The organism is Burkholderia sp. BCC1988, assembly GCF_905339895.1.
Classification (GTDB): Bacteria; Pseudomonadota; Gammaproteobacteria; order Burkholderiales; family Burkholderiaceae; genus Burkholderia.
Genome location: NZ_CAJPHA010000025.1, coordinates 1 through 112,414, shown reverse-complemented (window position 1 = coordinate 112,414; position 112,414 = coordinate 1). Strand labels below are relative to the sequence as shown.

The 112,414-nt window shown below is 67.6% G+C and carries 105 protein-coding genes, 1 tRNA gene, 1 other RNA gene, 4 pseudogenes and 1 riboswitch (1 of these 112 cut by a window edge); of the genes and pseudogenes, 53 read left to right on the top strand and 58 right to left on the bottom strand.

The genetic code is table 11. The features are described 5' to 3' along the window. Both U4012_RS29850 and U4012_RS29845 read right to left on the bottom strand, forming a co-directional pair. Positions 1–987: the 5' portion of an ATP-binding protein gene (locus tag U4012_RS29850; protein ID WP_124488435.1), read on the bottom strand. It extends 330 nt beyond the left edge of the window; only the first 987 of its 1,317 coding nucleotides appear in the window; the start codon lies at positions 985–987; its stop codon lies off the left edge, out of view. After that, positions 971–1,696, bottom strand: coding sequence for a response regulator (locus U4012_RS29845; protein WP_006755678.1), 726 nt, complete (start codon positions 1,694–1,696; stop codon positions 971–973). Before U4012_RS29845 ends, U4012_RS29850 begins: the two co-directional genes overlap by 17 nt. A 226-nt stretch (positions 1,697–1,922) precedes the next feature. Between U4012_RS29845 and U4012_RS29840 the strand changes: the two genes are divergently transcribed. After that, complete coding sequence (locus U4012_RS29840; RefSeq protein WP_321802908.1) at positions 1,923–2,474, top strand: Spy/CpxP family protein refolding chaperone; 552 nt, start codon at positions 1,923–1,925, stop codon at positions 2,472–2,474. Positions 2,475–2,545: 71 nt separating this feature from the next. Here U4012_RS29840 and U4012_RS29835 read toward each other — a convergent pair whose 3' ends face one another. Beyond that, positions 2,546–3,244 carry a pirin family protein gene (locus U4012_RS29835; RefSeq protein WP_321802915.1) on the bottom strand — a complete coding sequence of 233 codons (699 nt, stop codon included), beginning with the start codon at positions 3,242–3,244 and terminating at the stop codon, positions 2,546–2,548. A 368-nt stretch (positions 3,245–3,612) separates the two neighbouring features. Here U4012_RS29835 and U4012_RS29830 point away from each other — a divergent pair, with 368 nt between their 5' ends. The 4 genes from U4012_RS29830 to U4012_RS29815 all read left to right on the top strand — a co-directional run bounded on the left by U4012_RS29830 (position 3,613) and on the right by U4012_RS29815 (position 6,815). Further along, entirely contained in the window at positions 3,613–4,389 is a 777-nt protein-coding gene (locus tag U4012_RS29830) for an ABC transporter substrate-binding protein (RefSeq protein WP_044847744.1), read from the top strand. A 228-nt stretch (positions 4,390–4,617) separates the two neighbouring features. After that, entirely contained in the window at positions 4,618–5,307 is a 690-nt protein-coding gene (locus U4012_RS29825; RefSeq protein WP_044847743.1) for an ABC transporter permease, read from the top strand. After that, positions 5,304–6,017, top strand: coding sequence for an ABC transporter permease (locus U4012_RS29820; RefSeq protein WP_044847742.1), 714 nt, complete (start codon positions 5,304–5,306; stop codon positions 6,015–6,017). Before U4012_RS29825 ends, U4012_RS29820 begins: the two co-directional genes overlap by 4 nt. An 18-nt stretch (positions 6,018–6,035) precedes the next feature. Continuing rightward, positions 6,036–6,815: an ABC transporter ATP-binding protein gene (locus U4012_RS29815; protein ID WP_044847741.1), complete on the top strand. Its 780-nt coding sequence runs from the start codon at positions 6,036–6,038 to the stop codon at positions 6,813–6,815. 58 nt (positions 6,816–6,873) lie between these two features. Here U4012_RS29815 and U4012_RS29810 read toward each other — a convergent pair whose 3' ends face one another. Then, the gene (locus U4012_RS29810) at positions 6,874–7,371 is read right to left on the bottom strand and encodes a GNAT family N-acetyltransferase (protein ID WP_044847740.1); all 498 of its coding nucleotides are present in this window, start codon (positions 7,369–7,371) and stop codon (positions 6,874–6,876) included. Positions 7,372–7,514: 143 nt separating this feature from the next. Here U4012_RS29810 and U4012_RS29805 point away from each other — a divergent pair, with 143 nt between their 5' ends. Both U4012_RS29805 and U4012_RS29800 read left to right on the top strand, forming a co-directional pair. Next, a complete protein-coding gene (locus U4012_RS29805; protein ID WP_321802903.1) occupies positions 7,515–8,441 on the top strand; it encodes a LysR family transcriptional regulator in 927 nt (308 codons plus the stop codon). A 569-nt stretch (positions 8,442–9,010) separates the two neighbouring features. Next, entirely contained in the window at positions 9,011–10,090 is a 1,080-nt protein-coding gene (locus U4012_RS29800) for a porin (RefSeq protein WP_044847749.1), read from the top strand. Positions 10,091–10,254: 164 nt separating this feature from the next. Here the strand turns inward: U4012_RS29800 and U4012_RS29795 are convergent, their stop codons facing one another. Continuing rightward, complete coding sequence (locus tag U4012_RS29795; protein WP_006398637.1) at positions 10,255–10,593, bottom strand: P-II family nitrogen regulator; 339 nt, start codon at positions 10,591–10,593, stop codon at positions 10,255–10,257. Between the two features lie 98 nt (positions 10,594–10,691). Further along, positions 10,692–12,428 (bottom strand): NAD+ synthase, encoded by a 1,737-nt coding sequence (locus U4012_RS29790; RefSeq protein WP_321802901.1) that lies wholly within the window; start codon positions 12,426–12,428, stop codon positions 10,692–10,694. Positions 12,429–12,537: 109 nt separating this feature from the next. On the opposite strand from U4012_RS29790, the gene U4012_RS29785 reads away from it, so the two are divergent. Together U4012_RS29785 and U4012_RS29780 are read left to right on the top strand one after the other, a co-directional pair. Further along, the gene (locus U4012_RS29785) at positions 12,538–13,716 is read left to right on the top strand and encodes a GNAT family N-acetyltransferase (protein WP_321802898.1); all 1,179 of its coding nucleotides are present in this window, start codon (positions 12,538–12,540) and stop codon (positions 13,714–13,716) included. An 80-nt stretch (positions 13,717–13,796) separates the two neighbouring features. After that, positions 13,797–14,708 (top strand): GIY-YIG nuclease family protein, encoded by a 912-nt coding sequence (locus tag U4012_RS29780; RefSeq protein WP_321802896.1) that lies wholly within the window; start codon positions 13,797–13,799, stop codon positions 14,706–14,708. A gap of 56 nt (positions 14,709–14,764) precedes the next feature. On the opposite strand, the gene ppa is transcribed toward U4012_RS29780, so the two are convergent. After that, complete coding sequence (gene ppa / locus U4012_RS29775) at positions 14,765–15,292, bottom strand: inorganic diphosphatase (protein WP_011885693.1); 528 nt, start codon at positions 15,290–15,292, stop codon at positions 14,765–14,767. A gap of 616 nt (positions 15,293–15,908) precedes the next feature. Between ppa and U4012_RS29770 the strand changes: the two genes are divergently transcribed. The 3 genes from U4012_RS29770 to U4012_RS29760 all read left to right on the top strand — a co-directional run bounded on the left by U4012_RS29770 (position 15,909) and on the right by U4012_RS29760 (position 19,622). Beyond that, positions 15,909–17,348, top strand: a complete 1,440-nt coding sequence (locus U4012_RS29770) for an aldehyde dehydrogenase family protein (RefSeq protein WP_044847737.1) — start codon at positions 15,909–15,911, stop codon at positions 17,346–17,348. 76 nt (positions 17,349–17,424) lie between these two features. Then, entirely contained in the window at positions 17,425–18,183 is a 759-nt protein-coding gene (locus U4012_RS29765) for an SDR family oxidoreductase (RefSeq protein ID WP_321802893.1), read from the top strand. Between the two features lie 134 nt (positions 18,184–18,317). Further along, entirely contained in the window at positions 18,318–19,622 is a 1,305-nt protein-coding gene (locus tag U4012_RS29760) for an MFS transporter (protein ID WP_124488442.1), read from the top strand. 172 nt (positions 19,623–19,794) lie between these two features. Here the strand turns inward: U4012_RS29760 and U4012_RS29755 are convergent, their stop codons facing one another. The 3 genes from U4012_RS29755 to hemC are packed head-to-tail and all read right to left on the bottom strand — an operon-like array spanning position 19,795 to position 23,941. Next, positions 19,795–20,982, bottom strand: coding sequence for a heme biosynthesis protein HemY (locus tag U4012_RS29755; protein WP_044847734.1), 1,188 nt, complete (start codon positions 20,980–20,982; stop codon positions 19,795–19,797). Positions 20,983–20,984: 2 nt separating this feature from the next. After that, on the bottom strand, positions 20,985–22,955 hold the full coding sequence (hemDX, locus tag U4012_RS29750) for a fused uroporphyrinogen-III synthase HemD/membrane protein HemX (protein WP_321802890.1): 1,971 nt from the start codon (positions 22,953–22,955) through the stop codon (positions 20,985–20,987). Continuing rightward, positions 22,955–23,941, bottom strand: a complete 987-nt coding sequence (gene hemC / locus U4012_RS29745) for a hydroxymethylbilane synthase (RefSeq protein ID WP_321802888.1) — start codon at positions 23,939–23,941, stop codon at positions 22,955–22,957. Before hemC ends, hemDX begins: the two co-directional genes overlap by 1 nt. 217 nt (positions 23,942–24,158) lie before the next feature. Between hemC and ppc the strand changes: the two genes are divergently transcribed. Further along, on the top strand, positions 24,159–27,164 hold the full coding sequence (gene ppc, locus U4012_RS29740; RefSeq protein ID WP_124571278.1) for a phosphoenolpyruvate carboxylase: 3,006 nt from the start codon (positions 24,159–24,161) through the stop codon (positions 27,162–27,164). Between the two features lie 145 nt (positions 27,165–27,309). On the opposite strand, the gene U4012_RS29735 is transcribed toward ppc, so the two are convergent. After that, positions 27,310–28,062, bottom strand: a complete 753-nt coding sequence (locus U4012_RS29735) for a class I SAM-dependent methyltransferase (protein WP_321802886.1) — start codon at positions 28,060–28,062, stop codon at positions 27,310–27,312. Between the two features lie 162 nt (positions 28,063–28,224). Here U4012_RS29735 and U4012_RS29730 point away from each other — a divergent pair, with 162 nt between their 5' ends. Beyond that, positions 28,225–29,034 carry a helix-turn-helix transcriptional regulator gene (locus U4012_RS29730; protein WP_044847729.1) on the top strand — a complete coding sequence of 270 codons (810 nt, stop codon included), beginning with the start codon at positions 28,225–28,227 and terminating at the stop codon, positions 29,032–29,034. Between the two features lie 6 nt (positions 29,035–29,040). Here U4012_RS29730 and U4012_RS29725 read toward each other — a convergent pair whose 3' ends face one another. Beyond that, positions 29,041–30,039, bottom strand: a complete 999-nt coding sequence (locus tag U4012_RS29725) for a spore coat U domain-containing protein (protein WP_321802883.1) — start codon at positions 30,037–30,039, stop codon at positions 29,041–29,043. A 299-nt stretch (positions 30,040–30,338) separates the two neighbouring features. On the opposite strand from U4012_RS29725, the gene U4012_RS29720 reads away from it, so the two are divergent. From U4012_RS29720 to U4012_RS29700, 5 genes are all read left to right on the top strand, one after another. Next, positions 30,339–30,875, top strand: a complete 537-nt coding sequence (locus U4012_RS29720; RefSeq protein ID WP_321802881.1) for a spore coat U domain-containing protein — start codon at positions 30,339–30,341, stop codon at positions 30,873–30,875. Positions 30,876–30,881: 6 nt separating this feature from the next. Further along, positions 30,882–31,595, top strand: coding sequence for a molecular chaperone (locus U4012_RS29715; protein WP_124894215.1), 714 nt, complete (start codon positions 30,882–30,884; stop codon positions 31,593–31,595). A gap of 24 nt (positions 31,596–31,619) precedes the next feature. Next, complete coding sequence (locus U4012_RS29710) at positions 31,620–34,007, top strand: fimbria/pilus outer membrane usher protein (protein WP_321802878.1); 2,388 nt, start codon at positions 31,620–31,622, stop codon at positions 34,005–34,007. A gap of 111 nt (positions 34,008–34,118) precedes the next feature. Then, positions 34,119–35,528 carry an argininosuccinate lyase gene (argH, locus tag U4012_RS29705; RefSeq protein ID WP_044847728.1) on the top strand — a complete coding sequence of 470 codons (1,410 nt, stop codon included), beginning with the start codon at positions 34,119–34,121 and terminating at the stop codon, positions 35,526–35,528. 110 nt (positions 35,529–35,638) lie between these two features. Further along, positions 35,639–36,322, top strand: a complete 684-nt coding sequence (locus tag U4012_RS29700) for an HAD family phosphatase (RefSeq protein WP_321802875.1) — start codon at positions 35,639–35,641, stop codon at positions 36,320–36,322. 87 nt (positions 36,323–36,409) lie between these two features. Here the strand turns inward: U4012_RS29700 and U4012_RS29695 are convergent, their stop codons facing one another. The 5 genes from U4012_RS29695 to apbC all read right to left on the bottom strand — a co-directional run bounded on the left by U4012_RS29695 (position 36,410) and on the right by apbC (position 42,137). Then, positions 36,410–37,252 (bottom strand): lysozyme inhibitor LprI family protein, encoded by an 843-nt coding sequence (locus U4012_RS29695; protein WP_321802873.1) that lies wholly within the window; start codon positions 37,250–37,252, stop codon positions 36,410–36,412. Continuing rightward, positions 37,252–39,531, bottom strand: coding sequence for an arginine/lysine/ornithine decarboxylase (locus U4012_RS29690; protein ID WP_044847725.1), 2,280 nt, complete (start codon positions 39,529–39,531; stop codon positions 37,252–37,254). Before U4012_RS29690 ends, U4012_RS29695 begins: the two co-directional genes overlap by 1 nt. A gap of 81 nt (positions 39,532–39,612) precedes the next feature. After that, complete coding sequence (gene dcd / locus U4012_RS29685; protein WP_006398615.1) at positions 39,613–40,182, bottom strand: dCTP deaminase; 570 nt, start codon at positions 40,180–40,182, stop codon at positions 39,613–39,615. Between the two features lie 193 nt (positions 40,183–40,375). Next, positions 40,376–40,912, bottom strand: a complete 537-nt coding sequence (sodC, locus tag U4012_RS29680) for a superoxide dismutase [Cu-Zn] (RefSeq protein ID WP_321802870.1) — start codon at positions 40,910–40,912, stop codon at positions 40,376–40,378. Positions 40,913–41,045: 133 nt separating this feature from the next. Then, complete coding sequence (gene apbC, locus U4012_RS29675; RefSeq protein WP_044847723.1) at positions 41,046–42,137, bottom strand: iron-sulfur cluster carrier protein ApbC; 1,092 nt, start codon at positions 42,135–42,137, stop codon at positions 41,046–41,048. A gap of 352 nt (positions 42,138–42,489) precedes the next feature. Between apbC and U4012_RS29670 the strand changes: the two genes are divergently transcribed. Together U4012_RS29670 and metG are read left to right on the top strand one after the other, a co-directional pair. After that, positions 42,490–43,131, top strand: coding sequence for an OmpA family protein (locus U4012_RS29670; protein WP_044847722.1), 642 nt, complete (start codon positions 42,490–42,492; stop codon positions 43,129–43,131). A gap of 375 nt (positions 43,132–43,506) precedes the next feature. Continuing rightward, the gene (gene metG, locus U4012_RS29665; RefSeq protein WP_321802867.1) at positions 43,507–45,669 is read left to right on the top strand and encodes a methionine--tRNA ligase; all 2,163 of its coding nucleotides are present in this window, start codon (positions 43,507–43,509) and stop codon (positions 45,667–45,669) included. Between the two features lie 195 nt (positions 45,670–45,864). On the opposite strand, the gene U4012_RS29660 is transcribed toward metG, so the two are convergent. Further along, positions 45,865–49,950: a translocation/assembly module TamB domain-containing protein gene (locus tag U4012_RS29660; protein ID WP_321802865.1), complete on the bottom strand. Its 4,086-nt coding sequence runs from the start codon at positions 49,948–49,950 to the stop codon at positions 45,865–45,867. Positions 49,951–49,975: 25 nt separating this feature from the next. After that, positions 49,976–51,802, bottom strand: coding sequence for an autotransporter assembly complex protein TamA (locus U4012_RS29655; RefSeq protein WP_044849218.1), 1,827 nt, complete (start codon positions 51,800–51,802; stop codon positions 49,976–49,978). A 254-nt stretch (positions 51,803–52,056) separates the two neighbouring features. On the opposite strand from U4012_RS29655, the gene U4012_RS29650 reads away from it, so the two are divergent. The 4 genes from U4012_RS29650 (at position 52,057) to panD (ending at position 54,646) form a co-directional block, all read left to right on the top strand. Next, on the top strand, positions 52,057–52,245 hold the full coding sequence (locus tag U4012_RS29650; RefSeq protein ID WP_044849219.1) for a DUF3460 family protein: 189 nt from the start codon (positions 52,057–52,059) through the stop codon (positions 52,243–52,245). 4 nt (positions 52,246–52,249) lie between these two features. Beyond that, the gene (locus tag U4012_RS29645) at positions 52,250–53,122 is read left to right on the top strand and encodes a segregation and condensation protein A (protein WP_044849220.1); all 873 of its coding nucleotides are present in this window, start codon (positions 52,250–52,252) and stop codon (positions 53,120–53,122) included. Between the two features lie 256 nt (positions 53,123–53,378). Continuing rightward, entirely contained in the window at positions 53,379–54,218 is an 840-nt protein-coding gene (panC, locus tag U4012_RS29640; RefSeq protein WP_044849221.1) for a pantoate--beta-alanine ligase, read from the top strand. Between the two features lie 41 nt (positions 54,219–54,259). Continuing rightward, entirely contained in the window at positions 54,260–54,646 is a 387-nt protein-coding gene (panD, locus tag U4012_RS29635) for an aspartate 1-decarboxylase (protein WP_006484038.1), read from the top strand. Positions 54,647–54,854: 208 nt separating this feature from the next. On the opposite strand, the gene U4012_RS29630 is transcribed toward panD, so the two are convergent. From U4012_RS29630 to U4012_RS29615, 4 genes are all read right to left on the bottom strand, one after another. Further along, complete coding sequence (locus U4012_RS29630) at positions 54,855–55,514, bottom strand: ParA family protein (protein WP_044849222.1); 660 nt, start codon at positions 55,512–55,514, stop codon at positions 54,855–54,857. A gap of 127 nt (positions 55,515–55,641) precedes the next feature. Then, positions 55,642–56,055 carry a DoxX family protein gene (locus U4012_RS29625; protein WP_044849223.1) on the bottom strand — a complete coding sequence of 138 codons (414 nt, stop codon included), beginning with the start codon at positions 56,053–56,055 and terminating at the stop codon, positions 55,642–55,644. 164 nt (positions 56,056–56,219) lie between these two features. After that, positions 56,220–56,360, bottom strand: a complete 141-nt coding sequence (locus U4012_RS29620; RefSeq protein ID WP_185640879.1) for a hypothetical protein — start codon at positions 56,358–56,360, stop codon at positions 56,220–56,222. A gap of 81 nt (positions 56,361–56,441) precedes the next feature. After that, complete coding sequence (locus U4012_RS29615; protein WP_321802858.1) at positions 56,442–57,944, bottom strand: cobyric acid synthase; 1,503 nt, start codon at positions 57,942–57,944, stop codon at positions 56,442–56,444. 74 nt (positions 57,945–58,018) lie between these two features. Between U4012_RS29615 and cobU the strand changes: the two genes are divergently transcribed. From cobU to U4012_RS29595, 4 genes are read left to right on the top strand one after another with little or no spacing between them, the layout of a single operon-like run. Further along, positions 58,019–58,579: a bifunctional adenosylcobinamide kinase/adenosylcobinamide-phosphate guanylyltransferase gene (gene cobU / locus U4012_RS29610; RefSeq protein WP_321802856.1), complete on the top strand. Its 561-nt coding sequence runs from the start codon at positions 58,019–58,021 to the stop codon at positions 58,577–58,579. Next, positions 58,573–59,517 carry an adenosylcobinamide-phosphate synthase CbiB gene (gene cbiB, locus U4012_RS29605; protein WP_321802854.1) on the top strand — a complete coding sequence of 315 codons (945 nt, stop codon included), beginning with the start codon at positions 58,573–58,575 and terminating at the stop codon, positions 59,515–59,517. The genes cobU and cbiB overlap by 7 nt, the downstream gene beginning before the upstream one ends. Beyond that, positions 59,510–60,529 carry a threonine-phosphate decarboxylase CobD gene (gene cobD, locus U4012_RS29600; protein ID WP_321802852.1) on the top strand — a complete coding sequence of 340 codons (1,020 nt, stop codon included), beginning with the start codon at positions 59,510–59,512 and terminating at the stop codon, positions 60,527–60,529. Before cbiB ends, cobD begins: the two co-directional genes overlap by 8 nt. Continuing rightward, positions 60,526–61,437 (top strand): cobalamin-binding protein, encoded by a 912-nt coding sequence (locus tag U4012_RS29595; RefSeq protein WP_321802849.1) that lies wholly within the window; start codon positions 60,526–60,528, stop codon positions 61,435–61,437. The genes cobD and U4012_RS29595 overlap by 4 nt, the downstream gene beginning before the upstream one ends. A gap of 152 nt (positions 61,438–61,589) precedes the next feature. Here the strand turns inward: U4012_RS29595 and cobC are convergent, their stop codons facing one another. The 5 genes from cobC to U4012_RS29570 are packed head-to-tail and all read right to left on the bottom strand — an operon-like array spanning position 61,590 to position 65,840. Continuing rightward, the gene (gene cobC, locus U4012_RS29590) at positions 61,590–62,174 is read right to left on the bottom strand and encodes an alpha-ribazole phosphatase (protein ID WP_321802847.1); all 585 of its coding nucleotides are present in this window, start codon (positions 62,172–62,174) and stop codon (positions 61,590–61,592) included. Beyond that, a complete protein-coding gene (locus U4012_RS29585) occupies positions 62,159–62,935 on the bottom strand; it encodes an adenosylcobinamide-GDP ribazoletransferase (RefSeq protein WP_321802845.1) in 777 nt (258 codons plus the stop codon). Before U4012_RS29585 ends, cobC begins: the two co-directional genes overlap by 16 nt. Further along, a complete protein-coding gene (gene cobT, locus U4012_RS29580; protein WP_044845637.1) occupies positions 62,925–63,980 on the bottom strand; it encodes a nicotinate-nucleotide--dimethylbenzimidazole phosphoribosyltransferase in 1,056 nt (351 codons plus the stop codon). The genes U4012_RS29585 and cobT overlap by 11 nt, the downstream gene beginning before the upstream one ends. A 52-nt stretch (positions 63,981–64,032) precedes the next feature. Next, entirely contained in the window at positions 64,033–64,845 is an 813-nt protein-coding gene (locus U4012_RS29575) for an ABC transporter ATP-binding protein (protein ID WP_321802842.1), read from the bottom strand. Beyond that, the gene (locus U4012_RS29570; protein ID WP_321802840.1) at positions 64,842–65,840 is read right to left on the bottom strand and encodes an iron ABC transporter permease; all 999 of its coding nucleotides are present in this window, start codon (positions 65,838–65,840) and stop codon (positions 64,842–64,844) included. The genes U4012_RS29575 and U4012_RS29570 overlap by 4 nt, the downstream gene beginning before the upstream one ends. A 685-nt stretch (positions 65,841–66,525) precedes the next feature. Further along, positions 66,526–66,779, bottom strand: a riboswitch (cobalamin riboswitch). A 165-nt stretch (positions 66,780–66,944) separates the two neighbouring features. Here U4012_RS29570 and U4012_RS29565 point away from each other — a divergent pair. The 5 genes from U4012_RS29565 (at position 66,945) to U4012_RS29545 (ending at position 69,345) form a co-directional block, all read left to right on the top strand. After that, on the top strand, positions 66,945–67,295 hold the full coding sequence (locus U4012_RS29565) for an ATPase (RefSeq protein ID WP_044845635.1): 351 nt from the start codon (positions 66,945–66,947) through the stop codon (positions 67,293–67,295). After that, positions 67,292–67,606, top strand: coding sequence for a cell division protein ZapA (locus U4012_RS29560; protein WP_011885730.1), 315 nt, complete (start codon positions 67,292–67,294; stop codon positions 67,604–67,606). The genes U4012_RS29565 and U4012_RS29560 overlap by 4 nt, the downstream gene beginning before the upstream one ends. An 80-nt stretch (positions 67,607–67,686) precedes the next feature. Continuing rightward, positions 67,687–67,868: non-coding RNA, 6S RNA (gene ssrS, locus U4012_RS29555), on the top strand. A gap of 69 nt (positions 67,869–67,937) precedes the next feature. Continuing rightward, positions 67,938–68,399 carry an EVE domain-containing protein gene (locus U4012_RS29550; protein ID WP_321802837.1) on the top strand — a complete coding sequence of 154 codons (462 nt, stop codon included), beginning with the start codon at positions 67,938–67,940 and terminating at the stop codon, positions 68,397–68,399. Positions 68,400–68,604: 205 nt separating this feature from the next. Further along, on the top strand, positions 68,605–69,345 hold the full coding sequence (locus tag U4012_RS29545; protein WP_044845633.1) for an SIMPL domain-containing protein: 741 nt from the start codon (positions 68,605–68,607) through the stop codon (positions 69,343–69,345). 181 nt (positions 69,346–69,526) lie between these two features. Here the strand turns inward: U4012_RS29545 and lgt are convergent, their stop codons facing one another. Both lgt and U4012_RS29535 read right to left on the bottom strand, forming a co-directional pair. Next, positions 69,527–70,417 (bottom strand): prolipoprotein diacylglyceryl transferase, encoded by an 891-nt coding sequence (gene lgt / locus U4012_RS29540; RefSeq protein WP_044845632.1) that lies wholly within the window; start codon positions 70,415–70,417, stop codon positions 69,527–69,529. A gap of 89 nt (positions 70,418–70,506) precedes the next feature. Continuing rightward, the gene (locus U4012_RS29535; protein ID WP_044845631.1) at positions 70,507–71,424 is read right to left on the bottom strand and encodes a LysR substrate-binding domain-containing protein; all 918 of its coding nucleotides are present in this window, start codon (positions 71,422–71,424) and stop codon (positions 70,507–70,509) included. A gap of 135 nt (positions 71,425–71,559) precedes the next feature. On the opposite strand from U4012_RS29535, the gene ilvD reads away from it, so the two are divergent. Then, positions 71,560–73,233: a dihydroxy-acid dehydratase gene (gene ilvD / locus U4012_RS29530; RefSeq protein ID WP_321802834.1), complete on the top strand. Its 1,674-nt coding sequence runs from the start codon at positions 71,560–71,562 to the stop codon at positions 73,231–73,233. Positions 73,234–73,358: 125 nt separating this feature from the next. Then, entirely contained in the window at positions 73,359–73,688 is a 330-nt protein-coding gene (locus tag U4012_RS29525) for a c-type cytochrome (RefSeq protein ID WP_044845629.1), read from the top strand. Between the two features lie 143 nt (positions 73,689–73,831). Here the strand turns inward: U4012_RS29525 and U4012_RS29520 are convergent, their stop codons facing one another. From U4012_RS29520 to U4012_RS29510, 3 genes are read right to left on the bottom strand one after another with little or no spacing between them, the layout of a single operon-like run. Beyond that, positions 73,832–74,581, bottom strand: a complete 750-nt coding sequence (locus U4012_RS29520; RefSeq protein WP_321802833.1) for a DUF2486 family protein — start codon at positions 74,579–74,581, stop codon at positions 73,832–73,834. A gap of 25 nt (positions 74,582–74,606) precedes the next feature. Beyond that, a complete protein-coding gene (locus tag U4012_RS29515; protein ID WP_006757287.1) occupies positions 74,607–75,023 on the bottom strand; it encodes a DNA polymerase III subunit chi in 417 nt (138 codons plus the stop codon). Positions 75,024–75,057: 34 nt separating this feature from the next. After that, positions 75,058–76,569, bottom strand: a complete 1,512-nt coding sequence (locus U4012_RS29510) for a leucyl aminopeptidase (RefSeq protein ID WP_321802830.1) — start codon at positions 76,567–76,569, stop codon at positions 75,058–75,060. A gap of 122 nt (positions 76,570–76,691) precedes the next feature. Between U4012_RS29510 and lptF the strand changes: the two genes are divergently transcribed. From lptF to U4012_RS29495, 3 genes are read left to right on the top strand one after another with little or no spacing between them, the layout of a single operon-like run. Continuing rightward, positions 76,692–77,783, top strand: a complete 1,092-nt coding sequence (lptF, locus tag U4012_RS29505) for an LPS export ABC transporter permease LptF (protein WP_044845625.1) — start codon at positions 76,692–76,694, stop codon at positions 77,781–77,783. 3 nt (positions 77,784–77,786) lie between these two features. After that, on the top strand, positions 77,787–78,935 hold the full coding sequence (gene lptG, locus U4012_RS29500; protein ID WP_321802827.1) for an LPS export ABC transporter permease LptG: 1,149 nt from the start codon (positions 77,787–77,789) through the stop codon (positions 78,933–78,935). A gap of 25 nt (positions 78,936–78,960) precedes the next feature. Further along, the gene (locus U4012_RS29495) at positions 78,961–79,344 is read left to right on the top strand and encodes a sirohydrochlorin chelatase (protein WP_044845623.1); all 384 of its coding nucleotides are present in this window, start codon (positions 78,961–78,963) and stop codon (positions 79,342–79,344) included. Between the two features lie 90 nt (positions 79,345–79,434). On the opposite strand, the gene cobA is transcribed toward U4012_RS29495, so the two are convergent. From cobA to U4012_RS29465, 6 genes are all read right to left on the bottom strand, one after another. Continuing rightward, positions 79,435–80,184, bottom strand: coding sequence for a uroporphyrinogen-III C-methyltransferase (gene cobA, locus U4012_RS29490; RefSeq protein ID WP_321802825.1), 750 nt, complete (start codon positions 80,182–80,184; stop codon positions 79,435–79,437). Between the two features lie 88 nt (positions 80,185–80,272). Then, positions 80,273–81,589 carry a sulfate adenylyltransferase subunit 1 gene (locus U4012_RS29485; RefSeq protein ID WP_321802823.1) on the bottom strand — a complete coding sequence of 439 codons (1,317 nt, stop codon included), beginning with the start codon at positions 81,587–81,589 and terminating at the stop codon, positions 80,273–80,275. A gap of 22 nt (positions 81,590–81,611) precedes the next feature. Next, the gene (gene cysD / locus U4012_RS29480; protein WP_044845620.1) at positions 81,612–82,574 is read right to left on the bottom strand and encodes a sulfate adenylyltransferase subunit CysD; all 963 of its coding nucleotides are present in this window, start codon (positions 82,572–82,574) and stop codon (positions 81,612–81,614) included. 75 nt (positions 82,575–82,649) lie between these two features. Further along, positions 82,650–83,393 (bottom strand): phosphoadenylyl-sulfate reductase, encoded by a 744-nt coding sequence (locus U4012_RS29475; protein ID WP_044845619.1) that lies wholly within the window; start codon positions 83,391–83,393, stop codon positions 82,650–82,652. Beyond that, positions 83,390–83,932, bottom strand: a complete 543-nt coding sequence (locus U4012_RS29470; RefSeq protein ID WP_044845618.1) for a DUF934 domain-containing protein — start codon at positions 83,930–83,932, stop codon at positions 83,390–83,392. Before U4012_RS29470 ends, U4012_RS29475 begins: the two co-directional genes overlap by 4 nt. 25 nt (positions 83,933–83,957) lie before the next feature. Next, positions 83,958–85,637, bottom strand: coding sequence for a nitrite/sulfite reductase (locus U4012_RS29465; RefSeq protein ID WP_321802820.1), 1,680 nt, complete (start codon positions 85,635–85,637; stop codon positions 83,958–83,960). Positions 85,638–85,854: 217 nt separating this feature from the next. On the opposite strand from U4012_RS29465, the gene U4012_RS29460 reads away from it, so the two are divergent. The 7 genes and pseudogenes from U4012_RS29460 (at position 85,855) to U4012_RS29435 (ending at position 91,287) form a co-directional block, all read left to right on the top strand. Next, entirely contained in the window at positions 85,855–86,796 is a 942-nt protein-coding gene (locus U4012_RS29460) for a CysB family HTH-type transcriptional regulator (protein WP_009689198.1), read from the top strand. Positions 86,797–86,860: 64 nt separating this feature from the next. After that, positions 86,861–88,018, top strand: coding sequence for an ABC transporter substrate-binding protein (locus U4012_RS29455; RefSeq protein WP_124666010.1), 1,158 nt, complete (start codon positions 86,861–86,863; stop codon positions 88,016–88,018). A 105-nt stretch (positions 88,019–88,123) separates the two neighbouring features. Further along, positions 88,124–88,208: transfer RNA gene (locus U4012_RS29450), tRNA-Leu, on the top strand. Between the two features lie 84 nt (positions 88,209–88,292). Next, entirely contained in the window at positions 88,293–89,687 is a 1,395-nt protein-coding gene (locus U4012_RS29445) for a DUF6538 domain-containing protein (RefSeq protein ID WP_321802817.1), read from the top strand. Between the two features lie 48 nt (positions 89,688–89,735). Next, positions 89,736–89,924 (top strand): annotated as a pseudogene (locus U4012_RS36030) (IS256 family transposase); the annotation flags it as partial. Then, positions 89,919–90,062, top strand: a pseudogene (locus U4012_RS29440) (IS256 family transposase); the annotation flags it as partial. The pseudogenes U4012_RS36030 and U4012_RS29440, both read left to right, overlap by 6 nt. Before the next feature lie 193 nt (positions 90,063–90,255). Further along, a complete protein-coding gene (locus U4012_RS29435; RefSeq protein ID WP_321802815.1) occupies positions 90,256–91,287 on the top strand; it encodes a site-specific integrase in 1,032 nt (343 codons plus the stop codon). 80 nt (positions 91,288–91,367) lie between these two features. Here U4012_RS29435 and U4012_RS29430 read toward each other — a convergent pair whose 3' ends face one another. The 12 genes and pseudogenes from U4012_RS29430 to U4012_RS36020 form a co-directional block, all read right to left on the bottom strand. Beyond that, a complete protein-coding gene (locus U4012_RS29430) occupies positions 91,368–92,315 on the bottom strand; it encodes a hypothetical protein (protein WP_321802813.1) in 948 nt (315 codons plus the stop codon). Positions 92,316–92,401: 86 nt separating this feature from the next. Continuing rightward, positions 92,402–93,058: a hypothetical protein gene (locus U4012_RS29425; protein WP_321802811.1), complete on the bottom strand. Its 657-nt coding sequence runs from the start codon at positions 93,056–93,058 to the stop codon at positions 92,402–92,404. Then, positions 93,055–93,459 (bottom strand): hypothetical protein, encoded by a 405-nt coding sequence (locus U4012_RS29420; RefSeq protein ID WP_321802809.1) that lies wholly within the window; start codon positions 93,457–93,459, stop codon positions 93,055–93,057. The genes U4012_RS29425 and U4012_RS29420 overlap by 4 nt, the downstream gene beginning before the upstream one ends. A 79-nt stretch (positions 93,460–93,538) precedes the next feature. After that, a complete protein-coding gene (locus U4012_RS29415) occupies positions 93,539–96,409 on the bottom strand; it encodes a glycoside hydrolase family protein (protein ID WP_321802806.1) in 2,871 nt (956 codons plus the stop codon). A gap of 111 nt (positions 96,410–96,520) precedes the next feature. After that, a complete protein-coding gene (locus U4012_RS29410) occupies positions 96,521–97,048 on the bottom strand; it encodes a hypothetical protein (RefSeq protein ID WP_321802805.1) in 528 nt (175 codons plus the stop codon). A gap of 46 nt (positions 97,049–97,094) precedes the next feature. After that, positions 97,095–97,472 carry a hypothetical protein gene (locus tag U4012_RS29405; RefSeq protein ID WP_321802803.1) on the bottom strand — a complete coding sequence of 126 codons (378 nt, stop codon included), beginning with the start codon at positions 97,470–97,472 and terminating at the stop codon, positions 97,095–97,097. A 545-nt stretch (positions 97,473–98,017) separates the two neighbouring features. Beyond that, positions 98,018–98,233: a hypothetical protein gene (locus U4012_RS29400; RefSeq protein WP_321802801.1), complete on the bottom strand. Its 216-nt coding sequence runs from the start codon at positions 98,231–98,233 to the stop codon at positions 98,018–98,020. 89 nt (positions 98,234–98,322) lie between these two features. After that, positions 98,323–98,547, bottom strand: coding sequence for a transcriptional regulator (locus U4012_RS29395; RefSeq protein ID WP_154817390.1), 225 nt, complete (start codon positions 98,545–98,547; stop codon positions 98,323–98,325). Between the two features lie 95 nt (positions 98,548–98,642). Beyond that, positions 98,643–98,885, bottom strand: a pseudogene (locus U4012_RS36025) (Bro-N domain-containing protein); the annotation flags it as partial. Next, a complete protein-coding gene (locus tag U4012_RS29385; RefSeq protein WP_321802798.1) occupies positions 98,882–99,466 on the bottom strand; it encodes a recombinase family protein in 585 nt (194 codons plus the stop codon). The gene U4012_RS29385 and the pseudogene U4012_RS36025, both read right to left, overlap by 4 nt. 435 nt (positions 99,467–99,901) lie before the next feature. After that, entirely contained in the window at positions 99,902–100,192 is a 291-nt protein-coding gene (locus U4012_RS29380) for a hypothetical protein (protein WP_321802796.1), read from the bottom strand. Between the two features lie 258 nt (positions 100,193–100,450). Continuing rightward, the gene (locus U4012_RS36020) at positions 100,451–100,843 is read right to left on the bottom strand and encodes a surface-adhesin E family protein (protein WP_415750413.1); all 393 of its coding nucleotides are present in this window, start codon (positions 100,841–100,843) and stop codon (positions 100,451–100,453) included. 359 nt (positions 100,844–101,202) lie between these two features. On the opposite strand from U4012_RS36020, the gene U4012_RS29375 reads away from it, so the two are divergent. Next, positions 101,203–101,373, top strand: coding sequence for a hypothetical protein (locus U4012_RS29375; RefSeq protein ID WP_321802794.1), 171 nt, complete (start codon positions 101,203–101,205; stop codon positions 101,371–101,373). Positions 101,374–101,412: 39 nt separating this feature from the next. Here the strand turns inward: U4012_RS29375 and U4012_RS29370 are convergent, their stop codons facing one another. Continuing rightward, the gene (locus tag U4012_RS29370; RefSeq protein ID WP_321802792.1) at positions 101,413–102,303 is read right to left on the bottom strand and encodes an alpha/beta hydrolase; all 891 of its coding nucleotides are present in this window, start codon (positions 102,301–102,303) and stop codon (positions 101,413–101,415) included. A gap of 105 nt (positions 102,304–102,408) precedes the next feature. Between U4012_RS29370 and U4012_RS29365 the strand changes: the two genes are divergently transcribed. Further along, entirely contained in the window at positions 102,409–103,296 is an 888-nt protein-coding gene (locus tag U4012_RS29365; RefSeq protein WP_321802790.1) for a LysR family transcriptional regulator, read from the top strand. 125 nt (positions 103,297–103,421) lie between these two features. Here the strand turns inward: U4012_RS29365 and U4012_RS29360 are convergent, their stop codons facing one another. From U4012_RS29360 to U4012_RS29350, 3 genes are all read right to left on the bottom strand, one after another. Continuing rightward, positions 103,422–104,351, bottom strand: coding sequence for a LysR family transcriptional regulator (locus U4012_RS29360; RefSeq protein ID WP_044845645.1), 930 nt, complete (start codon positions 104,349–104,351; stop codon positions 103,422–103,424). Between the two features lie 187 nt (positions 104,352–104,538). After that, positions 104,539–105,312 (bottom strand): SDR family oxidoreductase, encoded by a 774-nt coding sequence (locus U4012_RS29355; RefSeq protein WP_044845613.1) that lies wholly within the window; start codon positions 105,310–105,312, stop codon positions 104,539–104,541. 192 nt (positions 105,313–105,504) lie between these two features. Beyond that, positions 105,505–106,005 carry a DinB family protein gene (locus U4012_RS29350; RefSeq protein WP_044845612.1) on the bottom strand — a complete coding sequence of 167 codons (501 nt, stop codon included), beginning with the start codon at positions 106,003–106,005 and terminating at the stop codon, positions 105,505–105,507. Positions 106,006–106,215: 210 nt separating this feature from the next. On the opposite strand from U4012_RS29350, the gene U4012_RS29345 reads away from it, so the two are divergent. Together U4012_RS29345 and U4012_RS29340 are read left to right on the top strand one after the other, a co-directional pair. Then, positions 106,216–106,932 carry a 16S rRNA pseudouridine(516) synthase gene (locus U4012_RS29345; RefSeq protein WP_321802785.1) on the top strand — a complete coding sequence of 239 codons (717 nt, stop codon included), beginning with the start codon at positions 106,216–106,218 and terminating at the stop codon, positions 106,930–106,932. Between the two features lie 105 nt (positions 106,933–107,037). Then, positions 107,038–107,226 (top strand): hypothetical protein, encoded by a 189-nt coding sequence (locus U4012_RS29340; protein ID WP_044845610.1) that lies wholly within the window; start codon positions 107,038–107,040, stop codon positions 107,224–107,226. On the opposite strand, the gene U4012_RS29335 is transcribed toward U4012_RS29340, so the two are convergent. Then, positions 107,209–108,246 (bottom strand): NAD-dependent epimerase/dehydratase family protein, encoded by a 1,038-nt coding sequence (locus U4012_RS29335; RefSeq protein WP_321802783.1) that lies wholly within the window; start codon positions 108,244–108,246, stop codon positions 107,209–107,211. The two genes, U4012_RS29340 and U4012_RS29335, sit on opposite strands and share 18 nt — an antisense overlap. A 106-nt stretch (positions 108,247–108,352) precedes the next feature. Between U4012_RS29335 and U4012_RS29330 the strand changes: the two genes are divergently transcribed. The 3 genes from U4012_RS29330 to U4012_RS29320 all read left to right on the top strand — a co-directional run bounded on the left by U4012_RS29330 (position 108,353) and on the right by U4012_RS29320 (position 111,335). Continuing rightward, entirely contained in the window at positions 108,353–109,384 is a 1,032-nt protein-coding gene (locus U4012_RS29330; RefSeq protein WP_044845608.1) for a CDP-6-deoxy-delta-3,4-glucoseen reductase, read from the top strand. A gap of 297 nt (positions 109,385–109,681) precedes the next feature. Then, positions 109,682–110,866: an acetylornithine transaminase gene (locus tag U4012_RS29325; protein ID WP_044845607.1), complete on the top strand. Its 1,185-nt coding sequence runs from the start codon at positions 109,682–109,684 to the stop codon at positions 110,864–110,866. Positions 110,867–110,879: 13 nt separating this feature from the next. Further along, positions 110,880–111,335, top strand: a complete 456-nt coding sequence (locus U4012_RS29320; protein WP_044845606.1) for a GNAT family acetyltransferase — start codon at positions 110,880–110,882, stop codon at positions 111,333–111,335. A 21-nt stretch (positions 111,336–111,356) separates the two neighbouring features. Here U4012_RS29320 and U4012_RS29315 read toward each other — a convergent pair whose 3' ends face one another. Next, entirely contained in the window at positions 111,357–112,028 is a 672-nt protein-coding gene (locus U4012_RS29315) for a DUF2278 family protein (protein ID WP_321802779.1), read from the bottom strand. Positions 112,029–112,293: 265 nt separating this feature from the next. Further along, a pseudogene (locus tag U4012_RS29310) lies at positions 112,294–112,414 on the bottom strand (ABC transporter ATP-binding protein); the annotation flags it as partial.

Genomic DNA, 112,414 nt, shown 5'->3' with positions numbered 1-112,414 from the left:
GTTCGACAGGATCCGGTCGAGCGTCGCGGTCGGCAGGCGGAAGCCTTCGTCGGCGGCCAGATGCGTCTGGACCGCCGGCGCGTTCGGTGCGACCGCGCGATAGCTGCGGGCGATCCGCTCGCAGGTCTGGTCGACCGGCACGGGCTCGCTGCGGTCCGCCCCGCCGTGCGCGAACACGAGGAACTGGTCGACGATGTGCGACATCGAGTCGACATCGCGCACCACGCCGTCGCGCAGCCGCGCGTCGTCCATCATTTCCGCGCGCAGGCGCATCCGGGCGAGCGGCGTGCGCAGGTCGTGCGCGACGCCGGCCAGCATCACCGCGCGGTCGCTCTCGGCCTGCGACACCTGTTCCACCATCTGGTTGAAGCCGTGCGTGAGCTGGCGCAGCTCGCGCGGGCCGCGCTCGCGCAACGGCGGCACCGGCTGGCCGCGGCCGAAGCGCGCGACCGCGCGCGCCAGCGAGCGCAGCGGCTGCTGCAGCTGCCAGGCCGCGAACAGCGCGGCGATCACGCCGGCCGAGAAAATCGTGCCGAGCCACAACAGCATCCGGTCGAGCGAGCGCGGCGGGCGCAGCGGCTGCACCGGCACCACGATCCAGTTGCGGTCGCTCGGCTCCTTGACCCACAGCACCGGCGGATGGCCCGGCGCGCCGATCTCGACCAGCGTGCCGGGCGGCATCCGCTCGCTCACGTCGTCACGGAAACGCTTGAGCGGCGCCGCCAGGTTCGAATCGGCGTCTTTCGGCACATCGGGACTGTCCGGCGACACCAGCCGCACCCGCGACGGCAGCGGCTGGTCGGGCGTGCGCTCGACGTGCTGGCGCACGGCGTCGACGAGGAACGCGGCCTCCTCGACAGCATAACGCGTCTGCATCTGGTTGCGCTCGAGGCGCATCGCGAAGAACCACGCGAAGTGCGACAGGAGCAACACGCCGACGACCAGCAGCGCCAGCCGCCCGAACAGCGAATCAATGGGCTTGCGCATGGGCCTCGCCGTCGGGCACGAACACGTAGCCGCGCCCGCGGACCGTCTGGATGAAGCGCGGCGTCGACGGATCCGTTTCCAGGATGCGGCGCAGGCGCCATACCTGGACGTCGATGCCGCGGTCGGTGCCGTCGTACTCGGGCCCGTGCAGCAGCTCGAGCAGCCGTTCGCGCGTGAGCGTGCGCAGCGCGTGATTCACGAAGATCTTCAGCAGCGCGAATTCGCTGCTCGACAGCGTCGCCGGCTTGCCGTCGACCGACAGCGTGCGCGCCTGGAAATCGAGCACGAAACGGCCGAACGCGAACGGCTCGCGCTGCTCGGGCGCCGCCGCCGACGGCGTCGCGCGGCGGCGGCGCAGCACGGCCTGCACGCGCGCGAGCAGCTCGCGCGGGTTGAACGGCTTGCCGAGGTAGTCGTCCGCGCCGAGCTCGAGCCCGACGATGCGATCGACGTCGTCCGCGCGCGCGGTCAGCATGATCACGGGGATGTCGTCGCCGGCCGCGCGCAGCTGGCGCAGCGCGGTCAGGCCGTCCACGCCCGGCATCATCAGGTCCAGCACGATCAGGTCGGGCCGCTCGCGCTCGAGGCGCTTCTCGAGCGTCGCCGCGTCGTGCAGCACGGACACTTCCATCCCCTGGCGCACGAGATAGTCGCGCAGCAGGTCTCGGAGTTCTTGGTCGTCGTCGACGATGAGGATCTGGGTAGTCATGGCTCGAAGTTTAGCGCGCGAGCGCGGAGTCGAAGAACGAAACAAAGGGGCGAAAGGGTTACTGCGGGTTACGACGCAAGGGAACTGTAATGCGCCGTAACCCGGCAGCCATCCCGCGTAACACCGGCCCGAGCACGCGCCGCTAACCTGCGTCTTACCGGATGCGGCACCCGGGTCACCCCGCGCGCCGCATCGCCGGACCCTTTGGATACAAGGAGTTTCTGAAATGTATAAGAACACTTCCCGCGTGGCCATTGCGGCCGCCACCGTGCTCGCTCTCGCATTCGGCACCGCGCATGCCGCGCAGCCCAACGACATGCCGCCGCCGGGCGGCCCCGGCATGCACGAGATGCACGGCGGCCATGACGGCGGCCCGTTCGGCGCGATCATGAAGCTGCACGACCAGCTCAAGCTCAACGCGTCGCAGGAACAGCAGTGGCAGACGGCCGTCAACACGATGAAGCAGAACCATGAAGCGATGCGCAAGAGCCACGAGCAGATGCGCGAGCAGCTCAAGGCGCAGCAGAACCAGCCGATCCTCGACCTGAACGCGATGCACACCGCGCGCCAGCAGGCCGAGCAGCAGAACGCGCAGCTGCGCGAGCAGAGCTCGGCCGCGTGGCTTGCGTTCTACAACGGGCTGAACGACCAGCAGAAGACGACGGTCAGCACCGCGCTGAAGCAGCAGTTCGCGCGGATGGAGCAGCGTCACGAGAAGATGAAGGAACGCTGGGAGCAGCACCGCGCGGCCAAGGGCGCGTCGGCTCCGGCGCAGTAAGCCGGCGGGCCGCCTCCCCGGGCGGCATCGCGGGGGGACGCGGGCACCCGGCCCGCGTCCCCCGTTTCATTTCAGGCGACGTCGAACAGCAGCACCTCGGCCGCCCGGCCGCGTGCGAACGCGACCGCTTCTACCCCGGCGATCCGCGCGCCGTCGCCCGCGGCCAGCGCGTGGCCGTTGACCTCCACGTCGCCGCGCACCACGTGCACATAGGTGCTGCGCCCGGCCGGCACGGCGAATGCCGCCGCCTCGTCGCCATCGATCAGCCCCGCGAAGATCCGCGCATCCGCACGGATCGACAGCGCACCGTCGTCGCCGTCCGGCGACGCGACGAGCCGCAGGCGCCCGCGCTTCTCGTCGTCGGCGAAATGCCGCTCCGCGTAGCCGGGCCGTCCGCCCCGCTCCGCCGGCTGCAGCCAGATCTGCAGCAGATGCAGCACCCGGTCGCGCGACGCATTGGTTTCGCTGTGCATCAGCCCCGTGCCGGCGCTCATCCGCTGGACGCCGCCGGCCCGCACGATGGCGCCGTGGCCGAGGCTGTCGCGATGCGCGAGCGCGCCGTCGAGCACGCAGGTGACGATTTCGAGGTCGCGGCGCGGCTGCATCCCGAAGCCGCGCGTCGGCGCGATCCGGTCCTCGCTCAGCGCGCGCAGCGCGCCGAACGGCGGATGCGCGGCCCCGGCGGCGCCGGCAAGCGCAAAGCTGTGGCTCGATTCGAGCCAGCCTTGGCGCGTGTGGCAGCGGTCGGCGGCGCGGCGGATCTGGAACATGGGGCGGGCACTCCGGCAGGCAGATATTCTTTCTTCGGGTTTACCTGCACTGTAGGGACGTGCCGGGCGCGCCACAATCCGCCGCCCGCGCACCGCATCGTTGCACCCGCGAACCCAATCGGCGTGATGCCCGTCGCGAATACCGCGATTGCCGCAACGCCCGAATCGAAGAATCGATCGGTCGCGCCGGATTGCCGTTTTCCGGGTATCGCGTTCGGGTAAAATACCGCCCTTTTGGCGTTCGCCCGTCCGGCGAGCGCCGTTGCCTGCGCGCCGAAACACGAATTTTGGCCGTCTAGAATACGCCGCGGCGCCCGGCCCGACCGGCCGCGAGCGCCTCCCCGGAAGTGAGCGACAAAAGGATGGAAATGAAGAAGGCCGCCCTGTGCGCCGCCCTCGCCCTCGTGGCGGGCAGCGCCTTCGCGAAAGAGTGGAAGACCGTGCGGATCGGTGTCGATGCCAGCTACCCGCCGTTCGAGTCGACCGCGCCGAGCGGCGAGATCGTCGGTTTCGACGTCGATCTCACCAAGGAAATCTGCAAGCGGATCAACGTGAAATGCGTGTGGGTCGCGCAGGATCTCGACGGAATCATTCCCGCACTGAAGGCGAAGAAGTACGACGTCATCGTGTCGTCGCTGACCGTCACGGACAAGCGTCGCGAGCAGATCGACTTCTCCGACAAGGTGTACGACGCGCCCGCGCGGATGATCGCGAAGGCCGGCTCGCCGCTGCTGCCGACGGTCGCGTCGCTCAAGGGCAAGCACGTCGGCGTCGAACAGGGCTCGACGCAGGAATCCTACGCCAAGGCGTACTGGGAACCGCAGGGCGTGACGATCGTTCCTTACCAGAACCAGGACCAGGTCTACGCCGATCTCGGCTCGGGCCGCCTCGACGCGACGCTGCAGGATGAATTGCAGGCCGACTACGGCTTCCTGCGCACGCCGCGCGGCAAGGGCTTCGCGTTCGCCGGCCCGGAGGTGAAGGATCCGAAGACGATCGGCGACGGCACCGCGATCGGCCTGCGCAAGGACGACACGGACCTGAAGCTCAAGATCAACAAGGCGCTGGCCGACATGCACAAGGACGGCACGTACGACCGGCTGTCGCACAAGTATTTCTCGTTCAGCGTCTACTCGGCGCGCTGAGCGCCGACAATACCGGGAAGCGGATGCGGGGGCGGCCCCGCGTCCGGCACGACAGGCAGTCAACCACGCGCCGCCCGCCCCCTCGCCCGCCGCTCGCGCGACGGGCTGGCCCGGCACCGTTGCCGGGGCGGACGGTCATGATACGTACGGGGCGTTCCGCGCAGCTTGGCGGGCGCGTCTTTCGCGGCGCACCGCGTGCGCCGTCCGGGACCACACCAGGGACCACATATGTTTCTACAAGGCTACGGCCCGCTGATCCTCGCCGGCACCTGGCAAACCGTCAAGCTGGCGGTGCTTTCGCTCGCGCTGTCGTTCCTGCTGGGCCTGCTCGGCGCGGGCGCGAAGCTGTCGCGCAACCGCTTCACGAACGGCGCCGGCACCGTCTACACGACGCTGATCCGCGGCGTGCCCGACCTCGTGCTGATGCTGCTGCTGTTCTACAGCCTGCAGATCTGGCTGAACATGGCGACCGACGCGCTCGGCTGGGACCAGATCGACATCGACCCGTTCCTCGCCGGCGTGCTCGTGCTCGGCTTCATCTACGGCGCGTACTTCACCGAGACCTTCCGCGGTGCGTTCCTGTCGGTGCCGCGCGGCCAGCTCGAGGCCGGCAGCGCGTACGGGATGACCAACTGGCAGGTGTTCACGCGGATCATGTTCCCGCAGATGATGCGCTTCGCGCTGCCCGGCATCGGCAACAACTGGCAGGTGCTCGTGAAGTCGACCGCGCTGGTGTCGATCATCGGCCTCGCGGACGTCGTGAAGGCGTCGCAGGACGCCGGCAAGGGCACGCTGCGGTTCTTCTTCTTCACGCTGATCGCCGGTGCGGTCTACCTCGCCATCACGACGATCTCGAACTTCGTGCTGATGTGGCTCGAAAAGCGCTACTCGACCGGTGTCCGCAAGGCTGACCTATGATCGAACTCATCCAAGAATACTGGCGCAACTACCTCTACACCGACGGCTTCCGGATCACCGGCGTCGCGATCACGCTGTGGCTGCTGGTCGTGTCGATCGGCCTCGGCTTCTGCCTGTCGGTGCCGCTCGCGGTGGCCCGCGTGTCGAAGAGGAAGTGGCTGTCGAGCGCCGTGTGGCTCTATACGTACGTGTTCCGCGGCACGCCGCTCTACGTGCAGCTGCTGCTCTGCTACACCGGCCTCTACAGCCTGCAGGTCGTGCGCGGCACGCCGCTGCTCGACGCGTTCTTCCGCGACGGCATGCACTGCACGCTGCTCGCGTTCACGCTGAACACCTGCGCGTACACCACCGAGATCTTCGCGGGCGCGATCAAGGCGACGTCGTACGGCGAGATCGAGGCCGCGCGCGCGTACGGGATGTCCACCTTCACGATGTATCGCCGCGTGATCCTGCCGTCCGCGCTGCGCCGCGCGCTGCCGCTCTACAGCAACGAAGTGATCCTGATGCTGCACGCGACCACCGTCGCGTTCACCGCGACCGTGCCGGACATCCTGAAGATCGCGCGCGACGTGAACTCGGCGACCTACATGTCGTTCCACGCGTTCGGCATCGCCGCCCTGCTCTATCTCGTGATCTCGTTCGCGCTCGTGTGGCTGTTCCGCCAGGCCGAGCGTCGCTGGCTCGCGTATCTGCGCCCGCAAGGCAAGTAAGTTTCCGCAGGACTATTCATGAATTCCCAGACTCAGAAGCTTTTCGTCGACGATCTGCACAAGCGGTACGGCGACAACGAGGTGCTCAAGGGCGTATCGCTGAAGGCGAACTCGGGCGACGTGATCAGCGTGATCGGCTCGTCCGGTTCCGGCAAGAGCACGATGCTCCGCTGCATCAACTTCCTCGAACAGCCCAACTCCGGCCGCATCTTCGTCGACGGCGAGGAAGTGCGCACCGCGCTCGACAAGACGGGCGCGCTGCGCGCCGCGGATTCGAAGCAGCTGCAGCGCGTGCGCACCAAGCTGTCGATGGTGTTCCAGCACTTCAATCTCTGGTCGCACATGAACGTGATCGAGAACGTGATGGAAGCGCCCGTCAACGTGCTCGGCATCCCGAAGAAGGAAGCCGAAGACCGCGCGCGCGAGTATCTCGAGAAGGTTGGTCTCGCGCCGCGCGTCGAGAAGCAGTATCCGTCGCACCTGTCGGGCGGCCAGCAGCAACGTGTCGCGATCGCGCGGGCGCTGGCGATGCATCCGGACGTGATGCTGTTCGACGAGCCGACGTCGGCGCTCGACCCGGAACTGGTCGGCGAAGTGCTGAAGGTGATGCAGAAGCTGGCCGAGGAAGGCCGCACGATGATCGTCGTCACGCACGAGATGGGCTTCGCGCGCAACGTGTCGAACCACGTGATGTTCCTGCACCAGGGGCGCGTCGAGGAAGAAGGCGTGCCGTCCGAGGTGTTCGCGAACCCGAAGAGCGAACGCTTGCGCGGGTTCCTGTCGGGCAGCCTCAAGTAACGCGCGCTCCTCCGCGCCGCACTGCACGAACGGGCGCCATGCGGCGCCCGTCTTGCGTTTACGCGGCGTCCACCGGCGCGCCGTCGGCGAACGCGCGCAACGCGTCGCCCGCGAGCCGGTAGCGCACCCATTCGCTCTGCGGCGCGGCGCCGACGCTTTCGTAGAAGCGGATCGCCGGCTCGTTCCAGTCGAGCACGCTCCATTCGAAACGCCCACAGCCGGTATCGACCGCGACGCGCGCGAGCGCCTTCAGCAGCCGCAGCCCGGCGCCCGCGCCGCGAAAGCGCGGCGACACGTACAGATCCTCGAGATACAGGCCCTGGCGGCCGAGCCACGTCGAATACGAGAAGAAATACACGGCGAAGCCGGCCGGCTCGCCGTCGACCTCGCAGATCAGCGCACGCGCGGGCGAACCTTCGCCGAACAGGCTGCGCTCGAGCGATGCAGGCGTCGCGACCACTTCATGCTCCGCCTTCTCGTAGATGGCCAGCTCGGTGATGAAACGCAGGATCTGCGGCACGTCGGCGACGGTGGCCGAACGGATGTCGATTTGCACGGTGGGGAGCCCTCCTTCGGCCCGGACTGAAAACGGAATGCGGCGGCGCTCGCTCGCGCAATCGCGCGTGACGCCGCCCGGATCGACATGCTACGTTCACGAGACAACTGCAGGAAGTGCAGTTTCTTCATCCTGACATGAACATGATGCATCCAGAGCTGCGCCGTCTCGACCTGAACCTGCTGCTCGCGTTCGACGCGCTGTACCGCCACCGCTCGGTCGCCGCGGCCGCGCACGAGCTGGCGATGAGCCCGTCCGCGCTCAGCCACGCGCTCGCCCGGCTGCGCGAAGCGATCGGCGATGCGTTGTTTGTGCGCCTCGGCAACGAGATGCAGCCGACCGTGCGTGCCGACGACATCGCCACCTGGGCCGGCGACGCGCTCGACACGATGTCGAAGGGGCTCGCCCGCGCACGCCGCTTCGATCCCGCGCAAAGCGACCGCACGTTCGTGTTCGCCGCGAGCGACTACACGGCGTTCGCCGTGCTGCCGGCGTTGCTCGCGCGTATCGAGCAGGTCGCGCCGCGGCTGCGGATCCGCGTCGTCCACTCCGACCGGAAGATCTCGATCGACGAACTCGCGGCCGGCCGCATCGACTTCGCGCTCGGCTATCACGAGGAGTCGGCCGCCGACGCGCCGGGCATCGAGGATTTCGACTGGTTCTCGGACGACTACGTGGTGATCGCGAGCGCCACGCATCCGGACATCCGCCGCCGGCTGACGCTCGACCAGTACCTCGCGGCACGCCACGTCGTCGTCACGCCGTGGAACGAGTCGCGCGGCGTCGTCGACTACGTGCTCGACCGGCTCGGTCTCGCGCGGCAGGTCGCCGTGCAGTTGCCGAGCGTGCTGGCCGCACCGTTCGTGATCGCGGAATCGGCACTCCTGATGACGGTGCCGAACCGTGCCGCACAGGCGCTGCGCCACGCGGCGCCGATCCGCATCTTCCCCGCGCCGTTCGAGATCCCGCGCTACACGGTGAAGGTCTACTCGCACGCGAAGCATGCGCGCACCGACGCGCACCGGTGGCTGCGCGCGCAACTGCTCGACGTCCGGCCGACAGGCGGTTGAGTTCGACGCTGCGGTGCGGCGCGCGGAGCGCCCGCCGCGCCAGCGTTTCCGGCGCCCGGGCGGCGGCGGACCACTGCCAATTCATTACGAAATACTTACCAATTCCGCGCGTCCCGCGCTTACGCTCGCGCTCCGGCAACGTCAATAGTGACAATCCTTGACCCATCGGCGCCGAATCCGTGTCTCCCTTGTCTCACAAGGGTTTTCCGGGAATCGACGGCCCCTTGGGCACCCGCTGCGCACTGTGTTGCATGGCAAATTGGCGACACGTGTTAGTCAAACAACGATTTCCATCGCCACAAAATTGTATTTTTGCTAAATTAGTAACCAAAGTAGCAAAACGAAGTTCGTGAAATGTAGTTTAGCTTCACGACACAACAAGGAGACCCCGCAAGCCGACCCGGCCGCGCGGGACCGCTCAACGGTTTTCCGTCCGCTTGCCCGCGTGCCGCGCTTACCGGCCCTGCACGAGGTCTCCCTGGTTATCCCGCTTTTCGCTTTTGCCCGGCGCTCGCTGCTCCGGGCATCTCGTGCAGTCTGGGTTGACTTTTTGACAGGGTATGGAGGAGATGATGAAGAAAGCTTTGGTCGCGGCCGCGCTGATGGCTGCTGGGGTGGTTACGGCGCACGCGCAGAGCAGCGTCACGCTGTATGGTCGCCTGGATGCCGGCCTCGAGTACCTGAACGGCCTGCAGAACGGCCACCAAGTGCGCGCGGAAAGCGGCGACTGGGGCACGAGCCTGTGGGGCTTGAAGGGCAGCGAGGACATCGGCGGTGGCAACAAGGTCCTGTTCCACCTCGAAGGCGCGTTCAACACGATGACGGGCGGCTTCAGCGGCTCGATCTGGGATCGTTTCGCGACCGTCGGCATCTCCAACGACCGCTACGGTACGCTGCTGCTGGGTCGCGAACTCGCGATCGCGAACGGCGTGTGGGACTTCGATCCGCTGGGCCAGTCGAGCTGGTCGTCGGCATCGCTCGTGCGCGGCCGCAACTGGAACAAGACCAGCAACAACGTGTCGTACCAGTCGCCGCAGTTCTACGGCCTCGACTTCTACGGCCAGTTCGCGTTCTCGAACTCGACCAGCTTCAACGGCAACACGACGGCCGGCCAGCCGGGTCGTGCAGCCGGCGCACAGGTCACGTACACGAACTCGCTGTTCCAGTTGCGCGGCATCTACGACGAAACGCGCGACAGCAACGGCCGCTTCTCGGACGTGTTCAACTACTCGCGTGAATACTTCGCGGGCCTGAACGTGTTCCTCGGCCAGTTCAAGCTGCAGGCGGCTTACCAGTCGTCGCACGCGGACGGCAGCGGCGGCCCGGCCGTCAACAACGGCATCACCGGCACCCAGCAGGTCTGGGGCGGCGTGACGTGGCAGGCCACGCCGGCGGCAGCGCTGATCGCGGCCGTGTACCACGTGAACGCCAACCACGGCGGCGGCAACGCGAACATCTACACGGTCGGCGGTTCGTACAACATCTCGAAGCGCACGCTGTTCGACGTGCAGGTCGCGACGGTGCGCAACAGCTCGACGGCCAACTTCGGCCTGAACGCGAACGGTGCAGGCACCGCCGTGTCGACGGGCAACCCGCATCCGGGCGGCAGCCAGACCGGCGTCTACGCCGGCATCCAGCACCTGTTCTGATCAGGCGCCGTCCAGAGAACGATTCGACAACACTTTCCACGCTGCTGCGAGAGGCGCGTATCGGTGCGGTACCCTCCCGGGTATCCGCACCGTTTTTTATTGGCGGCCCGGGATCGTGCGATCCGCGGCCCGATCTGCCCTGCCGAACGGGCCGGATGCGGCGCTCAGACCGCCGCTTCGTTCTCTTCGCCGGTGCGGATGCGGATCACGCGCTCGACGTCCGACACGAAGATCTTGCCGTCGCCGATCTTGCCCGTGCGCGCCGCGCCGATCACCGCGTCGATCACCTGGTCGACCTGCGCTTCCGCGACGACCACCTCGATCTTCATCTTCGGCAGGAAGTCGACCACGTATTCGGCGCCGCGATACAGCTCGGTGTGCCCCTTCTGGCGGCCGAAGCCCTTCACTTCCGTCACGGTCAGGCCGGTGAGGCCCACTTCGGCGAGCGCTTCGCGGACTTCGTCCAGCTTGAACGGCTTGATGATGGCGGTGATGCGTTTCATGATGGTTGTCCCTCAATGCTCGTTTGGATGAAAAATCGCAATCCCGATTTTAAGCCGTAAGTGTAAGCCGTAAGCCGGCCGGCCGCGCACGGCGCGGCTCAGTCGAGACGTTCGGTAAAGCGTGACGTGATCGGATAGCGCCAGTCGCGTCCGAACGCGCGATGCGTGACGCGAATGCCGATCGGCGCCTGGCGGCGCTTGTATTCGTTGATCTTGATGAGCCGCGTCACGCGCGCGACGTCGGCCTCCGCATAGCCGGCCGCGACGATCTCCGCGAGCGGCCGGTCCTCCTCCATGTACATCCGCATGATCGCGTCGAGCACGTCGTACGGCGGCAGGCTGTCCTGGTCCGTCTGGTTCTCGCGCAACTCGGCCGACGGCGCGCGCGTCAGGATCCGCTCGGGGATCACGTCGCGCAGTCCGTAGTCCGCAGTGGCGTTGCGATAGCGGCACAGCCGGTAGACCAGCGTCTTCGCGATGTCCTTGATCACCGCGAAGCCGCCGGCCATGTCACCGTACAGCGTGCAGTAGCCGACCGCCATCTCGCTCTTGTTGCCGGTCGTCAGCACGATCGAGCCGAACTTGTTCGACAGCGCCATCAGCAGCGTGCCGCGGATGCGCGCCTGGATGTTCTCTTCCGTCGCGTCCTCCGCGCGGCCCGCGAATTCGCCCGCGAGCGCCGCGCGGAACGCGTCGAACATCGGCGCAATCGCGATCTCGTCGTAGCGCACGCCAACGCGCCGCGCCATTTCCGCCGCGTCGGTGGTCGAGATGTCGGCCGTGTAGCGCGACGGCATCATCACCGCGCGCACGCGCTCGGGCCCGAGCGCGTCGCAGGCGACCGCGAGCACCAGCGCCGAATCGACGCCGCCCGACAGCCCGATCAGCACGCCGGGGAAACCGTTTTTGCCGATGTAGTCGCGCACGCCGGTCACGAGCGCGCGATAGACCTGCGCGTCGACCGGCAGCTCGGGCGCGATCGCACCCGGCAGCGGGCGCGCGCCGTCGAACTCGACGATCGCGTGCCCTTCGTCGAACTGCGGCATCTTCGCGACGAGCGCGCCCTCGCCGTCGAGCACGAACGAGCCGCCGTCGAACACGAGCTCGTCCTGGCCGCCGACGAGGTTCACGTACACCATCGGCAGCCCGGTTTCGCGGATCCGCGCGCGCAGGATGTCGATGCGCAGCGCTTCCTTGTTCATGTGGTACGGCGAACCGTTCGGGATCAGCAGCACCTGCGCGCCGGCGGCCTTCGCGATCTGCGCGGCCGACGCATGCCATGCGTCCTCGCAGATGATCACGCCGTATCTGACGCCGTCGAGCTCGAACACGAGCGGCTCGGTGTCGGTCGCGAAGTAGCGCTTCTCGTCGAACACGTCGGCGTTCGGCAGATCCTGCTTGCGGTAGGTGCCGACGATCTCGCCGCCGACGATCAGCGACACCGCGTTGTAGGTGTCGGCCGGCGGCACGCCGCGCTCGATCGGGCGGTTTGCATTACCATCGACGGCTGGCGCGTGCGGAGCGCCGCCCGACGGAGCGCCGCCCGACGGATCGCCGCCCGCGCTGCGCAACGGATGGCCGACCAGCACCGCGAGCCCGTCGAACGCACGCAGCGCATCGGCGAGCGCGTCGAGCGCGGCGGCCGCCGCCGTGTAGAACGCGGGCCGCAGCAGCAGGTCTTCCGGCGGATAGCCGGACAGCGCGAGTTCGGGCGCGATCATCAGGCGCGCACCATCGTTGTGCGCGGCGCGGGCGGCCGCGACGATCCGCGCGACGTTGCCGGCGAAATCGCCGACGGTGACGTTGATCTGGGCGAGAGCGAGTCGGGTCTTCATGACGGGATCGGCGCAGCCCGGCGGCGCGCCCTGGACGGCTGACGAAAACGCCTCGGAAGCGGGCCACGGCGGCACGCATCCGGCGGCATCCAACTGTACGGATTCACGCTTGAAACACGAACGCATCGATTATCGCACGGGCATCCTGTCGTCCCCCGCGGAGGTGCCGGCCGACGAATGGAACGCGCTGCTCGAGCGCGACGCGCAGCCGACGCCGTTCCTGCGCCACGAATTCCTCGACGCACTGCACGTCGCGCGCTGCGCGGTCGACGACACCGGCTGGTCGCCGCACTTCGTCACGCTGACCGACGCGCGCACCGGCCGGCTCGCGGCGGCCGCGCCCGTCTACGCGAAACAGCATTCGTACGGCGAATACGTGTTCGACTGGGCGTGGGCCGACGCGTACCAGCGCAACGGGCTGTCCTACTATCCGAAGCTGCTGTGCGCGGTGCCGTTCACGCCCGTGCAGGGCACGCGCCTGCTGGCGGCCGACGACGACGCGCGCCGCCGGCTCGCGGCCACGCTGCTCGCGTTCGCCGAGCAAAGCGACGTGTCGTCGCTGCACGTGCTGTTCCCGACCGGCGACGAGGCGCGGCTGCTCGAGTCGATGGGGATGATGCTGCGCGAAGGCGTGCAGTTCCACTGGCTCAACGACGGCTACCGCGACTTCGACGACTTCCTCGGCACGCTCGAGCAGAAGAAGCGCAAGAACATCCGCGCGGAACGTCGCAAGGTGCGCGATGCCGGCGTCACGTTCCGGCGACTCGCCGGCGAGCAGATCACCGACGCCGACTGGCGCTTCTTCTCGCGCTGCTACCGGCAGACCTATCGCGAGCACTATTCGAGCCCGTACCTGAATCTCGACTTCTTCCGTGCGATCGGCGCGACGATGCCGGAGAACCTGCTGCTCGTGATCGCCGAAGCCGACGGCAAACCGATCGCGAGCTCGCTCGCCGTCTACCGGCGCGGCGCGAACGGCAGCGGCGGCACGCTGTACGGCCGCTACTGGGGCGCGCTCGAACACGTGCCCTGCCTGCATTTCGAAACGGCCTACTATCAGTTGCTCGAATTCTGCATCGAGGCCGGGCTCGACACGTTCGAGGGCGGTGCGCAAGGCGAGCACAAGCTCGCGCGCGGCTTCCTGCCGACCGTCACGCATTCCGCGCACTGGCTCGCGCACCCGGCGTTCTCCGATGCGGTCGCGCGCTTTCTCGAACGCGAGACCGAGCATATCCACGCGTACGTCGACGAGCTGCGCGAGCACGATCCGTTCCGGCGGGGGCCGTGACGGCGGGCGCGAATCATGTCGCTTGCGGCGGCACGCGCCAATTCTGAGACACTGACGGCTTCGCATCCCGCCGCCTCCCCATGTCCTGGTTTCTGTATCTGATCGAGTGTGCCGACGACAGCGTCTACACCGGCATCACGACCGACGTCGCCGCGCGCTTCGACGAGCACGCATCCGGCAAGGGCGCGCGCTATACGCGCTCGCGCAAGCCGCGCGCGGTGCTCGCGTCGTTCCCGCTGCCCGACCGGTCGATCGCGTCGCGCGCCGAGTACTGGGTGAAGCGGCTGACCGCCGCGCAGAAGCGCGAACTGGCGGCAGGATTGCGGACGCTGGAATCGGTGCTGCCGGCTGTGGTGACGATCGGCGGGGAAGTCGACGCGGACGGTTTGAAGGCCGGCACGCGGCGGCGAAAAAAAGCGAAGAAGGCGCCGCAGCCCGCCGAAATCGCGATGCAGGCGGTCGAAACGGAACGACCCGTCCGGAAAGCCGCGAAGGCCGGTAGTGACGGGAAAGCATCGCGGTCCGGCAAGACCTCGAAGTCCGGGCAAAGCGCGCAGGCTCGTGCGAAGACGAAGGCAGCTCCAGCCAGCAAGCGTGCGACGAACGGCGACGCTGCCGAAGCAAGCAAGGCCGCGTCGCGCAGCACGGCGGCAAAGCAGGACAAGCCCGCCGTCAACTCGACGCCGAAACGGAAAGCGCCGGCGGCCGGCGGCAAGTCCGTCGCGAAGGCACGCGCCGGCAGCGGCTCGACATCGCCGGCGCGCCGCGGTACGTCGGCGGCCGGAAAGGCCAGAACCGAAGCCGTCGAAGCCGCTGCTCCGGCCACCACCGAGCGCGGCGCAACGGGCGCCACTCGCTCAACCGGCGCAACGCGAGCGAAGCGTACGAAAACCTCGCCGAACGCCGCCGCGCTGCCAGCGCCCACCCGCACACGCAAGAACACCACCATCGGCGCCAAACCGCGCACAAAACAAAACCGCGCGGCCTCCTGAGGAGACACGCGCGGTTTGCGTTCCGAACGAGCCGGCCGCGAGGCCGGCCAGCCGGCTTACTTCTTGTAGTTCGCGGCGCCGTCGGCGATTTCCTTGTGCGCGGCGTCGATGCCGGCCCAGCCTTCGACCTTCACCCACTTGCCCTTCTCGAGCGCCTTGTATTGCTCGAAGAAGTGCTTGATCTGGTCCTTCAGGTACTCGGGCACGTCGTCGATCGACTTCAGGTTCGCCGTCATCGGGCAGACCTTGTCGTGCGGCACGGCGACGAGCTTCGCGTCGACGCCCGACTCGTCGGTCATCTGCAGCATGCCGAGCACGCGCGAACGCACGATCGAGCCGGCCAGCAGCGGGAACGGCGTGATCACCAGCACGTCAACCGGATCGCCGTCGCCCGACAGCGTCTGCGGGATGTAGCCGTAGTTCACCGGATAGCGCATGCCGGTACCGATGAAGCGGTCGACGACGAGGAGGCCCAGCTCCTTGTCCGCCTCGTACTTCACCGGATCGCTTTGCGCGGGGATCTCGATGATCACGTTGAAATCGTGCGGCAGGTCCTTGCCGGCCGGAACATGATTGAAGCTCATAGCGCTCTCTGTTGGTCGATGGAATTCGGGACAGGGGCGCCGCGGCCGTTGCACCGCCGCGGGCGTCCCCGCAGGGAATGCGCCATTATAGCCAATCGACCGGTGGCGTCCGGATGACGATCGGCGCGATAATCGTTCCTGATGTCCGGCCATCGAACCCCGGGTGATGTTGCATGGAACCCGAGTGAGCGTTGAAGCGCCAACTCGGATCGACCGCGAAGCATGGAACCCGAGCAAGCGCTATAGCGTCAACCCGGGTCGACCGCGAAGCATGAGACTCAAGTAGGCGCTGAAGCACCAACCCGGGTCGACCGCGAAGCATGGGACTCGAGTAGGCGCTGAAGCACCAACCCGGGTCGACCACGAAGCATGGGACCCGAGCAAGCGCTATAGCGTCAACCCGGGTCGACCGCGAAGCATGAGACCCGAGTAGGCGCTAAAGCGCCAACTCAGGTCGACCGCGAAGCATGGGACCCGAGCAAGCGCTAAAGCGTCAACCCGGGCCGACCGCGAAGCATGGGACCCGAGCAAGCGCTAAAGCGCCAACCCGGGTCGACCGCGAAGCATGGGACCCGAGTAGGCGCTAAAGCGCCAACTCGGGTCGACAGGAGCACGCATGGAAGAAGCGAAGCACTTCATCGCAGGCGAATGGACGTTGCCCGCGCAACTGGAGACGATTCCGGTCGTCGACCCGTCCGACGGCCAGCCGTTCGCGACGATCGCGCGCGGCACGGCGCCCGACATCGAACGCGCGGTCGCCGCCGCCCGCGACGCATTCGCGGGCCCGTGGGGCGCGGCGAGCGCCGCAGAGCGCGGCCGGGTGCTGATGCGGCTGTCCGCGCGCGTCGCCGACCATCTCGAGGAACTCGCCGCGATCGAGGCACGCGACACCGGCAAGCCGCTGAAGCAGGCGCGTGCCGACGCCGCCGCGCTCGCCCGCTACTTCGAGTTCTACGCGGGCGCCGCCGACAAGCTGCACGGCGAAACCCTCCCCTATCAGGCCGGCTACACGGTACTGACGGTGCGCGAGCCGCACGGCGTCACCGGCCACATCGTGCCGTGGAACTACCCGATGCAGATCTTCGGGCGCAGCGTCGGCGCGGCGCTCGCGGCCGGCAACGCATGCGTCGTGAAACCGGCCGAGGATGCGTGCCTGTCGGTGCTGCGCGTGGCCGAACTCGCCGCCGAAGCCGGGCTGCCGGCCGGTGCGCTGAACGTGGTCACCGGCTACGGCCATGAAGCGGGCGCGGCACTCGCGCGCCATCCCGGCATCGATCACATCTCGTTCACCGGCTCGCCCGCGACCGGCAAGCTGGTCACGCAGATGGCCGCCGAAAACCACGTGCCCGTCACGCTCGAACTCGGCGGCAAGTCGCCGCAGATCGTGTTCGCCGACGCCGATCTCGAAGCGGCGCTGCCCGTGCTCGTGTCGGCGATCGTACAGAACGGCGGGCAGACCTGCTCGGCCGGCAGCCGCGTGCTGATCGAGCGCGCGGTGTACGAGCCGCTCGTCGAACGGCTCGCCACCGCGTTCAACGGGCTGCGGGTCGGCCCGAGCCGCGCGGATCTCGACTGTGGCCCGCTGATCAACGCGAAACAGCAGCAGCGCGTGTGGGACTTCCTGTCCGACGCGCAGCACGACGGCATCCCGATGGCCGGGCACGGCCAGGTCGTCGCCGACGCGCCCGAAAGCGGCTTCTACCAGGCGCCCGCGCTGCTGCGCGACGTGCCGGCGTCGCACCGGCTCGCGCAGGAGGAAGTGTTCGGCCCGGTGCTCGCCGCGATGCGCTTCGTCGACGAAGACGAAGCGGTCGCGCTCGCGAACGGCACGCCGTATGGCCTCGTCGCGGGCATCTGGACCCGCGACGGTGCGCGCCAGCTGCGTCTCGCGCGCCGCCTGCGTGCCGGCCAGGTGTTCATCAACAACTACGGCGCGGGCGGCGGCGTCGAGTTGCCGTTCGGCGGCGTCGGCCACTCGGGCCACGGCCGCGAGAAAGGCTTCGAGGCGCTGTACGGTTTCACGACGCTGAAGACGATCGCGATCCGGCACGGCTGAACCAGACGAACGCGGCCGGCAACGGACCGGCCGTGTCCCGCAGCACCCTGCACGCATCCAGCACAGGAGACACACCATGCGGTTGAGCGGCAAGACGGCCCTCGTCACGGGCGGCGGTTCGGGCTTCGGCGAAGGCATCGCGAAGACCTATGCGCGCGAAGGCGCGAACGTCGTCGTCAACGACCTGAACGGCGCGGCGGCCGAGCGCGTCGCGAGCGAGATCGCGCTGGCGGGCGGCAAGGCGATCGCGGTCGCGGGCGACGTGTCGAAGGACGCCGACTGGCGCGCGCTGCTGCAGGCCGCGCTCGACGATTTCCATTCGGTGCAGATCGTCGTGAACAACGCCGGCACCACCCATCGCAACAAGCCGGTGCTCGACGTGACGGAAGCCGAGTTCGACCGCGTGTACGCCGTCAACATGAAGAGCCTGTTCTGGAGCGTGCAGACCTTCGTTCCGTATTTCCGCACGCAGGGCGGCGGCGTGTTCGTGAACGTCGCGTCGACGGCCGGCGTGCGGCCGCGCCCGGGCCTCGTCTGGTACAACAGCACGAAGGGCGCGATGATCACCGCGAGCAAGTCGCTCGCGGCCGAGCTCGGCGCCGACCGGATCCGCGTGAACTGCATCAACCCGGTGCTCGGCGAGACGGGCCTGATGACCAAGTTCATGGGCTGCGAGGACACGCCGGAGAATCGCCGCCGGTTCCTCGCGACGATTCCGCTCGGCCGCTTCTCGACGCCGCAGGACATCGCGAACGCGGCCCTGTACCTCGCATCCGACGAAGCCGAGTTCATCACCGGCGTCTGTCTCGAAGTCGACGGCGGGCGCTGCATCTAGCCGCACGGCCGTGATGGCGCCGCGCCGGCAGCGCCGGCCGGCGCCGCATCCACGCATCGTCATTGCTTCGCACGACACCGGATCGGGCGCCGCCGCGCCGGCTCCGGCCACCACAAGAAAGGACAGGAGACAACATGGCAACATCGACGCAGTCGCTGCCGGGCTCGTCCGGCGCATTCGAGGAAGCAACCTACCGCAAGGTGTCGTGGCGGCTCACGCCGCTCCTGCTGCTGTGCTACGTGGTCGCGTATCTCGACCGCGTGAACGTCGGCTTCGCGAAGCTGCAGATGGCGAGCGACCTGAATCTCAGCGATACCGTCTACGGGCTCGGCGCCGGGATCTTCTTCTTCGGCTACTTCCTGTTCGAAGTGCCGAGCAACATCATCCTGCACAAGGTCGGCGCGCGCGTCTGGATCGCGCGCATCATGGCGACGTGGGGCGTGATCTCGATCCTGACGATGTTCGTCACGACGCCCGCGATGTTCTACGTGATGCGCTTCCTGCTCGGCGTCGCCGAGGCCGGCTTCTTCCCCGGCGTGATCCTGTACCTCACCTACTGGTATCCCGCGCACCGGCGCGGCCGGATGACGACGTTCTTCATGACGGCAGTCGCCTTGTCCGGGGTGATCGGCGGGCCGATCTCCGGCTTCATCCTGAAGGCGTTCAACGGCGTGAGCGGCTGGCACGGCTGGCAATGGCTGTTCCTGCTCGAAGGGATCCCGTCGGTGCTGGCCGGCGTGCTGGTGTTCTTCGCGCTCGACGACCGGATCGCGAAGGCCAAATGGCTCACCGACGACGAAAAGGCGCTGCTCACGCGCAACGTCGACGCGGAGGAAGCGACCAAGGAGGACCTGCCGCTCGGCGCGGTGATGGCGAGCCCGCGCGTGTGGCTGATGGCGCTCATCTACTTCTCGTTCGTGATGGGGCTGTACGGCGTCGGCTTCTGGCTGCCGACGATCATCAAGGCGACCGGCGTGACCGACACGTTCATGATCGGGCTGCTGTCGGCGGTTCCGTATGCGGCGGCGGTGGTCGCGATGATCCTGATCGCGCGCAGCGCGGACAAGCGCCGCGAACGACGCTGGCACCTCGCGATTCCGGCCGCATTCGGCGCGCTCGGGCTCGTGCTGTCGGTGATCTGGGCGCACCAGACGGCGCTCGCGATGCTCGGCCTCACGCTCGCGACGATGGGCATCCTGACGACGCTGCCGCTGTTCTGGAGCCTGCCGACCGCGTTCCTCGGCGGCGCGGCGGCCGCGGCGGGCATCGCGATGATCAACTCGATCGGCAACCTCGCGGGCTTCCTGAGCCCGTACATGATGGGCTGGCTCAAGCAGGCGACGGGCGCCAACGACGCGGGCATGTACATGCTCGCCGGGTTCCTCGTGCTTGGCGGGCTGCTCGCGCTGTCGGTGCCGAAGCGGCTCGTCGACAAGTGACGTGACGCGGCGCGCCGCGATGCGGTTCGTCGCGAGCGACGACGACTTGCCGCGCCGGCTCCGCGCATAGCGCGTCCGGTCCGGTCCGGCGAGCCGGGAACGCATAAGAAAAGCCCCGAAGGCCATCCGGCGTTCGGGGCTTTTTTACGCGCGGCGGGCGAGCGCCGCCGCGTCAGACCACGGTGATCGCGAGCGCGCTTTCGCGGTAGTGCTTCGCCGCCTTGTCGGTTTCGCCGAGGTGCTCGAACAGGCGTGCGAGCGCACGGTGCGCACGCACCTTCAGCGCCTCGTTGTCGGCCTGCTTCAGCGCGGCTTCGAGGAACGACTGCGCCTTGCCCCACAGCTGCTGCTGCTGGCAGAGACGGCCGAGCGCGAACAGCAGGTCGGCATCGTCCGGGTGATCCTTCTTCCAGCCTTCGGCCTTCTGGATCAGCGGCAGCGCATCGCCGCCGGCCGTGTCCGGATAGCGGCGCAGCAGGCGCGCATCCCAGTTGTGCGCGAGCGCGTCCTCGACGATGCGGCGCGCTTCGGTGCGGCGCTCGAGCGTCACCAGCAGCTCGGCCGCGAGATCGGCCAGGCGCGGCGACTGGCGCTCGAGCGGCGACAGCGATTGCCACACCTCGAGCAGCGCGTCCGGGTCGTGCCGGCGTTCGCGCAGCAGGTTCTCAGCCGCCTGCTGGCGCAGCCGCACGGCCGCGGCCGGATGCAGCGCCTCGCGCTTCTCGAGCGCCTTTGCGAGCTTCAGCACCTCGGCCCAGTTCTTCAACTGCTGCTGCGCGCGCAGCGCGACCTGCTGCGCATGGATGCGCTTGCCGCCCGCCTGCAGGTCGGCCAGCGCGGCGAGCGCGCCGTCGGCATCGCGCGCATCCGCGCGCATGTCGGCCGCGGCGAGCAGCCGTGCGTCCTGCCATTCCGGCGCGTCGACCTTCGACAGCCAGTCGTCGCGGCGCGTGTACTCGTGCATCCGGTGCGCGGCGGTGGCCCCGACGAGACTCGCGGCGCCCTGGTTCGCATCGACCGCGAGCGCGTCGCGCGCGGCCTTTTCGGCGCGCGAGAAGCGGCCCGCGTACAGGTTCGCGATCGCGTCGCGCAGCGACGCCTGCGCCTTCTCGTTGCGCGAACGCGCACGATACGCGGCGACCCGCTGCGGCATGCGCCAGATGTTGCGCACGATGCGCAGCAGCGCGTACACGACGATGAACAGCACGACGATGGAGATCACGAACAGGTTCAGCGACACGTCGACCCGGTACGGCGGATAGACGAGCAGCACCTGCCCCGCGTCGAAATGGCCGACGGTGGCGAGTGCCGCGGCGATCGCGAACAGGATCGCGAGCCAGACGATTCCTCGAAGCGTCATCGTTACCCCCGGCTCTTGAACTGCTGAACGGCGTTCAGGCTCGTGTTCAGGTTCGGCACCGCAACCGTCAGCGATGCACCGTCGACCTGCTTGAGCAGATCCTCGACGGTCTGCGTGTCCTTCGATGCCTGGTCGAAATACTTGCCGAGCGACGCCTGCGCGGCGTGCAGGTCGGCCTTCATCGCGCCGTCGTTGCGCGCGAGCAGCGACAGCCGCGCGGTGAGCAGGCGCAGCTTCACGTTCTCGCGCACGAAGTAGCCCTGGTCGGGCGACGCGAGCATCGCGTCGGCATTGTCGATCCGGCGCACCTGCACGAGGCCCTTCAGCTGCTCGCCGAGCCCGGCCGAGAAGTCATGCCACCACACCTTCCAGCGCGGCGTGTCGGCTGCCACCGGCGACGCAGCCTCGGCCGGCTCGGCCTTCGGCGCCGCGTGCGGGACCATCGCCTCGCCCGACAGCGGCAGCGCGTCGATCTTCGCGATCGCGTCGTCGAGCTTGATCGCGAGGCCCGTGAGGTCGGCCGACGGCGCGGCCTTCAGCTTCTCGATGTCCTGCGCGAGCGCCTTGCGCACCGTGACGGCCTGCGCGCTCTGCGACGTCGCGAGGCGCGCGTCGGCATTCTGCAGCGCGATCAGCGCGAGCTGCGTGTTGCCGGTGAGCTGCAGTTGCTGGCTCGCGCTCGACAGCATCTGGTCGACTTCCTCGAGCATCCACGCGTCGCGGTTGCGCGACAGGTCCTGGTATTGCTGCTGCAGCGCCTGCTGCGCGCTCTGCGCGTCGGCGAGCTTGCCGTCGAGCTGCGCGAGCTGCGTGTCGATCTGGTGCGTGCCCGCGAGCGCCTGCTCGGTCTTCATGCGGATCTCGGCCGTCTGCGCATCGAGCGCCTTCTGGCGTGCGACGAACGAATCGTCGAGCCGGTCGACCTTGCGGTTCAGCGCATAGCCGCCGGCGCCCGCCGCGCAGCCGAGCACGACGACGACGAACCACAGCACCGCGCTGCCGCCGCGGCGCGCAGGCGGTTCGGACGCCATATAGGCGGGACGGGACGGCGGTGCGGAAGCAGCGGCCGGCTGGGAAGCGACGCTTTTGGAATCGTTGGTATCTGTCATGCGTTTAGTCACCGGTGCGGCTGTCGCCGGTTGGACGGCCTCGTCGGCCATCGTTCGAAACGCGCGGACGATGCGCTCATCGCCCGCGCCGGTCAGCGTAATCCTATCAAAACCCAGTGCGCGCGCGGTCTGCTCGATGCGCGGGTGCGGCGTCACGAGCGGCGCGTGCTTCAGCGCCTCGATCTCGGCGTCGTTCAGGTGCGTGCGCGCGAGTTCGTGCAGGTTGCGCACGCCCTCCGAGCTCGTGACGAGCCACGCGTGCGGCGCGCCGGCGAGCAGCGCATGCACGCGCTCCCACGCGCCGACGCGCGGCTCGGGCACGACGCGCCGGTACGCAGCCACCAGCGTGACGTCCGCGCCGGCTTCGCGCAGCCGCTCGGCGAGCCATTCGCGCCCGCCGTCGCCGCGCACGATCAGCACGCGCTTGCCCGCCAGCGCCTGCGCGCCGCCGAACGCGGCCTCGATGCTCGCGAACAGGCTTTCCGAATCGTAATGCGGGACGCCACCGTCGGCGGGCGCCTGCGGCGCGATCACGCGATGCGCGGGCGCCGCGATGCCGTGGCGCTCGAGCGCCGCGACGCTGCCGGGCCCGACGACGCCGACCGGCAGCGCATTCGGCCAGATCGCGCCGTACTGCGCGAGTGCGCGGTCGATCGCGTTCGGCGATACGAAGATCACGAGCGCGTAGTCGGCGAGCGCCGCGAACGCGGCGTCGAGCGGCGCCGGATCGTCGACCGGCGCAATGTCGATCAGCGGGAATTCAAGCACGTCGCAACCGGCCTCGGCCAGTTGGGCCGCCAGCGCGGCCGACTGGCCGTCCGGGCGTGTCAGGACGGCGGTGAACGCGCGCGCGCCGCCCGCCATCAGGCGTCGCCCTTGCCGGCCTGCGAGCCGGCGAGCAGTGCGTTGACGATGTCGAGCGCGCCCTGCGCCTCGAGCTCGTCGGACACCGCGCGGCCGAGCGCGAGCGCATCGGCGACGGTCATCACGGCACCGCACTCCTCGGCGGTCAGCACGCGCCGGCCGTCGGTCGTCGACACGCGGCCCGTCAGGTACAGCTCGCCCGCGCGCCACACCGCGTGCGCGGCAAGCGGCACCTCGCAGCTGCCGCCGAGCGCGCGCGACACCATCCGCTCGGCCTCGACCGCGAGCGCGGTCCGCGGGTCGTGCAGCGGCGCGAGCCATCCGGCGACGTCCGTGCGGTGCGCGGCGATTTCGATGCCGAGCGCGCCCTGGCCGGCGGCCGGCGGGCTGTCCTCGACGTCGATCAGCGCGCGGATCCGCGCTTCGAGGCCGAGACGCTTCAGGCCCGCGGCCGCGAGGATGATCGCCGCGTAATCGCCGCGATCGAGCTTCGACAGGCGCGTGTCGAGGTTGCCGCGCAGCGGCAGCACGTCGAGGTGCGGATAGCGCGCGCGCAGCATCGCCTCGCGGCGCAGGCTCGACGTACCGACGACGGCGCCGGCCGGCAGCGCGTCGAGCGACGCGTAGTCGTTCGACACGAACGCGTCGCGCGGATCCTCGCGCTCCATGATCGCGGTCAGCGCGAAACCGTCGGGCAGCGCCATCGGCACGTCCTTCAGCGAATGCACGGCGAGGTCGGCACGGCCGTCGGCGAGCGCATTCTCCAGCTCCTTCACGAACAGGCCCTTGCCGCCGACCTTCGACAGCGTGCGATCGAGAATCTGATCGCCACGGGTCGTCATCCCGAGGATTTTCACGTCACAAGCTGGATATAATTTGCGCAGCGCATCACGCACATGTTCGGCTTGCCACATCGCGAGGCGGCTCTCGCGCGAAGCGATCGTCAGCGTCGCGGGAGCTTGTGCCGCAAGAGTCTCGGAATTCATTGCTGGAACATCGAAGGACGGGATTGAAGATCGAACAATGGTAGCACGCACGCCCCGGCCCGCCCGGGCCCGGAGCCTGCGCCCGCCGCGCTTCGGCGCAGGCGGCGACACCGATGCGCGGATGTGCCGCACGTAGCTGGTTGCTTGACCGCAGTTCCCGTAGTTTCCGCAGTCCCCGCAGTCCCTTTTGACTCGAGCTTTCCCAAGGAAACCCATCGTGAAGTCTTCCGGATCGGCGCGTACGGCGCGCCGCAATGCTGCCCTGCCCTCCTCCGATGCCCCGACGGGCACCATCGCCACCGCCGCGAACGGCCGTGCGAAAACGGCAACGAAACCGAAAGACCCGATACGTCAGACAAAACGCGCGATCAAATCCGCCGCCCCGGCCGCCCGCAAGGCCGGCGCGGCGAAGCCCGGCGCCCGCACGCGCGAGGACAAGGACGGTCCGCTGTTCGAGGACATCCGCTACCTCGGCCGCCTGCTCGGCGACGTGGTGCGTGAACAGGAAGGCGACACCGTGTTCGACGTCGTCGAGACCATTCGCCAGACGGCGGTGAAGTTTCGCCGCGAGGACGACAGCGAGGCCGCGCAAACGCTGGAGAAGAAGCTGCGCAAGCTGACGCCTGAGCAGACGGTGAGCGTCGTGCGCGCGTTCAGCTATTTCTCGCACCTCGCGAACATCGCGGAAGACCGCCACCACAACCGCCGCCGCCGCATCCACGCGCTGGCCGGCTCCGCGCCGCAGCCCGGCACCGTCGCATACGCGCTCGAGCAGCTGAAGACGACCGGCAACGCGTCGAAGCGCCTGCTGCAGCGCTTCTTCGACGATGCGCTGATCGTGCCGGTGCTGACCGCGCACCCGACCGAAGTGCAGCGCAAGAGCATCCTCGACGCGCAGCACGACATCGCGCGCCTGCTCGCCGAGCGCGACCAGGAGCTGACCGCGCGCGAGCGCCAGTACAACGAATCGATGCTGCGCGCGCGCGTGACCGCGCTGTGGCAGACCCGCATGCTGCGCGACGCGCGCCTGACGGTCGGCGACGAGATCGAGAACGCGCTGTCGTACTACCGCGCGACGTTCCTCGACGAATTGCCCGCGCTGTACGGCGACATCGAGGCCGCGCTCGCCGAGCACGGCCTGTCCGCGCGTGTACCGGCGTTCTTCCAGATGGGCAGCTGGATCGGCGGCGATCGCGACGGCAACCCGAACGTGACCGCCCCGACCCTCGAAGAAGCGATCAACCGCCAATCCGCGGTGATCCTCGAACACTATCTGGAACAGGTGCACAAGCTCGGCGCCGAGCTGTCGGTATCGAACCTGCTGGTCGGCGCGAACGACGCGGTGAAGGCGCTCGCGGCCGCGTCGCCCGACCAGTCGCCGCATCGCGTCGACGAACCGTATCGCCGTGCGCTGATCGGCATCTACACGCGGCTCGCCGCAAGCGCGCGCGTGCGGCTCGGCGAAGGCACGGTGCCGGTACGCAGCGCCGGCCGCGGCGCGCCGCCGGTGCGCGCGGTGCCGTACGCCGATTCCGAGGCCTTCGTCGCCGACCTGAAGGTGCTGACCGCCTCGCTCGACGAGCATCACGGCGCGTCGCTCGCCGCACCGCGCCTTACGCCGCTCGTGCGCGCGGCCGAAGTGTTCGGCTTCCATCTCGCGAGCATCGACCTGCGCCAGAGCTCCGACATCCACGAAGCCGTGGTCGCCGAGCTGTTCGCGCGCGCCGGCGTCGAAGCCGACTACGCGGCGCTCGCCGAGGAAGACAAGCTGCGCGTGCTGCTGGCCGCGCTTGCCGATCCCCGCCCGCTGCGCTCGCAGTACCTCGAATACTCGGCGCTCGCGCAGAGCGAGCTCGGCGTGTTCGAGAAAGCCCGCGAGGTCCGCGCGCAGTTCGGCGCGCGTGCGGTGCGCAACTACATCATCTCGCACACGGAAACCGTCAGCGACCTCGTCGAGGTGCTGCTGCTGCAGAAGGAAACGGGCCTGCTCGAAGGCACGCTCGGCCACCATGCGAAGAACGGCCTGATGGTGATTCCGCTGTTCGAGACGATTCCCGACCTGCGCGACGCCGCGCGCATCATGCGCGAATACTTCGCACTGCCGGGCATCGACGCGCTGATCGCGCACCAGGGCGCCGAACAGGAAGTGATGCTCGGCTACTCGGACAGCAACAAGGACGGCGGCTTCCTCACGTCGAACTGGGAGCTGTATCGCGCGGAACTCGCGCTCGTCGACCTGTTCCGCGAACGCAAGATCACGCTGCGCCTGTTCCACGGCCGCGGCGGCACGGTCGGCCGCGGGGGCGGCCCGACCTACCAGGCGATCCTGTCGCAGCCGCCGGGCACCGTGAACGGCCAGATCCGCCTGACCGAACAGGGCGAGGTGATCGCGAGCAAGTTCGCGAATCCCGAGATCGGCCGGCGCAACCTCGAGACGGTGGTCGCCGCGACGCTCGAGGCGTCGCTGCTGCCGCAATCGAACGCGCCCGCGCAACTGCCCGCGTTCGAAGCCGCGATGCAGACGCTGTCCGACGCCGCGATGGCGTCGTATCGCGCGCTCGTCTATGAAACGCCCGGCTTCACCGACTACTTCTTCTCGTCGACGCCGATCACCGAGATCGCCGAGCTGAACATCGGCAGCCGCCCGGCCTCGCGCAAGCTGCAGGATCCGAAGAACCGCAGGATCGAGGATCTCCGCGCGATCCCGTGGGGCTTCTCGTGGGGCCAGTGCCGGCTGCTGCTGACGGGCTGGTACGGCTTCGGCAGCGCGGTGAGCGCGTATCTCGACGGCGCGCAGGACGCGGCCGAGCGCACGAAGCGCGTCGCGCTGCTCAGGAAGATGAACAAGACCTGGCCGTTCTTCGCGAACCTGCTGTCGAACATGGACATGGTGCTCGCGAAGACCGATCTCGCGGTCGCGTCGCGCTACGCGCAGCTGGTCGCCGACCGCAAGCTGCGCAAGCACGTGTTCGAGCGGATCGTCGCGGAATGGGAGCGCACGTCGCAGGCGCTCGCGGAAATCACCGGGCACGAAGGCCGCCTCGCGACCAACCCGCTGCTCGCGCGCTCGATCAAGAACCGCTTCCCGTATCTCGATCCGCTGAACCACCTGCAGGTCGAGCTGATCAAGCGTCACCGCGCGGGCGACTCGAACGCGCGGCTGCGCCGCGGGATTCACCTGACCATCAACGGGATCGCGGCCGGCCTGCGCAACACGGGCTGATCCGAGCGCGGTGCGGGCCTGCCCCGCGCCGCGCCGTCATCGCGAAACGAAAGCCGCAAATCGAAAGCCGCGATACGCGACCGCGTATCGCGGCTTTTTTCATCGAACGGCGCGACGGCACCGGCCGCCGTGCCGTCCGTCGCGCTCATTGCGCGTCGATCAGCAACGCGTCGTGCTCGAACGAGCCGTCCGGCTGCACCGCGTAGTAGCCGCGCACCTCGTCGGGCGCATGCGCCCACAGCGCACGAATGCCCGCGACGCTGTCGGCCGGCGTGCGAATCCGCTCGACCCACGTAGCGAAATCGATCGGCAGGCGCCAGCGGCTCTGCACGTGCGCGTCGAACCCGGCGTCGCGGAACATCGCGAGCCATTCGTCGGCACGGTAGTCGCGCACGTGCGACGCATCGCGCAGCACTTCCGCGGCCTGCAGATACGTGTCGAGCAGCGGATGGTCGTTGCCCGCGATGTCGATCATCAGCACGCGGCCGCCGGGCTTCAGCACGCGGCGCACCTCGGCAAGCGCCGCGCGCACGTCGTGCCAGTGGTGCGCGCTCATCCGGCTGACCACCCAGTCGAAGGTGCCCGCGTCGAACGGCAGTTGCTCGGCGGGGCCCTGCTGCGTGCGAATGTTCGCGAGCCCGCGCGTGCGCGCGGCGGCATCGACGGTCGCGAGCATCGGCGCGGCGAGATCGTACGCGACCACGTCGCGCACGTGCGGGGCAACCGCGAAGCTCGCGTGGCCGGCGCCGCAGCCGAGATCGAGCACCGCGGCTTCGGGCGTCGCGCGCACGGCGTCGGCCAGCGCCTGCAGATCGGCACCCGTCGCGTGGACCGTGCTCGTCAGGTAGGCGGCGGCCGTCGTGCCGAATGCGTCGGCGACCTGGTCGTGGTGTTTCATCGTTCGCTCCTTCCTTGGGTGGGGTGCTCGCTGCCTGTCAGCGCGCGAATCGCTACAATAGGGCCGCGCTTGTACCAGTACAAGTTAAGCAGTTATTCTGGTATTTGTTACACCTGCCTGATCCTTGCCGCGCACTCAGCGCCCCTTTTCAGCCGTTTCCGCATGAACCAGCCGTCGTCCGCCCCCACCCCGCCCCTCGATGCGACGCCCGCCCGCGCGCTCGGCGAATTCATCCGCGCACACCGCGAGCGGCTGTCGCCGCAGGCCGTCGGCCTGCCGCCCGGCCCGCGCCGCCGCACGCCGGGGCTGCGGCGCGAGGAAGTCGCGCAGCTGTGCGGCGTCAGCCCGACCTGGTACACGTGGATCGAGCAGGGCCGCCCGGTGTCGGCATCGGCCGATGCGCTCGCGCGGATCGCCGTCGCGCTGCAATTGTCGAAGGCCGAACGCGCGTACCTGTTCGAACTGGCCGCACAGCGCGATCCGGCCGAGCCCGACGTCGCGGCCGGCGACTTGCCGCCGACGCTCGCCGCCACCGTCGCCGCAATCGCCACGCCGGCGTACGTGCTCGACCGGCAATGGAACGCGCTCGCATGGAACGCGCCGGCCGCCGCGCTGTTCACGGGCTGGCTCGACGACGAGCACGACCGCAACCTGCTGCGCTTCACGTTCATGGCGCCGGCCGCGCGCACGCTGATCGTCGACTGGGAAACCCGCGCGCGCCGGCTCGCGGCCGAATTCCGCGCCGACTCGATCCGCCACCTCGCCGATGCGCCGACCCGCGCGCTGATCGACGCGCTGATGGCCGGCAGCGATGCCTTCGCGCAGTACTGGGCGTCGCAGGACGTGTTCGAGCGCGAAGGCGGCCTGCGCGAATTCGACCATCCGGCCGACGGCCGCCTCGTGTACCAGCAGATCACGCTGAAACCCGCGCACCGCGAGGACCTGAAGCTGGTCGTGCTCGTGCGCGATTGACGCGGCTCAGAAGCTGATCGTCGCGGTGATGGTGTCGCTGTAGTTGCCGGGTGCCGGTGTCGCCTGTGCAGGTACGCGGCCGTATATCGCGATCGCCTGCGCGAATCCGCTGCCGGTTCCGGTCGCCATCGTCGTGCCGCCGGTGCCGTCGCCCCACGGCTGCGTGTGGCCGCTGTCCTGATAGAGCTGATAGGCGATCGAGCCGCCGCCCGTGCGCTGCATCGTGCGAGCGGCGACACTGCCGCTGGCGCCGCCGTTCAACGCGATCTGGAATGCATCGCCGTTCGTGCACCGCGCACTGATCGAGCCGCTCGCGGTCAGCGCCGACGCCAGCACGCCCGACGCCGGAAACGCAACGCCGGTCGCGCTGATGATGCAGTTGTTGATGACGGTGGCCGTGACCGTAACGGTCATCGTGCCGGCCGTCGATTGCGACGCGCACGGCGTCGGCGACACGACGCCGAGCAGCGAAAAACTGTAGCTATAAGCGGCCTGGTTGCCGCTGAAACTCTGCGAATAGACCGTGCTGGCATTGTTCACGGTCGGCACGGTGGGCTGGTTCGCCGCAATGCGGCCGTAGATGGTCACGTTCGTACTCGCGGACGTGCCGAGCAGCGGCTTCGTCAACGAGACGGATATCGGCGTCGTGCCGGTGCTGACGGCGCCCCAGGGCTGCGCGTAACCCGAGTCCTGATACAGGTCGTACTGCATCTGGTTCGCCCCGTTGCTCAGGTAGCGCGGGCTCGTGCCGCCGAGGTTCACGCAAACGAGCACGCCGGTGTTCACGCTCAGCGCGTCCCACGTGCAGCTCACGGTCATCGTGCTGTTGGTCGTATAGGCCTGCTGCGTGATCGGGCTGACCGAGCCGAAGCTCGGCACCGGCGGCGTCACCGAACACGTGTCCGCGCGGGCCGGCAGCCACGGCATGCCGAGCAGCACGGCCAGCAACAGGCACGATAGCGCGCGCATCCAGCGGCGCGTCGTGTCGACTCCTTGATCCGCCATGCATTCCCCCGAAATTGCCCGCCCGTTCGACCCGGCTTCCAGCCCGGGCAGCGCCCCCATGGTATCCGTCCGCGCAGCGATCATTCGCATTGTTGCTTGATCCATGTCAAAAGCGCCGATGGCATTCCGCGAGGAACCACGGACAATGCGCTCCGGATCGGCGTTTTCTCCAATGCGCGCGACCGAGTCCGTGGAGTAGTCTTGCACCAACGACAGAGCGGTAACGGCGACCGGCGACAGACCACGCGGCAGGCACTCCGCGGCCGGGCGACCCCATTAAACGGCAGGAGACAATCATAATGAACGATTCCCGACGTCGTGTTCTTTCAGCCATGCTCGCGGCCACCTTCGCATTCGCGCCCGCGCTGCAGCCCGTCACCGTTGCCGCAGTCTATTCGAACGGCACCGCCACCGCCCAGTTCAACGTCACGCTCACGATCCAGGCCAACTGCGCGATCTCCGCGAACCCGCTTGCATTCGGCACGTCCGGCGTGCTCACGTCGGCACTCAACCAGCAGACCACGGTCTCCGTCACCTGCTCGAACTCGACGCCATACAACATCGGACTCGACGCCGGCTCGGTCAGCGGCTCGACGGTCGCCAGCCGGCTGATGGGCGGGACGACGAGCGGCAATACCGGCACGACGGTCGGCTACCAGCTCTACCAGGACTCAGGCCACACGACGATCTGGGGCAACACGCAAGGCACCGACACGGTCGGCGGCACCGGCAACGGTTCCGCGCAACTGCTGAACGTGTACGGCCAGGTACCGACGCAAGCGACGCCGAAGCCGGACACCTATCAGGCCGCCGTCACCGCCACCGTCTACTTCTGACGCGCCGTGGCATCGTTCCCGCGCGCCCTGGTCGCGCTGTGCGTCGCGTCGGCGTGCGCGGCCGCATCCGCCGCCACGCTGCAGATCATGCCCGTGACGATCGAGCTGCCGCCGTCGGCCGCCGCCGCGAGCATGACGCTCAGCAATCCGGGCGGACAGCCGATCTACGGCCAGGTCCGCGCCTATCGCTGGACGCAGGAAAACGGCGACGACGTGATGACGCCGACCGATGCGCTCGCCGCCTCGCCGCCGCTGCTGCAGATCGGCGCGAACGCCGAGCAGTTGATCCGGCTCGTGCGCACGGGGCGCGGCGCGCCGGCCGCCGAGGAAAGCTATCGCGTATTGATCGACGAACTGCCGTCGCCCGGTACGCCGGTCGAGAACGGCATCACGATCCGGCTGCGCTATTCGGTGCCCGTATTCGTCGAGCCCGAAGGCACCCGGGCAGCGCCGCGCCTCGACTGGCGCGTCGAGCGCGACGGGTCCGGCACGCGGCTCGCGGTCGCCAACCGCGGCGAACGCCGTGCGCAGATCGCCGCGGTTCGGCTCGTCGACGCGCGCGGCACCGTGCACGACGTCACGCGCGGCCTGCTCGGCTACGCGCTCGCGGGCAGCACGCGACGCTGGCCGCTCAAGCTGGATGCGGGCGCGGCGGGATTCGTCAGGATCCAGGCGACCGTCAACGCGCAGCCGGTCGAGGCCCGGCTGACATCGCCCTGATCCACGCCGGAGGATCGCACGACGTTGCCCGTTCCGACGACGAGCACGGCCCTCCGGGCTGCCTGCCCCGCGCGACATGCCCGGCCCGCCGCTGCTGCGCTTTCGCTGGCGTTTTCACTGGCACTCGCGCTGGCCGTGCACGCAGGCGCCGGATGCGCACAGACGGCGCCGCAGGCGGCAGCGGCAGCCGCGCCCGCGCCTGCTCAGGACACACTGTTTCTCGACGTGTCGCTCAACGGTGAACCGACGCACCGGATCGCACGCTTCCAGCAAATCGACGGCCGGCTGTACGCGGCGTCCGCCGACCTGAACGACCTGGGCATCGCGACCGGCGACCGGGCGACCGCGCCGTCGAACACGCCCGTCGCGCTCGACACGCTCGCGGGGCTGCGCTACGACTACGACGCGGGCCGGCAGACGCTCGACCTGCGCGTGCCCGACGCGCTGCGCATCCCGCACACGTTCGATACGCGCGCGCTCGCGGCCGCGCCGCCCGCCACTTCCGGCCGCGGCTTCGTGCTGAACTACGACGCCTACGCGCAGACCGTCGCCCATGCGCCGCTCGCGGTCTGGAGCGAGGCGCGCTATTTCGATCCGGCCGGCGTATTCAGCAGCACCGGCATCGCGTACCTGTACGACGACCGCCGGCGCTACGTGCGCTACGACACGTCGTGGAGCCACTCGAACCCCGGCACGCTCACGACGACCCAGATCGGCGACACGATTTCGTCGTCGTTGTCATGGACACGCTCGCTGCGCCTCGGCGGCGTGCAGTGGCGCAGCAACTTCGGCCTGCGCCCCGACCTGGTCACGTTTCCGGTGCCCGCGCTGTCCGGCAGCGCGGTCGTGCCGACCTCGGTCGACCTGTACGTGAACAACGTGCGCCAGTTCAGCGGCGACGTGCCGAGCGGGCCGTTCGTGATCAACAGCGTGCCCGGGATCACCGGCGCAGGCAACGCGACGGTCGTCACGCGCGACGCGCTCGGCCGCTCGATCGCGACGTCCATTCCGCTGTACGTCGATACGCGCCTGCTCGCGCCCGGCCTCGCCAGCTATTCGGCGGAAGCCGGGTTCCTGCGCCGCGCCTATGGCGACGATTCGTTCGACTATGCGCGCACACCGGCGGCGAGCGGCTCGCTGCGCTACGGCATCAGCGAGCGGCTGACCGTCGAGGCGCATGCGGAAGCGACGGCCGGCGTCTACAACGCAGGTGCCGGCGCGCTCGCGCGCCTCGGCGAACGCGGCGTGGCGAATGCGTCGCTCGCGGTCAGCGCCCCGGGCCGCGCGGGCGTGCAGGCCGGCGTCGGCTACCAGTACGTGACGCCGCGCTTCTCGATCGATGCGCAGACGCTGCGCGCCTTCGGCGACTACAGCGACCTCGGCAGCCGCGAAGGCGTGCCGGTCTCGCGCGCCACCGACCGCGTCACGATCTCGTTCCCGTTCCTGCGCGCGCAGACCCTGTCGTTCAGCTATCTCGCCCTCAAGTATCCGGGCGTCGCCGCGTCGCGCATCGGCTCGATCGCATACCTGGTCAATCTCGGCGGGCTGACGTCGATCACGTTCAGCGGCTTCCAGGACTTCCGGCAGCACGACGCACGCGGCTTCTTCGTGAGCCTGAGCGTCGGGCTCGGCGGCAACACGTCGGTCTCGGCGAACGCCGGACGGCAGAACGGCGACTCCACCTACACGCTGAACGCGACACGGCCTCCCGACTACGGCGGCGGCGTCGGCTGGAACGTGCAGGCGGGCGCCAACGCGGGCGTCCGCTACGCGCAGGGGCAACTGCAGTATCTCGGCCGCGCCGGCCAGGTCGCGCTGCTCGCGCAATCGTTCGACGGGCGCGGCAACGCGTCGGTCGACGTCACGGGCGCGCTCGTGCTGATGGACGGCCGGCTGATGACGGCGCGCCGCGTCGACGACGGTTTCGCGCTCGTCTCGACCGACACCGGGCGCGTCCCCGTGCTGCACCAGAACCGGCTGATCGGCGAGACGGACCGGGCCGGCTACCTGCTCGTGCCCGACCTGAATGCCTATCAGAGCAATCGCGTCGCGATCGACGGCACCGCGCTGCCCGCCGACGCACGGATCGCCGACACGACGCTCGACGTCGTGCCGCAGGCGCGCTCCGGCGTGCTCGCGCACTTCGCAGTGACCCGCTACAGCGCCGCGTCGATCGCGCTGCGCGCGCCGGACGGCACGCCGCTGCCGCCCGGGCTCGAGGTTCGCCACGTCGAAAGCGGCCAGCGCACGATCGTCGGCTATGACGGCCTGACCTTCGTCGACGGCCTCGTCGCGAACAATCACCTCGAAATCTCCGGCGACGGCCGCGGCTGCGCCGTCGCATTCGCGTATCGGCGCCCGGACGACGGCACGCTGCCGCGGATCGGACCGCTGACGTGCAGCCCCCCGTGAGCCGCGCCGGTTCGCGGCCGGCGCACGCGTCGGCCGCCCGCCCCGCGAATGCTAGAATTGCGGGATTCCCTCGGCGGCGCACGCCGCCCAACTCCCCTTCGAAGAATCGCCATGACGTCCCAACTGCACAAAAAGGGCGAGGCCTGGTCGGCCCGCTTCTCGGAACCGATGTCGGAGCTGGTCAAGCGCTACACGTCGTCGGTGTTTTTCGACAAGCGCCTCGCGCTCGTCGACATCGCCGGCTCGCTCGCACACGCGAGCATGCTCGCGGCGCAGAAGATCATCAGCGCCGACGACCTCGCCGCGATCGAACGCGGGATGACGCAGATCAAGGGCGAGATCGAGCGCGGCGAATTCGAATGGCAGCTGGATCTCGAGGACGTCCACCTGAACATCGAGGCGCGCCTGACCGCGCTGATCGGCGACGCCGGCAAGCGCCTGCACACGGGCCGCTCGCGCAACGACCAGGTCGCGACCGACATCCGCCTGTGGCTGCGCGGCGAGATCGACCGCATCGGCGGCCTCCTGAACGACCTGCGCGGCGCGCTGATCGACCTCGCGGAGCAGAACGCGGACACGATCATGCCGGGCTTCACGCACCTGCAGGTCGCGCAGCCGGTCACGTTCGGCCACCACCTGCTCGCGTACGTCGAGATGTTCACGCGCGACGCCGAGCGCATGCGCGACTGCCGCACCCGCGTGAACCGCCTGCCGCTCGGCGCGGCCGCGCTCGCCGGCACCAGCTATCCGATCGACCGTCACGCGGTCGCGAAGACGCTCGGCTTCGACGGCATCTGCGCGAACTCGCTCGACGCGGTGTCGGATCGCGATTTCGCGATCGAATTCACGGCGGCATCCGCGCTCGTGATGACGCACGTGTCGCGCTTCTCCGAGGAACTCGTGCTGTGGATGAGCCCGCGCGTCGGCTTCATCGACATCGCCGACCGCTTCTGCACCGGCAGCTCGATCATGCCGCAGAAGAAGAACCCGGACGTGCCCGAGCTCGCGCGCGGCAAGACGGGCCGCGTGAACGGCCACCTGATGGCGCTCCTCACGCTGATGAAGGGCCAGCCGCTCGCGTACAACAAGGACAACCAGGAAGACAAGGAACCGCTGTTCGACACGGTCGACACCGTCGCCGACACGCTGCGGATCTTCGCCGAGATGGTCGCGGGCATCACCGTGAAGCCGGACGCGATGCGCGCGGCCGCGCTGCAGGGTTTCTCGACCGCCACCGACCTCGCCGACTACCTGGTGAAGCGCGGCCTGCCGTTCCGCGATGCGCACGAAGCCGTCGCGCACGCGGTGAAGATCTGCGACGACCGCGGGATCGATCTCGCCGACCTGACGCTCGACGAAATGAAGCAGGAACTGCCGAACGTCGCGCACCTGATCGGCGACGACGTGTTCGGCTACCTGACGCTCGAAGGGTCGGTCGCGAGCCGCAACCACCCGGGCGGCACCGCACCCGATCAGGTGCGTGCGGCGGTCAAGGCCGCGCGCGCCGCGCTCGGCAAGTAAGCCTGCCGTCGCGGACGGGCGCCTTCGGCGTCCGTTCTTCATTCGGGCGGCCGTCGCGCCGCCCGACGCCTTCCCCGCTGTTCCGTTTTCCCGCTTTCCGGACACCGCCGATGACCTTCTCCGCCGCGCTCTTCGACATGGACGGCCTGCTCGTCGATTCCGAGCGGACCATCATGAACACGTGGATCGACGTGTCGAACGCGCACGGCGTCGTGCTGACCGAGATCGACTACCTGCAGATCGTCGGCCGCTCGTTCGCCGAAGGCCAGGTGATTCTCGCGCGGCTGATCGGCCACGCCGACACGTTCGACGCCGTGCGCATCCGCGTGCGCGAGCAACTCGCCGCGCCCGAACCCCATCCGAAGTTTCCGCTGAAGTCCGGCGCGCTGGCGTTGCTCGAGACGCTCGCGCAGGCCGGCATTCCGTGCGCGGTCGCATCGTCGTCCGCGCGCGACGTGATCCGTGCGCGGCTCGACGCGGTCGGCATACTGCCGTTCTTCCGCGCGATCGCGGGTGGCGACGAAGTCGCGCGCGGCAAGCCCGACCCGGCCGTGTACCGGCTCGCGGCCGAACGCCTCGGCGTGCCGGCGCACGCGTGCGTCGCGTTCGAGGACAGCGACTTCGGCGCGCAATCGGCCGCCGGCGCCGGTGCATCGGTCGTCACCGTGCCCGACCTGAAGGCGCCGACGCCCGAGATCGTCGCGCTGAGCCTGCACGTGCTCGCGTCGCTCGACGATGCGGTTGCGCTCGTGCCGTCGTGGTTCGGCCGTCTGGACACGCAGCAGCCCGCGTAAGCGCCACGCGGCGCGCCACATGCAAACGGGCACCCGCGGGTGCCCGTTTTGCGTTGCCGCGCCGGATGACCGGCATCGCGGCGATCCTCAGTCGTTGCCGGCCGTCTCCGACAGACGCTTCATCGTCGCGATGCGCGCGCCGATCAGGTCGACGCGGCCGTCCTCGCCGACGAGCGGCGCAGTCGAATCGCGGAACGCCTCCCACGCGCGTTGCGCGCGCACGAGCGTCGCGGCCGAATGCGCGGGCATCTTGCGACGCAGCTTCTGGTAATAGCGATTCAAGTCGAACAGCGCGTGCTCGCATGCGGCATCCTGCACGCACGGCCGCACGCGGCGGATCGCCGGATCGCGCGGCGCGTTCGCCGGCTTGCCGCCGGCTGCCGCGGCGGCGCTTGGCGCCGCGACCGCACCGCCGCGGGTGCCGCCCTGCGCACCGCTCGTAGCCGCCACCGGCACGGCGGCAGGCGGCGGTGCATAACGGTCGGCCGCCGCGCGCAGCGCCAACGCGCGATCGCGCACCGGCTGCAGCTGCATGTCGGCGCTCGACATCGCGTACGACGTACCGCGCGTCGTGTCGTACACGGCCTTCAGCAGATGAATTTCATCCTTGCGCCACGTGACCCAGCGGCGCTGGCTGTCCTGCCAGCCGCGCTTCGCGTCGGCCGGCGCGTCGTTCGACAGGCGCTGGTACGCGCCGTCCATCACCGTCTGCCACTGCTGCTGCGCTTCGCCCATGCACTGGATCTGGCCGGCCGTCGACGACCGGTCGCGCCGCGCGAGACACTGCCGCATCGCGACGTCGATCGGGTCGGCCGCCGCCACTTCCGCGTGCGCGACGTTCAGCCCCGCCGGCCCTGCCGACCAGCTCGCCCAGGCGACGAGCGCGGCCAGCGCCGCGCGCATCGTCCGGATTCGTCCCTGCGTCCCCATCAGTCGCGCACGCAGTCGACGAAGTACTCGACGCGCCCGTTCACCTCTTCCGCGACGAGGCCGTGGATGTCGGTGTGGAAGCCCGGGAAGCGTTCGTTGAAGTCGCGCGCGAACCGCAGGTAGTTCACGATCGTCTTGTTGAAGCGCTCGCCCGGGATCAGGAGCGGAATGCCCGGCGGGTACGGCGTGAGCAGGATGCTCGTCACGCGGCCTTCGAGCTCGTCGAGCGGCACGCGGTCGATCTTGCGGTGCGCGAGCTTCGCGAACGCGTCCGACGGCTTCATCGCCGGCTCCATGTCCGACAGGTACATCTCCGTCGTCAGGCGCGCGATGTCGTTCGCACGGTACACGTCGTGGATCTGCGTGCACAGGTCGCGCAGGCCGACGCGCTCGTAGCGCGGATGCTGCGCGACGAATTCCGGCAGCACGCGCCACAGCGGCTGGTTGTTGTCGTAGTCGTCCTTGAACTGCTGCAGCTCGGTCACCATCGAGTTCCAGCGGCCCTTCGTGATGCCGATCGTGAACATGATGAAGAACGAGTACAGGCCCGTCTTCTCGACGATGATGCCGTGCTCGGCCAGGTACTTCGTGACGATCGCGGCCGGAATGCCCGTCTCGCCGAACTCGCCGTCGACGTCGAGCCCCGGCGTGATGATCGTCGCCTTGATCGGGTCGAGCATGTTGAAGCCTTCCGCCAGCGGGCCGAAGCCGTGCCAGTGGTCGTTCGGCTTCAGCATCCAGTCGTCGCGCGAGCCGATGCCTTCTTCCGACAGGTCGTCGGGACCCCACACGCTGAAGAACCAGTCGTCGCCGTATTCGGCGTCGACCTTGCGCATCGCGCGGCGGAAGTCGATCGCCTCGGCGATCGATTCCTCGACGAGCGCGGTGCCGCCCGGCGGCTCCATCATCGCGGCCGCGACGTCGCACGACGCGATGATCGCGTACTGCGGGCTCGTCGACGTGTGCATCAGGTACGCCTCGTTGAAGCGATGCTTGTCGAACGTGCGGTTCTCCGAATCCTGCACGACGATCTGCGACGCCTGCGAGATGCCGGCGAGCAGCTTGTGCGTCGAGTGCGTCGCGAACACGAGCGCGCCCGTGCGCGGGCGGCCGTCGCCGATCGCGTGCATGTCGCGGTAGAAGTCGTGGAACGTCGCGTGCGGCAGCCACGCTTCGTCGAAGTGCAGCGTGTCGAGCAGGTCGCCGAGCAGGTCCTTGATCATCTCGACGTTGTAGACGACACCGTCGTACGTGCTCTGCGTGATCGTCAGGATGCGCGGCTTCATGTCCGGGTTCTGGCGCATCGCCTCGCGCGCGAACGGGTTCGCCTCGATCTTCCGGCGGATGTTCTCCGGCTTGAATTCGTCGCGCGGGATCGGCCCGATGATGCCGAAGTGGTTGCGCGTCGGCGTGAGGAACACGGGGATCGCGCCCGTCATCGTGATCGCGTGCAGGATCGACTTGTGGCAGTTGCGGTCGACCAGCACGATGTCGCCGGGTGCGACCGTCGCGTGCCAGACGATCTTGTTCGACGTCGACGTGCCGTTGGTCACGAAGAACAGGTGGTCCGCGCTGAAGATGCGCGCCGCATTGCGCTCGGACGCCGCGACCGGGCCCGTGTGATCGAGCAGCTGGCCGAGTTCGTCGACCGCGTTGCAGACGTCGGCGCGCAGCATGTTCTCGCCGAAGAACTGGTGGAACATCTGGCCGAGCGGGTTCTTCAGGAACGCGACGCCGCCCGAGTGGCCCGGGCAGTGCCACGAGTACGAGCCTTCGTCCGCGTACTTCACCAGTTCCTTGAAGAACGGCGGCGCGAGCGAGTCGAGATAGACCTTCGCCTCGCGGATGATGTGGCGCGCGACGAACTCCGGCGTGTCCTCGAACATGTGGATGAAGCCGTGCAGTTCGCGCAGGATGTCGTTCGGCAGATGCCGCGACGTGCGCGTCTCGCCGTACAGGAAGATCGGGATGTCCGCGTTGCGGCGGCGCACTTCGGTGACGAACGCGCGCAGCTCGATGATCGCGGTCGCGAGCTCGGGCAGTTCGCCGTCCGGGCCCGTTTCGCCGAGCATGAGTTCGTCGTCGTCGATCGACAGGATGAAGCACGACGCGCGGCTCGATTGCTGCGCGAACGACGTCAGATCGCCGTAGCTCGTGAGGCCGAGGACTTCGACGCCCTCCTTCTCGATCGCTTCGGCCAACGCCCGGATGCCGGAGCCCGAGATGTTCTCGGAGCGGAAATCTTCGTCGATGATGACGACGGGGAAACGAAACTTCATGGGCGATTCTCCAAAAAGAACGACCGCGGCGCGTCACGCGCAGCGGTCACCCGGAAACTGGTGAGACGTTATGCAACCAGATCAGGTTTTCGGCAGCGTGACACCGCGCTGACCCTGATACTTGCCGCCGCGATCGGCGTACGACACGTCGCACACTTCGTCGCTTTCGAAGAACAGCACCTGCGCGACACCTTCGTTCGCGTAGATCTTCGCTGGCAGCGGCGTGGTATTCGAGAATTCCAGCGTGACGTAGCCTTCCCACTCGGGTTCGAACGGCGTCACGTTGACGATGATCCCGCAGCGCGCGTAGGTCGACTTGCCGAGGCAGACGGTGAGCACGGTGCGCGGGATGCGGAAATATTCGACGGTGCGGGCCAGCGCGAACGAGTTCGGCGGGATGATGCACACGTCGCCCTTGAAATCGACAAACGAACCCTCGTCGAAGTTCTTCGGATCGACGATCGTCGAGTTGATGTTCGTGAAGATCTTGAATTCGTCCGCGCAGCGGATGTCGTAGCCGTAGCTCGACGTGCCGTAGCTGACGATCCGGCGGCCGTCCTCGGACGCGCGGACCTGATCGGGCACGAACGGCTCGATCATCTTGTGTTCTTCGGCCATGCGCCGAATCCACTTGTCGGACTTGATGCTCATGCCAGCCTCCGCCGGGCCGTCCCAAGAAGTCTGGCCGTCCCCTCGGGGGACAGCGAACGAAGTGAGCGTTGGGGTCGTTTCATATCGGGGCGCCAGGAAACGCTGCGTGACAGTCAGGAAGGGTCGCTCGCGACGCGGCGACCCGGAAAGGCGCACATTTTACGCGATCATCGGCTCGCGTACGCAGCGGCCGTCAACGGATCACGCCACAGGCGAGCGCGGGCCCCGCGCCATGCTGCGGAAACGCCGGATCGCTCGGCTCGCGGTGCACCAGCGCCGCGCGGTTCAGCGCGGAGCGCACGCCATCGAGGGCCAGATCGGGCGCGACGATGAAACCGGCGGCGACGCCGTTCGCATCCGCATGGATGTTGCCGAGATCGCCGGCGACGCGCGCGCCCGCGCGCAGCCGGTCGGCGGCCGGCGCGAACACCTGGCCGGCGCTCGAGCCGTCGCCCGCGTTGCAGTCGCCGCGCTCGTGCACCTGCAGCGCGTGATCGCTGTTCGGCGGCAGGCCGGCCAGGTTGTACGTGACCTGGACGCCGTCCGGGCGTTCGACGAACGTCACCGCGCCGCGCGCCTGCGAGCCGACGGTCGGCTGCAACTGCGCATCGGCACGCTTTTCGTGCGACGAGGAAAAAGAGGTACAGCCGGCCAGCAGGCCCAGCGCGGCGGCGGCCAGCAGCGCGCGCCGCGCGCGGCCGGCGCGCACGCCGTGATGTCGTTGGTTCATTCGATCCTCATGCCGGCTGGCGGCCGTTCGACACGGCGGCCATGCCGGGCGGGTAAAGGGACCCGGGAAAAGTCGCCATGATACCGCGCCTCGCGGCGCCGTAAACAGCGTGAGGCCCCGCCCCGCAAGGGTTTTACGTATTTTGAACAACGATCGACGGGAACTTCGACGTCATGTCGCGTGCGCGCTCGGCGATCGCCAGCGCGACCCCGCGCGCGATGTCGCGATAGCGCCGCGCCAGCGCGCCGTCCGGTTCGGCCGCGACCGTCGGCGTGCCGCTGTCGGCGCGCTCGCGGATCGCGATGTCGAGCGGCAGGCTGCCGAGCACGGTCACGCCGTAGTCCTGCGCCATCCGCTCGGCACCGCCCGCGCCGAAGATGTGCTCTTCGTGGCCGCAGTTCGAGCACACGTGGATGCTCATGTTCTCGACGATACCGAGGATCGGAATCCCGACCTTCTCGAACATCTTCAGGCCCTTCTTCGCGTCGAGCAGCGCGATGTCCTGCGGGGTCGTGACGATCACGGCGCCGGTCACCGGCACGCGCTGCGCGAGCGTGAGCTGGATGTCGCCCGTGCCCGGCGGCATGTCGACGATCAGGTAGTCGAGCTCGCGCCAGTTGGTCTGTCGCAGCAGCTGCTCGAGCGCCGACGTCGCCATCGGGCCGCGCCACACCATCGGGTTGTCTTCCTCGATCAGGAAGCCGATCGAGTTCGCCTGCAGCCCGTGGCCGACCAGCGGGTTCATCGACTGGTTGTCGGGCGACTCGGGCCGCTGGCCGTGAATGCCGAGCATGGTCGGCAGCGACGGACCGTAGATGTCGGCGTCGAGAATGCCGACCGACGCGCCTTCCGCGGCGAGCGCGAGCGCGAGGTTGACGGCCGTCGTGCTCTTGCCGACGCCGCCCTTGCCCGACGCGACCGCGACGATGTTCTTCACGTTCGGCAGCAGCTTCACGCCGCGCTGCACCGTGTGCGCGACGATCTCCTGCGACACGGCGACGCGTGCGTCGCGCACGCCCGGCACGGCCTTCAGCGCAGCGGCGATGCGCGCGCGCACGTCGTCGTGCTGGCTGCGCGCGGGATAGCCGAGCACCACGTCGACCGCCACGGCGTCGCCGTCGATCGCGACGTTGCGCACGCCCTTGTTCGCCGCGTAAGGACGGCCCGTATTGGGGTCGACGACAGCCGCCAATGCGGCGTCGACTTGTGCCCGGTCAATGCTCATCGAAACTCCGTGAAAACGTTTTTCTCTCGCGCAAACGTCAAGAAATATCAAATAACGCTGCGAAAATCGGGAAAAGTGAAAGAATCTGTTGCACGCCATTGCGCGAACGCGCGCGGCGGAGCAATCTTCGCGTGCGGCATGCTATGGGGCCAAATCGGCCACGAACCGCCTATATTGTAGAGGCTGACGCATCACCCTGTCCGGAACAGCCACGCTGGCGAACAGGGCATGCAGCCGCCTCGGCGGCTGCCGCGGGCACGGGCCTGCCCACCTTTTTCGGGCGTCCGTGCCGGGAGCCGTAACTGTTGTTTGTCGTCGTTGTCGACTCGTTCAACCAAGAGAGGAATTCAAGATGAACATGAAAATCGCGACTCGCCTGTCCGTCTTCGCCTTGGCCGGCGCACTGCTGGCAGGCTGCGCCACGCAGCAAGGCAACAACACGGCCGTCGGGACCGGCACGGGCGCAGCGCTCGGCGCAGGCATCGGCGCGCTGGCCGGCGGCGGCAAGGGCGCGGCGATCGGCGCGGGCGTCGGCGCACTGGTCGGCGGCGTGACGGGTTACAACTGGCAGGCGATCAAGAACAAGCTCGCGCCGTCGGCAGCCAAGACGGGCACGCAGGTGACCGAGCAGCCGGACGGCTCGCTGAAGCTGAACGTGCCGAGCTCGGTGACGTTCGCGACCAACCAGTACGCGATCACGCCGGCCTTCACGCCGCTGCTGAACGACCTGGCGACGACGCTGAACCAGAACCCGCAAGTGACGGCATCGGTCGTCGGCTACACGGACAGCACGGGTTCGCAGCAGTTGAACCAGACGCTGTCGCAGAACCGTGCGCAGAGCGTCGTCAACGCGCTGGTGCAGCGTGGCGTCGCCGGCGGCCGCCTGGCGGCACAGGGCATGGGCCCGTCGAACCCGATCGCGGACAACGCGACCGAAGCCGGCCGCGCACAAAACCGCCGCGTCGAGATCTACCTGCGCGCAGCCCAGCAGTAAGCATCGTCGCGAGAGGAAACGGGGTCGCGCGCCGGGCGCGCGGCCCCGCCGCACAAGGCTTTCAGCGGGCTCCGTAACAAATCGAAAAAAATTTCGAACTTCTGTCGCGACCCGCGGTCTGTCTTTACGGTACGCGGCTGGCGCTGCCGGCGCGTCACCATTCTCCTCTTGTCGTTGTTGCTCCGGGGCCGAATTCGCCCCGGTTTTTTTGCCCGGAATTCGCCTGCTGCATCGCAGCATCGCACCGCCTGGCACGCCGCCGCCGCGGCCCCGCCCCTTCCGGCGCCCGATCCACGGCGCCCGCGCCGGCTGACCTGCCCGCGCCCCTGATAGAATCGCAGTTTCCGTCGTTTCCGCCGTTCTTCTACAGACCCTATGTCCGCATCCGACCTCACTTCCGTGCAGGCTGCGGCGCCGCAAGGCAGCCGCCAGATCCTCGTTACGTCCGCACTGCCCTATGCCAACGGCCAGATCCACATCGGCCACCTGGTCGAGTACATCCAGACCGACATCTGGGTGCGGACGCTGCGAATGCACGGTCACGAGGTCTACTACATCGGCGCCGACGACACGCACGGCACGCCGGTCATGCTGCGCGCGGAGAAGGAAGGCCTGACGCCGAAGCAGCTGATCGAGCGCGTGTGGACCGAGCACAAGCGCGACTTCGACAGCTTCGGCGTGTCGTTCGACAACTTCTACTCGACCGACTCGGACGAGAACCGCGTGCTGAGCGAGAAGATCTACCTCGCGCTGAAGGAAAACGACCTGATCGCCGAGCGCGAGATCGAGCAGGCGTACGACCCGGTCAAGGAAATGTTCCTGCCGGACCGCTTCATCAAGGGCGAATGCCCGAAGTGCCACGCGAAGGACCAGTACGGCGACAACTGCGAAGTGTGCGGTTCGACCTACCTGCCGACCGAACTGCTGAACCCGTACTCGGTCGTGTCCGGTGCGACGCCGGTGCGCAAGACCTCGACGCACTACTTCTTCCGCCTGTCGGACCCGCGCTGCGAGTCGTTCCTGCGCGAATGGGTCAGCGGCCTCGCGCAGCCCGAAGCCACCAACAAGATGCGCGAATGGCTCGGCGACGCCGGCGAGGCCAAGCTCGCCGACTGGGACATCTCGCGCGACGCGCCGTACTTCGGCTTCGAGATCCCGGGCGCGCCCGGCAAGTACTTCTACGTGTGGCTCGACGCGCCGGTCGGCTACTACGCGAGCTTCAAGAACCTGTGCGACCGCAACGGCATCGACTTCGATGCGTGGATCCGCCCGGGCACGAAGGCCGAGCAGTACCACTTCATCGGCAAGGACATCCTGTATTTCCACACGCTGTTCTGGCCGGCGATGCTCGAGTTCTCGGGCCATCGCACGCCGACCAACGTGTTCGCGCACGGCTTCCTGACGGTCGACGGCGCGAAGATGTCGAAGTCGCGCGGCACGTTCATCACCGCGCAGAGCTACATCGACACGGGCCTGAATCCGGAATGGCTGCGCTACTACTTCGCCGCGAAGCTGAACGCGACGATGGAAGACATCGACCTGAACCTCGACGATTTCCAGGCGCGCGTGAACAGCGACCTAGTCGGCAAGTACGTGAACATCGCGAGCCGCGCGGCCGGCTTCCTGCTCAAGCGTTTCGACGGCCGCGTGCAGGACAGCGCGATGAACCATCCGCTCGTCGCGACGCTGCGCGATGCGATTCCGGCGATCGCCGCGCACTATGAAGCGCGCGAATACAGCCGCGCGCTGCGCCAGACGATGGAGCTCGCGGACGAAGTGAACGCGTACGTCGACGGCGCGAAGCCGTGGGAACTCGCGAAGGATCCGGCCAACGCGGTCGCGCTGCACGAAACCTGCAGCGTGAGCCTCGAGGCGTTCCGCCTGCTGTCGCTCGCGCTGAAGCCGGTGATGCCGCGCGTGGCCGAAGCCGTCGAGGCCTTCTTCGGGATCGCGCCGCTCACGTGGGCCGACGCTGCGAAGCCGCTGTCGTCCGCGCAGCCGATCAAGGCGTACCAGCACCTGATGACGCGGGTCGATCCGAAGCAGATCGACGCGCTGCTCGCCGCGAACCGCGATTCGCTGCAGGCCGAGGCCGCCGGCGCCGCTGCCGCGGGGGCAACCGCCGCCAACACCGCGAAGGACGCGAAAAACGCCAAGGCGAACGCGAAGGCGGCTGCGGCGAACGGCGCCGACGACGGTCCGATCTCGATCGACGATTTCGCGAAGATCGACCTGCGCATCGCGAAGATCGTCGCGTGCCAGGCCGTCGAGGGTTCCGACAAGCTGCTGCAGCTCACGCTCGACGTCGGCGAGGAAAAGACCCGCAACGTGTTCTCGGGCATCAAGTCCGCGTACCAGCCCGAGCAGCTCGTCGGCAAGCTGACGGTGATGGTCGCGAACCTCGCGCCGCGCAAGATGAAGTTCGGGCTGTCCGAAGGGATGGTGCTCGCCGCGTCGGCGGCCGACGAGAAGGCCGAGCCGGGCCTCTACATCCTCGAGCCGCACAGCGGCGCGAAGCCCGGCATGCGCGTGAAGTAAGCCGCACGCGCCGCTGCTTGCACGAGAAGCCCCGCACCACGTGCGGGGCTTTTTCATGGGCGGCAGCGAGCGGCGCCGCGGCCGGTGGTTGCAGGTCGGCGTGACGCTCGCCGCTGCGTGGGCAGGATGCGGCGCGTGCGCACGCGCGAACCGGTGCGCCGGCGCGCCTGGCCGACCGGCCGGGCGCCCGCTTCGTCACCGCTGGCCGAACCAGCGATCGAAACGCCGCGTGTAGTTCAGGTCGACGCCCTGGAACGTGCCGCCGTACGCGGACACCGACCAGAAGCGCGTCAGGTTGATCGTCGCCTTGAACGCGTTGCTCGCCGATTGCAGCCCTTGCTCGTAACCGAGCACGAAGCGCTCGTTGATCGCCTTCGAGATCTGCACGACCTGCGCATCGGTCAGGCCGACGTCGCTGCGGCCGATCGAGAATTCGTCGAGACCGATGCTCTGCGCGACGCGCTTGCCGGTCGCGCTGCCAAGCAGCCCGAGCGCGGCCGTCATCGCGTTCTGCTGGCCGACGTTGTTGCCCTGGTCGGTGCCGTGCCCGAACAGCAGCCACGACAGCTTTTCGTTGTCGGTGACGTTCGGCTCGGACACGAGCTTGACCGTCGGCGACTGGATCGTGCCGGTGACCTGCACGCCGGCCTCGACCTCCTGGTTGCGCCGCATCGCGAGGATGTTCACGCCCGGATTCGACACCGGACCGTTGAACGTGAAGAAGCCGTTCTCGACCGCGAGCTTGCGGCCGAACGACGTATACGTCGAGCCTTCCGTCACGCGCACGTTGCCGACCGCGCGCAGCGGCACGCCCGGCGCGCTCATCACGGTGATCGTGCCGCGCAGGCCGAGATCCGCGCCGTGACCCTTGAAGCGGAAGTTGTTGCCGAGCCCGATGTCGATGTTCGCGCGCGGCGCGAGCGACGGCGCCGGCTTGTCTTCGACCTTCTGCGGCTTCGCGACCGCCGTACCGGTCTGCACGTCGCCGCGCACCGTGCCGTCCGGGCGCACGATCACGACGTCGTCGGACAGGTGCGGCGCCGACTCCTCCGGCAGGTCGAACAGCGCGCGGTCGACGACGAACTTGCCGTCGATCGACAGTGCGCCGCGCGGCCCGTCGTTCGCGACGGTCGCCTTGCCCGACAGCGACAGCTTGCGATCCGGCGCCGCGAACAGCTCGAGCTTGTCCGCGACGATGCTCGCGGTCAGGTCGGGCGCCTCGCCGTCGAGACGTACGCGACCGATCGCGCGCAGCGTGCCGTCGCCGCCGTGGAACTCGACCTGCTGGAATTCGACGAGGTTCTCCGCGAGCTTCACGCGCACGATGCCGTCCTTCAGCTGCACGCCCTGATCGACGAGCGTCGCGGACAGGTCGTCGCCGGTCAGCATCCCCGACACGTTCGGCTTCACCGGCGTGCCCGCGACCGTCAGCTTCAACGCCGCGCGCCCGCCGAGCAGGTAGCTCGGCCCGAACAGGTTGCCGGTTGCCTTCAGCGACGGAATGTCGGCGTCGATGCGGCCCGACAGCGGGCCGTCGTCGACGACACCGAACACGCCGTCGCGCAGCGCCAACGGCACGGTGACGTTCGCGTCGAGCGTGCCGACCCGGTTCGCCTTCGCGAGCGCCACCACGTTGAGCCGGTTGCCGGGCGCAAAGCTCGCGCGCGCGGACAGGTCGGTCAGCCCGAGCGACGCGATACCGCGCCCGGTCTCGATCGTCACGTCGCCGCCGCGCCGCTTCACCTGCACGTAGCCCGTCGCGTTCGCGCCGAGCGAGAAATCCCAGTCGGCATCGAGCACGACGTCGGTGCGCACCGGCGGCCGCTGGCCCGTCAGTTCCTGGCGGATCTCGAGGAAACGGGCGACCGATGCATCGCGCACCGCGCCTGCCGAGCGCATCTGGCCGTGGTCGAACACGAACGACTTCAGGTCGATCGCCGCGCCTTCGAGCGTGAGCCGCGTCGCGCCGAGCGTCACGCGGCCGGCGCCGGCCGACACCGCAAGCGGCGCCTGCAGCACCACCGCCGGCGTGCCGCGATTCGCGAGGCGCGTGACGGTGCCGTCCCAGCGCGTTCCGTCGCGGCTCTCGACCACGCCGCCGTTCGCCGCGAGCGTCAGGTCGATCACGCGGCCGCCGGCCGTCCCCATCGCCGACGCGTCGAGCGTGTGCTTCGCGCGCGTGCCGTCGAGGTTCGCGCGCAGCGATTTCAGCTGCAGCGAGCCGAGTGCGATGTCGGTCGCGTCGGTCGTGAATACGAGCGCGCCGTGCGCGCCGTCGCGGATGTCGGCGCGACCCTGCGCGGCACCGATCCGGTTCGAGCCGACCACCACGTGCTGGGCCTTGTACGTGGCCGTCACGTTCGGATGCGCGAAGCTGCCGGTCAGCTCGCCCTGCGCCTGCACGAGCCCCTGCACGCCGAAGCCGAGCCGGTCGAGCTCCGGCGCGTCGACGACGAAGCGCAGCCGGTCGCCCGGCGCGCCGAAACTGCCGCGCAGGTCGACGTGGTTGCCCGCGATCGACAGCGTCGCATTGCTCGGCAGGATCCGCGAGCCGGCGAACTGCACGACGCCCGCGCCGGTCAGCGGCACGCCGTCGTACAGGCTGTCGCCGAGCTTGAAGGTCGCCTTCGTCGACACCTGCGGCGCGAACGCGCCGGATGCCGTCAGCGTGCCCGATACGCGCGTCTCGCCGCGCCTGGCCGGCGCCTTGGCCCCGGCGGCGGTTTTGGTCGCTGTTTTGGCCGCCGTTTTGGCCACTTTTGCCGCCGGCTTGCCGCTACCGGCCTTCGGCGCGCCCATCGCCGCGAGCAGCAGCGGATCGAACGCGGTCAGCGTCGCCTTCGCATCGTAGCTCGAATGCGCGTCGTGACGGAACACGCCGGTCAGGTCGATACGGCCCTTGCCCGCCGTCACGCGTGCATCGGTCAGCACCGTCTGCTGCGGCGTCAGCGCGACCTTCGCACGCGCGCCGAGCGCGAGCTTCGGATCGTTCAGGTCGAAATCGACGGTCGTCACGTCGCCGGCGAGCGTCACGCCGAGCGGCCCGCCCAGGCGCATCGGCCGCAACTCGGCAACGAAGGCGTTCAGGTCGAGATTCGCAACCTTCAGGTCGAAGCGGCCCTTGCCGCCCGTCAGCGTGCCGTTGCCGGTCACGCTGCCGTCGCGGATCAGTTTCAGCGCGAGGCCGTCGATTCGCTGCGCGTGCGCGTCGAGATTGACGATCGCATGCGCGTCGATCACCGGCAGCAGGTGCTCGCCGAGCGTGCCGGGCTTCGCGTTGGCGATCGACACGGGGCCGGTCACCGCGAACCCCTTCGCCGGAGCAGTGCCGGCCGGCGCGGTCACGGGCGCCAGCTCCGCGCGCACCGCGAGATCGGCGGCCGGCGCGCCCGGCGCGATCGCCTGCGGGTTCACGTGATCGAACGCGAGCGACGCGCGCGTGAGCGGCACCGTGCCGAACGGCGCGGCCTCGACGTGCGCGCGCCCGTTCAGCTTCATCCCGCTCGCGGTCACGTCGGCGACGAGCGCTTCGAGCGAACCCGATACGTTCGCGCTCGCGTTGACCGCTTCGTTGGCCACCTTGCCCACGTAGGTCGCGTTGCCCGTCAGCGCGAACGGCTTCACGCCGTCGAGCTTCGCGCGCGCGGTCAGCGCGCCGTACGGCGTGTCGACGCCATCGAGCGCGAGTTCATGGTGACGGCCGTCGCTGCGGCCGTTCAGCGCGAGATGGTCGAGCTGCGTCGTCGAGCCGCCTTCGTGGATCGCCAGGTGGTCGACACGCAGGTCGTCGATCCGCAACTGCAGCGGCAGGCTCAGGTCCTGCGGCGTCGCGGCCGGCTTCGACGGCCCCGGCACGATCCGCACGTCGACCGTGCCCGCGCGCAGGTAAGCGACCGAAAGCCGCCACGGCGCGCGGGTCAGCACCCAGCGGCCGTCGAGCCGGTCGATCCGCACTTCGGTGCTGGTGCCGCCGGGGCTCGTCCACGCGAAGCCGCGCAGCCGCACGCCGGTCGCGAGCGCGCCGCCGTCCAGCGTGCCCGCCAGCCGGCCGCCGAGTACGCGCACGGCCGTCTGCCACGCGAGCCGCGTGCCGCGCTCGGTCGTCGCCGCGGCCAGCACGAGCCCGGCCGCCAGCACGACGAGCAGCACGGCCGTCACGAGCGTCCACGCGACGATCCGGCCCGCACGCCCGCGCCGCGGCGCGCGCGGCGGCGCGTCGGGCGCGCGCTCGGGCGAGTCCGGATCGTTCGGCGGCAGCGTGTCGTTCGGGTCCTTCGTCATGCGGTTCGTGGCTCGTGCAACAAGGTCAGAAGGCGATGCCGAGCGTCAGGTACGGGCGCACGCTGTGGTTACGCAGTCCGTACGCGACGTCGACGTTGATCGGGCCGACGGGGCTGCGCCAGCGCGCGCCGATGCCGACGCCCGGGTAGAACACGCGCTCGCCCCACGCATCGGTCGCGGTGCCGATGTCGAAGAAGGTCGCGGCGCCCCAGTCGCGGTTGAACCAGTGCTGGTATTCGGCGGTGCCCGTCATCAGGTACTTGGTCGGCAGCACGGAGCCGGCGACGCTGTTGCCGATGCTCTGGTAACCGTAGCCGCGCACCGAGTTCGAGCCGCCCGCGCGGAACAGCAGCGATGCCGGCACGCCGGTCGAGCTGCCGCTCGTGAACACGCCGCCGAGTTCCGCGCGGAACACGAACAGGTCGCGCTTGCCGACCGGCACGTACTGCTGGCCGCGCGCGTAACCGCGGATGAAGGTCTGGTCGGTCAACACGCCCTTGATCGCGAAGCCGGCCTCCGCGTGAATCAGGTTGCCCGAGCGCGGGAACAGCGGATCGTCGACGTTGCGGCGCGTCCATGCCCACTGCGGCACCAGCGCGCGGCTCGTGGTCGGGCCGGCGCCGTTCTGGTCGAGCCGGTCCTGGTAGAACATCAGCGAGTACGCATAGTCGATGAACTGGCCGGTGCGCGTACGCTGCACGCCGACCCGCGCGCTGTAGATGCGCGTGTCCGACACGTTGGTGTTCGTGTACGACGCGAGCACGCTGTTGGTCCACCCTTTCGCGCCGGGCGGCATCGACAGCTGGACCTGGCCGTACTGCTGGATCTGGTCGAGCCGGCCCGACACGGTGAACGGCCACGCGGCGCCGAACGTGTCGAGATACGTGTAGGAGCCCTGCACGTGCGGGCCCGTATCGGTCGCGTAGCCGACGCCGCCGCGAATGTTGTTGTACGGGAACTCGCTGACCTTCACGTGCACGGGCGTACGCTCGGGCTTCGACGTATCGTCGCCGACGTCGATCGCGACGCTCGCGTAGTACGGCGTGTTCTGCAGTTGCCGCTGCAGCTCGGTGATCCGCTGCACGTCGTAGATCTCGCCTTCCGACAGCGGATTGACGTTCGTGACGATCTTCTCCGGGTAGCGGCGCACGCCGTCGACATCGACCTTGCCGATCGTGAATGTCGGGCCGCTGTCGAACGTGACGGCCAGCGTCGCGCGCTGCGTGCGCGGGTCGATGCGCGCCTCCGACGACGCGATCTTCGCGCCCAGGTAGCGGCGCGCCTGCAATTGCCTGAGCGCCGCGCCCTTCGCGACGTCCCAGTCCGATTGCGTGAACGGGTCGCCCGGCTTCAGCGAGAACGCGAAGCGGGTCGCGGCCTCCTGCTTCGGATCCTCGGTGCCGACCGGGCCCTTGAACGTCAGGTCGACAGTCGACACGACGGTCTGCGGCCCCGGATCGACGGCGACGCGCACGTCACGCTTGCCGTCGCGCGTGCGCACGTCGGTGCGCACGACCGGCGAAAAATAGCCGGCCGTCGCGGTCAGGTCGCGCACCTGCTGCGGTGTCGCGGTCACGAGGAAGTCGAACTGGTCGTCGCTGATGTCGTCGCGCTTCGCGAAGCGCGCGATGTCGAGATGGGTCTTGAGTAGCTTGCGGATCGAGCGCGGCGCGTCGATGTCGACGTCGTACTTCGCGTAGGCCGGCAGCACGACGAACGCGGCGAGACAGCCGACGAGGGCTGCCCGGACCGCCGCACCGGCGCCGCGCCGCGCGCGACGACCGGGGTGTCGGGCCGCGCGCGGGCTCGCCTCATGCGTCGTGTGTGCTTGCTGGTTCGCGTGACCCGCCAAATATGACCTCACCCTCGGTTGTCGTGATTCCGTGGAAAACCCTGTATTTGACCACAGGGCGGCGGCCCTGCCCGCGCGGGCCCCGCTTTGACGCTTGCGCGCAACGACGCGCGCACGGGCCCGGCCGGTCGCGCCGCGGGCACCGGCCAGCGGATTCGACGCGCGATTGCCGCCGGCTGTTCCCCGCGATGCGGTAAAATCCCGCCATCGCGAATCCGGCGCATCGTGCGCCGCCCGAAACGGAAAGCCAAGCCATGCCGTACCAGTCCGACGTCACGCAATTCCTGAACCAGCTCAAGCAACAGAAGCCGACGCTCGAAGAAGAGCAGCGCAAGGGCCGCTCCCTGCTGTGGGACAAGCAGCCGATCGACCTCGACGAGCGTGCCGAGCAGCAGGAATCGCGCGTGAAGCAAACGTCCTACGTCTACTACCAGAACTTCTGACGACGTGAGCGCCGCCGACGAGGCCAGCGCCGCCCGGCAGGACGACGCGATCGCCGCGCCCGCGGGCGCCGATTCGACGCCCGACACGGTCGACGGTGTCGCGGCGTTCGCACGCCTGTACGGCGAGCCGCTCTTCAAGCTGCCGCAGGACCTCTACATCCCGCCCGATGCGCTCGAGGTGTTCCTCGAGACGTTCGAAGGCCCGCTCGACCTGCTGCTGTACCTGATCCGCAAGCAGAACTTCAACGTGCTCGACATCCCGATGGCGCAGGTCACCGCGCAATATCTGGGTTACGTCGACCAGATCCGCACGTCGAACCTCGAGCTGGCCGCCGAATACCTGCTGATGGCCGCGATGCTGATCGAGATCAAGTCGCGGATGCTGTTGCCGGTCAAGAAGGCCGACACCGGCGAGGAAGCCGAGGATCCGCGCGCGGAACTCGTGCGCCGCCTGCTCGAATACGAGCAGATGAAGCTCGCCGCGCAACGTCTCGACCAGTTGCCGCAGCTCGGCCGCGACTTCCTGCGCGCCGAGGTCTACATCGAGCAGAGCATCACGCCGCGCTTTCCCGACGTGAACTCGGACGACCTGCGCGCCGCGTGGGCCGACGTGCTCAAGCGCGCGAAGCTCGTCCAGCATCACAAGATCTCCCGCGAGGAGCTGTCGGTGCGCGAACACATGAGCCTGATCCTGCGCAAGCTGCAGAACGCACGCTTCATGGAGTTCGCCGACCTGTTCGACACGTCGCGCGGCGTGCCGGTCGTGGTCGTGAACTTCATCGCGATGCTCGAGCTCGCGCGCGAATCGCTCGTCGAGATCACCCAGCCCGAACCGTTCGCGCCGATCTACGTGCGCCTCGCCTACCTGCCCGCGTAAGGCGCCCGCCGCCCCGCCTCATCCCGCACACCGAAACACGCCGCATCCCGCCGCCGGGCCCGCCCGCGCGGGCTGCCTGCGGCGCGCCCGCGTAAAAAGTGAACGATCGTACTTTTTTCGATGCGTCCGGCGGCCAAATCCTCTACAATCCGCCGACGCCCGATGCGCCGCCCGCGCGCCGGCGTTCTCCGCTTCGACCCCGACGCCGCTGTTGCGGCGCCAACGCGCGCCTGCGCGAGGAACCCGCTACCCGATCATGAAAGTCATCAGCTCGATCCAGGAACTGCGCGACCAGTTGCGCGGACAGAACCGCACGGCGTTCGTGCCGACGATGGGCAACCTGCACGAAGGTCACCTGTCGCTGATGCGCCTCGCGCGCCAGCACGGCGACCCGGTCGTGGCGAGCATCTTCGTCAACCGGCTGCAGTTCGGCCCGAACGAGGATTTCGACAAATATCCGCGCACGCTGCAGGACGATATCGAGAAGCTGCAGAAGGAAAACGTCTACGTGCTGTTCGCGCCGACCGAGCGCGACATGTATCCGGAGCCGCAGGAGTACCGCGTGCTGCCGCCCGACGACCTCGGCGGGATTCTCGAGGGCGAGTTCCGCCCCGGCTTCTTCGCCGGCGTGTGCACGGTCGTCACCAAGCTGATGTCCTGCGTGCAGCCGCGCGTCGCCGTGTTCGGCAAGAAGGATTACCAGCAGCTGATGATCGTGCGCCGCATGTGCCAGCAGCTCGCGCTGCCGGTCGAGATCATCGCGGCCGAGACCGTGCGCGACGAGGACGGCCTCGCGCTGTCGTCGCGCAACCGCTATCTGACGACCGACGAGCGCAAGGAAGCGCCCGAGCTCGCGAAGACGCTGCAACGCGTGCGCGACAGCGTGCTCGGCGGCGAGCGCGACCTCGGCACGCTCGAGCAGCACGCGCGCACGCACCTGGCCGAGCGCGGCTGGGCGCCCGACTACATCGCGATCCGCCGCCGCGCGAACCTGATCGCGCCGAGCGCCGCCGAACTCGAAGCCGGCGAGCCGCTCGTCGTGCTCGCGGCCGCGAAGCTCGGCGCGACGCGCCTGATCGACAACCTGGAAATCTGACGGGCCGCCCGCCCTCGCCTCTCACGCATCACGGAGAACCCATGCAGCGCCACATGCTCAAATCGAAGATCCACCGCGCGGCCGTCACGCACTGCGAGCTGCATTACGAAGGCTCGTGCGCGATCGACGAAGACCTGCTCGAAGCGGCGGGCCTGATCGAAAACGAACGGATCGACATCTGGAACATCAACAACGGCGAGCGCTTCTCGACTTACGCGATCAAGGGCGAGCGCGGCAGCGGGATGATCTCGCTGAACGGCTCGGCCGCGCGCCGCGCGCAACTCGGCGACCTCGTGATCATCGCGGCGTTCGCGATGGTCGACGAAGCCGAGCTGCAGGCCGGCTGGAAGCCGAAGCTCGTGTTCATCGACGAAGGCAACAAGATCAAGGGCCACCGCGACCACGTGCCGACGCAGAACTGGACCTGATTCACGCGGCCGGCCGGCGTGTCGCGGCGCGCCGGATCACTGCCGCGGCGCCCCGCGCGCCGGGGCGGCCGAAGCCGCGCAGCCGCATACGTACGAAGGGCCTGATCCGGCACGCTGCCGCATCAGGCCCTTCTTCATTGGAGCGGGAACCGACCGAATTCGACCGGCTGCGCCGCGCGGGTTCGCCTCGCGCATCCGCCTCGCGCGCTCAGGACGCCTTCGCGACCTTCTCCGCTTTCGGCGCGCGGCGCTCCGCCCATTCGACGATCGGCCGCCACTGCTCGAGGTCCTTCTCGACGCGGCTCTTCGCGACGTCCCACAGCGTCAGGCCGTGCGCGGCGATCTGCACGTAGTTCTGCGTGTCGCGCACGTAGCCGAGCACCGGCAGCCCGAGCCCTTCGACGAAACGGTGCAGCTGGTCGGACGAGCGCGTGCGCGCGTCGACCCGCATCCCGACGATCCCGACCTCGACGCTGCCCTTGCGCACGGCCTTCTCGCCGGCGAGGCGCTCCAGAAACTGCTGGGTCGCGAGAATATCGAACATCGACGGCTGCAGCGGCACGATCACCTTGTCGGCGAGCTGCAGCGCGACGTTGAGCCGGTTGCCGTGCAGCCCGGCCGGCGTGTCGATCACCGCATATTCGAGGCCGCGCGGCGGCTTCGACGGCGCATCCGGGTCGAGCTCCCACGCCTCGATCGGCGGCAGGCCGGCCGGCCGCAGGTCGAGCCACGCATGCGCGGACTGCTGCCGGTCCAGATCGGCGAGCGCGACCCATGCGCCCTGCGCCGCGAAATAGCCGGCAAGATTGGTGGACAGCGTGCTCTTCCCCACGCCGCCCTTCGGATTCGCCACCACGATGACCGTCATGAATTCCCCCGAAAAAGCCGTGCTGCGCCTGCCGCCCTGGCAGGCGCCGCTCGATTGCGGATACAGGGAGCGATGATATCGGCAAACGGGGTGTCACCGGAACGGGTTGCGCCGAAGCCCGCCCCGTTTATGCGGTCCGCGTCGCGGCGCGCGGTGCGCCGAGCGCGAACGCACCGCCGCCCAGCAGCGCCTGCACGGCCAGCGTGACGGCCCAGAACGCCGGGTATTCCCAGCCGCCGTTCGGCGACGCGAAGCTCCAGCCGTTCGGCAGATGCGCGGACACCGCGCCGAGCATGAACGGCAGCAGCACGAGTGCGGCGATCCGCACGCGGAAGCCCGCGAGCAGCGCGAGGCCGCCGGCCAGTTCGACGACGGTGGTGACATACGCGAGCCAGCCCGGCAGGCCGATCGACGCGAAAAACTGCGCGGTGCCGGGCAGCGTGAAGACGAACACCTTCTGCGCGACGTGCGCGAGGTACAGCACGCCGAGTGCGACACGCAGCAGCGTCGCGCCGAGATCGTTCAGGCGATTGGGGTTCATGGCGAATTCCTTCGTGAGTGGATGGGAATGGATCGCACTCTATTCGAATCGTTTCGACCAATAAACACGCATTCCGGCTTTAACTGATTCCTGAATGGAACGAATCGGATCATGAAAAAGGGCATGACCGATCATGCCCCGATGCCAGCACCCCGCTGCGAACCTCAGCCGCCGCTTTTGCCCTGGGCGGCGTCGCCCGAACCGGCCGGCCCGCCGCCCGGTGCATACGAATCGCACGCGTGCGCAAGCGCCGACGCGCCCAGCAGCACCGCGAGCAGCACACTCAACCACCATCGAGCCTTCATCGTCGCGCTCCTTCGGGCGGACCTCCGCCCATCTGAGTTGTACGCGATCCGCCGCAAAATGCCAGGCCGGCACGCCATGCGTCAGCGGAACTCGGCGTACAGCGCGCGCAGGTCGAGATGCTCGGCGAAGGAATCGGCCAGCCGCTCCAGCGACGCCTCGCGCAGCGCCGGATAGTCGATGCGTTCCGCGCCGTCGAGCCCCGCCCATGCGAGCAGTGCCGCGCACGCGTCGGGCGCGTCGAACAGCCCGTGCACGTAGGTCGCGAGGATCTGCCCGTCGGCCGACCGTGCGCCGTCCAGGCGGACGCCGCCCGGTGCGTCGCCCGCCGCCAGTTCCAGCGCGGGCGCCGCGAGCGCGGGCCCGCGCGTGTCGCCCATGTGGATCTCGTAGCCGTGCACCGCGGCCGCGCCGGGCAGCGCGAGCTGCCCGGTCACGTTCTTCAGCGTCTTGTCCGGCTGCAGCGTCGTGTCGAAATCGAGCAACCCGAGCCCCGCCACGCTGCCGGGCGCCCCTTCGAGGCCGAGCGGATCGTCCAGCGTGCGGCCGAGCATCTGCATCCCGCCGCAGATGCCGATCACCTTGCCGCCATAGCGCAGGTGCCGGCGGATCACCGCGTCCCAGCCCGCGTCGCGCAGCCACGCGAGATCGCGCTGCACGCTCTTCGAGCCGGGCAGGATCAGCAGGTCGGCGTCCGGCACCGGGCCGCTCTTCCAGTACGTGAACTCGACCTGCGGATGCGCGCGCAGCGGGTCGAAATCGGTATGGTTGCTGATCCGCGGCAACGCGGGCACCACCACGCGCAGCACGCCGGCATCGCCGCGCACGGCGGCGCTGCGCGCCTGCGACGGCAGCATGTCCTCGGCATCGAGCATCAGCCCGTGCAGGTACGGCAGCACGCCGAATACCGGCTTGCCCGTCTGCGCGCGCAGCCAGTCGAGGCCCGGTTCGAGCAGCCTGATGTCGCCGCGAAAGCGGTTGATGACGAAGCCGCGCACGCGCGCGCGCTCGCTGTCCGACAGGCACGCGAGCGTGCCGACCAGGTGCGCGAACACGCCGCCGCGATCGATGTCGGCCACCAGCACGACCGGGCAGTCGACGCGCTCGGCGAAGCCCATGTTCGCGATGTCGCCTTCGCGCAGGTTGATTTCGGCCGGGCTGCCCGCGCCTTCGACGAGCACCGTGTCGTAGCCGGCGCGCAGCCGCGCGTATGACTCGAGCACCGCGTCGAACGCGACCGGCTTGTAGTCGTGGTAAGCACGCGCGTCGAGGTTCATGCGCGCCTTGCCGTGAATGATCACCTGCGCGCCGCGGTCGCTCGTCGGCTTCAGCAGCACCGGATTGAAATCCGTATGCGGCGCGACGCCGGCGGCCAGCGCCTGCAGCGCCTGCGCGCGGCCGATCTCGCCGCCGTCGGCCGTCACCGCGCTGTTCAGTGCCATGTTCTGCGGCTTGAACGGCGCGACGCGCGCGCCCGCGCGGCGCGCGAGGCGGCACAGGCCCGCGACGAGCGTGCTCTTGCCCGCGTCGGACGTCGTGCCCTGGATCATCAACGTGCCGTGCGGCTGCGGTTCGGGTGCGTTCATCGTGTGCAAAGTCGTGGCGAAGCAAACGCGCATTATCGCCCGCGTGCGGCCGCCCGCGCCGTTACAATCACGCGATGATTCCGCACGACCTCACCTTCGTCCTCGGCGGCGCGCGCTCGGGCAAGAGCGCGCACGCCGAGCGGCTCGCCGCCGACAGCGGGCGCCCCGTCACCTACATCGCGACCGCGGCCGCGACGGCCGCCGACGCCGAATTCGAACGGCGCATCGCGCATCACCGCGCGCGCCGGCCGGCCGACTGGGGTTTCGCCGACGCGCCCGTCGACCTCGCCGGCACGCTCGCGCGGCTCGACGATCCGCACGCGTGCCTGCTCGTCGACTGCCTGACGCTGTGGCTCACGAACCTGCGGTGCCCGCTCGACGGCGAACCGCTCGACGATGCGCAGTACGCGGCGCAGGTCGAGCGGCTCGAGCAGGCGTTGCGCGGCGCGCGTGCGAAGGTGATCGTCGTCAGCAACGAAATCGGGCTCGGCGTCGTGCCGCTCGGGTCGGTCACGCGCCGCTACGTCGACGAACTCGGGCGCCTGAACCAGCGCGTCGCCGCGCTCGCGACGCGCGTGACGCTGCTGGTCGCCGGGCTGCCGCTCGAACTCAAGGCCGGAGCGCCGTCATGCTGATGCTGTCGCTGCCGCTCGTCGCGATCCTCGCGGTCGCGGCCGCGATCGTCGATCGTGTGATCGGCGAACCGGCCGGCTGGCATCCGCTCGTCGCGTTCGGCCGGCTTGCCGCGCGCATCGAAGGTGCGCTGAACACGGGCCGGCGCGGCCGCGTGGTCGGCGTCGCCGCATGGGTCGCGGCCGTGGTGCCGCCGGTGGCCGTCGCCGTGTGGCTCGCGGCCGTGCTGCCGTGGCCGCTCGCGGCCGCGCTGCACGTCGCGCTGCTGTGGTTCGCGCTCGGCGCGAAGAGCCTCGCCGACCATGTCGCGCCGATCGCCGCCGCGCTGCTGCGGCACGATCTCGATGCCGCACGCGCGCTGACCGCACGGATCGTGTCGCGCGACACGAGCGCAGCCGACGAAGGCGCGCTGTCGCGCGCGGCCGTCGAATCGGCCCTCGAGAACGGCAACGACGCGATCTTCGGCGCGCTCTTCTGGTTCGTCGTCGCCGGCGGCCCCGGCGCGCTGCTGTTCCGGCTCGCGAACACGCTCGACGCGATGTGGGGCTATCGCACGCCGCGCTTCCTGACCTTCGGCTGGGCCGCCGCGCGACTCGACGACGCGCTCAACTGGATTCCCGCACGCCTCACCGCCGCGAGCTACGCGCTGCTCGGCGACACGGCCGCCGCGTGGCGCTGCTGGCGCACGCAGGCGCGCCACTGGGACAGCCCGAACGCGGGCCCCGTGATGGCCGCGGGCGCCGGCAGCCTGAACGTGCAGCTCGGCGGCCCGGCCGTCTATCACGGCGAAATCGAAGACCGCCCCGCGCTCGGCACCGGCGCACCGGCGACGGCCGCGCACGTCGTCGCCGCGCTGTCGCTCGTCACGCGCACGCTCGCGCTGTGGCTCGCGCTGCTCGTCGCGAGCGGTGCACTCATCCTCGCTACCCATCATGTCTGACGCACGCATCCCGCACGGCGGCAACCTGCACGAAGCCGCGCGCCGCCACGGCATTCCGTACGACGCCTGGCTCGACCTGTCGACCGGGATCAATCCGGTCGGCTATCCGGTGCCGCCGGTCCCGGCCGACGCATGGCGCCGGCTGCCCGACGACGGCGACACGCTCGCCGCATGCGCGGCCCGCTACTACGGCGCACCCGATGCCGCGCACGTGCTACCGGTCGCCGGCAGCCAGGCCGCGATCCGCGCGTTGCCCGCACTGCTGCCGGCCGGCGACGCCGGCGTCGCACCGCTCGCGTACGGCGAATACGCGCCTGCCTTCGCGCGTCACGGCCATCGTGTCGTCCCGCTCGACATCGCCTCGGACGCGTTGCCTGCGACGCTACATCACGTCATCGTCGGGAATCCGAACAATCCGACTGCCGAGTTCGTTCCGACCGAACGGCTGCTCGGCTGGCATGCGCAACTGTCGGCACGCGGCGGCACGCTGATCGTCGACGAGGCCTTCGCGGATACGGGCGCCACGCCGTCGCTCGCGCAGTACACCGATCGTCCGGGCCTCGTCGTGCTGCGCTCGGTCGGCAAGTTCTTCGGGCTCGCCGGCATTCGCGCGGGCTTCGTGCTCGCGCGTCCCGAGCTGATCGCCGCGCTGCGCGACATGCTCGGCGCGTGGACCGTCAGCGGCCCCGCGCGTCACGCGGTCGCCGCCGCGTTCGCCGACCGCGCATGGCAGGCCGCCGCGCGCGAGCGGCTCGCGGCCGACGGCGCACGCCTCGCCGCGCTGCTGCGCGCACACGGCTTCGCGGTGCACGCGACGCCGCTGTTCAGCTGGACCGACGACCCGCGCGCCGCCGCGCTGCATACGGCACTCGCCACGCACGGGATCTGGACGCGGCACTTCGCGCAACCGTCGAGCGTGCGCGTCGGCCTGCCCGGCAACGAAGCCGAATGGCAGCGCGTCGCCGACGCGCTCGCGCAGTGCGTTCCGACGCTGCAACGGGCATCCGCATGAACGCCCGCCCGTTGCGCCGGCTGCCGGCGCTCGCGATGCTGGTCGCGCTCGCGCCCTTCGCTCGCGCCGACATCACGACCCGCGACGATGCAGGCAATGCCGTCACGCTGCCCGCACCGGCGCAACGCGTGATCAGCCTCGCGCCGCATGCGACCGAACTGGTCTATGCGGCCGGCGGCGGCACGAAGCTGGTCGGCACGGTCACGTACAGCGACTACCCGCCCGCCGCGCAGGCCGTGCCGCGCGTCGGCGACAACAAGGCGCTCGACCTCGAGCGGATCGCCGCACTGAAGCCCGACCTGATCGTCGTCTGGCGGCACGGCAATGCCGAGCGGCAGACCGACGCGCTGCGTGCGCTGCACATTCCGCTGTTCTTCAGCGAACCGAAGCATCTCGACGACGTCGCGACGTCGCTGCGCCGTCTCGGCACGCTGCTCGGCACGGAACCGGTCGCCGACGCGGCCGCGGCATCGTTTTCGCGCGACATCGCGGCGCTGCGCGCGCGTTACGCGGCACGCCCGCCCGTCACGATGTTCTTCCAGGTATGGGACCGGCCGCTGACGACGCTCAACGGCGCGCATCTGTTCAACGACGTCGTCACGCTGTGCGGCGGCCGTAACGTGTTCGCGGCGCTGAAGCCGCTCGCGCCGACCGTCACCGACGAGGCCGTGCTTGCGGCGAATCCGGAAGCGATCGTGACGACGAGCGCCGGCGCGACACGCTCGGACGCGCCGCTGCCGAGCCTCGCGCGCTGGCGTGCATGGCCCGCGCTGACGGCCGTGGCGCGCAACAACCTGTTCGCGATCGACGGCGATCTGCTGACGCGGCCGTCGCCGCGGATCGCGCAAGGCGCGGCCGCGCTGTGCGAGGATCTCGACGCGGCGCGGGCGCGGCGGCCGGCGCGCTGATTTCGGGCGTCGATGCCCTTGCGCGCGTCAGGCGAGCACGCGACTGCCTACGCGTCTCAGTGGACGACTTCCCACGTGCGGGCGGCATCCTCCATCCGACGCTGATTTCGGTCCCTGATGCCCTTGCCCACGTCAGACGAGTACGCGACAGCCTACGCGTCCCAGTGGACGACTTCCCACGTGCGGGCAACATCCTCCATCCGCAACCAGACGACGCCGCCCGTCGGCACCGGTCGTGACAGCAGCGTATCGAGCGGCACGCGCAGCGCATGCGACGCGAAGGCGCGAATCACGCCTGCATGCGTGATCGCCCATTGCGGCGCGTCGGCCTGCGCGACCGCATCCGCGATCCGTGCGACACGCGCGGCGAACCGCGCGACGCTTTCGCCGCCATGCGCGCACGCATGCATCAGGTCGGCCGCCCACGCATCGAGCGCCGCGCGGTCGATGTCGTCCCAGCGCTGCAGCTCCCATGCGCCGAAGTCCATTTCCTGCCAGCCCGCGTCGCGCCGCAGCGGCACGTCGAACGCTTGCGCAAGCCGCTCGGCGACCGACGCGCAACGCGTGAGCGGACTCGTCCAGACCTGCGCGGGCAACGGCGCCCCGAGCGCCGCCAGACGCTCGCGCATGGTCCGCGCCCCCGCCTCGGCCGGTGCGGCGAGCGGCACGTCGCTGCGTCCGTAGCACACGCCCGGCTCGACAGCGACGGCCGGATGGCGAATCAGGACGAGATCCATCCGAGCACCACGAGATAGATCGCCAGCTCGCTCAACTGCTGCGCGAAGCCGAGGCAGTCGCCCGTATAACCGCCGATCCTCTTCACGAAATAGCGGGCCACCCACGCGCGCACGAGCACGAGCGCGACGACGGCCGCGACGCCCGCGCGCCAGTCCGGCCAGAACAGCCACGGCAACCCGAATGCGGCCACGACGCAGGCCGCGCGCGCGCCCATGCGCCGTGCGACCGGTTTTGCCTTGCCTTCCGGCCGGACGTAGTCGAGCGACATCAGCAGGCTCACGGCCCCCGCGCGGCTCGCCGCATGCGCGGCGATCATGGTCCACGCGGCGCGCAGCGGCGGCATGGCCGCGAGCGCCTGCCATTTCAGGCCGAGCGCGATCACGAGCGCGGCCGCGCCGAACGTGCCGATGCGCGAGTCGTGCATGATGCGCAGCACGTCGTCGCGCGCGTAGCCGCCGCCGAACGCGTCGCAGCTGTCGGCCAGGCCATCCTCGTGGAATGCGCCGGTCGCGAGCAGCGTCGCGGCCATCGACAGCCCCACCGCGATCGACGCCGGCAGCACGCGCAGCGCCGCGAGATAGACGAGCGCGCCCCATGCGCCGACGCACGCGCCGACCAGCGGGAAGTAGCGTGCGGCCTGATCGAGATCGCCGGCCGCGTAGCCGATCGCGCGCGGCACCGGCACGCGCGTGAAATAGCCGAGCGCGACGAAGAAGTAGCGCAGTTCGGCGCGTACGCCCTGCGTGCGTTCAGGCGTCACGATTGTCGACGCCCGCGGATTCGAAGCTCGCCATCTCGGTGAGGAACGCAGCCGCCGCGCGCACCAGCGGCAGCGCGAGCGCGGCGCCCGTGCCCTCGCCGAGCCGCAGGTCGAGCGCGAGCAGCGGCTTCGCGCCGAAATGCTCGAGCATGCGCCGGTGCCCGGCCTCGTGCGACGCATGCGAGAACACGCAGTAGTCGCGCACGCCGGGCGCGATGCGCTCGGCGACGAGCAAGGCGGCCGTCGCGATGAAGCCGTCGACGAGGATCGTCATCCGCTCGCTCGCGGCCGCGAGATACGCGCCCGTCATCATCGCGATCTCGAAGCCGCCGAACGTCGCGAGCACGTCGAGCGGCGCGATCGCATGCGAATGCCGGACGAGCGCGCGGCCGAGCACCGCGCGCTTGTGCGCGAGCCCCTGGTCGTCGAGACCCGTGCCGCGCCCGACGCACGCGTCGATCGGCACGTCGAGCAGACGGCTCATCAGGCACGCGGCCGACGACGTGTTCGCGATCCCCATTTCGCCGAAGCCAATCACGTTCGTGCCGAGCGACGCGTGCACGCGCACGCGCGCGGCACCCGCGGCGAGCGCCGTTTTCGCCTCGTCGTGCGTCATCGCGGGTTCGACCGCGAAGTTGCGCGTGCCGCGCGCGACCGGCAGCGACACGAGCCGGTCGGACACCGGCAGCGGCGACGCGACGCCCGCATCGACGATCTCGAGCACGCTCTGCGCGACGCCCGAGAACGCATTGATCGCCGCGCCGCCGGCCAGGAAGTTCGCGACCATCTGCGCGGTGACCGCCTGCGGATACGGGCTCACGCCCTCGGCCGCGATCCCGTGGTCGCCGGCGAACACGATCGTCACGGGACGCTGCACGTGCGGCCGCTCGGTGCGCTGGATCAGGCCGATCTGCAGCGCGAGCGCCTCGAGCTGGCCGAGGCTGCCGGGCGGCTTGGTCTTGTGATCGATCACATGCTGCAGACGCTTGCGCAGCGTGTCGTCGAGCGGCGCGATCGCGGGCGGGAAGTCGGTCGGGTTCGTCATCGGAAGGTTGCCTCGTTGGTGCGGCCGCTGCCGCGCATCGAAAGAAGGAAATTCATCGTCGCTCGGGCCACGCGGGCAGCAGCGCATCGCGGCCGTTCTCGCGGATCAGCACGAGCGGATAGCCGAACGCGTCGCTCGCGCGCGCCGGCGTCAGCACATCGAGCACGGGGCCCGCCCACGCATGGCCGCGGCCGTCGAGCAACAGCGCGTGCGTCGCGAAACGCCGTGCGAGATTCAGGTCGTGGCACGAGAACAGCACCGTGCGCGGACCCGCGTCGAGCCAAACGCTCAGCGCGGTCAGGCCGTCGATCTGGTGATGCAGGTCGAGATGGGCGAGCGGTTCGTCGAGCAGCATCAGCGGCGCGTCCTGGCACAGCGTCGCGGCCAGCGCGACACGCTGCCGCTCGCCGCCCGACAGCGACAGCACGTCGCGCGCCGCGAGCGCGCTCAGCCCGAACGTCGCGAGCGCGTCGCGCGCGGCCGCGCGGTCTGCCTCGCGCTCCCAGCCCCAGCCGCCGAGATACGGAAAGCGGTTGAGCAGCACCGTGTCGAATACCGTCGCGCTGAAAGCGTCGTGCAGTTGCTGCGGCATCAGCGCGCGGCGCCGTGCGAGCTGTTCGGGCGGCCAGGCGGCGAGCGGCCGGCCGTCGATCTCGACCTGCCCGCCGGCCGGCCGCTGCAGGCCCGCGAGCGTCGCGAGCAGCGTCGTCTTGCCGGCGCCGTTCGGCCCCGCGACGCACCAGATCTCGCCGGGCCGGAACACCTGCGTGAAGCCGTCGAGCAGGGTCCGTGCGCCGGCCCTCAGCGTGAGGTCGACCGCCGCATAGATCACGTCGCCGGCGGTGTGCGGTGCGGCATGCGTCATCGCATCGGTCTCCTCAGCAACATCCACAGGAACACCGGCACACCGATCAACGCGGTCATCACGCCGACCGGCAATTGCGCGGGCGCGATGGCGGTGCGCGCGAGCAGGTCGGCCGCCATCACGCCGCCGCCGCCCGCGAGCATCGCGGCCGGCAGCAGCATGCGCTGGTCGTTGCCGAATGCGAGCCGCAGCGCGTGCGGCACGACGAGGCCGACGAAACCGATCGTGCCGGCCGTCGTCACCGCGGCCGCGGCGGCCAGCGACGCGACGAGGTAAATCCGCATGCGCAGCCGCGCGACCGGCACGCCGAGCGCGAGCGCGGTCGCGTCGCCACGCAGCAGCACGTTGAGTTGCGGCGCGGCCGGCAGCGCGACGCAGGCGGCCAGCAGCAGCGCGCCCCATGCGAACCAGGGCGCCGTCACGCCGTTCAGATCGCCCGTCAGCCAGAAGATGATGCCGCGCAGCCGCGCGTCGGGCGCGAGCGACAGCAGCAGCGTGACGAGCGCGCCCCACCCGGCCGCAATCACGACCCCCGTGAGCAGCAGCCGCGGCGACGCGTCGCGCGCATCGCCGCGCCACAGTTCGCGGCGCGCAAGCCCGAGCACGAGCGTGACCGACACGAGCGCGCCGGCGAACGCGGCCGCATCGACGAGCCACCACGCGGCGCCCGCGATCATCGCGACGAGCGCGAAGCCGGCCGCGCCGCCCGACACGCCGAGCACGTACGGCTCCGCGAGCGGATTGCGCAACAGCACCTGCAGCAGCGCACCGGCCAGCGCGAGCAGCGCGCCGCACGCGAAGCCCGCGAGCGCACGCGGCAGCCGCAACGTGCGCACGATGTCGGCGAACAGTGCGTCGCCGCCGTGCGGCACGAGCGACGCGAGCGCCTGCCAAGGCGACATCGGCACGCTGCCGATCGACAGCGACGCGACGAACAGCAACGCGACCACGGCCGCGAGCGCGACCCAGATCACGGCGGCACGCGCGGCGCTCATGCGCCGCACGGCATCGCGCATGACGCGTGACGCTTTCGCTGACCGTCATGGCCGGCCGGCCGCGGCACCGGCGTCGCGCTCCGGCGTGTCGTAGGCATACGCAAGCTCGTCATCCTCGTCGAACAGGTTGTTGATGCGTGCACGGACGAACCGTGCCCGGTGATGTCATCGCACGCACGGCCAGGATGCCATGCGCGATGACGCATGATGCACGGCCGGCGACGCCCCATACCGCGCGCGACGATCGGCGCCCGGATTCCGCATTTCGTCGCCCGGGTCCCGCGATGCGGCGGCCGGCCGCGTGCCGGTCGCACCGACGTGACACGCGCGCGATCCGTCGCGCCGCATCCTCGCGCGGCCCACGTTCTGCGCAATATAGTGGAAGCCGCCGCAGCGGGTCGATCGGCATCGCGCTTGCGTCACCGTCAGGCACGCTCGGTGCGGCAACCACGGCGGCCGGCAGCAAGGGGACAGCGTCGCGCCAAGCGACCGGGCGCGGTGCCGCGACGACCGGCGTCGTCGCCGATCCGGACGAATCGGCGTGCGCTGCGCTCCGCGCGATGGCGGCAGGCGACATTGCGCAGCGTGCGCCGCACGCCGTGCGGACGATTGGGGTCAGCATCGAAGACAAGTCCCGTGAAGCACTGCGCGCCCCGCTTCCCCGCGGGCCGTGCGTCATGAAGCCGTGCAGGCTCCTCGCCTCGGCCGGTATCCGGGCTGGCGGCGTACCGGCTCGCCTTCCCGCGCGTATCACGCGCAGTGGCCCGCGCCAGCGTGCGACCTGCACGCGAAACGCGCCCGAGCCGGCCTGCGTCATGCGACGCGGCCGCTTACCGTTGCGGGGGCAGCGCAGGTTGGCGAACTCCGGGCGGAGCACGCGCCCTGCTTCCCGTTTAACCGCGCGACGCACGCGCGAGCACCGAGGCGGCGCCAGTTTAGGAGCGGGCCGCGCGAGCGTCAAGGAAGCGTCCGGACGCATGCGGAACACGTGCCGGACCCGTGTATTCGCGGCAAGAAGCGGGGGTGTTACGACTGGAAACGTTACAGATGTCGGAATGCGCGTTATTCCGCGCTAAAATGCTGGGTCTTTAGAGGACGCAGCAAATGCTCAACGAACTCGAAACTTTATCTCAAAATATTGGCCGTCTGATCTCGCTGAACAAGCGCTATCACTCGGAACGGCTCGCGCTCGAGGAGCAGGTCGCGCAATTGCGCGCGGAAGCGGACACGGTCCGCGCGGAACTCGCGCAACTGCGCGACGAACGCAATGCGCTCGCGGCCGAGCGCGACACGCTGTCGGCAAAGATCGACGACGCCCAGGTCAAACTGAATGCGATTCTCGAAAAGCTGCCGCGCACGAAGAGCGCGGAGCAAGCCGACAACCAGCTCGACCTGCTGGATGCGCAGGCGCGCACGGACAGCGACGACGCGGCCAGCCACGGAGAACATGCATGAGCACCAAGCAGATCGAAGTCTCGATTCTCGGTCAGCCCTATCGGCTCGCCTGTTCGGCCGAGACCGAAGCGGCGCTGCTCGAGGCCGTCGCACGCGTCGACGCAGAAATGTCGAAGATCCGCGCGAACAGCTCGGTGCGCGGCACCGACCGCATCGCGGTCATGGCCGCGCTGTCGCTCGCGAGCGAATTGCTGCGGCTGCAAACGAGCGTGCGTCACGGTGAAGCATTTCCGGCGGAAGAAATCCGTCGTACAATGCACCAGATGAACGAACAACTCGGCGCGGTGCTCGCACAGCACGAGACGCAGTAACGTTTGATCGATGCGTCGATTCCCCTTGATCTCGGCGATCAACGGTGGTCAAATTGGCGCAACGAAACACAGTTCAGTCAGCTTCCCTGCCTGGTTCGCCAAGGTCATATATTCCTTGAACCAATGCCATGTGCACGGTTGCGGAAATTTGTAGCACGGGCGCGCGCGTCACTCTGTCTGATGTACCCGAAGTGCTGCTAACTGCGACCAATTCTGAACCCCAGGTTCAGGATGCCGGCCTAGCGGCCAAGGCGGGGGCCTATTCAACGGCATCGGGAAGTCCCGATGCCGTTTCCTTTTGTAGCAGCCCTTTCTGCGTCGATCACGATCCATGCAATACTGGCTGATGAAGTCCGAACCGGACGAAGCAAGCATCGACGATCTCGCGCACGCGCCGCAGCACTCGCTGCCGTGGACCGGCGTGCGCAACTATCAGGCGCGCAATTTCATGCGCGACACGATGAAGATCGGCGACGGCGTGCTGTTCTATCACTCGAGCTGCCCGGAACCGGGCATCGCGGGCCTCGCCGAAGTCTCGTCGACGCCCTACCCCGACCCCACCCAGTTCGATCCGACAAGCCCGTATTACGATCCGAAGTCGACGCAGGAAGCACCGCGCTGGCTGCTCGTCGACGTGCGCTTCGTGAAGAAGTCGCCGCTCGTGCCGCTCGCCGCGCTGCGCGAACACGACGAACTCGCCGACATGCGCGTGCTCGCGCGCGGCAACCGGCTGTCGATCACGCCCGTCACGCGTGCCGAGTGGCGCTTCATCACCGGAAAGCTGATGAAGTAGGCGTGCGCAGCGAGCGCGCGCGGCATGCACACGCCAAAGGTCAAATCCGGTCAATACGCGCCACCGCCACGGAACTCGCGGCGCGTTCGCGCAGCCTAAGCAACCGCTGTCGCCGCGATCGGGCGGCGGCCGTTTTTCGTCGCACGGTACGCCCGCGTCGCGCACGCGTGATCCGCGTGCGCGCCCTCGCACAAGGAGTCCAACAATGACCAAGAAATCCGCACTCGCGCTGTCGCTCGCCCTCGCCGCCGCCGTGCCCGTCGCGCTGACGCTCGCGTCGCCCGCCGCGCACGCGCAGACCGCGAACCCGCACTTCCCGGAGCCGGCGGGCGTGCTGTCGCTGTCGTCGCAGGCCAGCGCCGACGTGCCGCAGGACATCATCCACATCACGCTGTTCTACGAACAGCAGGCGAAAGACCCGGGCAGCCTGACGTCGGCGCTGAACCAGCGCGCCGACGCGGCGCTCGCGCAGGCGAAGGGCGTGTCGGGCGTCACCGCGCACACCGGCGCGTTCTCCGTCTATCCGAGCACCGATCGCGACGGGAAGATCTCCGCATGGCGCGGTCGTACCGAAGTCGTGCTCGAATCGCGCGATTTCGCGGCGGCGTCGAAGCTCGCGGGCCAGTTGTCGAACCAGATGCAGATCGCGAACGTCGAGTTCTCGTTGTCACCCGAAGCGCAGCGCGCGGCCGAGCAGAAGCTCACGACCGAAGCGATCAAGTCGTTCCGCGCACGCGCGGACGAAGCCGCGAAGGCGTTCGGCTACAACAGTTACTCGATTCGCGACGTGAACGTCGGCGGCAGCCGCAACGTGCAGCCGTACCCGCGCATGATGGCGATGGCCGCCGCACCGATGGACAGCGCGAAGATGAGCGCGCCGATTTCGGTCGAAGGCGGCAAGGCGACCGTGTCGGTCACGGTCAACGGCTCGGTGCAGATGAAGTAACGCGCATTGCGCAACGCGCGGCAGATGTGAAAACGCCGGCCCTCGGGCCGGCGTTTTTCTTTTGCGATCCTGCGATCGACGCGCACGCCGATCGTGCGCGTCCGCATCGCATCAGGCATCACGCATCACGTGCCACGCGTCACACCGCTCGCGCGTGACGCAACCGCATCACGCCGCGACATCACGCGACCGCATTCGCCGCGCGACGGCGATACGCCCACACCAGCAACGCGACGCCCGCGAGGATCATCGGCAGCGACAGCCACTGCCCCATCGACAGGCCGAGCGCGAGCAGGCCGAGGAAGTCGTCCGGTTCGCGCGCGAATTCGACCGTGAAACGCGCGAGCCCGTAACCGATCAGGAACAGCGCGGAGATCGCACCCATCGGCCGCGGCTTGCGCGAGAAGAAGAACAGCACGAAGAACAGCGCAATGCCTTCGAGCGCGATTTCGTAGAGCTGCGAAGGATGGCGCGGCAGCATCTGGTACTGCATGAACACGTCGGCCAGATGCCACTTCTCGACGAGCGCCGGATGCTTCGGCAGCCATGCCGCGTCATCGCGCATCGCGCCCGGGAACAGCATCGCCCACGGCGCGTTCGGATCGGTCACGCGGCCCCACAGCTCGCCGTTGATGAAGTTGCCGAGCCGCCCGGCCGCGAGCCCGGTCGGCACCATCGGCGCGACGAAGTCGGTGACCTGCAGCCAGTGGCGCTTGCGCTGCCATGCGAACAGCGCCATCGCGAGCGTCACGCCGAGGAAGCCGCCGTGGAACGACATCCCGCCTTCCCACACCTTGAACACGTCGAGCGGATGCGAGAAGTAGAAGTCGGCCTTGTAGAACAGCACGTAGCCGAGCCGGCCGCCGAGCACGGTGCCGAGCACGCCGTAGAACATCATGTCGTCGATGTCCTTCGCGGTCCAGCCCTGCGCCGCGACGTGCGGCAGCTTCAGGCGGATCCGGCCGACGACGATCGCCGCGATGAAGCCGACGAGATACATGAGGCCGTACCAGCGCACGGCCAGCGGCCCGAGGTGGATCGCTACGGGGTCGAAATTCGGGTGAATGATCATGGGTTAGCGATGAAGTTTTCGAATGCGGTACGGCGCTCGCACCGGCGCCGCACCGCGCATTGGACGGCGCCGGCGCGCCATCGTTCGCGTCACGTGGCCAGCCCCTGCGCGCGCACGACGTCGATGAAGCCGGCGAGCACGGGGCTGACGTCGCCCGTGCGCCACACGAGGCCGGTTTCGACGACCGGCGCGTCGCCGGCGAGCGGCCGGTAGACCACGCCGGTGCGCCGCAGGTTACGCAGCGACTGCGGCACCAGTGCGACACCCATGCCGGCCGACACGAGGCTGACGATCGTCTGCATCTGGATCGCCTCCTGGCCGATGCGCGGGGTTTCCCCCGCCGCGCCGTAGCAGCCCGTAATGATGTCATAAAAGCCGGGCGCCAAACGACGCGGGAAGATCACGAGCGGCAGCGCGGCCAGGTCGGCCAGATGCACGGGTTCGTCTTCCGACACGCCGTGCGCCGCGGCCGCCGGCATCGCGACCACCAGCGGCTCGCGCACGACCGGCAGGTACGACAGCCCGGCCGCGTGGCGCGGCGGCACCGGCGGAATCACGAGCCCCGCGTCGATGCGGCCCGCGACGAGTTCGTCGATCTGCACGTCGCTCGTCGCTTCCGCGAGCTGCAGCCGCACTTGCGGATAACGCGCGCCGAACGCGCGCAGCAGCGACGGCAACAGCCCGTAATCGGCGGTCGACACGAACGCGAGCGACAGCGAACCGGCTTCGCCGCGCGCAAGGCGCCGTGCGAGCGGCGGCAGCGCGTCGGCCGACGCGAGCAGCCGGCGCACGTCGGGCAACAGCGCCGCACCGACCGCCGTCAGCGCGACCGAGCGCTTGGTGCGCGCGAACAGCGCGACGCCGAGCGTGTCCTCCAGCGCCCGGATCGCCTGCGACAGCGGCGGCTGCGTCATCGACAGGCGCTCGGCCGCGCGGCCGAAATGGCGCTCGTCGGCCACGGTCACGAAATAGCGCCACTGGCGCAGGTCCGGCGTCGGTTCGGCCATCTCTCACTCATTCGTAAAACGACTTAATAAGCGACAAATAATATATTGGACATCCCAAACCGGAAACTCCATCCTTGATTGATCCGAACCGGTGCGCCGATCGCGGGCGTCGCCAATACAACGATGGAGTCCCCCATGCCGTACAACCGTCGCTCGAAGCACATCACGCAAGGCGTGGCCCGTTCGCCGAACCGCTCGATGTATTACGCCCTCGGCTACCAGAAGGACGATTTCGACAAGCCGATGATCGGCATCGCGAACGGCCACTCGACGATCACGCCGTGCAACTCGGGCCTGCAGCGGCTGTCCGATGCGGCCGTCGCGGCGGTGAAGGCGGCCGATGCCAACCCGCAGATCTTCGGCACGCCGACGATCTCGGACGGCATGTCGATGGGCACCGAGGGGATGAAGTACTCGCTGGTGTCGCGCGAGGTGATCGCCGACTGCATCGAGACCTGCGTACAGGGCCAGTGGATGGACGGCGTGGTGGTGGTCGGCGGCTGCGACAAAAACATGCCGGGCGGCATGATCGCGCTCGCGCGCCTGAACGTGCCGGGCATCTACGTGTACGGCGGCACGATCCGCCCCGGCCACTGGAAGGGCCGCGACCTGACGATCGTGTCGTCGTTCGAGGCGGTCGGCGAGTTCACCGCGGGCCGGATGTCGCAGGAAGACTTCGAAGGGGTCGAGAAGAACGCGTGCCCGACGTCGGGCTCGTGCGGCGGGATGTACACCGCGAACACGATGAGCTCGTCGTTCGAGGCGCTCGGCATGTCGCTGATGTACTCGTCGACGATGGCGAACCCCGATCAGGAGAAGGTCGACTCGGCCGCCGAATCGGCACGCGTGCTGGTCGAGGCCGTAAAGCGCGACCTGAAGCCGCGCGACATCATCACCAGGGAGTCGATCGAGAACGCGGTATCGCTGATCATGGCGACCGGCGGCTCGACCAATGCGGTGCTGCACTATCTCGCGATCGCGCACGCGGCCGAGGTCGACTGGACGATCGACGACTTCGAGCGCATTCGCAAGCGCGTGCCGGTGATCTGCGACCTGAAACCGTCGGGCCAGTACGTCGCGACCGACCTGCACCAGGCCGGCGGCATCCCCCAGGTGCTGCGGATCCTGCTCGATGCGGGGCTGCTGCACGGCGGCTGCATGACGATCACCGGCCACACGCTCGCCGAGGAGCTGAAGGACGTGCCGGGCGTGCCGCGCGCGGACCAGAAGGTGATCTTCCCGATCGATCGCGCGCTGTACACGGAAGGCCATCTCGCGATCCTGAAGGGCAACCTCGCGGAAGACGGCGCGGTGGCGAAGATCACCGGCCTGAAGAACCCGGTGATCACGGGCCCGGCGCGCGTGTTCGACGACGAGCAAAGCGCGATGGACGCGATCCTCGGCGACCGGATCCGCGCGGGCGACGTGCTGGTGCTGCGCTATCTCGGCCCGCAGGGCGGCCCCGGCATGCCGGAAATGCTCGCGCCGACGTCGGCGATCATCGGCAAGGGGCTCGGCGAATCGGTCGGCTTCATCACCGACGGCCGCTTCTCGGGCGGCACCTGGGGGATGGTGGTCGGGCACGTCGCGCCTGAAGCGTTCGTCGGCGGCACGATCGCGCTCGTGCAGGAAGGCGACTCGATCACGATCGATGCGCACCGGCTGGTGCTGCAGCTGAACGTCGACGATGCGGAACTCGCGCGCCGGCGCGCCGCGTGGAAGCAGCCGGCGCCGCGCTACACGCGCGGCGTGCTCGCCAAGTTCGCGGCGCTCGCGCGTCCGGCGAACCAGGGCGCCGTCACCGGCTGATGCGACGCGCGGGGCATGCGACCCCATTGCGAACGGCCGCCGGGGAAACGCGCAAAACGCGCTTTCCCTTTGCTTTTATAATGCGCGGACCGTGAAGCCGGCCGTCTCCGCCGGCGGAGAACCGCATGAAACAGACGATATTGCGCGCGCTGCTCGTGGCGCTGCTGACCGGCAGCGCGGCGGCGGCACACGCCGACCCGGCCGGCGACGGGTTCGCGCTCGCGCAGCGCAAGAACTGCATGGCCTGCCATGCGGTCGGCAAGCCGCTGATGGGCCCGTCGTTCCACGACATCGCCGGCAAGTACGCGGCACGCGCAGATGCTCTCGATTACCTCGCGCAATCGATCGTGAAAGGAAGCGTCGGGGTGTGGGGTGGCGTGCCGATGCCCGCCAATACGCAGTTGACGAGCGCAGAAGCGCACACGCTCTCGCAATGGGTGCTGTCGCTGCGCTGAACCGGATGACCGGGTGCGTGCATCGCGCACCGTGCCCTGCACCCGGCAGCGTTCCGCGCTTGTCGTTGCAACCGGCCGGCAATCGTCAGCGACGATGACCGGAGCCGCGCCCGCGGCTGCCGCGCACGAAACGTGCGGCGGGCTCAGCCTGAATGACCGGTCCGGCGGCGGGCGATCTCCGCATCGACCGCGTCGCGAACCCACTCCATCACTTCGGTTTCGAGCGCCAGCGCCACTTCGCGCGTGATCTGGCCGACGAGCCAGGCCGTATGGTCGTGCAACGCGTCGCGACAGCGGGCCTCGATGGCCTCGCGCCCTTCCCCGGTCAGATAATTCGTCAGCCGATTGCGCAGACGCTCGGCGATATGCTGCGTGTCCTCCGCCGTCAGCGCGGCGGCTACATGCGCGTCCGGATGCGACGCGCCGGTGAGTTGAGCGGTAGCCAGCCCGCCGGCAGCCGGTGCAATCGCGTGGGACAGCATCGCTTCGCCAGCATCACGCGGCATCGCGGCAACGCCGGCCTGCTGCGCATCTTCGTCTTCGGCGGCCAGTGCCGAGCGCAGCGGCGCCTGCGCCGCAGCCGACTCCTCGGCGACGACGTGCCCGGCGGCACCGGGTTGCGCCGGCGCATCGCTGTCGCCCGGCAATTCGACGGTCTGGATGTCCGGCGTCGGCACCGGCTCGACCACCACGAATTCGGGGTCGGTGCCCGGCTGCTCCGGCGCGGCGGACGCCCGAGCCGGATGGCCTGATACCAGCACGTCGGTCAGCACCGGCACCGCGGCAACGTCGTGCGGCGGCGCGTCGGCCGCGGACGAACGCGCCGGCACCGGCTTGCCCGGCACCAGCACGTCGGTCAGCGTCGGGATCGAAGAGGATTCGGCTTGTGTCACGGGAACGCTCCGTCGACGGTTTCGGCTAACTGCCCTGCTTGTAGTTGTTCAGCGCGTAGCCGCGATCGCGATAGAAGCGGTAGCGGTCGCGGCCCGCGGCCAGCTCGTCCGGCGCATTGCCGACCACTTCGAGCAGGCGCTCGAAGCGGGCGAACTGCGCGGGTACGGCCGCGCCGAGGTTCAGCAGCACATGATGATGCGGCGCCTGGTCGAGATCGGCGGCCAGCACGATCGGCGTGCCGGCCGCGTGCGCGCTGTCGACGCCGCAGTGCGGAATGAAATCGAGCGGCGAGAACGTCCAGAGCCGCTCGTCGAGCGCACGCAGGCGCGCGGGCTCCGCGAGCACGACGACCGGCTGCCCGGCCTGGTAGGCCTTGCGCAGCAGCCGGCATGCGTATGCGAGCGAATCGCCGACGTTCGAATGGAAATCGATTCGCGTCATTGCCCGCGTACCCGCATCGTCGTGAGACCTGCCATCACTGGCCGGCGCGGTCGATCAGGAACTGCGCGAGCAGCGGCACCGGACGGCCGGTCGCGCCCTTCGCCGCGCCACCCTTCCATGCGGTGCCGGCGATGTCCAGGTGCGCCCACGGATAGCTGTCGGTGAAGCGCGACAGGAAGCACGCCGCCGTCACGGCACCGGCCGGACGCCCGCCGATGTTCGCGATGTCCGCGAAATTCGACTTCAGCTGATCCTGGTACTCGTCGTCGAGCGGCATGCGCCATGCCGGATCGTTCGCTTCGCGCGATGCGTCGAGCAGTTCGCCCGCGAGTGCGTCGTCCTTCGAGAACAGGCCGCTGTTGTGGGCGCCGAGCGCGATCACGCAGGCGCCCGTGAGCGTCGCCACGTCGATCACCGCGGCCGGCTTGAAGCGCTCCGCATAAGTGAGCGCGTCGCACAGGATCAGGCGGCCCTCGGCGTCGGTGTTGAGCACCTCGATCGTCAGCCCCTTCATGCTCGTGACGATGTCGCCCGGCTTGGTCGCGTTGCCGCCCGGCATGTTCTCGCAGGTCGGCACGATCGCGACGACGTTGATCTTCAGGCCCATTTCGGCGACCGCACGCATCGTGCCGAGCACCGAACCCGCGCCGCACATGTCGTACTTCATCTCGTCCATGCCCTCGCCCGGCTTCAGCGAGATGCCGCCCGTGTCGAACGTGATGCCCTTGCCGACCAGCACGACCGGTGCGGCCTTCGCGGCGGCGCCCTGGTAGTGCAGCACGATGAACTGCGGCGGCTCGACCGACGCGCGCGCGACCGACAGGAACGAGCCCATCTTGAGCGCCTGGATCTGCTTCAGGCCGAGCACCTCGACCTTCAGACCCCAATCCTTCGCGATCTTCTTCGCGGCGTTGCCGAGATAGGTCGGCGTGCACACGTTGCCCGGCAGGTTGCCGAGGTCGCGCGTGAGATCCATCCCGTTCGCCAGCGCGACGGCCTGCTTGACCGCCAGCTTCGCGGCCTTCTCATCGGCCGGATCGACGCTGAACACGACGCGTTTGAGCGTGTGCGACGCCGGTTCCGGCTTGCTCTTCATCTGCGTGAAGCGGTAGGTCTCGTTGCGCAGCGCGAGAATCGCCGCACGCACACCCCAGTCGGAGCTGCGCTCGTCGACCGGCAGCTGCGCGAGCGAGAACGTGACCTGGCCGACCTTGGTCGCGAGCAGCGCGCGCCATGCGGCCGTCACTGCGTCGTTGTAGGCTTTCTGATTGAAAGCATCCTGCTTGCCGAGGCCGACGAGCAGCACGCGCGATGCGCCGATGCCCGACACTTCGTGCAGGAACAGCGTCTTGCCGCGCTTGCCGTCCATGTCGCCGGCCTTCACCACGCGCGAGATCAGCCCCTTGGTGGCCGTGTCGATGTCGAGCGCCGCGCCCGAGAGAGTCTGCGCCTCGAAGATGCCGAGCACGATGCAGTCGGACTTCCCGGTCAGGAACCCCTTGGCCTCGCCTTTGCTCCAATCACAGCCTTTTATGCTAAAGTCCATCGCGCTTGTCCTCGGATAAAATCTGGGCTAAGGATGAAAGCCGCAATTATCCGCTATTTTTCCCGTGGCGGCGCGAGCGCTCCACCACGCGTGCGCAGCCTCCCGCCCTCTTCTCATCAAGAATGATCTTCGAACGCTCCCTCCAGCGCGAGCTTGCGTATACGGCTGGCGCCGTGTTCATGGTGCTGCTCACGATCATGCTCACGACGATGATGATCCGCATCGTCGGCTATGCCGCGTCCGGCGAAATCGATCCGCGCGACGTGCTCGTGCTGATCGGCCTGACCGTGATCGGCTACCTCGCCGTGATGCTCGTCGTCACGCTGTTCGTGTCGATCCTGTTCGTGCTGACCCGGTGGTACCGGGACTCCGAAATGGTGGTCTGGCTTGCATCCGGCGTGAGCCTCACGCGCCTGATCAAGCCGATCGGCGTGTTCGCCACGCCGATCGTCCTGCTGATCGCGTTCTTCGCGTTCGTCGGCTGGCCGTGGTCGAACCAGCAGAGCAAGATGATCAAGGCGCGCTTCCAGCAGCGCGACGAGATCTCGCTGCTCGCGCCGGGCCAATTCCGCGAATCGGCCTCGAACCATCGCGTGTTCTTCATCGAGAAGATGTCGCCGGACCAGAGCAAGGTGCAGAACGTGTTCGTCACGTCGACCGAGAACGGCAAGGTCAACGTCGTCGTGTCGCACACCGGCCACACGGAAACGAAGGACGGCGATCGCTTCGTCGTACTGGAAGACGGCCGCCGCTACGACGGCACGCCCGGCCAGCCGAACTTCAAGATCATGGAGTTCCAGCGCTACGGCGTGAAGATCACGAGCACTCCGGTCACCAACGTGCCGACCACCAACAGCACGCCGACACCGGACCTGCTGCGCAACCCGACGCGCGACAACCTCGCGGAATTCGCGTGGCGCGCGGGGCTGCCGCTGATCGCGATCAACCTGATGGTGCTCGGCATTCCGCTGTCGTACCAGAACCCGCGCCGCAGCCGCACGATCAACCTCGTGATGGCCGTGCTGATCTACCTGACGTACTCGAACCTGCTGAACGTCGTGCAGGCGCAGATCGAGCAGGGCAAGATGTCGTTCGGCGTCGGCCTCGTCGGCCTGCACCTGGTCGTCGCGGCGATCGTCGCGTTCATCTTCTGGTTGCGCGTGCGCAATCGTCCGCTGTTTACACGCGCGCTGTTCGGCCGCTCGGGAGCATGATCGATGCGGCTCTATGAAAAATACTTCGCGCGGCAGATCTACGTCACGTTCATCTTCATCCTGTTCGCGTTCTCGGGCCTGTTCTTCTTCTTCGACCTGATCAGCGAACTGAACTCGGTCGGGCACGGCAACTACAAGTTCGGCTACGCGGTGCTGCGCGTCGCGCTGCAGACCCCGTCGCGCTTCTACGAGATCATCCCGGTCGCCGCGCTGATCAGCGCGATCTACGTGTTCGCGCAGATGGCCGCGAACTCGGAATTCACGATCTTCCGCGTGTCGGGCCTCGCGACCAACCAGGCGCTGCGCTCGCTGCTGAAGATCGGCGTCCCGCTCGTCATCATCACCTACCTGATCGGCGAATTCGTCGGCCCGTACGCCGACCAGCTGTCCGAACGCGTGCGGCTGCAGGCGCTCGGCGCGTCGGTGTCGTCGAACTTCCAGTCGGGCGTATGGGTGAAGGACACGCTCGCGGCCCGCGAGAACGGCGAGCAGGTCACGCGCTTCGTAAACGTCGGCAGCCTGTCGCCCGACTCGACGATCAGCAACGTGCGCATCTACGAGTTCGACTCGAAATTCCAGCTGCAGAACGTGCGGATCGCGCAGACGGGCCGCTACGAGCCGCCCGGCCACTGGCTGCTCAAGGGCGTCACGGAAACCGAACTGACGCCGATCAAGCCGGTCGGCGGTGCACCGGCCGACGCGCTGAACCCCGTGTACCGGTCGCAACAGGTGACGCTGCCCGAATACCGGCTGCGCTCGGACCTGACGCCGCAGATCCTGTCGGTGCTGCTCGTGTCGCCGGAACGGATGTCGCTCATCAACCTGTTCCGCTACATCCAGCACTTGCGCGAAAACCAGCAGGACACGCAGCGCTACGACATCGCGCTGTGGCGCAAGCTGCTCTACCCGTTCGCGGTGTTCGTGATGCTGGTGCTGTCGCTGCCGTTCGCGTACCTGCACACGCGAGCCGGCGTGGTCGGCGTGAAGGTGTTCGGCGGCATCATGCTCGGCATGAGCTTCCAGCTGCTCAACACGCTGTTCTCGCACATCGGCACGCTGAACACGTGGCCCGCGCCGCTGACCGCGGCGACGCCGGGCCTCATCTATCTCGCGCTCGGCCTGTTCGCGCTCAAGTGGGTCGACCGGCACTGAGCGCGGTCACGACGGAGGCTTCGACATGAGTTCGCACGGCATCGTCCTGTTCGGCCACGGCGCACGCGATCCGCGCTGGGCCGAGCCGTTCGAACGGCTCGCCGCGCGGCTGCGCGGGGCCGGCTCCCCTGCTCCGCACGTGTCGCTCGCGTTTCTCGAACTGATGACGCCATCGCTCGATACGGCCGTCGCCGCGCAAGTCGCGGCCGGCTGCACGCGCATCACCGTGGTGCCCGTGTTCTTCGGTCAGGGCGGGCATGTCCGCCGCGACCTGCCGCAGCTCGTCGATGCATGCCGGGCCACGCATCCGGGCGTCGAGATCCGTTGCGCGACGGCCGTCGGGGAAGACGACGGCGTGCTCGATGCGATCGCGCGCTACTGCATCGACCAGCTCGGCCGCGACGCGTAAGCGAATCGCTGGCCGAAGCTGCGAGCCCAAACGAAAAAGCGCCGGCTTCGGAAGCCGGCGCTTTTTTTTCCTGCGGATCGCACGTTCGACTCAGGCCGCATCCTGCAACGCAGCGCCCTCTTTCGCGTGCCGCACGCGTTCGGCGAACGCATCGCCGATCATCAGCAGGCTCGGCTCCGCCGGGTCGAGCCACGCCTGCGCGCCGCCCGCCGCCATCTGCCCGAGCGTCAGCGTCAGCGTGCGCTCGCGCGCGGTGCTGCAAGCCTCGACGATCGCCACCGGCGTCGCGCTCGCACGGCCCGCGTCGATCAGTTCCTGCGCGATGCCCGGCGCGCTGTCGCGGCCCATGTAGTAGACGATCGAATCGGCGCGCGCGGCCTCGCGAATCTCGTCGCTGCCCGGTGCGCGGCTGTGCGTCGCGAACGCGACGCTGCGCGACACGCCGCGCAACGTCAGCGAGCGCTTCAGCGTCGCCGCGCCGGCCAGCGCCGCGGTGATGCCCGGCACGACCTCGAAATCGATGCCCGCCGCTTCGAGCGCGCGCATTTCCTCTTCGGCGCGACCGAACAGCATCGGGTCGCCGCCCTTCAGGCGCACCACGCACACGTGCTCGCGCGCCGCATCGACGATCTGCTTGTTGATGAAATGCTGCGCGGTCGAACGCTGCCCGCAACGCTTGCCGACCGCGATCTTCCGCGCGTTCGGTGCGTAGTCGAGCATCGCCGGCTCGACGAGCGCGTCGTGCAGCACGACGTCGGCTTGCTCGAGCAGCCGCATGCCGCGCACCGTGATGAGGTCCGCGGCGCCCGGCCCTGCTCCGATCAGATATACCTTGCCCATGTTTGTCGCTTCACTTGGGGTCCTGCTCGTGCGGACGGCGGCCGGCCCGCGCCGCCGCCAGGGCGGCGCTGACCGCCGGTTAAGCCCGTTACGCCGAGAACGCCCGAATCATGCCGGCGGCGACCGTGTGGTGCGTCGCCTCGTCGATCAGCACGAACGCGCCCGTGCCCGGGTGCGCATCGTAGGTGTCGCAGACGATCGGCTTCTGCAGCGTCAGCGCGACGCGGCCGATGTCGTTCATCTTCAGTTCCTGGCGGTCGGTCGCGTGCGACAGCGTATGCACGTCGAGCACTTCCTTGACCGCGCCGATCTTCGCGAACACCGTGCTCGTGGTCTGCTTCAGCAGGTACTTGCGCTGCGGCGACAGCGGCGTCTCGTCGAACCAGCACAGGTCCGCCTCGAGCTTCTTCGCCGGCGCGACCGTCTCGGCGGTCGTGACGAACATGTCGCCGCGCGACACGTCGACGTCTTCCGCGAGGCGAATCGTCACCGTCTGGCCCGCGAACGCGTGCGCGACCGCCGCCGTGCCGCCCGGCACCGGCGCGATGATCTCGGCGATCGTCGCAGTGCGGTTCGACGGCAGCACGACGATTTCGTCACCGACCTTCACCTCGCCCGATTCGATCCGGCCCATGTAGCCGCGGAAATCGTCGGCCGAGCTGCCGTCCTGGCGTGCGACCCACTGCACCGGGAAGCGCAGCGCGTCATGCGCCTGCGTCTCGACCGGCAGCGATTCGAGCACGTCGAGCAGCGGTTCGCCCGCGTACCACGGCATGCGCTCGCTCGCGCCGACGATGTTGTCGCCCTTCAGCGCCGACACCGGCACGAAACGCACGTCCTTCAGGCCGAGCTGCTTCGCGAGCGCGACGTACGCGTCGCGGATCTCGTTGAAGCGCGCTTCGCTGTAGTCGATCAGGTCCATCTTGTTGATCGCGACGATCACGTGCTGCAGCGCGAGCAGCTTCACGATCGCGCTGTGGCGCTTCGTTTGCGGCAGCAGTTCCGCGACGCCGTTCTCGATCGTCACGCGCGTCGCGTCGACCAGGATGATCGCCGCATGCGCGGTCGATGCGCCCGTCACCATGTTGCGCGTGTACTGCTCGTGGCCCGGCGTGTCGGCGATGATGAACTTGCGCTTCGCGGTCGCGAAATAGCGGTAGGCGACGTCGATCGTGATGCCCTGCTCGCGCTCGGCTTCGAGCCCGTCCGTCAGCAGCGCGAGGTCGATCTCGTCGCCGACCGTGCGCTTGTTCTTCGCGCGCGACAGCGCGGACAGCTGGTCGGACAGCACGGCCTTGCTGTCGTACAGCAGGCGGCCGATCAGCGTGCTCTTGCCGTCGTCGACGCTGCCCGCGGTGATGAAACGCAACACGCCGAGGTCTTCGGTGTTCTCGATGATGCTCATGATGTGAATGTCCTCGTGTGCTTCAGAAATAACCTTGCTTCTTGCGCTGTTCCATCGCGGCTTCGGATGCCTGGTCGTCCATCCGGGTCGCGCCGCGTTCGGTGATCTCGGTCACCGCCGTCTCGGCGATGATCTTCTCGACGTCGTCCGCGTCGCTCTCGACCGGGCACGTGCAGCTGATGTCGCCGACCGTGCGGAAGCGCACCTGCGCGAGTTCGCTCGTCTCGCCGTCACGCATCGGCGTGAGCGGCGTGACCGGCACGAGCAGCCCGTTGCGGCGCACGATCTCGCGCTGGTGCGCGTAGTAGATCGACGGCAGTTCGAGGTTCTCGCGCGCGATGTACTGCCACACGTCGAGTTCCGTCCAGTTCGAGATCGGGAACACGCGCAGGTGCTCGCCGTTGTGCAGGCGTGCGTTGTACAGGCTCCACAGTTCCGGGCGCTGCGCCTTCGGATCCCACTGGCCGAATTCGTCGCGGAACGAGAAGATCCGCTCCTTCGCGCGCGCCTTCTCTTCGTCGCGGCGCGCGCCGCCGATCAGCGCCGTGTAGCCGTGCTGTTCGATCGTCTCGAGCAGCGTGACGGCCTGTGCGGCGTTGCGCGAATCGGTTTCGCGGCGCAGCACGACGGTGCCGCGCTTGATCGAATCCTCGACGTGGCCGACCACCAGTTCGGCGCCGAGCTCCTGCGCGCGGCGGTCGCGGAAGTCGATCACTTCCTCGTAGTTGTGCCCCGTGTCGATGTGCACGAGCGGGAACGGCAGCGTCGTCTTGCGGTTCGCGCCGAGGCCGAACGCCTTCAGCGCGAGGTGCAGCACGACGACCGAGTCCTTGCCGCCCGAGAACAACAGCGCCGGCTTGCTGCATTCGGCAACGAGTTCGCGCAGGATGTGGATCGACTCGGCTTCGAGCCAGTCGAGGTGGCCCATGCGGTCGTCGGCACCGGTGGGCGGGGCAAAGGCGGATTGCTCGAGCGTCGTGCTCATGATTTCAGTCCTTCTCTTCTGGGTTCGTGCCGCCCGCTGTCGCGGGCGGCGCAATATTCGGTTTCTTGTCGGCTTTCAGTGCGCGGCGCCGGCTTCGGCGTTCGCGGGAATCGGCGTGATCGTGATGTGCAGCCCGCATTCCTTCGTGTCGCGCGACTCCCACCACCAGCGGCCCGCCCGGCTGTCCTCGCCGGGGCGGATCGCGCGCGTACACGGCTCGCAGCCGATGCTCGGATAGCCGCGCGCGTGCAGCGGATTGACCGGCACGTCGAACGCCTTCAGGTACGCCCACACGTCGGCTTCCGTCCAGTCGGCGAGCGGGTTGTACTTCGCGATCCCGCGCGCTTCGTCCTGTTCTTCCTCGTGCAGCTCCGCACGCGTGACCGACTGCTCGCGACGCTGGCCCGTGACCCACGCGCCGACGTCGGCCAGCGCGCGGTTCAGCGGCTCGACCTTGCGGATGTGGCAGCACGACTTGCGCAGCTCGACGCTTTCGTAGAAGGCGTTCAGGCCGTGCTCGGCGACGTACTGGTCGACCGCGTCCTGCTGCGGATGAAACTGCTCGATCTCGTAGCCGTAGCGCTCGCGCACGCGGTCGATCATGCCCAGCGTTTCCGCATGCAGGCGGCCGGTGTTCAGCGAGAAGATGCCGATCGACACGCCCTTCGACAGGATCGCGTGCGTGAGCAGCATGTCTTCCGCGGCGAGGCTGCTCGCGAACTTCACCTTCTCGTGGCGCGCACCGATCTGCGCGAGCAGCGCGTCGAGGCGCTCGACCTTTGCGGCCAGTTCGGGCGTCAGTGCGGTCGCGGCGCTCATGCGCTCACCTTCGCGTCGGCCGCGGCCGCGCGGCGGCGGAACAGCGGCGCCGGCTCGTCGAATGCGCCCTGGTAACGCTGCGTGAATTCGCCGAACGCGTTCAGTGCATCGTGGATGTCCTTGTCGGCACGCACCGCGAACGCGTCGAAGCCGCAACGCGACATGTACAGCAGCTGGTCGCGCAGCACGTCGCCGATCGCGCGCAGCTCGCCGGTCCAGCCGTGGCGCTCGCGCAGCAGGCGCGCGATGCTGTAGCCGCGGCCGTCCGCGAAGCGCGGGAAATCGACGGCGATCAGCGAGATCGCACCGAAGTCGGCCACGAGGTCGGCCGGCTCGCTGTCCGGCGCGAGCCACACGCCGAGTTCGTCCTTCGTCTTCGCGGCGACGAGCGCCGCGCGCTCGGCCTGCCACAGGGTGAACGGCACCAGCACCTTGCCGGCCGGCAATGCGTCGACCGCGGGCAGCGCACCGTCTTCCGCCGCGCGCACGACCTGCCATGCGTCGTCGATCACTGCGCGGTTCTTGATAATCGAAGCCATCTGCAAATTCCTTCTACCCGGTTGGTTACGCGTTGACTGCCTGGCGCGCCGCATACACGCGCTCCTTGAACGGAGCGATGCCGATGCGGTCGTACGTGTCGATGAAGCGCTCGCCGTCGATGCGTGCCTCGACGAACGTGTCGATCAGCTTCGCGATCACGCCCGGCACTTCTTCCGCGGAGAACGACGGCCCGATCACGCGGCCGAGGCGCGCGCCGTTGCGGCCCGTGCCCTGCTCGCCGCCGAGCGACACCTGGTACCACTCGGCACCGTCCTTGTCGACGCCGAGGATGCCGATGTTGCCCACGTGATGATGACCGCACGAGTTCATGCAACCGGAAATGTTCAGCGACAGGTCGCCGAGATCGTACACGTAGTCCAGATCGTCGAAACGCTGCTGGATCGCCAGCGCGATCGGGATCGACTTCGCGTTCGCGAGCGAGCAGAAATCGCCGCCCGGGCACGCGATGATGTCGGTCAGCAGGCCGACGTTCGGCGTCGCGAAGCTGGCCGCCTTCGCCTTTTCCCACACCGTGAACAGGTCGCGCTTCTTCACGTTCGCGAGGATCAGGTTCTGCTCGTGCGACACGCGCAGTTCGCCAAGCGAGTACGCGTCTGCCCAGTCGGCCACCAGGTCCATCTGCGCGTCGGTCGCGTCGCCCGGGGCGACGCGGTGGTCCTTCAGCGACAGCGTGACCGCGGCATAGCCCGGCACCTTGTGCGGCGCGACGTTGCGCTCGACCCAGCGCGCGAACGCCTTGTTCTCGAGCAGGTGCTGTTCGAACGACGCGTCGGTGTCGGCCAGCTTCTCGTAGACGGGCGGCTGGAAGTACTGCGACACGCGGTCGACTTCCGCCTGCGTGAGCGTCGACGGGCCGTCCTTCAGATGCTGCCACTCTTCCTCGACCTGCTGCGCGAACTTCGCGGGCGACAGCGCCTTCACGAGGATCTTGATACGCGCCTTGTACAGGTTGTCGCGGCGGCCGTAGCGGTTGTATACGCGCAGGACGGCTTCGCAATAGGTGAGCAGGTGCTGCCACGGCAGGTCTTCCTTGATCACCGCGCCGATGATCGGCGTACGGCCGAGGCCGCCGCCCGCGAGGATGCTCGCGACCACCTCGCCCTGCGCGTTCTTCTTCAGGTACACGCCGAGATCGTGGATCTGCACGGCCGCGCGGTCGTGCGTCGAGCCCGACACCGCGATCTTGAACTTGCGCGGCAGCCACGCGAATTCGGGATGGAACGTCGACCACTGGCGCAGGATTTCCGACCACGGACGCGGATCGATCTCCTCGTCCTGGGCGACGCCCGCGAACTGGTCCGCCGTGATGTTGCGGATGCAGTTGCCCGAGGTCTGGATGCCGTGCATCTGCACCGACGCGAGCTTCGCGAGGATCTCCGGCGTTTCCTCGAGCTGGATCCAGTTGAACTGGATGTTCGAGCGGGTCGAGAAGTGGCCGTAGCCGCGGTCGTGTTCGCGGGCGATGCGCGCCAGCATCCGCAGTTGGTCACTGCGCAGGTTGCCGTACGGAATCGCGATGCGGTGCATGTATGCGTGGCGCTGCATGTACAGGCCGTTCTGCAGGCGCAGCGGACGGAATTCTTCTTCGCTCAACTCGCCCGACAGCCGGCGGCGCACCTGATCGCGGTACTGCGCGACACGCTCGTCGACGATCGTCTGGTCGTATTGGTCGTACTGATACATTCGGGGACCCCAGGGGTTTTCGTGGTGACCGCGCGACGTCCTAGCCACGTCGCGCCCGAATCTCCGTTCCGCCGCCATCGCCGGCCTTGCGCGGCCCGGCTGGATTGCTAATGACGAAAACAGATATCCATATTTGAAAAACTCCGGTGAATCGTAATAAACTCGCCTTATATTTCAAACGACTAAAAAATTCTGTTGATATGCGGAAGGGTTATAAATGAACCTGCACCAATTTCGCTTCGTGCGCGAGGCCGTCCGGCAGAATTTCAACCTCACCGAGGCCGCCAAGGCGCTCTACACGTCGCAACCGGGGGTGTCGAAGGCGATCATCGAGCTCGAGGACGAGCTCGGCGTGGAGATCTTCACGCGGCACGGCAAGCGCGTGCGCTCGCTCACCGAGCCGGGCAGGATCATCCTCGCATCGGTCGAGCGGATCCTGCAGGAAGTTGAAAGCCTCAAAAGGGTCGGAAAAGATTACGCGGCGCAGGATCAGGGCAACCTGACGATCGCCGCCACCCACACGCAGGCCCGCTACTCGCTGCCGGCCGCGATCGCCGAGTTCAAGAAGCGCTTCCCGAAGGTGCACCTGTCGATCCTGCAGGGCAGCCCGACGCAGGTCGCCGAGATGGTGATCCACGATCAGGCCGATCTCGCGATCGCGACCGAGGCGATCGCCGACTACAAGGAACTCGTGTCGCTGCCCTGCTTCCAGTGGCATCACGCGGCCGTGGTGCCGGCCGACCATCCGCTGCTCGAACGCAAGCCGGTCACGCTGGACGATCTCGCGCAGTACCCGCTGATCACGTACGACGACGCGTTCGCCGGCCGCAAGAAGATCAATCATGCGTTCGCGCTGCGCGGGCTGTCGCCGGACATCGTGCTGGAAGCGATCGACGCCGACGTGATCAAGACGTACGTCGAACTCGGCCTGGGCGTCGGGATCATGGCCGACATCGCATTCAACCCGGAGCGCGACCGCAACCTGCGGCTGATTCCGGTCGGCCACCTGTTCGGCAGCAACGTGACGCGTGTCGCGCTCAAGCAGGGCGCCTATCTGCGCAGCTATGTGTATACGCTCGTCGAGCTGCTGTCGCCGACGCTGAACCGCAAGCTGATCGAGCAGGCGCTCAAGGGCGAATCCGAATCGTACGAGCTTTGACGGTCAGGTATAACGACAGGGGCGCAAATCGCGCCCCTTTTTATTGCCCGACGGAGATTTCCGCATGACGCTTCCCGCCCTGTTGCGCCGCGCCGCCGGCGCCGCCCTCGTGCTCGCCTGCGCGGCCGCGCATGCCGACCTGAAGGTCGGCGTCGACCTGTCGTCGACCGGCCCGGCCGCCGCGATCGGCATCACCAGCAAGAACGCGATCCTGATGTGGCCGAAGACGATCGCCGGGCAGCCGGTGCAGGTGACGGTGCTCGACGACGCGTCCGACCCGGGCGCGGCCGTGCGCAACATCCGCAAGCTGGTCGACGAGGATCGCGTCGACGTCGTGGTCGGGCCGAACATCACGCCGGCCGCGCTCGCGGCGCTCGACGCGGTGGCCGCCGCCCAGACGCCGATGATCACGCTGGTCGGCTCCGGCGCGATCGTCGAGCCGCAGGAAGGCGCGCGGACCTGGGCATTCAAGATGGCGCAGAGCGACAGCGCGATGGCCGACGTGATGACGCGCTACATGGCCAACCACGGCGTGAAGACGGTCGGCTTCATCGGCTTCGCGGACAGCTATGGCGACAGCTGGCTGAACGAATTCACGCGCTTCGCGGAAGTCCGCAAGATCCGCGTGATCGCGACGGAACGCTTCAACCGCACCGACGCGAGCGTCACCGGCCAGGCACTGAAGCTGATCGCCGCGAAGCCCGACGCGATCCTGATCGCCGGCTCGGGCACGCCGGCCGTGCTGCCGCAACGCACGCTGATCGAGCGCGGCTACAAGGGCGCGATCTACCAGACGCACGGGATCGCCACGCCGGAGTTCATCAAGCTCGGCGGCAAGGACGTCGACGGGACGCTGTTCCCGACCCAGCCGGTGGTCGTCGCGCGCACGCTGCCTGCCGATCATCCGGCCCGCAAGGCCGCGCTCGCGTTCGTCGATGCGTATGAAGCGAAATACGGCGCCGGCACGGTCACCCAGTTCGCGGGCGACGCGGCGGGCGTGTACCCGCGCCTCGCCGACGCGGTCGGCCGCGCGCTCAAGGCCGCGCAGCCCGGCACGCCGGGCTTCCGCGCGGCGCTGCGGCGCGAACTCGAACGCGCGCACGAACTCGTCGTGCCGAACGGTGTCGTCAACACCAGCGACAAGGATCACGTGGGGCTCGATCAGCGCGCGAGCGTGATGGGGATCGTGAAGCAGGGCCGATTCGTCTATCTGAGCCAGTAACGCACGGGCGGTCGCCGGACAGCTTGCCCGGTGCCCCGTTTTCCGCCATAATCCGCGTTTCGCCGCGCACAATCCGTACGAATCACATGCGCGGCCAGGATCAAAGCCCAGGTGGTGAAATTGGTAGACGCAGGGGACTCAAAATCCCCCGCCGCAAGGCGTGCCGGTTCGATTCCGGCCCTGGGCACCATCAAGTTCCTTCAAAGCCTTATCCAGTAAGGCCCTCCAGTAATTCCCGGCGTGTTTCTGTGGTAACTTCTGTGGTTACCATCCTATGAAGCTACGCCTAGGCGCGCTCACCTTCACCTTGAAGAACAGCTATCTGCGCGGGGACATCTACTATTTCCAGCGCCCTATCCCCCGCGACCTCCACCACCACTACGGTAAGAAAACCGTAAAGATTAACCTCAAGACTTCCGACGTTGGCCAAGCGGCGCACATGATTGACGCCCTCAACAAGCGGTATGAGGAAGAGTGGCGGATGCTGCGGGCTGATCCTGAATCGTCCCTGAAAGCCACCAGGAAGCACGCTGAGGCGTTTCTAGCATCCTGGGGCATCGTTCCCAGCGCGGAGCGGGACGAGACCACGGAGATGGCCGTACAGCTCTTCCACGACCACCTTGAGAAGAAACGCACAGCCCACGCTGACGGTGATGAACAGGTATACCGGGAAGCCAGCGGGGCGGAATACCTAACGGCGGTGGAGTCCACGGCTGCGCAGATGGTGGCCGGGACCTTAGCGGATTCGCTCAGCGATGCCCTGGAGTTGTACATCAGCCACCACAAGAAGCGTGACGACGAGAAGTTCACGGGGTTCTCTCGGGCTGCGTTCAAGACCCTGACCGATGTTGTTGGTGATAAACCGTTTGCCAAGGCCACGCGGGAAGACGCCCGCAAGTACGTTGACAGCCAAATCGCCACCGGCCTGAAGACTGGGACAGTGCGCCGCCGCATCAGCACTATCAGCGCGGTCTTTGCCTCCTACATCAGGGAAAAAGAACTGATGCGGACGAACCCCTTTGAGTCCCTTCAGATTGCTGGTGAAGGCAAGGACACGAAAGCCAGGGTCCCATTCACTCCCGGCGAGCTCTCTGCTGTACAAGCCAAGTGTGTGGAGATGGACGATGACATCCGATGGTTGGTCGCGCTGCTGTCAGACACAGGCGCACGAATCGCGGAGGTCACTGGCCTCACGCTGGGGGAGATTGTGCTGGATGGCCCGGTGCCGCACATCGTCATCAAGGAACAACCTTGGAGAACCGTAAAGGGTGGCGCTGGTGGGCCGAGTGAGCGGGAGGTCCCCCTCCTTGGTCATTCTCTATGGGCAGCCCGACGAGTGAAGGCATCCGCGAAGCCGGGGCAGAAGTTCGCCTTCCCCCGCTACACCTCAGACGCCAAGGGGTGCAACGCTGACAGTGCATCGGCCACCGTTGCGGGCTGGCTGCGGGCAAACAAGTGGGAGCACACGGCCCATGAATTCCGGCATACGATGGCTGACCGCCTTCGCGATGTTGGATGCCCTACGGAGGTTCGCCATTCGATTGGCGGATGGGCAACCAAGGGCGAAGCTGCGGGGTACGGCAAGGGGTACAGCCTTCCCATCAAGCGCGAATGGTTAGGTAAGGCACTGCATCAGGAGCCTATCCGAAACTTTGTGTGCGAGGCATAAACTGGCGACCAAGGAGCCACTTTTATGCCACGCAAACGCAAGGAAGAAGTGACGATTGAACCGGGCAAGGGCTTGAACCTGGACCCGGAACTGATCAAGCAACTGGTGCCCGGAACGCTGGACCGGGCGACGATCAACGAGCAGCTTGCCGCGCTCAAGAAGGCGATCTTCGGGCGGGCGCTGGGCGGCGAACTGACCCACCATCTCGGCTACGAGAAGGGCGATGCCAAGCCGTCGGACGAGGCCGCACTCAAACTGATCTGGCTGGCGCTGCGCAACGTCGTTGCCAAGTGGACCGGCTCCCGACACGATTGGAAGAGCGCGATGACCCAGTTCGCGCTGCTTTACCCAGAGCGCTTTAGTATCGGAATCTGAGTTTTAACCCGCCTCACACACGGAATTCCGGATACCTCCTGCATCAGACGCGCGCGGGTAATCCACTCTCACATGACGTGCCCTAGTGGAACGCTCAATAGAACTGACGGTTTTCCACTATACCCAAGGGGCTTACGCAAGCCCCCAGCCCATTGCTATCGTGAGCCCCAGATAACCCATGTGAGGGGCAGCAATGGAGCACATCATCAAACTCCCTAGCGGGCGCTTCCAGGCCGGCATTTACTATCCGAACGGCAAAGTAAAAACTCGGACCTTCGACACCTATGACGAGGCCGAGCAGTGGTTACGACTCCACCTCCCGCGCATGAGTGGACATGCAGCGCGCGACGAGCGACGACAAAAACAAAGGGCGCATGTCGCTTTCGTCCCGCCTCCAGCTCCACGCCGTGACCTCACGGTAAGGGAAGCCATTGAGAGGTACGCAAAGGAAGTAACGCCCCACAAGAAGAGCGCGCACACCGAGATGGGCGTCATCAGACGGTGGCTCAGACATCCCCTTGCCGACCGCCTCCTTTACAGTATCCGTGGGGCTGACTTGACCGCGTACATGAATCAGCGCCTAGCACAGGGGATCAAAATCGCCACCATACGCACCGAGATTGCGTTTGTCTCACACCTATACGAAGTGGCGCGCGCTGACTGGGGCTATGAAGACGTTGTGAACCCCAGGAAGGCCATGAGACGAATGAAGCAGGGCAACGTTAGAGACCGCCGCCTGAGGTCGGGAGAGTACGCCAGAATCATCGACTGGTGCGAACGGGCCGGAGACCATTGGCTAAAGGTTGCCGTAATCGTCGCGGTCGAAACTGCGATGAGGCGCGGGGAAATAACCACGCTCACGTGGCAGAACCTGGACCTCGATGGCCAACTCGCATATCTCCCCGATACGAAGAATGGAGAGCCCCGCACGGTCCCCCTATCCAGCGCGGCGGTTGCGGCCCTCCGCACGCTCCCAAGGAATCCGGACCGGTATGTTTTCGACATCCTCAAAGGGAGCATAGCGCGGCGCTTCAAGAAGGCCCGTATAGCCTGCGACATGGAGGACTTCACATTCCATGACTTCCGTCACGAGGCCGTCTCTCGTCTATTTGAGAAGGGATTCAACATGGTGGAGGCCCGAACCATCAGCGGGCACAAGACGCTTCAGATGCTCAATCGATACACGCATCTGGACCCTAGGAGCTTGCTGGGACGGCTTGGCTAGGGTGTCCCATTGGGACAGCTCCTGCTGTCCCAAACCATGCTCCTATATGGGACACCTGAAGCCCGTCCCACGGGGCTCCGCTAGAACTCCCACGAGTCCCGCTCAGTGGCCTCTTCAGGGCTCAGCCGACGAACATCCAGAGCCTGCCCAGTGGCCTCCTGGAAGAACTGTTCGAATGCCTTCAGCACGATGTCCGGCTGAGCCTGTACCACCTTCCCAAACTTGACGGCCATCCCACGAACCACGCCGTCAATTGCTTTCTGCTCCAGGGCCTCAGCGGCCATCTTCTCCACCTCCGTATCGTTGGCTTGCCACTCGGACAGCTTGCGCCACTGCGGCGCACTCTCGCGGATATACCCTACGTCCAGCTCATCTCCTTCAGCGGCAGCCATGCGGCGCAACCGCTCCCGGACTGCGGGCACCTGTTGGCTCATTCGGCTTACGGTGGACTTAGGGACGTTGAATCGTTGCTCCAGGTCCCGCGCGCTGCCGGATACCTCGCCTGCCAGCAGCATCAACCAGAATGCCTGATAGCGCTCAGCCTGGGTCATGTTCAGGTGCTCACGGGAATTGATGTGCAGGGCGAATGCACGCGCCTCCGCCTCTGTCGCTCCAGTGAACCGCTGCCCCCATACGTTAGCCTCCGGGCGCACCTCAGCGGCCTCATACGCCTCCATCCGATGGTGGCCGTCGATCACCCACAAGGGGCCATCCGATACCGCTGGGTCCTGCCAATAGACCACGGGGTCTAGTGGGTCTCCCCGCTCCACTACCTCCTTCAATGAAGCGCTGACCGCTGCTGATTCCTGCTTCTTGAGGATGCCCTGGACATACTTGTTACTGTTGTGGTCCCGCACCTGAAACCGCCCCTCATCCACCTTCAGGCTGCCGAGCGGAACCCGATGGGGAGCCGTCAGGAGGGCGTGGGTCAGCCCTAGCGGCCCTCCCAATTTCCCTGACTGTTTTGACTTGTGCGGCCCTACCCCTGCTGCATCACTCAATGCATACCTCTCTGTGTTGCTGCTCATGACTGGTCATTCGGCGTGAAGGCTCCAATTGGCTGGGCGCCATTCGTTGCGCGCGCATCTTTCCTTGAACTTCAGCCGAATCTTGACTAGCCTGCTACCGGCAGGCTACGCAGCGACAGCCGTTCACGAAGCGCCCCGCGTCGCTGAATACATTCTTCGATGGTCTGTTCGAGCTTGGCCAGGACGGCCGGCTGATTAGCCGCCAGCGCTGCCCGCTCTGCTTCCCGCTTATCCCTCGCCACCTTGCGCGCCTTCTCCCGTGCTTTCTTCTGCTGTGGCGTGAGTGGCTGTTTGGTCAACGCCTTGGTCAGCCTTCCGTCCTTCTTGAGCTGCACGATGAGTTCCTGACCGGCGGGTGTGACGTACACCGTATGACCTCGCCCCACCTTGACGCTGCGGAACCATTCCACATCGCCCGCCCTCCGGGAGCGCTGCTGATAGCGGCCAGCTCGGTGGGTCATCAGATCCGCTGCTACAAGGTCCTTAAAGATGGCCACACTGTTTAGCCCGCCGAGACTCCGAACGAATGCGCCGATTTCCGGGAGGTCCGGTGGTGCGGTATCGATGTGTGAGTCGCCCTGGTCATCGTGCGAACGCTCTTTCGCGGAGACCTCAGGCCGAACCTCAGTCTCTACCGGCCTGCCACCGTTCGCTAAGCAAGCGTGTTGCGCGGCCAGTGCCTGAGCCTTTACCGCAGCCAGCTCGTCATCGCCCTCCCAAGGAAGCAATCCATCGTTACTCACGCGCCCTCCTTCGCGTGCCCGCTTCGCACGATGAACGCCACATGACCCAGGCCCTCCAACACCGCGAGTTCCTTGGCCAGTTCCTGCCGATCAAATCCAGCCAGCTCTAGGAACTCATCAGAGATGCCCGTGTGCTCCCCGAACCCCGCCACCTGAAGCTCATCCCGATGCTTCTCCCAGCCAGGGAAGCCCCACGCCCACCGCGCCGCGCCTTCACGTTTCGCGATGGCCACGGGCGGATGACTGCGGATGATTGATGCGAGCTCGAAGGGGCTCTGAGCTCGGATGGTCGTGCCATCATCGTTAAAGACTGCTGCCCCATCCTTGGCCATAGCCACGACCGCCAGCAGCGGCGCAAGGGCTCCATCGAGAGCCATGAGGGTTTCGTTACGTTGGTTCATAGGTTTCCTGAGGTAGAAAAAGAAAAGCCGCCCTCACCATCACTGGCGGGGCGGCTTGGGGCGGAACGGATGAACATCTCTACTTCGCGGTTCGCTTTGCTTCCGCGAGTCCTTGTGTCCAGGCTGAGATACCGTTAATCATCAGAGAACGGAGATTGTTCCGGCGCTGGTCTTCGCGGCGGGTACCATCGTCGGCCAAGTAGGTGACCTTCAGCGCGTCGTTAAAGCCCGCGATGTCCTTGCGAGCGAGAGCCCCAATGGCCTTTTGGAATTGACCCACATCTCCGACCTGATACGCCACATCAGTCAATGCGGCACGCTGGCCCGCACTGATCGTGTACCAAAGCCCAGGACGCGCAGCGTCTACAGCTTGCTTAGCGCGCTGCTCGTAACGCGGTAGCGACACCTCCAGGAGCCGCGCGGCCTGCTCAGGGGTAATCTGAACGGTGCCCGCCTTGATACCGTCGATGCGGTCGGTGGGAATGCCAGCGCGGCGGAAGTCTTCCCCGATGGTTGCATCATTCGCCCTGAGGCTGTAACCGTAGCCGATATTCAAGCCGGCCTTAGGGTTCGGGTCAGGTGTTGCCTTCAGTACCAGCCCTTCGCCCATCGCAGTAAGCGAAGCTGCCAAACTGGTGGATTCGAGCGGATTGAGTCGGTTGACGCTGAAGAGGAAATCTTCGGCCTGCTTCACCTGAATCTTCGAGCCTTGGCCGGTGAGGCGTGAACCTGACAGCCCCGCAAAGCTCGCGGGCGTAGTCGGGAAGTTGAAGACGTTGCTCAGTGCGCCGTTGAATGCACCGTCACGGACCTTGCTGATTTGGCCGCGCATGACATCATTAATCTGGTTCAGGTTCGTGGCCTTCGCCAACAGCTCAGAGTTATCAATGAGGTCTTGCGAAGTGGCCGTGCCGTTACCCAGCTTCTGCTTCAGTACGGACATCGCTGCGCGCTCGTCAGGGGACAGGAGTTTGGTCGATGCGGTCTCCTGCATGATCTGATCGAACGTCACGTTTCCAAGTCCGTGGACAGGGTTCCCGTTGATAAACGCCACCAGCGTATATTGGCCATCCTTGCTGTACACAAGGCCCGGACTAACTTCATCACCGTACTTTTTCCGCGCCTTGTCTAGGTAGTTTTGCATGGCCTCCTGGGTTTGCTCACTCGCCCTGTTCGGGGGGACCTGCACATCAATCTTGTTCACTGGGTCGTAGACAAAATTTGACTGCACATGCTGCTGAATCCAGTCCTTTGCTTGGTCGGAGGTGGCGTTCGGGTTACGCAAGTAATAGTCGCGGAGCTCAAGCTGTGCCCAAGAACTGAGCCGCTCAGTGTTCTGCGGTGTCCCACCGAATAAACGCCCGATGAGCGGGATATGTTGAATCAGGCTGGTGGTGACCCCAGACACATCGCTTGTGACCTTCTTTTGCCACTCCGGATCACTGGTGATTTTTTGCGCAAGCTTCTGCGCCTCTGGAGAAATTGCCCGATACGCCGTCTCATAAGCCGTATCATCGGAAACACCGGCTTCCCGCTGTTTCGTGTATGACCGGAACAGGTCACTAGCTTTCTCATCAAAGTAGAGCCCTTTGATTTGATCGGGGAGGCCGCTGTACATAGCAGCAGCTAAACGGAACTGACTCGAAGGCTGGCCGTCTTTCGGGGGTACTGCATTAACTGTTCCGTCGATGAGGGCCTTCAGTTTGCTGTTCGCGATGTCACTGCGCCCTGAGCGGCCCGTGATGTCCACGATGGACTTGATTGCTTGTTGCACCTGAGGGAGTTGCGAGGGGTCCCCCGCAACCTTCCCAGAAGCAACCTGCATGAGAACGCCCACATCAGGCTGCTGAACGGTGTCCAGAGCCGCCTGAGCGTCTTTCTTGTCGAGCGCCCACGCCGTACCAGTGCCAACCGACTGGACCGCCTGGACGTTTTGCTGGGCAGCGTCAGCCATGCTCTGGAGCCGTCGATACTCGCCCAGCGCAGCGCTTGCGCTCTTGAACTGGTTCAGCGGGCCGATGCGGTTCACGAAGTCATTGATGTCAGGTTGCTTGCCCTGACTCGCTGCCTCTTCATCCGCCACGGTCCTCTTGAAGAAGTCCGTTTGCTGCGCCTGTTCGATGCGCTGGTTCTGCTCTTCGAGAGCCCGATGCTGGAGGCGAGTGGCCTCCGATTGAATCTTCGGGTTCATCTGCTGGAGCGTCAGGCCCGTGTGCGGGTCCTTGAACTGAGTGAACAGGTCGAACAGTTCCGGCCGGCCGCCAGCTTGCGAGGACAAGTTGTTGATCTTGTCCAGGAGCATGTCAGCCATCTCCGGGCGGGTCATCATGCCCATCTGACCGCGCATCGGTTCAAGCGTCTGCTGAACCCCATCCCACATCTGCTGGAGGCTCTTGGTCGGGTCCAGGACACCATCAGCGACCGCAGAGAAGTTGCCGAACGCGGTTTCCTTCAGGCGCTGGAACTGCACCTGAGCGTAGTCCTTGCGGACACTATCGGCCGTCGTAGCAACGCTCTTGGATACCTGGTCGACAATCGCCGGGTCCGTGAGGCCAGCCGTGTGCTGCGCTACCTGCTCGTGGAGGAACTTCTCCGGGTCGAACCCGTCCTGGTTCTTGTGCTCCTGGTAGGCGCTCAGGATGTCCGACTGAACCTGATTGCCAATCTTCAGGCCCACCGCGTTGCGATAGCCCTGAGCGAACGTATCGTTGAACGCAGGGTCCACGCGGGAGTCAGCAGACGGAGGCGGAACCTTGATGCCCCCGGTTTGCGCATCGATGAGTCCAGCGTCACTGAGCTGACCCGCTGAGGTTCCCGCTTTGAAGGCCTGTGTGGCGTCCTTCTGGTTCTCCAGGTTGACGTAGTGATCCAGAGCCGGGTTGAACGCCCTGAGGCCGTCGATAAGGCCATTGAGCGTGGCATCCTGAGCGGGAGCCTGGTAGGTGTCCACCGGCCGCTCTTGGGGCTGGAAGGTGACCTGACGCTGGCCAGGGTCTCCCTGACCGCGCTGGGTGATTTGCTGAGTGGTGTTCGGTGATTGAGACATGGTGGTGTGAGGTTGTCAGGTCGATGACCCAGGCATCTTGAAACCGTATGCGTTCGAGCCGGGAACTCCGCCCGTAACACGGTCCTTGATGGATTGCTGGGACGTGTATGCATTGAGGGCACCGCCCGCAATCTGAAGACCTGTACCAATGAGGCTCGGCTGTTGGATGCTGGCTGTTCGTGAAACTGCTTGTGCGTAGCTACCGCTGAGCTGGTTGACCATCTGTCGCTGCTGCGAAGACGAGTTGGCCTGCATGGCCGCGATGTCCTGGCCAGCGTTGAAGTTGGCTTCGTTACCTACGCGGTCGTTACTTCCCCCGCCGTTGATCCCAGAGTCAGCAGCCAGCGCCTGGAGATGACCCGTTTCGATCATCGCTTGGCGAGCTCGCTCAGACATCTGCTCGGCTGCTGCCTGGTTCTGCTGGGTCATCTCGTTGCGGGTCTGCGTAACCTGAGAGTCGTAAGCGGCTTGAGCGGCGTCGCTCTGGCGCTTCGCTGCTTGGCTCTGGCTCACGTAGCTGGCTGCCGCAGTAGCGGCACTCATGGCCATGCTCGCGATGGTCATCGTGGTGAGGCTGAGGCTTGTGGGCTCACACACGGCGCGGCACCTCATAGAAGAAACGGAAGCTTCCCGGAGGCCCTTGGTCAGGTGCGACATCGCCAATGACAAAGCCCAGGTGTTCCAGCATCGTCATTGCCTCCGCGTTGTTCGAAGCCACGGTGTTGGCCAGCGGCACATCAGCCGCACGAACGCTATCGAGCCAAGCGCGCGCATGCGACAGAAGCTCGCGGGTGTGACCTGTAACAGCAGCGGAACAGCGCATCCACGGCACGTTGGCCATCGGATAGCGAACGAGACCAAACACGGCCTCAATCTGGCCATCGATCAGTAGCGCCCAGGACTCATCTGATACCCGGACAGATTCCGCAAGACGCGTCTCAGGCGAACCGGCCCAGGTCAGCGCCATCTCAGCGATGTCCGACTGGCGCAGCTTAGGGGCCAGCTCAGTGGCATCTTCGGGAGTCGCAGGGCGGTACGTGATGCGGCCGGATGGAGAAACCGGTGGCCAGCCGGATTGAGGTGTGGAGGGAGTCATAGAGGGTCCTTATGGTGGGCGTAGGATGGACGCGACCAGCCCTGCCCGGTGGGCATGGAAGCGAGAAGTGCGGAGGTTCAAAAAACAGGTGTGCTCAGACTCGCTCAGAAACACCCAGGCGGGCTGCTTGCGAGAGTCAGGGTTTAGGCCCTGCCATGCCGCGCCCCTTCAGCGTGTAGGGCGAGAGTGTGGGTTTAGCTCACGTGCGGGTTTAAGCCTGCGAATCCCCGCACCGCCCCATCAGGCAAGGACTAGAGCGGCGCGTAGAGCGAGAGTCGGGGGATAGACGGGCGAACCGCCCGGAAACCCTTACCCGGCTTACGATTCAGCCGAATGGAAACAAAAAAGCGCCAGCCGTTGCCGGGAGGCGCTTCTAGAGACGCTGCTGGCTGACCTATCAGCCGTGCTCAGGGTGCTCAGGCGGGTGAGCTGGAGACCAACCAGCGACGCATCACCAGCGCCTCCCAGGTGCGGGCTTCAGAGTCTCGGGAGGCTTCCAACAGGCGGGGCTTACGGTTGCGCTCAACGTAGTCACGGAGCAGCAGGAATTCTCGGGAGCCGATGCGGATGGACGCGGTGCCCTGGTCGATGCTGAGGGAGAAACGGCGGGTGCTGATGGTGATCTGGAACATGCAAAACACTCCTGGGAGCAAGTGCGCTTGGCGGTCTGCTTCGCGTCACGGGAAACTCATAATACATACACTGTATGTATATCGTCAACTCATGCGCGCGGCCCGTAATCAGGATGCTCACCCAGCTTGACCAGCAACAGCTCCCACGCTGCCAGTGGCATTGGCCGGTGATTCGAACTGCCCTCAGGCGCGCTCCAGGCATGCCAAGCGGTGATTGATGCGTGAACTAGCTGGGCAGCTTCCCCGCGCGTTAGGCCGTGCCGCTTGATGGTCTCTCGAAGTTGCTCAGGGCTAGGCTTGGTGATTTCGGTCATGGCGTTTTTCCGGTTCGTGATGTGGAACCGAAAGTTTACGCGCCGGGGTAAACCGGTGTCACGGAATACCACGATGAAACATTGGCATTTCCGTTGTTAGGAAGGGCTTCGGAAGTGACCCAGCGCTTGAACTCGCGAGCTTCGGGCTTCTTACTGCTGAGTACCAGGGAGTACATCCCGGATTCGTTGATGACGGACACTCGCGCTGAGTTTCCGCCAAGGGTTCCATCGCGTTTCACGATAGAACCCAAATTGAACGGGCGACGGTCTTCATCGTCCCAAACGGAAAAAGGCCGGGAATCGCTCCCCGGCCTCTCTCGTTGAATCCCTAACGTCACGCTGTCGTGTCTCCTGCCTGCTCCTGCCTGAGGTACTGATACAGCGTCTCGCGGCTAATCCCCAGGTCCCTCGCGATGGCAGCCTTAGCCTCTCCGCTGGCTGCCCGCTGGCGCAGCGTAGAGACCTGTTCAGGGCTGAGCGATGGCTTACGGCCCTTGTACACCCCGTTAGCCTTGGCAATGGCGATGCCCTCGCGCTGACGCTCGCGGATCAATGACCGCTCGAACTGAGCAAACGCGGCCAGCATGGTCATCATGAGTTCTTGCTGAGGGTTCCGCTTGTCGGCTGAGAAGGTCATCGAGTCCTTCACGAACTGGACCGTAACGCCCCGCTCGGTGAGCTCACGGACCATCCTAAGCAGGTCCTCAGTGTTGTGCGCTAGGCGGTCCATGCTATGCACCATCAGCGTGTCCCCATCGCGCAAGTAATCCAGCGCTGCCTGGAGCTGGGGACGCTCAGTGTCCTTCCCGCTCGCCTTGTCCGTGAATACCTTGTCCAGGTCCACGCCCTCAAGCTGGCGCTCCGTGCTCTGGTCTACCGTGCTGACGCGGATGTAACCGATGTGCTTGCCTTTGCTCATGACTCTCCCCGGCGGTCAATGTGTCAGGTTGGAATCTATGACCTCGGAGACGGAATGTCAAGAAATAACGAAAACCACCCTATCCTGACGACTCTATGCTGACCGCCTGACAGTCAGGCTGGGGTACACCCAAAGCGGACACCTTGCGTAGACTCTCTCAATGGGGGAGCGCGAACCGTGCCGTAATAAGCTGAGCCGCGATTGTTCCTATGCATCCCCCGGCCGCACCAATAAGAAGCGCCATGAAGTTACCCGCTACCCAGAGAGCTATTCGTTTATAAAGCGGAAGACGGGGAGCAATATAGGTCTGACTCCGAGTCTTGTTGTTCGTCGCAGTAATCTTCCCGACCCGCACAGCCTTAAGCATCTGATCGCCGTTCGTGGCGTTTGAATCTAAGCGCACGTCCCCTGAATCCTTAATGTCGTACATCGGCATTACGGGCGCTCCTTACGTTTGCTGAAGTTGACAAATGCCTGCACCAAGTTCGATGCAACCGTCCCGCTTTGCGTGCCTTCGCCAGCGTCCTGGGAATTGATTGCAACGTTGTTGCGGCCGGTGAACTTCTTAGTGTTCCGGACACGAATAGGCGTATCAACGTCCACGCACACCATATCGGTGACGGTCGCTTCATTGCAGTTACTAACGTTCACGCCCCTGTCCGCATTGACGACCACAAAATTGGACACAACCGGATCACCGCCAAGTATCTCCACCCCAGTGAACATCGCTCCCCCTTCAAGTTTTGGTTACCTGCCAGTAGATGATGGCCGCTATGCCAATTACAAGGGGTCGGTGTTGCATTTCGTAGGGCCCACATCGACCATCCCGCTGGAGAAACACGCGCCCACGCGTCAGGAATCGCGCGCGTTATCGGATGCGCATCATGATGGCGCGCCCGCGAGAATCGGGAGGGCCACCGGGGGGAATTCCGCGTCGGGACTTTATCAGATACCCTCTGAGATTTTCCCGGCCAGCATTTCATGTTACCGGCTGCCAGCACATAGCCCTGAGGTGATGACATCAGCGACGCTATCAGGAACGATAGACTTCATCGGGGAAGGTAGGTCCCAGCTCGTTGCTACAGTGCCGTCACTCCGATAGATATATCCGGCCGGATTGTCGAACCTGCCTCCCTTACAGTCCACGTTGTATTGAACAACCTTGGTCTTGTACTGAATGTTTTCCGACCAAGACTGCGGGCTATCGTATTCCCACTTCACCCACGCACGAACATAGCCAGCGCCATCGAACTTCATAGAGTCCATATCAACCAGCAGCCTAACGTGGTCCCCTTTTGCGAGATTTTGCCAGTTTGCTGCGTGGACAGTGCCAACGAGAGCCGCTGAGATTACTAACGGTGCGAAGAGGCGTTTCATTATTTCCCCGATTGTCGGAATGTTCTGTTTATTTCGCTCACTCTATCTCAGGGTTCAATCTGCGCTCAAGAGGCCGCTTGGCTCACGCTCGTGGTAACCTTCGTGGTAACTCGTTAAACCCACCGCAGCAACACGCCCACCAGATAAGGCTTTGAGGCCCACGGTTCGATTCCTAGAGTCCGGCCCTGGGCACCAAGTCTTTCGCAGCGTCAATGCGCTGCACTGTCGAAACCCGCGCAAGCTCGCCGCTTCGCGGGTTTTTTGTTGGTTTTTTGTTTGTTGCGCGCGCCACGCACACCGCAACGCACGTCCTTCCCCGGCGGTCCAAGCATCAGGACACGCAAGCACGGAGGCCGCTCATGTCCACGCGCGTCTTCTTTTCGAGCCCGATCCGCCGCCGCGTGCTTGCCGCGCTGTTGTCGATCATGCTGGGCGGATGCGACCTGCTGCGCGAGCCGCCCGTGCCCGACTGGCCAGGGCCGCACGCGCCCTACCCGTTCCCGGACAGCATCCCGCACCGCACCGAGTGACCGGTTCGATCGACCGCGCACCGAGGTGCGGCCGCGCGTTCAGCGTTGCTCGCAGAACCGCGCGATCGCGTCCGCAACCGCTCCCGGCGCCTCACGCTGCGGAAAGTGCCCGACACCGTCCAGCACGGCGCGCTCGTAGCGGCCGGTGAAGAACCGCTCGCGCCCGGCCGAAGTCTCGGGCCCGTTGCAGGAATCCGCGCCGCCGTGCAGCACGAGCGTCGGCACCGACAGCACCGGTGCGGGTGTCAGTTGCGCGTCGTCTTCCGCATACGCGGCCCCGCCGTCGACGAACCCCCAGCGATAACGGTACGAGTGCAGCACCACGTCGATCCAGTCCGGGCCGTCGAAGGCCGTCGCGGCCGCGTCGAAGTCGCGTGCGTCGTACCAGCCGGCCGGCGACCACGTATCCCACATCAGGCGCGCAAACGCCCGGCGATCGTCGCGCAGCGCCTGCTCGCCGCGCGGCGTCGCCAGGAACCAGTGGTACCAGTAGTTGCGCGCCTGCGGCAGCGACAACGCCTGGGCCGGGTCGTTCGTGCCGTATCCCACCGACAGCATCACCAGATGCGAGGCCGCGCCGTCGCGCAACCCGCACGCGTTCGCAACCGCGCGCGCACCCCAGTCGTGCCCGACCAGCACGGGCCGCTCGATGCCGAGCGCGTCGATGAATTCGAGCAAGTCGCGGCCAAGCGCCGCGAGCCGGCCGCTGCGCGGCGTCGCGGGATCGCGAAAGCGGGTCGGCGCGAAACCGCGCAGCGCGGGCGCGAGCACGCGGTAGCCGCGTGCGGCCAGCGTTCGAGCCACGGCCTCCCAGCCGACCGGGCTGTCCGGCCAGCCGTGCAGCAGCACGGCCACGCGTTCGCCGCGCGGGTTCCATTCGAGATAGGCGAGTTCGAGCGACGCGGTCGTCGCATAGCGGTAAGCGGTCATGTGCACTCCGGTTGGTCAGCCTGAATGCCCGATGGTAGGCCCGTCTCTCATCACGATTCGCGGCGTATCATGACTTATTCTTCAAGTATCGTGGTGAATCAACCGATGGAACCGCTGACCGATCCCGCGTCGACCGCGCTCGACATCGCGCTGTTGCGTACCTTCCTCGAAGTCGTCGACAGCCGCGGCTTCGCGCCGGCCGCGGAGCGCCTCGCGCTGACGCCGTCCGCGGTCAGCGGCCACATCAAGCGGCTCGAGCAGGCGGCCGGCACGGTGCTGCTCGCGCGCACGACGCGCCGCATCGCGCTCACGCCGGCCGGCGACACGCTGTACGCGTACGCGCGCAACATCGTCGACATGGAGCGCGAAGTGCGCGCGAGGCTGCGCGGCGCGCCGGCGCATGGCCGGCTGCGCGTCGGCGCGTCGGAAGATTTCGCGGGCGCATGGTTGCCGCAGGTGCTGCGCACGTTTCGCGACAGTCATCCGCGCACATCGATCGAACTGAAGGTCGGGATCACCGCGGCGCTGCTGCGCGAGCAGACGCTGGGCCGGCTCGACGTCGTGTTCGGCAAGCAATGCCGGCAGGTCGACGCGCCGGGCGAACTGCTGTGGGAAGAACCACTGGTATGGGCGTTCGCGTCGGATATGGCAATCGACACCGAAGGCGATGTGCCGCTCGCGCTGTTCCCGGAGCCGTGCGTGTACCGGGAAGCCGCGGTGTCCTCGCTCGCCGCCGCGCTGCGGCCGTTTCGCGTGCTGTTCGAAAGCGCCAGCATGGCCGGCTGCATATCGGCCGCGCTGGCCGGCTTCGCGGTCACGGCGCTCGCGCGCAGCCAGCTGCGCGACGGCCTGCGCGCATGCGGGGCGAATGACGGCCTGCCGGCGTTGCCGGCCGCGCGCTTTTACGCGTTCGCGTCGAAGCCCGACGGCGCCTGCGCCGCGCTGATCGGCGCGGTGCGGGCGACCGGGCGCACGCGGCAGTTCGCCGCCTGAGTGCGCGACGCGATGGCCGCACGTGCCGGACGTACCGCGCATGCCGCGTCGCACCGACGCCGATCGATTGGCGTCACCGGCCGGCGAATGGCGGGCGGCCCGCAGTTGCGGCCACGACGCCGCTTTCAGTCGCCGCTGCCGGCCGCGCCCGCGTCGTTCAATGCATCCGCCATCAGCTCGCCGAACCACTCGACGAACGCGTTGAGCCGCCTCGACCGATGCCGCCGATGCGGATATACGGCCGACACGTCCATCGGCGCGGCCCGATGGCCGGGCATCACCTCGACCAGCGCTCCGCTGTCGAGCAGATGCACGACGTCGAAGCGCGGAATCTGGATCAGCCCCATGCCTGCGATGCAGCTCGCGATATAGGTTTCAGCGTTGTTGACGATCACGCGGCTGGGCAGCGTCAGCGTATGCCGTCCACCGTCCGCGCAGTATTCCCAGCCGAGCTCGCGGCCGGTCGTCGGCGACGCATAGCCGATCGCCCAGTGCCCGTGCGCAAGCGCATCGGGATGCTCGGGCACGCCGCATTCGCGCAGGTAGTCGGGGCTCGCGCAGTTGATCAGCGCGAACTGCCCCAGCGGCCGCACGACGAGGCTGCTGTCCGCGAGCCGCCCGACCCGGATCGCGCAGTCGACACCCTCCTGCACGAGATCGATCGAGCGGTCGGTCGAGCCGAGCGACAGTTGCAGCTTCGGGTAGCGGCGAAACAGCGACGGCAGCGCGGGGGCAATCACGCGGCGCGCGATCCGGCTCGGCGCATCGACGTTCAGCCGCCCGATCACGTCGCGATCGCGACGCCGGAACAGCCGGTCGAGCTCGTCGGCTTCCGCGAGCAGGCGTCGGCCACGCTCCAGCAGCAGCGCGCCGTCGGCAGTCAGCTGGACCTGTCGCGTCGTACGGTGCAACAGGCGCGTGCCGAGCGCGGTCTCGAGCTGCTGGACGGCGGCCGACACGGTCGCGCGCGGCACGTCGAGTGCGTGGGCTGCCTTGATGAAGCTGCCCATCTCGGCAACCTGAAGGAAGATTCTGACCTGATCCAGCTTGTCCATCGGCAGGCAGAGAACGTGGGTTCGGACGACCGCGGCCGGCAAGCGCCGCGCGTCGCGGCCGATCCCGGCGGCACAGATGAAACGGCGCGCGGCGTTGTGGCCGCGCGCCCGTCCATTGTCCATGCAAACGGTCCATTGCGGGTCGCCGCGCACACGACGCCCCCGGCACGGCCCGTTACCGGGTCGGTTACTTGGTCGTATAGCCGCCGTTGATCAGGATCGTCTGCCCGGTGATCCACCAGCCGTCGGTCACGAGATGACGGATGAACGGCACGACGTCCTCGATGTCGGTGAGGCCCGTCTTGCTGAACGGCGACAGCGCGGCGGCCGTCTTGTGATACGCGACCGCGTCGGCGCCTTCGGCCGGGTAGAAGAACGGCGTATCCATCGGGCCGGGCCCGACCGCCGTCACCGAGATGCCGCGCGCGCCGTACTCCTTCGACGCCGCGCGCGTGAAGTGCTCGACCGGCGCCTTCGATCCTTCGTACGCCGCATAGAACGGCGTGAACGCGCCGAGCAGCGACGTCACGAGCGTGACGAGCTTGCCGTGATCCTCGAGGTGCCGCCCCGCTTCCTTGATGAAGAAGAACGCCGACTTGCTGTTCACCGCGAACATCTCGTCGTACTCGGCCTCGGTGATTTCGGTGAACGGCTTCTTCAGCACCTTGCCGACGGTATTGATCGCGATGTCGATCTTGCCGAAGCGCTGCTTCGCATCGCCGAACAGCTTCTCGACCGCGGCGGCCGTCGTCAGGTCGGCCTGGAACGTCGCGGCTTCCGCGCCGGCCGCGCGCACCGCGGCGGCCGTCTCTTCGGCCTGCGCCTGCGATGCCGCGCTGTTGTAGTGAATCGCCACCGCCTTCGCGCCGTGGCCGGCCAGGTCCCGGGCGATCAGCCCGCCGAGATTCTTGGCGCCGCCTGCGATCAGGACGACCTTGTCTGCGAGCGTATGAGTAGCCACGGTTGACTCCTGTTTGCGTTGAATGAAGCTAGGAGTGTAGGCACGCGCGACGTGCCGGTCAGCCGGGCACGGCTGGATGAATTATCCAGAAAAACGATCCAGTCAGGCGTCCGGAACGGTGGGCTGCCCCACCGACGAACGCGACGAAATCCGCTCGACGCGACACGATGCACGGCCGCCGGGCCGTGCGGTTCAGCGCGCGTACAGCGCCGCGTCGATCTTGCCGAGCAGCCACTGCATGCCGGCCAGATGCTGCTGGTCGTGGCTGCACAGGTAATGGACGAGACCGCGCACGGTCAGCGCGCCGTAGCCTTCGAACTCCCCGGTGCGCGCAAACTGCCCGGGCGTGAGGCGCGACACGAGGTCGAGCGTCTCGCGCCGCGCGTCGCGAATCGCCGCGAGCACGTCGGACGCGTACGCGGCGTCGTAGCGGCGCTCGAGCGCGAGCGCATCGCCGTCGACCGACACGAGCAGCGGGTGATCTTCGTCGAGCATCCGCCGCAGCCGCACGTGGTAGCCGTCGATTTCGATGTCGCGCACGTGGCAGAGCTGCCCGAGCGGCGAGAAATGCTCGCTCGGGATCCCGCTCCAGTCGTCGGGGGTCCAGCGCGCGTAGCCGTCCGGCACGGCGGCGAAATGGGCTTCGAGCTGACGGGGGAAATCGGCGAGTGCATCGAGCGTCGTCGGATTCATGCGGCGAACTCCGTGTCGGATGGAGACGGCGGCAGCCCGGGTACGAGCCTGCCGCCGTCGTGGCGCGACTTCACGCTGAAGCCGTACGCCCCTTGCATGCGACGTCCACTTTCCGTGAAGAACAAACGTGCGGCGCGGCGCTCCGGCAGCTTACCAGCGCGGGCGGGTTCATGCCGGTGCCGGCGCGTGGCTTGATAGAATGCGCGCGCTATGGATCTCGAAAGCATTCTCTACACGCAGGGCTTCGGCTCGCGCCGCCAGTGCCGCGGCCTGATCGAAACGGGCCGCGTCACCGTCGCGGGCGCGAGCGCGACCGACCCCGACGCGTCGTTCGACACCGACGGCCTCGTGTTCACGGTCGACGACACCTCGTGGCCGTTCCACGCCCGCGTATATCTCGCGCTCAACAAGCCGGCAGGCTACGAGTGTTCGCGCGAGCCGCAACACCATGCGAGCGTGTTCAGCCTGCTGCCCGCGCCGCTCGTCGCACGCGGCGTGCAATGCGTCGGCCGCCTCGACCAGGACACGACGGGCCTGCTGCTGCTGTCCGACGACGGCCAGTTCGTGCACGCGTACACGTCGCCGAAGCGCAAGGTGCCGAAAACCTACGTCGCCACCGTGCGCCACCCGCTCGACGACGCCCAGCTGGACGCACTGCGCGCCGGCGTGCAGCTCCACGGCGAGCCGAAGCCGATCGCGGCGGTCGCCGCCGACGCGCGCGACACGCACGCGCTCGCGCTGACCGTCCTCGAAGGCAAATATCATCAAGTGAAACGCATGGTCGCGGCCGCCAGCAATCGCGTCGAGGCACTGCACCGCGAAAGCATCGGCGGGTTCACGCTGCCGGACGACCTGGCGCCGGGCGCGTGGCGCTGGCTCGGGGAAGACGACCTTTCAGCCCTGCGCAATCCCGTCAAAACCCTGTAAGGGAAAATCCGCACGATCGTTCGATGTCGGGCCGCGTCGCGGCCGCCCGATCCCCCGCTATACTGAAATCACAAGCTGTACGAGCAGCAATGCAGGGGAGACATCATGAACTTCAACCATTCTTTCGAACTGTCGTACGTGACGATCGCGTTCGCGGTCGTGGGCGCCATCGTGATCGGCGCGCTGCTGGCCATGATGCACATGAAGCACAAATACCATCCGAACCTGATCGGCGCGCTGATCGGCGCGCTGTTGTGCTTCCTGCTGATCGAGGCGTTACCGGCGCTGACCTGACGCGCCGCGCGGCACGAGCGTTTGAAGGAATTCGTCTACGGTCGGATAGCGCAACGTCACGCACAATTCGGCCTTGAGCCGCGCATTGGACAGGCGCCGCGACTCGCGCATGAACGACAGGAGCGCCGGCTCGAGTTGCTGCTCGGCGTCCGCGCGGCTGATCCGCGGCGGCGGCGGCAGGCCGAACACCTGCGCGACCCGGTCGAAATACTCTCCCATCCGCAGTTCGCTGTCGTCCGACGCGTGCACGGCGCGCGCCGGCTTGCCGCGCACGGCCGCGCGACGCAGGATCGCCGCGAGATCGTCGGCGTGGATGTGGTTCGTGTAGACGTCGTCGGCCGCGTCGAGTGCCGGCGTGCCGCGCTCGAGCCGCGCGAGCGGCAGCCGGTTCGCCGCGTAGATGCCGGGAATGCGCACGATGCGCGCGGACAGCACGCCGCGCACCGTCGCCGCCCGCAGCTGACGCTCGGCCGAGACGCGCCGGAACGCGCGCGGATTCGCGGGGCGCAGCGGCTGCGTTTCGTCGATTCGCGCCCCGCCGCAGTCGCCGTAGACGCCCGTCGTGCTGGCGTAGACGAGCGTCGGCGCGCGAAGGGCGTCGGGTACAATACGCGCTTCCCGCACCGGCACGCCGGCCTGTCGGGTCGCGGCGCGCAGCGTGCGGAGCCGGCCGACCGACGACACCGCCGGTGCGGACGGCCGCCGCGCAGGCACGGACAATGCGGCGATCAGCGCACGGGTGCGGCGATCGTCGCGGCCGTCGGATTGCGGCGGCGCGAGATGCAGGATCGTGCGGGCGAGGCCCGCGATACGTCCGAGCGTCGCCCGGCGATCGAGGTCGCCGACGAGCGGCGTCGCGCCTGCCGCGCGCAGTTCGTCGCGGCGGCCCGGATGGCTCGTCAGCGCGACGATGCGCAGGTTGCGGCGCGCATCGCGCCATTGCGCGACGCAGCGCAGGCCGACGTCGCCGCAGCCGACGATCAGGACGCGCGGCCGGCGCAGGATTCGAGTCGCGATCATGTTGGTTGCGAAATCAGTAGCCACCGTTGCGCGGCGCGCAACGGGTTTGCATTGTAGCTGCCGTGCGCGATATGCACGGTCCCCACATTTTGTTCTATTTGGTTCTATGGCATTCAACGTTACTCTCAAGCAAAGCGGCCGGCAGTTCCAGGTCGAGTCGGACGAAACCGTGCTGGCGGCGGCGCTGCGCCAGAACGTCCATCTGCCGTACGGGTGCAAGAACGGCGCGTGCGGCTCCTGCAAGGGCCAGATCGTGTCGGGCCAGATCGAACAGGGCCCGCACGCCGCGTCGGCACTGTCCAACGACGAGCGCACGCGCGGCCTCGCGCTGCTGTGCTGCTCGAAGGCGCAATGCGACCTCGAGATCGACGTGCGTGAAATCGCCGGCGTCGACGGCGTGCAGGTGAAGAAGCTGCCGTGCCGGATCGCCGCGCTCGAGCGCCGCGCCGACGACGTGATGGTCGTGAAGCTGCAGCTGCCGGCCAACGAACGCCTGCAATACCTCGCGGGCCAGTACGTCGAGTTCATCCTGAAGGACGGCTCGCGCCGCAGCTACTCGATGGCGAACGCGCCGCACGAGGAAGGCCCGATCGAGCTGCACATCCGCCACATGCCGGGCGGCAAGTTCACCGACCACGTGTTCGGCGCGATGAAGGAACGCGACATCCTGCGCTTCGAAGGCCCGCTCGGCACGTTCTTCCTGCGCGAGGATTCCGACAAGCCGATCGTGCTGCTCGCATCGGGCACCGGCTTCGCGCCGATCAAGGCGATCGTCGAGCACGTGAAGCACCGGGGCATCACGCGCCCGATGACGCTCTACTGGGGCGCACGCCGCAAGAAGGACATCTACCTCGGCGAGCTCGCCGAGCAATGGGCGCGCGAGATCCCGAACTTCAAGTACGTGCCGGTGCTGTCCGAGCCGGACGACGCCGACCAGTGGACCGGCCGCACCGGCTTCGTCCATCGCGCGGTGATCGAGGATCTGCCCGATCTGTCGGGCCACCAGGTGTACGCATGCGGCGCGCCGGTGATGGTCGAATCCGCACAGCGCGACTTCACGCAGCACCACGCGCTGCCGGCCGACGAGTTCTACGCGGACTCGTTCACGAGCGCCGCCGATCTCGCGCATCCGGTCTGAGCCCCGGGCGCGCCCGCGCGCCCCGCTGCGCGCCGCCGTGTCACATCCGTGGCATCGCGGCGGTTTACAGTGGGGCGCGGGATGCCTTATGCTTGCGCACATGAACCGCTTCCTGTCCGCACTTCGACGTCGCCGCTCGCCGCTCCGCCCGGATGCCGCCGGCTCGTCACGGACTCGCGCGTAACCTACTCCTCCGCTTCACCGGTTACGCACAAGCTGTTCGACCCACCAGCCACGGCCTTCCCGTGGCTTTTTTGTTGCCCGCTTTCCTTTCAACGTCCGCTGGAGTCTGCTGCCATGCCCCTGAACGATTACCCGATCGACTCGCTGATGTACATCACGAACCGCCCCGACATCGTGTTTACGCACGGCAAGGGTTCGTGGCTCTACGATCACACGGGCAAGCGCTATCTGGACTTCATTCAGGGCTGGGCCGTCAACAGCCTCGGCCACTGCAACGACGGCATCGTCGAGGCGCTGAAGACGCAGGCGGAGAAGCTGCTGAACCCGTCGCCCGCGTTCTACAACGAACCGATGGCGAAGCTCGCGGGCCTGCTCACGCAGCACAGCGTGTTTGACAAGGTGTTCTTCACGAACAGCGGCGCGGAAGCGAACGAAGGCGCGATCAAGCTCGCGCGCAAGTGGGGCCGCAAGTTCAAGAACGGCGCGTACGAGATCATCACGTTCGACCACAGCTTCCACGGCCGCACGCTCGCGACGATGTCGGCCAGCGGCAAGCCGGGCTGGGACACGATCTACGCACCGCAGGTGCCGGGCTTCCCGAAGGCCGAGCTGAACGACATCAACTCCGTCGAGAAGCTGATCACCGACAAGACCGTCGCGGTGATGCTCGAGCCGATCCAGGGCGAAGGCGGCGTGATCCCGGCCACGCGTGAATTCATGCAGGCGCTGCGCGCGCTGACGAAGCAGCACGACCTGCTGCTGATCGTCGACGAAGTGCAGAGTGGGTGCGGCCGCGCGGGCACGCTGTTCGCGTACGAGCTGTCCGGTATCGAGCCGGACATCATGACGCTCGCGAAGGGCATCGGCGGCGGTGCACCGCTCGGCGCGCTGCTGTCGAAGGCCGACGTCGCGGTGTTCGAGGCCGGCGACCAGGGCGGCACGTACAACGGCAACCCGCTGATGACGGCGGTCGGCTATTCGGTGATCTCGCAGCTCGTCGCGCCCGGCTTCCTCGAAGGCGTGCGCGAGCGCGCCGAATACCTGAAGCGCAGGCTGCTCGAACTGTCGGAGGAACGCGGCTTCGAGGGCGAACGCGGCGAAGGCCTGCTGCGCGCGCTGCTGCTCGGCAAGGACATCGGCCCGCAGATCGTCGAGAAGGCCCGCGACATGCAGCCCGACGGCCTGCTGCTGAACGCGGCGCGCCCGAACCTGCTGCGCTTCATGCCCGCGCTGAACGTCACGACCGAGGAAATCGACCAGATGATGGCGATGCTGCGGTCGATCCTCGACACGCTCTAAGGAAACCGCCGCGATGGATGCCGCCGCCGATGCTGTCGCGATCCGCCCGTTCGAACGCGCCGACACCGATGCCGTGCTGGCCGTGTGGCGCGATGCGTTCCCGCAGTACGACGAAGCCGGCGCGCCGCCGCACCGCGACCCGCTGCGCTCGATCGAGCTGAAGCTCGCGACGCAGCCGGAGCTGTTCTTCGTCGCGACCCGCGGCGCGCGGGTCGTCGGCACGCTGATGGCGGGGTTCGACGGACATCGCGGCTGGCTCTACTCGTTCGGCGTGTCGAACGACGCGCGGCGGCTCGGCATCGGCCGCGCGCTGATCGCGCATGCGGAACGCGCGCTCGCCGCGCGCGGCTGCCTGAAGATCAACCTGCAGGTGCTGCCCGGCAACGACGATGCATGCCGCTTCTATGCGGCGCTCGGCTATCGCGTCGAGGAACGCATCTCGTTCGGCAAGACGCTGCCGGCCGCGTGACGCCGCCGGTAGCCACCACGTTCAGCGCGTGATCGGCCCCGCGTCCGGCAGCGGATTGCCGAGCGCGTCGGTCGGCACGGCCTGCTGCTCGAACGCCGCGAAATACGCGGCCCACTGCGACTCGCTCACGCGCACGATCAACGCGCCGTCCTGCCACACGTCGTTGTGATCGTTGTGGTCGTTGCCCGCGCGATGCAGGTAGTTCGAGCCTGTCGAACCCTGGTTCATGTGCGTGTCGTGGATGCCGTTGCCCTCCCTATACGTGCGGCCGAACACGACGACGTCGAGCCCCTGCGACTGCGCGGCATTGACGAGTCGCAGCAGCGACGGGATCGGCTCCGCGTTCTCGGTGCCGTCCATCACCGCGCTGGCACGCCATGCGCCCGTCTCGTTCAGGATGTCGCTGCGCAGATAGTCGAGCGCCGGCAGCACGGTTTGCCCGGTGAGATCGGTATAGCCTTCGGCCGCGGCCGCGAGCGTCGCCGTGACCGGATGATGGAAATCGTAGACGAGCTTGTAGTTCAGCAGGTCGTCCGCGTCGTTGGTGCCGACGTTGATCGCGACGTCCCAGTCGCCGGTCGGCAATGCGAGCGTCAGGTGGATGTGATACTGGATCTCGCTGCCGTGTGGCGAGCCCTTCAGCTGCGCCACCGACGTCACCTTCGCCTTCACGAAACCGTAATCCAGACTCATGGGTGCTCTCCGTGTCCCGATGGACCGACCATGCTACGCAGCCTGCGTGACGGTTGGTGGACGGCCGGTTTCGGAGGGCCTTCGCGCTACCGTGCCCCGCGCCGCATGGTCGGCGTCACTGTCGAGTGCATGGAGTCGCGTCCGCGCGCGCAGTTCGCCGCCGGGCGCGCCGCACGAAAAAAAAGCTGTCACGGTATCCCGTGACAGCCTTTCGAAAGCCCTTGCGCGGCACGCCGGCATCCGCCGCCGCACCGGGCCCGCTCATTTACTCACCCAGATACGCAGCCCGCACCTTCGGATCGTCGAGCATCTGCTTCGCATCGCCTTCCATCGTGACCGTGCCCGAATCCATCACGTAGCCGCGGTCGGCCGCCTGCAGCGCGAGG

What these genes read in the sequence shown, in the direction of transcription:
- U4012_RS29345 (WP_321802785.1), top strand. Translation starts at nt 106,216, where the DNA reads ATGGATCTCGAAAGCATTCTCTACACGCAGGGCTTCGGCTCGCGCCGC.
- U4012_RS29670 (WP_044847722.1), top strand. Translation starts at nt 42,490, where the DNA reads ATGAACATGAAAATCGCGACTCGCCTGTCCGTCTTCGCCTTGGCCGGC.
- U4012_RS29535 (WP_044845631.1), bottom strand. Translation starts at nt 71,424, where the DNA reads ATGGCCGAACCGACGCCGGACCTGCGCCAGTGGCGCTATTTCGTGACC.
- U4012_RS29790 (WP_321802901.1), bottom strand. Translation starts at nt 12,428, where the DNA reads ATGAAGACCCGACTCGCTCTCGCCCAGATCAACGTCACCGTCGGCGAT.
- U4012_RS29760 (WP_124488442.1), top strand. Translation starts at nt 18,318, where the DNA reads ATGGCAACATCGACGCAGTCGCTGCCGGGCTCGTCCGGCGCATTCGAG.
- U4012_RS29615 (WP_321802858.1), bottom strand. Translation starts at nt 57,944, where the DNA reads ATGAACGCACCCGAACCGCAGCCGCACGGCACGTTGATGATCCAGGGC.
- U4012_RS29365 (WP_321802790.1), top strand. Translation starts at nt 102,409, where the DNA reads ATGGAACCGCTGACCGATCCCGCGTCGACCGCGCTCGACATCGCGCTG.
- U4012_RS29455 (WP_124666010.1), top strand. Translation starts at nt 86,861, where the DNA reads ATGACGCTTCCCGCCCTGTTGCGCCGCGCCGCCGGCGCCGCCCTCGTG.
- U4012_RS29735 (WP_321802886.1), bottom strand. Translation starts at nt 28,062, where the DNA reads ATGAAACACCACGACCAGGTCGCCGACGCATTCGGCACGACGGCCGCC.
- ppa (WP_011885693.1), bottom strand. Translation starts at nt 15,292, where the DNA reads ATGAGCTTCAATCATGTTCCGGCCGGCAAGGACCTGCCGCACGATTTC.
- U4012_RS29625 (WP_044849223.1), bottom strand. Translation starts at nt 56,055, where the DNA reads ATGAACCCCAATCGCCTGAACGATCTCGGCGCGACGCTGCTGCGTGTC.
- U4012_RS29445 (WP_321802817.1), top strand. Translation starts at nt 88,293, where the DNA reads ATGAAGCTACGCCTAGGCGCGCTCACCTTCACCTTGAAGAACAGCTAT.
- ilvD (WP_321802834.1), top strand. Translation starts at nt 71,560, where the DNA reads ATGCCGTACAACCGTCGCTCGAAGCACATCACGCAAGGCGTGGCCCGT.
- U4012_RS29565 (WP_044845635.1), top strand. Translation starts at nt 66,945, where the DNA reads ATGCTCAACGAACTCGAAACTTTATCTCAAAATATTGGCCGTCTGATC.
- hemDX (WP_321802890.1), bottom strand. Translation starts at nt 22,955, where the DNA reads ATGGCGGGCGGCGCGCGCGCGTTCACCGCCGTCCTGACACGCCCGGAC.
- U4012_RS29660 (WP_321802865.1), bottom strand. Translation starts at nt 49,950, where the DNA reads ATGACGAAGGACCCGAACGACACGCTGCCGCCGAACGATCCGGACTCG.
- U4012_RS29815 (WP_044847741.1), top strand. Translation starts at nt 6,036, where the DNA reads ATGAATTCCCAGACTCAGAAGCTTTTCGTCGACGATCTGCACAAGCGG.
- panC (WP_044849221.1), top strand. Translation starts at nt 53,379, where the DNA reads ATGAAAGTCATCAGCTCGATCCAGGAACTGCGCGACCAGTTGCGCGGA.
- U4012_RS29475 (WP_044845619.1), bottom strand. Translation starts at nt 83,393, where the DNA reads ATGAGCGCCGCGACCGCACTGACGCCCGAACTGGCCGCAAAGGTCGAG.
- U4012_RS29380 (WP_321802796.1), bottom strand. Translation starts at nt 100,192, where the DNA reads ATGTTCACTGGGGTGGAGATACTTGGCGGTGATCCGGTTGTGTCCAAT.
- U4012_RS29460 (WP_009689198.1), top strand. Translation starts at nt 85,855, where the DNA reads ATGAACCTGCACCAATTTCGCTTCGTGCGCGAGGCCGTCCGGCAGAAT.
- U4012_RS29595 (WP_321802849.1), top strand. Translation starts at nt 60,526, where the DNA reads ATGAACGCCCGCCCGTTGCGCCGGCTGCCGGCGCTCGCGATGCTGGTC.
- U4012_RS29465 (WP_321802820.1), bottom strand. Translation starts at nt 85,637, where the DNA reads ATGTATCAGTACGACCAATACGACCAGACGATCGTCGACGAGCGTGTC.
- U4012_RS29395 (WP_154817390.1), bottom strand. Translation starts at nt 98,547, where the DNA reads ATGACCGAAATCACCAAGCCTAGCCCTGAGCAACTTCGAGAGACCATC.
- U4012_RS29820 (WP_044847742.1), top strand. Translation starts at nt 5,304, where the DNA reads ATGATCGAACTCATCCAAGAATACTGGCGCAACTACCTCTACACCGAC.
- hemC (WP_321802888.1), bottom strand. Translation starts at nt 23,941, where the DNA reads ATGAATTCCGAGACTCTTGCGGCACAAGCTCCCGCGACGCTGACGATC.
- U4012_RS29830 (WP_044847744.1), top strand. Translation starts at nt 3,613, where the DNA reads ATGAAGAAGGCCGCCCTGTGCGCCGCCCTCGCCCTCGTGGCGGGCAGC.
- U4012_RS29410 (WP_321802805.1), bottom strand. Translation starts at nt 97,048, where the DNA reads ATGAGTGCCGCTACTGCGGCAGCCAGCTACGTGAGCCAGAGCCAAGCA.
- U4012_RS29765 (WP_321802893.1), top strand. Translation starts at nt 17,425, where the DNA reads ATGCGGTTGAGCGGCAAGACGGCCCTCGTCACGGGCGGCGGTTCGGGC.
- metG (WP_321802867.1), top strand. Translation starts at nt 43,507, where the DNA reads ATGTCCGCATCCGACCTCACTTCCGTGCAGGCTGCGGCGCCGCAAGGC.
- U4012_RS29720 (WP_321802881.1), top strand. Translation starts at nt 30,339, where the DNA reads ATGAACGATTCCCGACGTCGTGTTCTTTCAGCCATGCTCGCGGCCACC.
- U4012_RS29385 (WP_321802798.1), bottom strand. Translation starts at nt 99,466, where the DNA reads ATGAGCAAAGGCAAGCACATCGGTTACATCCGCGTCAGCACGGTAGAC.
- panD (WP_006484038.1), top strand. Translation starts at nt 54,260, where the DNA reads ATGCAGCGCCACATGCTCAAATCGAAGATCCACCGCGCGGCCGTCACG.
- U4012_RS29340 (WP_044845610.1), top strand. Translation starts at nt 107,038, where the DNA reads ATGAACTTCAACCATTCTTTCGAACTGTCGTACGTGACGATCGCGTTC.
- U4012_RS29430 (WP_321802813.1), bottom strand. Translation starts at nt 92,315, where the DNA reads ATGAGCAGCAACACAGAGAGGTATGCATTGAGTGATGCAGCAGGGGTA.
- U4012_RS36020 (WP_415750413.1), bottom strand. Translation starts at nt 100,843, where the DNA reads ATGAAACGCCTCTTCGCACCGTTAGTAATCTCAGCGGCTCTCGTTGGC.
- lptG (WP_321802827.1), top strand. Translation starts at nt 77,787, where the DNA reads ATGCGGCTCTATGAAAAATACTTCGCGCGGCAGATCTACGTCACGTTC.
- U4012_RS29330 (WP_044845608.1), top strand. Translation starts at nt 108,353, where the DNA reads ATGGCATTCAACGTTACTCTCAAGCAAAGCGGCCGGCAGTTCCAGGTC.
- cobD (WP_321802852.1), top strand. Translation starts at nt 59,510, where the DNA reads ATGTCTGACGCACGCATCCCGCACGGCGGCAACCTGCACGAAGCCGCG.
- U4012_RS29510 (WP_321802830.1), bottom strand. Translation starts at nt 76,569, where the DNA reads ATGGACTTTAGCATAAAAGGCTGTGATTGGAGCAAAGGCGAGGCCAAG.
- U4012_RS29370 (WP_321802792.1), bottom strand. Translation starts at nt 102,303, where the DNA reads ATGACCGCTTACCGCTATGCGACGACCGCGTCGCTCGAACTCGCCTAT.
- U4012_RS29325 (WP_044845607.1), top strand. Translation starts at nt 109,682, where the DNA reads ATGCCCCTGAACGATTACCCGATCGACTCGCTGATGTACATCACGAAC.
- U4012_RS29495 (WP_044845623.1), top strand. Translation starts at nt 78,961, where the DNA reads ATGAGTTCGCACGGCATCGTCCTGTTCGGCCACGGCGCACGCGATCCG.
- U4012_RS29835 (WP_321802915.1), bottom strand. Translation starts at nt 3,244, where the DNA reads ATGTTCCAGATCCGCCGCGCCGCCGACCGCTGCCACACGCGCCAAGGC.
- cobT (WP_044845637.1), bottom strand. Translation starts at nt 63,980, where the DNA reads ATGACGAACCCGACCGACTTCCCGCCCGCGATCGCGCCGCTCGACGAC.
- U4012_RS29350 (WP_044845612.1), bottom strand. Translation starts at nt 106,005, where the DNA reads ATGAATCCGACGACGCTCGATGCACTCGCCGATTTCCCCCGTCAGCTC.
- U4012_RS29840 (WP_321802908.1), top strand. Translation starts at nt 1,923, where the DNA reads ATGTATAAGAACACTTCCCGCGTGGCCATTGCGGCCGCCACCGTGCTC.
- U4012_RS29525 (WP_044845629.1), top strand. Translation starts at nt 73,359, where the DNA reads ATGAAACAGACGATATTGCGCGCGCTGCTCGTGGCGCTGCTGACCGGC.
- cobA (WP_321802825.1), bottom strand. Translation starts at nt 80,184, where the DNA reads ATGGGCAAGGTATATCTGATCGGAGCAGGGCCGGGCGCCGCGGACCTC.
- U4012_RS29650 (WP_044849219.1), top strand. Translation starts at nt 52,057, where the DNA reads ATGCCGTACCAGTCCGACGTCACGCAATTCCTGAACCAGCTCAAGCAA.
- U4012_RS29570 (WP_321802840.1), bottom strand. Translation starts at nt 65,840, where the DNA reads ATGAGCGCCGCGCGTGCCGCCGTGATCTGGGTCGCGCTCGCGGCCGTG.
- U4012_RS29795 (WP_006398637.1), bottom strand. Translation starts at nt 10,593, where the DNA reads ATGAAACGCATCACCGCCATCATCAAGCCGTTCAAGCTGGACGAAGTC.
- U4012_RS29620 (WP_185640879.1), bottom strand. Translation starts at nt 56,360, where the DNA reads ATGAAGGCTCGATGGTGGTTGAGTGTGCTGCTCGCGGTGCTGCTGGGC.
- U4012_RS29320 (WP_044845606.1), top strand. Translation starts at nt 110,880, where the DNA reads ATGGATGCCGCCGCCGATGCTGTCGCGATCCGCCCGTTCGAACGCGCC.
- sodC (WP_321802870.1), bottom strand. Translation starts at nt 40,912, where the DNA reads ATGAACCAACGACATCACGGCGTGCGCGCCGGCCGCGCGCGGCGCGCG.
- U4012_RS29695 (WP_321802873.1), bottom strand. Translation starts at nt 37,252, where the DNA reads ATGGGGACGCAGGGACGAATCCGGACGATGCGCGCGGCGCTGGCCGCG.
- U4012_RS29725 (WP_321802883.1), bottom strand. Translation starts at nt 30,039, where the DNA reads ATGGCGGATCAAGGAGTCGACACGACGCGCCGCTGGATGCGCGCGCTA.
- U4012_RS29845 (WP_006755678.1), bottom strand. Translation starts at nt 1,696, where the DNA reads ATGACTACCCAGATCCTCATCGTCGACGACGACCAAGAACTCCGAGAC.
- U4012_RS29560 (WP_011885730.1), top strand. Translation starts at nt 67,292, where the DNA reads ATGAGCACCAAGCAGATCGAAGTCTCGATTCTCGGTCAGCCCTATCGG.
- U4012_RS29690 (WP_044847725.1), bottom strand. Translation starts at nt 39,531, where the DNA reads ATGAAGTTTCGTTTCCCCGTCGTCATCATCGACGAAGATTTCCGCTCC.
- apbC (WP_044847723.1), bottom strand. Translation starts at nt 42,137, where the DNA reads ATGAGCATTGACCGGGCACAAGTCGACGCCGCATTGGCGGCTGTCGTC.
- cobU (WP_321802856.1), top strand. Translation starts at nt 58,019, where the DNA reads ATGATTCCGCACGACCTCACCTTCGTCCTCGGCGGCGCGCGCTCGGGC.
- U4012_RS29550 (WP_321802837.1), top strand. Translation starts at nt 67,938, where the DNA reads ATGCAATACTGGCTGATGAAGTCCGAACCGGACGAAGCAAGCATCGAC.
- U4012_RS29780 (WP_321802896.1), top strand. Translation starts at nt 13,797, where the DNA reads ATGTCCTGGTTTCTGTATCTGATCGAGTGTGCCGACGACAGCGTCTAC.
- cysD (WP_044845620.1), bottom strand. Translation starts at nt 82,574, where the DNA reads ATGAGCACGACGCTCGAGCAATCCGCCTTTGCCCCGCCCACCGGTGCC.
- U4012_RS29315 (WP_321802779.1), bottom strand. Translation starts at nt 112,028, where the DNA reads ATGAGTCTGGATTACGGTTTCGTGAAGGCGAAGGTGACGTCGGTGGCG.
- U4012_RS29485 (WP_321802823.1), bottom strand. Translation starts at nt 81,589, where the DNA reads ATGAGCATCATCGAGAACACCGAAGACCTCGGCGTGTTGCGTTTCATC.
- U4012_RS29545 (WP_044845633.1), top strand. Translation starts at nt 68,605, where the DNA reads ATGACCAAGAAATCCGCACTCGCGCTGTCGCTCGCCCTCGCCGCCGCC.
- U4012_RS29515 (WP_006757287.1), bottom strand. Translation starts at nt 75,023, where the DNA reads ATGACGCGAATCGATTTCCATTCGAACGTCGGCGATTCGCTCGCATAC.
- cbiB (WP_321802854.1), top strand. Translation starts at nt 58,573, where the DNA reads ATGCTGATGCTGTCGCTGCCGCTCGTCGCGATCCTCGCGGTCGCGGCC.
- U4012_RS29400 (WP_321802801.1), bottom strand. Translation starts at nt 98,233, where the DNA reads ATGTTCCAGATCACCATCAGCACCCGCCGTTTCTCCCTCAGCATCGAC.
- cobC (WP_321802847.1), bottom strand. Translation starts at nt 62,174, where the DNA reads ATGGATCTCGTCCTGATTCGCCATCCGGCCGTCGCTGTCGAGCCGGGC.
- U4012_RS29800 (WP_044847749.1), top strand. Translation starts at nt 9,011, where the DNA reads ATGATGAAGAAAGCTTTGGTCGCGGCCGCGCTGATGGCTGCTGGGGTG.
- U4012_RS29405 (WP_321802803.1), bottom strand. Translation starts at nt 97,472, where the DNA reads ATGGCGCTGACCTGGGCCGGTTCGCCTGAGACGCGTCTTGCGGAATCT.
- U4012_RS29335 (WP_321802783.1), bottom strand. Translation starts at nt 108,246, where the DNA reads ATGATCGCGACTCGAATCCTGCGCCGGCCGCGCGTCCTGATCGTCGGC.
- U4012_RS29360 (WP_044845645.1), bottom strand. Translation starts at nt 104,351, where the DNA reads ATGGACAAGCTGGATCAGGTCAGAATCTTCCTTCAGGTTGCCGAGATG.
- U4012_RS29730 (WP_044847729.1), top strand. Translation starts at nt 28,225, where the DNA reads ATGAACCAGCCGTCGTCCGCCCCCACCCCGCCCCTCGATGCGACGCCC.
- argH (WP_044847728.1), top strand. Translation starts at nt 34,119, where the DNA reads ATGACGTCCCAACTGCACAAAAAGGGCGAGGCCTGGTCGGCCCGCTTC.
- U4012_RS29630 (WP_044849222.1), bottom strand. Translation starts at nt 55,514, where the DNA reads ATGACGGTCATCGTGGTGGCGAATCCGAAGGGCGGCGTGGGGAAGAGC.
- U4012_RS29755 (WP_044847734.1), bottom strand. Translation starts at nt 20,982, where the DNA reads ATGACGCTTCGAGGAATCGTCTGGCTCGCGATCCTGTTCGCGATCGCC.
- U4012_RS29470 (WP_044845618.1), bottom strand. Translation starts at nt 83,932, where the DNA reads ATGGCTTCGATTATCAAGAACCGCGCAGTGATCGACGACGCATGGCAG.
- U4012_RS29375 (WP_321802794.1), top strand. Translation starts at nt 101,203, where the DNA reads ATGTCCACGCGCGTCTTCTTTTCGAGCCCGATCCGCCGCCGCGTGCTT.
- U4012_RS29575 (WP_321802842.1), bottom strand. Translation starts at nt 64,845, where the DNA reads ATGACGCATGCCGCACCGCACACCGCCGGCGACGTGATCTATGCGGCG.
- U4012_RS29770 (WP_044847737.1), top strand. Translation starts at nt 15,909, where the DNA reads ATGGAAGAAGCGAAGCACTTCATCGCAGGCGAATGGACGTTGCCCGCG.
- U4012_RS29700 (WP_321802875.1), top strand. Translation starts at nt 35,639, where the DNA reads ATGACCTTCTCCGCCGCGCTCTTCGACATGGACGGCCTGCTCGTCGAT.
- U4012_RS29805 (WP_321802903.1), top strand. Translation starts at nt 7,515, where the DNA reads ATGATGCATCCAGAGCTGCGCCGTCTCGACCTGAACCTGCTGCTCGCG.
- lptF (WP_044845625.1), top strand. Translation starts at nt 76,692, where the DNA reads ATGATCTTCGAACGCTCCCTCCAGCGCGAGCTTGCGTATACGGCTGGC.
- U4012_RS29825 (WP_044847743.1), top strand. Translation starts at nt 4,618, where the DNA reads ATGTTTCTACAAGGCTACGGCCCGCTGATCCTCGCCGGCACCTGGCAA.
- dcd (WP_006398615.1), bottom strand. Translation starts at nt 40,182, where the DNA reads ATGAGCATCAAGTCCGACAAGTGGATTCGGCGCATGGCCGAAGAACAC.
- U4012_RS29435 (WP_321802815.1), top strand. Translation starts at nt 90,256, where the DNA reads ATGGAGCACATCATCAAACTCCCTAGCGGGCGCTTCCAGGCCGGCATT.
- lgt (WP_044845632.1), bottom strand. Translation starts at nt 70,417, where the DNA reads ATGATCATTCACCCGAATTTCGACCCCGTAGCGATCCACCTCGGGCCG.
- U4012_RS29420 (WP_321802809.1), bottom strand. Translation starts at nt 93,459, where the DNA reads ATGAACCAACGTAACGAAACCCTCATGGCTCTCGATGGAGCCCTTGCG.